The sequence below is a fragment of the Pilosibacter fragilis genome (genome assembly GCF_032490495.1).
In the GTDB taxonomy this organism is placed as follows: domain Bacteria; phylum Bacillota; class Clostridia; order Lachnospirales; family Lachnospiraceae; genus Pilosibacter; species Pilosibacter fragilis.
Map to the genome: position 1 here is coordinate 1 of NZ_JAVYJB010000013.1, position 86,812 is coordinate 86,812.

Annotated in this window: 68 protein-coding genes, 3 tRNA genes, 1 rRNA gene and 1 pseudogene; 22 read left to right on the forward strand and 51 right to left on the reverse strand. The window is 47.6% G+C overall.

Going from position 1 to position 86,812, the window contains the following annotated elements; genetic code table 11:
• The first annotated feature begins 322 nt into the window (after nt 1–322).
• Nucleotides 323–847, forward strand: a complete 525-nt coding sequence (locus ABCW45_RS12255; protein WP_343220938.1) for a hypothetical protein — start codon at nt 323–325, stop codon at nt 845–847.
• Between the two features lie 212 nt (nt 848–1,059).
• Here ABCW45_RS12255 and ABCW45_RS12260 read toward each other — a convergent pair whose 3' ends face one another.
• Complete coding sequence (locus tag ABCW45_RS12260; RefSeq protein WP_343220939.1) at nt 1,060–2,640, reverse strand: hypothetical protein; 1,581 nt, start codon at nt 2,638–2,640, stop codon at nt 1,060–1,062.
• A gap of 221 nt (nt 2,641–2,861) precedes the next feature.
• On the opposite strand from ABCW45_RS12260, the gene ABCW45_RS12265 reads away from it, so the two are divergent.
• Complete coding sequence (locus tag ABCW45_RS12265) at nt 2,862–4,076, forward strand: ATP-binding protein (RefSeq protein ID WP_215703882.1); 1,215 nt, start codon at nt 2,862–2,864, stop codon at nt 4,074–4,076.
• A gap of 539 nt (nt 4,077–4,615) precedes the next feature.
• Nucleotides 4,616–6,199 carry an AAA family ATPase gene (locus tag ABCW45_RS12270; RefSeq protein WP_215703883.1) on the forward strand — a complete coding sequence of 528 codons (1,584 nt, stop codon included), beginning with the start codon at nt 4,616–4,618 and terminating at the stop codon, nt 6,197–6,199.
• 205 nt (nt 6,200–6,404) lie between these two features.
• Here the strand turns inward: ABCW45_RS12270 and ABCW45_RS12275 are convergent, their stop codons facing one another.
• On the reverse strand, nt 6,405–8,090 hold the full coding sequence (locus tag ABCW45_RS12275; RefSeq protein WP_215703884.1) for an AAA family ATPase: 1,686 nt from the start codon (nt 8,088–8,090) through the stop codon (nt 6,405–6,407).
• Nucleotides 8,091–8,286: 196 nt separating this feature from the next.
• Between ABCW45_RS12275 and ABCW45_RS12280 the strand changes: the two genes are divergently transcribed.
• Entirely contained in the window at nt 8,287–9,645 is a 1,359-nt protein-coding gene (locus ABCW45_RS12280; RefSeq protein WP_215703885.1) for a PspC-like choline-binding domain-containing protein, read from the forward strand.
• A gap of 226 nt (nt 9,646–9,871) precedes the next feature.
• Here ABCW45_RS12280 and ABCW45_RS12285 read toward each other — a convergent pair whose 3' ends face one another.
• Nucleotides 9,872–11,458, reverse strand: coding sequence for a hypothetical protein (locus tag ABCW45_RS12285; RefSeq protein ID WP_343220940.1), 1,587 nt, complete (start codon nt 11,456–11,458; stop codon nt 9,872–9,874).
• A gap of 557 nt (nt 11,459–12,015) precedes the next feature.
• Between ABCW45_RS12285 and ABCW45_RS12290 the strand changes: the two genes are divergently transcribed.
• Entirely contained in the window at nt 12,016–13,869 is a 1,854-nt protein-coding gene (locus tag ABCW45_RS12290) for a sugar phosphate nucleotidyltransferase (RefSeq protein WP_343220941.1), read from the forward strand.
• A 333-nt stretch (nt 13,870–14,202) separates the two neighbouring features.
• Nucleotides 14,203–16,440, forward strand: coding sequence for a GH25 family lysozyme (locus ABCW45_RS12295; protein ID WP_343220942.1), 2,238 nt, complete (start codon nt 14,203–14,205; stop codon nt 16,438–16,440).
• Nucleotides 16,441–16,548: 108 nt separating this feature from the next.
• On the opposite strand, the gene ABCW45_RS12300 is transcribed toward ABCW45_RS12295, so the two are convergent.
• The 9 genes from ABCW45_RS12300 to ABCW45_RS12340 all read right to left on the reverse strand — a co-directional run bounded on the left by ABCW45_RS12300 (nt 16,549) and on the right by ABCW45_RS12340 (nt 33,273).
• Complete coding sequence (locus ABCW45_RS12300) at nt 16,549–18,666, reverse strand: glutamine synthetase III family protein (RefSeq protein WP_117470544.1); 2,118 nt, start codon at nt 18,664–18,666, stop codon at nt 16,549–16,551.
• 212 nt (nt 18,667–18,878) lie between these two features.
• On the reverse strand, nt 18,879–19,745 hold the full coding sequence (fba, locus tag ABCW45_RS12305; protein WP_015552276.1) for a class II fructose-1,6-bisphosphate aldolase: 867 nt from the start codon (nt 19,743–19,745) through the stop codon (nt 18,879–18,881).
• Nucleotides 19,746–19,888: 143 nt separating this feature from the next.
• Entirely contained in the window at nt 19,889–21,376 is a 1,488-nt protein-coding gene (gene thrC / locus ABCW45_RS12310; RefSeq protein ID WP_343220943.1) for a threonine synthase, read from the reverse strand.
• A 505-nt stretch (nt 21,377–21,881) separates the two neighbouring features.
• Nucleotides 21,882–23,855 carry a TRAP transporter permease gene (locus tag ABCW45_RS12315; RefSeq protein WP_343220944.1) on the reverse strand — a complete coding sequence of 658 codons (1,974 nt, stop codon included), beginning with the start codon at nt 23,853–23,855 and terminating at the stop codon, nt 21,882–21,884.
• Between the two features lie 92 nt (nt 23,856–23,947).
• Nucleotides 23,948–24,409, reverse strand: a complete 462-nt coding sequence (locus ABCW45_RS12320) for a DUF1850 domain-containing protein (protein WP_158553043.1) — start codon at nt 24,407–24,409, stop codon at nt 23,948–23,950.
• A 35-nt stretch (nt 24,410–24,444) separates the two neighbouring features.
• The gene (locus ABCW45_RS12325; RefSeq protein ID WP_117515721.1) at nt 24,445–25,494 is read right to left on the reverse strand and encodes a TAXI family TRAP transporter solute-binding subunit; all 1,050 of its coding nucleotides are present in this window, start codon (nt 25,492–25,494) and stop codon (nt 24,445–24,447) included.
• A gap of 219 nt (nt 25,495–25,713) precedes the next feature.
• Nucleotides 25,714–26,811, reverse strand: a complete 1,098-nt coding sequence (locus tag ABCW45_RS12330; protein ID WP_343220945.1) for a flavodoxin family protein — start codon at nt 26,809–26,811, stop codon at nt 25,714–25,716.
• 193 nt (nt 26,812–27,004) lie between these two features.
• Nucleotides 27,005–28,267 carry a lactate dehydrogenase gene (locus ABCW45_RS12335; protein ID WP_343220946.1) on the reverse strand — a complete coding sequence of 421 codons (1,263 nt, stop codon included), beginning with the start codon at nt 28,265–28,267 and terminating at the stop codon, nt 27,005–27,007.
• 152 nt (nt 28,268–28,419) lie between these two features.
• The gene (locus tag ABCW45_RS12340) at nt 28,420–33,273 is read right to left on the reverse strand and encodes a nicotinate-nicotinamide nucleotide adenylyltransferase (protein ID WP_343220947.1); all 4,854 of its coding nucleotides are present in this window, start codon (nt 33,271–33,273) and stop codon (nt 28,420–28,422) included.
• A 374-nt stretch (nt 33,274–33,647) separates the two neighbouring features.
• Here ABCW45_RS12340 and ABCW45_RS12345 point away from each other — a divergent pair, with 374 nt between their 5' ends.
• Both ABCW45_RS12345 and ABCW45_RS12350 read left to right on the forward strand, forming a co-directional pair.
• The gene (locus ABCW45_RS12345; RefSeq protein WP_015552269.1) at nt 33,648–34,049 is read left to right on the forward strand and encodes a Fur family transcriptional regulator; all 402 of its coding nucleotides are present in this window, start codon (nt 33,648–33,650) and stop codon (nt 34,047–34,049) included.
• A gap of 201 nt (nt 34,050–34,250) precedes the next feature.
• A complete protein-coding gene (locus ABCW45_RS12350) occupies nt 34,251–34,793 on the forward strand; it encodes an NADH peroxidase (protein ID WP_015552268.1) in 543 nt (180 codons plus the stop codon).
• Nucleotides 34,794–35,162: 369 nt separating this feature from the next.
• Here ABCW45_RS12350 and ABCW45_RS12355 read toward each other — a convergent pair whose 3' ends face one another.
• The gene (locus ABCW45_RS12355) at nt 35,163–36,050 is read right to left on the reverse strand and encodes a LysR family transcriptional regulator (RefSeq protein WP_343220948.1); all 888 of its coding nucleotides are present in this window, start codon (nt 36,048–36,050) and stop codon (nt 35,163–35,165) included.
• Between the two features lie 149 nt (nt 36,051–36,199).
• Between ABCW45_RS12355 and ABCW45_RS12360 the strand changes: the two genes are divergently transcribed.
• From ABCW45_RS12360 to ABCW45_RS12370, 3 genes and pseudogenes are all read left to right on the forward strand, one after another.
• The gene (locus ABCW45_RS12360; RefSeq protein ID WP_015552267.1) at nt 36,200–36,928 is read left to right on the forward strand and encodes a creatininase family protein; all 729 of its coding nucleotides are present in this window, start codon (nt 36,200–36,202) and stop codon (nt 36,926–36,928) included.
• Nucleotides 36,929–36,985: 57 nt separating this feature from the next.
• A pseudogene (locus ABCW45_RS12365) lies at nt 36,986–38,320 on the forward strand (sodium/glutamate symporter).
• Nucleotides 38,321–38,323: 3 nt separating this feature from the next.
• A complete protein-coding gene (locus tag ABCW45_RS12370; RefSeq protein WP_117483811.1) occupies nt 38,324–39,499 on the forward strand; it encodes a M20 metallopeptidase family protein in 1,176 nt (391 codons plus the stop codon).
• Between the two features lie 137 nt (nt 39,500–39,636).
• On the opposite strand, the gene larC is transcribed toward ABCW45_RS12370, so the two are convergent.
• The 3 genes from larC to ABCW45_RS12385 all read right to left on the reverse strand — a co-directional run bounded on the left by larC (nt 39,637) and on the right by ABCW45_RS12385 (nt 43,106).
• The gene (gene larC / locus ABCW45_RS12375) at nt 39,637–41,055 is read right to left on the reverse strand and encodes a nickel pincer cofactor biosynthesis protein LarC (RefSeq protein ID WP_120041051.1); all 1,419 of its coding nucleotides are present in this window, start codon (nt 41,053–41,055) and stop codon (nt 39,637–39,639) included.
• A gap of 106 nt (nt 41,056–41,161) precedes the next feature.
• Complete coding sequence (gene larB / locus ABCW45_RS12380) at nt 41,162–41,947, reverse strand: nickel pincer cofactor biosynthesis protein LarB (protein WP_117566889.1); 786 nt, start codon at nt 41,945–41,947, stop codon at nt 41,162–41,164.
• 265 nt (nt 41,948–42,212) lie between these two features.
• A complete protein-coding gene (locus ABCW45_RS12385; protein ID WP_117483808.1) occupies nt 42,213–43,106 on the reverse strand; it encodes a fumarylacetoacetate hydrolase family protein in 894 nt (297 codons plus the stop codon).
• Nucleotides 43,107–43,394: 288 nt separating this feature from the next.
• Between ABCW45_RS12385 and ABCW45_RS12390 the strand changes: the two genes are divergently transcribed.
• The gene (locus ABCW45_RS12390) at nt 43,395–43,874 is read left to right on the forward strand and encodes an S-ribosylhomocysteine lyase (RefSeq protein WP_015552261.1); all 480 of its coding nucleotides are present in this window, start codon (nt 43,395–43,397) and stop codon (nt 43,872–43,874) included.
• A 156-nt stretch (nt 43,875–44,030) separates the two neighbouring features.
• Here the strand turns inward: ABCW45_RS12390 and ABCW45_RS12395 are convergent, their stop codons facing one another.
• The 16 genes from ABCW45_RS12395 to ABCW45_RS12470 all read right to left on the reverse strand — a co-directional run bounded on the left by ABCW45_RS12395 (nt 44,031) and on the right by ABCW45_RS12470 (nt 63,229).
• Nucleotides 44,031–45,923 carry an alpha-amylase family glycosyl hydrolase gene (locus ABCW45_RS12395; protein WP_343220949.1) on the reverse strand — a complete coding sequence of 631 codons (1,893 nt, stop codon included), beginning with the start codon at nt 45,921–45,923 and terminating at the stop codon, nt 44,031–44,033.
• 191 nt (nt 45,924–46,114) lie between these two features.
• Nucleotides 46,115–47,968 carry an ABC-F family ATP-binding cassette domain-containing protein gene (locus tag ABCW45_RS12400; protein WP_343220950.1) on the reverse strand — a complete coding sequence of 618 codons (1,854 nt, stop codon included), beginning with the start codon at nt 47,966–47,968 and terminating at the stop codon, nt 46,115–46,117.
• Between the two features lie 177 nt (nt 47,969–48,145).
• Nucleotides 48,146–48,901: an exodeoxyribonuclease III gene (locus tag ABCW45_RS12405; protein ID WP_117514767.1), complete on the reverse strand. Its 756-nt coding sequence runs from the start codon at nt 48,899–48,901 to the stop codon at nt 48,146–48,148.
• A gap of 218 nt (nt 48,902–49,119) precedes the next feature.
• Nucleotides 49,120–49,899 (reverse strand): ABC transporter permease, encoded by a 780-nt coding sequence (locus ABCW45_RS12410; protein ID WP_343220951.1) that lies wholly within the window; start codon nt 49,897–49,899, stop codon nt 49,120–49,122.
• A 43-nt stretch (nt 49,900–49,942) separates the two neighbouring features.
• Nucleotides 49,943–51,040, reverse strand: a complete 1,098-nt coding sequence (locus tag ABCW45_RS12415) for an ABC transporter substrate-binding protein (protein WP_117503710.1) — start codon at nt 51,038–51,040, stop codon at nt 49,943–49,945.
• Nucleotides 51,041–51,197: 157 nt separating this feature from the next.
• The gene (locus ABCW45_RS12420; RefSeq protein ID WP_343220963.1) at nt 51,198–51,995 is read right to left on the reverse strand and encodes a nucleoside phosphorylase; all 798 of its coding nucleotides are present in this window, start codon (nt 51,993–51,995) and stop codon (nt 51,198–51,200) included.
• A gap of 64 nt (nt 51,996–52,059) precedes the next feature.
• The gene (locus ABCW45_RS12425; protein ID WP_015552254.1) at nt 52,060–52,842 is read right to left on the reverse strand and encodes an ABC transporter permease; all 783 of its coding nucleotides are present in this window, start codon (nt 52,840–52,842) and stop codon (nt 52,060–52,062) included.
• Entirely contained in the window at nt 52,839–53,585 is a 747-nt protein-coding gene (locus ABCW45_RS12430; protein ID WP_117514737.1) for an ABC transporter ATP-binding protein, read from the reverse strand. Before ABCW45_RS12430 ends, ABCW45_RS12425 begins: the two co-directional genes overlap by 4 nt.
• A gap of 18 nt (nt 53,586–53,603) precedes the next feature.
• Nucleotides 53,604–54,341 (reverse strand): IclR family transcriptional regulator, encoded by a 738-nt coding sequence (locus tag ABCW45_RS12435; protein WP_117514735.1) that lies wholly within the window; start codon nt 54,339–54,341, stop codon nt 53,604–53,606.
• Nucleotides 54,342–54,718: 377 nt separating this feature from the next.
• The gene (add, locus tag ABCW45_RS12440) at nt 54,719–55,669 is read right to left on the reverse strand and encodes an adenosine deaminase (RefSeq protein WP_343220952.1); all 951 of its coding nucleotides are present in this window, start codon (nt 55,667–55,669) and stop codon (nt 54,719–54,721) included.
• Nucleotides 55,670–55,895: 226 nt separating this feature from the next.
• The gene (locus tag ABCW45_RS12445; RefSeq protein ID WP_117514731.1) at nt 55,896–56,846 is read right to left on the reverse strand and encodes an ABC transporter permease; all 951 of its coding nucleotides are present in this window, start codon (nt 56,844–56,846) and stop codon (nt 55,896–55,898) included.
• A gap of 3 nt (nt 56,847–56,849) precedes the next feature.
• Complete coding sequence (locus tag ABCW45_RS12450) at nt 56,850–57,896, reverse strand: ABC transporter permease (protein ID WP_343220953.1); 1,047 nt, start codon at nt 57,894–57,896, stop codon at nt 56,850–56,852.
• On the reverse strand, nt 57,889–59,445 hold the full coding sequence (locus ABCW45_RS12455) for an ABC transporter ATP-binding protein (protein WP_343220954.1): 1,557 nt from the start codon (nt 59,443–59,445) through the stop codon (nt 57,889–57,891). The genes ABCW45_RS12450 and ABCW45_RS12455 overlap by 8 nt, the downstream gene beginning before the upstream one ends.
• 295 nt (nt 59,446–59,740) lie before the next feature.
• On the reverse strand, nt 59,741–60,916 hold the full coding sequence (locus ABCW45_RS12460; RefSeq protein WP_343220955.1) for a BMP family ABC transporter substrate-binding protein: 1,176 nt from the start codon (nt 60,914–60,916) through the stop codon (nt 59,741–59,743).
• 2 nt (nt 60,917–60,918) lie between these two features.
• A complete protein-coding gene (locus ABCW45_RS12465) occupies nt 60,919–62,235 on the reverse strand; it encodes an amidohydrolase (RefSeq protein ID WP_117470504.1) in 1,317 nt (438 codons plus the stop codon).
• Between the two features lie 439 nt (nt 62,236–62,674).
• Complete coding sequence (locus ABCW45_RS12470) at nt 62,675–63,229, reverse strand: biotin transporter BioY (RefSeq protein WP_021905875.1); 555 nt, start codon at nt 63,227–63,229, stop codon at nt 62,675–62,677.
• A gap of 374 nt (nt 63,230–63,603) precedes the next feature.
• Between ABCW45_RS12470 and ABCW45_RS12475 the strand changes: the two genes are divergently transcribed.
• Complete coding sequence (locus ABCW45_RS12475) at nt 63,604–64,161, forward strand: DUF1003 domain-containing protein (protein WP_343220956.1); 558 nt, start codon at nt 63,604–63,606, stop codon at nt 64,159–64,161.
• Between the two features lie 129 nt (nt 64,162–64,290).
• Nucleotides 64,291–65,649, forward strand: a complete 1,359-nt coding sequence (locus ABCW45_RS12480; RefSeq protein WP_343220957.1) for an MATE family efflux transporter — start codon at nt 64,291–64,293, stop codon at nt 65,647–65,649.
• Between the two features lie 158 nt (nt 65,650–65,807).
• Here ABCW45_RS12480 and ABCW45_RS12485 read toward each other — a convergent pair whose 3' ends face one another.
• From ABCW45_RS12485 to ABCW45_RS12535, 11 genes are all read right to left on the reverse strand, one after another.
• A complete protein-coding gene (locus ABCW45_RS12485) occupies nt 65,808–67,445 on the reverse strand; it encodes an ABC-F family ATP-binding cassette domain-containing protein (protein ID WP_117470501.1) in 1,638 nt (545 codons plus the stop codon).
• 309 nt (nt 67,446–67,754) lie between these two features.
• On the reverse strand, nt 67,755–67,967 hold the full coding sequence (locus ABCW45_RS12490) for a cold-shock protein (RefSeq protein ID WP_015552243.1): 213 nt from the start codon (nt 67,965–67,967) through the stop codon (nt 67,755–67,757).
• Between the two features lie 358 nt (nt 67,968–68,325).
• Entirely contained in the window at nt 68,326–69,825 is a 1,500-nt protein-coding gene (malQ, locus tag ABCW45_RS12495; protein ID WP_117470581.1) for a 4-alpha-glucanotransferase, read from the reverse strand.
• A gap of 191 nt (nt 69,826–70,016) precedes the next feature.
• Nucleotides 70,017–70,841 carry a hypothetical protein gene (locus ABCW45_RS12500; protein WP_117470500.1) on the reverse strand — a complete coding sequence of 275 codons (825 nt, stop codon included), beginning with the start codon at nt 70,839–70,841 and terminating at the stop codon, nt 70,017–70,019.
• Nucleotides 70,842–71,130: 289 nt separating this feature from the next.
• Nucleotides 71,131–71,817 carry a YjjG family noncanonical pyrimidine nucleotidase gene (locus ABCW45_RS12505; protein ID WP_343220958.1) on the reverse strand — a complete coding sequence of 229 codons (687 nt, stop codon included), beginning with the start codon at nt 71,815–71,817 and terminating at the stop codon, nt 71,131–71,133.
• Between the two features lie 148 nt (nt 71,818–71,965).
• Nucleotides 71,966–73,240, reverse strand: a complete 1,275-nt coding sequence (locus tag ABCW45_RS12510; protein ID WP_343220959.1) for a dihydroorotase — start codon at nt 73,238–73,240, stop codon at nt 71,966–71,968.
• A gap of 134 nt (nt 73,241–73,374) precedes the next feature.
• A complete protein-coding gene (locus ABCW45_RS12515; protein ID WP_117470498.1) occupies nt 73,375–73,749 on the reverse strand; it encodes a VOC family protein in 375 nt (124 codons plus the stop codon).
• Between the two features lie 33 nt (nt 73,750–73,782).
• Nucleotides 73,783–75,006, reverse strand: coding sequence for a hypothetical protein (locus ABCW45_RS12520; protein ID WP_343220960.1), 1,224 nt, complete (start codon nt 75,004–75,006; stop codon nt 73,783–73,785).
• A 13-nt stretch (nt 75,007–75,019) separates the two neighbouring features.
• Nucleotides 75,020–75,715, reverse strand: coding sequence for an MBL fold metallo-hydrolase (locus ABCW45_RS12525; RefSeq protein WP_343220961.1), 696 nt, complete (start codon nt 75,713–75,715; stop codon nt 75,020–75,022).
• A gap of 3 nt (nt 75,716–75,718) precedes the next feature.
• On the reverse strand, nt 75,719–76,108 hold the full coding sequence (locus ABCW45_RS12530) for a zinc ribbon domain-containing protein (protein ID WP_117470495.1): 390 nt from the start codon (nt 76,106–76,108) through the stop codon (nt 75,719–75,721).
• A 23-nt stretch (nt 76,109–76,131) separates the two neighbouring features.
• Complete coding sequence (locus ABCW45_RS12535) at nt 76,132–76,761, reverse strand: lactate utilization protein (protein WP_343220962.1); 630 nt, start codon at nt 76,759–76,761, stop codon at nt 76,132–76,134.
• A 311-nt stretch (nt 76,762–77,072) separates the two neighbouring features.
• On the opposite strand from ABCW45_RS12535, the gene ABCW45_RS12540 reads away from it, so the two are divergent.
• From ABCW45_RS12540 to ABCW45_RS12555, 4 genes are all read left to right on the forward strand, one after another.
• Nucleotides 77,073–77,312 (forward strand): hypothetical protein, encoded by a 240-nt coding sequence (locus tag ABCW45_RS12540; protein WP_242992134.1) that lies wholly within the window; start codon nt 77,073–77,075, stop codon nt 77,310–77,312.
• Between the two features lie 314 nt (nt 77,313–77,626).
• Complete coding sequence (locus ABCW45_RS12545) at nt 77,627–78,019, forward strand: thioesterase family protein (protein ID WP_117470492.1); 393 nt, start codon at nt 77,627–77,629, stop codon at nt 78,017–78,019.
• Nucleotides 78,020–78,298: 279 nt separating this feature from the next.
• The gene (locus ABCW45_RS12550) at nt 78,299–78,583 is read left to right on the forward strand and encodes a helix-turn-helix domain-containing protein (RefSeq protein ID WP_117485610.1); all 285 of its coding nucleotides are present in this window, start codon (nt 78,299–78,301) and stop codon (nt 78,581–78,583) included.
• A gap of 18 nt (nt 78,584–78,601) precedes the next feature.
• A complete protein-coding gene (locus ABCW45_RS12555; RefSeq protein ID WP_117503688.1) occupies nt 78,602–79,498 on the forward strand; it encodes a DNA-3-methyladenine glycosylase family protein in 897 nt (298 codons plus the stop codon).
• A gap of 147 nt (nt 79,499–79,645) precedes the next feature.
• Here ABCW45_RS12555 and ABCW45_RS12560 read toward each other — a convergent pair whose 3' ends face one another.
• The 3 genes from ABCW45_RS12560 to ABCW45_RS12570 all read right to left on the reverse strand — a co-directional run bounded on the left by ABCW45_RS12560 (nt 79,646) and on the right by ABCW45_RS12570 (nt 82,124).
• The gene (locus ABCW45_RS12560; RefSeq protein ID WP_015552230.1) at nt 79,646–80,677 is read right to left on the reverse strand and encodes a 3-deoxy-7-phosphoheptulonate synthase; all 1,032 of its coding nucleotides are present in this window, start codon (nt 80,675–80,677) and stop codon (nt 79,646–79,648) included.
• Between the two features lie 839 nt (nt 80,678–81,516).
• Entirely contained in the window at nt 81,517–81,831 is a 315-nt protein-coding gene (locus ABCW45_RS12565) for a HigA family addiction module antitoxin (RefSeq protein WP_117470490.1), read from the reverse strand.
• Nucleotides 81,832–81,845: 14 nt separating this feature from the next.
• Nucleotides 81,846–82,124 carry a type II toxin-antitoxin system RelE/ParE family toxin gene (locus ABCW45_RS12570; RefSeq protein WP_015552228.1) on the reverse strand — a complete coding sequence of 93 codons (279 nt, stop codon included), beginning with the start codon at nt 82,122–82,124 and terminating at the stop codon, nt 81,846–81,848.
• Between the two features lie 590 nt (nt 82,125–82,714).
• Here ABCW45_RS12570 and ABCW45_RS12575 point away from each other — a divergent pair.
• From ABCW45_RS12575 to ABCW45_RS12585, 3 genes are all read left to right on the forward strand, one after another.
• Nucleotides 82,715–83,158, forward strand: coding sequence for a hypothetical protein (locus tag ABCW45_RS12575; RefSeq protein ID WP_117503687.1), 444 nt, complete (start codon nt 82,715–82,717; stop codon nt 83,156–83,158).
• A gap of 726 nt (nt 83,159–83,884) precedes the next feature.
• Nucleotides 83,885–84,253 carry a hypothetical protein gene (locus tag ABCW45_RS12580; RefSeq protein ID WP_117485602.1) on the forward strand — a complete coding sequence of 123 codons (369 nt, stop codon included), beginning with the start codon at nt 83,885–83,887 and terminating at the stop codon, nt 84,251–84,253.
• 14 nt (nt 84,254–84,267) lie between these two features.
• On the forward strand, nt 84,268–84,543 hold the full coding sequence (locus ABCW45_RS12585; protein ID WP_015552225.1) for a hypothetical protein: 276 nt from the start codon (nt 84,268–84,270) through the stop codon (nt 84,541–84,543).
• Nucleotides 84,544–84,608: 65 nt separating this feature from the next.
• Here ABCW45_RS12585 and ABCW45_RS12590 read toward each other — a convergent pair whose 3' ends face one another.
• Entirely contained in the window at nt 84,609–85,295 is a 687-nt protein-coding gene (locus ABCW45_RS12590) for a recombinase family protein (RefSeq protein WP_117485624.1), read from the reverse strand.
• Nucleotides 85,296–85,495: 200 nt separating this feature from the next.
• Here ABCW45_RS12590 and ABCW45_RS12595 point away from each other — a divergent pair, with 200 nt between their 5' ends.
• Nucleotides 85,496–85,951, forward strand: coding sequence for a tyrosine-type recombinase/integrase (locus tag ABCW45_RS12595; protein ID WP_278286480.1), 456 nt, complete (start codon nt 85,496–85,498; stop codon nt 85,949–85,951).
• A 376-nt stretch (nt 85,952–86,327) separates the two neighbouring features.
• Here the strand turns inward: ABCW45_RS12595 and ABCW45_RS12600 are convergent.
• The 4 genes from ABCW45_RS12600 to ABCW45_RS12615 form a co-directional block, all read right to left on the reverse strand.
• Nucleotides 86,328–86,398 (reverse strand) — tRNA-Cys (locus ABCW45_RS12600).
• 13 nt (nt 86,399–86,411) lie between these two features.
• Nucleotides 86,412–86,483: transfer RNA gene (locus tag ABCW45_RS12605), tRNA-Glu, on the reverse strand.
• Between the two features lie 85 nt (nt 86,484–86,568).
• Nucleotides 86,569–86,641 (reverse strand) — tRNA-Asn (locus tag ABCW45_RS12610).
• A gap of 74 nt (nt 86,642–86,715) precedes the next feature.
• Nucleotides 86,716–86,812 (reverse strand): 23S ribosomal RNA (locus ABCW45_RS12615); the annotation flags it as partial.

An 86,812-nucleotide genomic window follows, 5' to 3' on the forward strand; every position in this document is an offset into this window, starting at 1 on the left:
TCATGTTCGTCCACACAGTTATAATGGTTATCGAACCCCATATGAAGCAAGGACGGCAGCATAAATTGATAAGCACTATTTTTTAGCCACAAGTGTTACAAAAAAGCTTGACCACAACAACGACAAAAAGTGGTTCTGGTTCGATAAAGAAGGTAAACTCTTCAGAGCTAATACTGGTAAGAACACAGCAGCTGCTACAGCATCTAACGCTTGGAAGTACAAACTTGACGAAGGTACACTTGTAAAAGACGCTAATGAAGCTGAAACAATTATCGGTAAAAAGAAAGTTAACTCCAAAGATTACTGGTTCACAGGTGATGGCGTGATGCTTTCCAAGTTCTACCTTATCAACGATGCTATGTACTACTTCGGTGGCTCTGATGATGGTTCCATGAAGACTGGTTCCCAGTCCATCAAGGATAACACAGGCGACACATACAAGTTCTACTTCTACACAAAGGATCAGTCCAGCGAGTTCAAGACTCCGGACGGAAAACACAACCTTGCTAAAGGTGCTGGTGTAGTTGGTAACCAGAGCAACAAGCTTTACTGGTATGGTATGCAGATTCAGGCTGATGATTATAAGTATCAGGTAGCTAACATTGCTGTAGGACCGGAAAATAACCAGACAGTTTACAGCTTTATTGTAAACTCTAATGGTACTATTCAGCATTCCGCAAGCACTGAGTACAAAGAGGATGGCGATATCCTTGTTAAGACTGGTGTAAAGGGAGATACTAAGTATCAGACAAAAGCTCAGTTCAAGTATGCTATCGATAACACAGATTCTGTTGATAGGCGTGTTAGTGATGTAGATCTTGGCAAGTTCTTTGTTCCGGCAGAGTAATTTAATATTCGAAATTAGAAATTCTAATTGCAAACAGGATGGGCGGGAAATATTTCCCGCCCATTTACTGTATGTGAAATGTTATATGACAAAAGCCGCTGTCTGTAAGTGATGAAAATACATAGGCTATAAGATGCTTCTGTGACGAAAAGCCGGGCAAGGTTTCCTTGCCCGGCTTTGTGTGCAATTAGAATTTCTAATTTAAACCTTAATTACTTAAGAGTAAAGGTTGTTGTTGCTGGTGCGTTGTAAAACTCGTTAAGATCTACATCGGATACCTTGCTTGTAACACCCTTTGTGAAGCCATACTTGTACTGACCATCTTCCTCGTATGCTGCTGCACCCTTTGCTTCTACAGTGATAAGAGTATCGCCATCCTCCTTATAGGAAGTATCGAAGGAGTGTTGGATAGAACCGTTGGAGTTGATAATGAAATCATGATTCTCAACAGTTGCTACCTGATACTTGTAGTCATCAGCTGTAAGTAAAAGACCGTAGTAGTAAAGCTTGTTGCTCTGGTTACCTGTTACACCAGCACCCTTTTTAAGTTTCTGGACATCCGGAGTCTGGTATTTTGTGGAATCCTGATCCTTTGTGTAGAAGTAGAACTTATATGTGTCACCTGTGTTATCCTTGATGGACTGGGAACCGGTCTTCATGGAACCATCATCGGCTCCACCGAAGCAGTACATAGCGCCATTGATCTGGTAGAACTTGGAAAGTATTACACCATCGTTTCTGAACCAGTAATCTTTGGAGTTAACTTTCTTTTTTCCGATAAGAGTTGCGCCCCTGTTGTCATCCTGTACAAGAACACCTTCGTCGAGTTTATACTTGATTGCGTTGGAAGCTGTCTCAGCTGCTGTATTGTAACCAGCTCTAAAGAGTTTACCTTCTTTATCGAACCAGAACCACTCTTTATCATCTTCCTCTTCGTTTGTATCGTACGGAAGCCATGTCTTTAACCATTTATTCTTCTTAGCGTGTCCGCCATCCTCGTCACCACAGTAGTAAACATCGGACTCAGCAACGCTCATCTTCTCTTCCTCATCTTCTTTATCAAGCTGGAAGAACTTGGTGTTGGAATCTGTAGCAGCTGCTACCCAACCAGACTGCATCTGACCTTCTCCGTTGAAGAGGTAGATCTGACCGTTGATGTTGGACTGCTTGCCTGTTGCCGGCTTACCGGTAGCTTTCTTTAAGTAGTACCAGTACTCGTCTGCATCTACATCGTCATCGCCTGTGCCCGGCTTAGTATCTTTAACCCAACGAGCACCTGTCTCGTCGCAGTAGAATGTGTGGTCTTTCTCATAACCGTTAGCTTCGTTAACTGCGGATGTACCTTCACCAGTTGTTACCCAACCTGTAAGCATGATTCCGTCTGTATCGAAGTAGTAGGATTTTCCCTTGTAAGTGATCTTCTCGTTCTCAGCTCTCTTACCGTTGGACTTGGAGTAGTACCACTCCTCATCAGCGCTCTCGTCATCGTACGGAGTTGTTAATCTCCAGTCGTTTGTGATCTTAGCACCGCTGCTGTTTACGAAGTAGTAGCTTCCATCATATTCAACCCATGCAGAACGAACAAGCTGTCCGTCATCTCCTACATAGTACTCTTTACCATTGCTGGAGCAGAATACGTTTGTATATGCGTCACCGTTTTTGTCGTAGCAATACCACTCGCCATCAACCATCATCCAGGTTCCCTTGGAAGCTGCGAAAGATGTCATGGAAGCGCCTAATGCTAACAGAGCTGCTGTGGATACTACTGCAGCAATTTTAGTCTGCTTTCTCATAATTAATGCATTCTCCTTTTTTGAAACGCATTTTGACATTCCTAATTGCATTACGAAGCCATTATACTTCCGATAAGTAAAATTATCGTGGTTCGCATTCCTTCAAACTTTATCGATCATAACCGATAAAACATGAATATTCCATTTGAAAATCGTATATATATTTGATATACTGAACCTATAATTTGAGAATAATTGTTGTAGAAATGGAGGCTGATTTTTTGATAAAACGTGAATTATATATGAGCAGGATCCGTCCATTTATTGGAACTGATCTTGTTAAGGTCATGACTGGTATTCGACGCTGCGGAAAATCTGTTATGTTAGACCTGATAAAGGAAGAGTTAAAAGAGTCCGGTGTTCCAGAGACACAATTTATTGCATTTAATTTTGAGGATATGCGGAACGCAAATCTCTGTACGGCACAGGCTCTTCATTGCGAGGTAGTTAATCGTGCGTCGGAGATATCTGGAAAAGTCTACCTGTTTTTTGATGAGATTCAGGAAGTGACGGACTGGGAGAAATGTATTAACTCCTTACGAGTCGAAATGGATTGCGATATCTATATCACAGGTTCAAATGCCCGCCTGCTCTCCGGTGAGCTTGCGACCGTCTTGGGTGGTCGATATGTAGAATTTACGATTTATCCGTTCTCATATGCAGAATTTATGGAACTCTATAAAGACATTTTTCCGGATGTTACGGATTCAGTGGTGTTTCAAAGATATCTAACGTTGGGAGGAATGCCGTATCTGGCTAATCTTCATTTTGTTGAAGAGCCAAGCAGGCAGTATCTTACAGACGTCTATAACTCCGTTGTTTTAAATGATGTGGTGAAACGAAATAAAATACGCGATATTGATCTGCTCACCAGAATTGTCACTTATGTGATCGGAAATATAGGAACAACTTTTGCCGCTACATCTATTACTAAGTTCTTGAAAAATGAGCGGCGCACAGTAGCCACTGATACGGTATTAAATTATATTCAGTATTGTGTCAGCGCATATTTATTCTACCAGGTAAAGCGGCAGGATATTCAAGGAAAGCAGGTATTGTCAACCAACGAAAAATATTACATGGCTGACCACGGATTACGTGAAGCGGTTTTCGGCGGCAACATGCGGGATATCAATCTGGTACTCGAAAATATTGTGTATATGGAATTACTTCGCCGTGGGTATGCAATAACTGTGGGAAAAATCGGCGCAAAAGAAATTGATTTTATCTGTCAGAAGCAGGAACAGAAAATCTATGTACAGGTTACCTATCTTCTTGCATCCGAAGAAACGATTCAACGTGAGTTTGGTATATATGAATCCGTCCGGGATAACTTTCCTAAGTACGTTGTCTCAATGGACGAGTTCGATTTTAGCAGGAATGGGATTAAGCACAAAAATATTAGAGAATTCCTGTTAATGAAGGAGTGGAATTAACCTGGGGATACCATTTATAAGGGGGCATATATGTCAAAAATAAATGTTCCAGTTAGTATTTCGGATTTCATTGGCAACTCTCATTACCCGGCCGCGGCGCTTTGGGAAAAACTTGGGAATGAGTATGCTTGAGAGTTTTATATCAGAATAAAACATTTTCGATTATCGTGATCCATATAAATCATATGAACATTAGCAGTGATAAAATACCTGGTTGTTGATCAAAGTACAGGATCGCTATATTATCTATACAAAAGATTTAAAATTCGAAGACCAGATCCTGTACCTTCCGGTTTATATGACCATGATGCTCTAACGATCAGACTTCTGAATCTACGTGAATATTGCGATGCGTTTTCCACCATGAGTCCTGTGTCAGCAGCGTGATATTTACCTTTAACATTTTTGTTTATCGCAGACCCGAAAGCGATGTATCCGGGGCTGGTATTTCTTGCATCTTTTGTGGGTGGACTATATAATATTCTTAAGAATTGTTTCTAAAATGCGATATGAGTAATAGGCAGAAAGAGGTGGGTTGTATGGGAAGATTTGTAAATCCAGACAACAGTGCGTTTCAGGTTATCCTGAATTCAGATATATATGTAGATAAAACTGAACTACTTGCGTATACCAACAAGGCGCTGAATACGGACCGCGCAATGATCTGCAACAGCAGACCGCGACGCTTCGGAAAATCGATTACTGCCAATATGCTCACTGCGTATTACAGTAGAGGCTGCGATTCAGATGCTATGTTTGCCGATTTAGCCATCAGCAAGACTGAGAGTTATAAAAAGCATCTGAATAAGTACGATGTGATTCATCTTGATATTCAGTGGTGTAGTATGGACGCAGGTTCTACAAAGCAGACCGTGACTTATATAAATACCAATGTTATCAGGGAATTAAAAGAAATGTATCCCGATTATATTCCTGATTCTGTAACAACTGTTTATGGTGCGTTATCTTATATTAACAGCTGTTCAGGGAAGAAATTTATTGTTATCATTGATGAATGGGACGTCCTGATTCGAGATGAATCTTCTGATCTCGTGGTCCAGGAAGAATATATCAATTTCCTTCGTGGGATGTTCAAAGGAAATGAGCCAACTAAATTCTTGCATTTAGCATTTTTGACCGGAATTCTTCCGATCAAGAAAGTAAAGACGCAGTCGGCATTAAATAATTTCGATGAATTTACAATGCTGGATGCAAAAGTATTCGCTCCATATATCGGGTTCACTGAAAATGAAGTGAGGAAACTTTGTGTAGAATATAACAAAGATTTTTCTGAAGTAAAACGCTGGTATGATGGCTATCTTCTGTCTGGGACGCAAATCTACAATCCTAAGGCTGTTGTCAGCGTGATGACATGGGGAGATTTTCAGAGTTATTGGTCAAAAACCGGCACTTATGAATCGATTGTACCGCTTATCAATATGAACTTTGATGGTTTGAAAACAGCTATGATCGACATGGTTGCAGGCAGCCCAGTAAAGGTGAAGACCGCAACGTACCAGAACGATATGGTGACGTTTAAAAATAAAGATGATATATTGACGTTGCTGATTCACTTGGGGTATGTGGCTTATGATTCGGTGAACAGAACGGCATTTGTGCCGAATGAGGAAATCCGGCAGGAACTGATCGACGCTGTTGAAGACCGCCAATGGAATGAGTTTACAGAGCTGCAATTAAAGTCTGAGGAGCTTCTCCGAGCAACCTGGGATGCTGATTGTGAAACGGTTGCTCAAATGATCGAGTATTTTCATTCCGAATATACATCCGCGATAACCTACAATAATGAGAATTCTTTGAGCAGTGTGCTGAGCATCGCATATTTAGGTGCATTACAGTATTACTTTAAGCCAATTCGCGAAATGCCGACTGGCCGGGGATTTGCGGATTTGGTGTTTATTCCAAAGAAAGAATTTCCGGATGTACCAGCAATGATTCTCGAACTGAAGTGGAACCAAGCAGCCGAGACAGCCTTGAGACAGATTAAAGAAAAGAAGTATGACTCTATATTAGATTCTTATCATGGAAATGTTCTTCTTGTTAGAATTAACTACGATAAGAAGAGTAAATCTCATGATTGCATAATCGAACAACTGGTAAAATAGCCAAATTTAAATCGAGCCCACGGTATAGTAGAGGGCTCGATTTTATTTTGACTTTATACGTCTGTTTTAGTTCTAAGCTTTTTGTTTCCAAACCGTGAGATCCGTTAATTCCAATCGGTGAGATTTTTACAATATAACCCGTGAAATTGTATGTGCTATCAAATGCGCTGTCGAGAACAAAATGAGGCTCTGCTTTTCATAAAAATCATTTCTTCTTTACAACGCAGCGTTTTTTAAAGAAAGCGATTCCATAACAAAGAATCTCATCATAATCATCTGCATAATCATCTGCATATTCCTCTGCATACATCCGGTCATTGATCTGATTGAGTGCACGATCACATTCAGACAGCAGAAGTTCCTGGTTCCTGGAATACTTCGCTTCAAAGATTGCAACGCGGCTGTTGGCCTCATCATAAATAACAACATCGCTTCGCCCTTCGCCATGCTCTTTGTTTGAATCAACTGTATACCCGGCCCCTGCAAAGATTCCGGCCAGAAATGCATGATAGAAATCTTCTCTGTAGCCGTGATAACTGATCGTTTTCCTAAGAAGTTTCGTCATCTCTTCTGTGACAGCATCAGCATCGCCCGTCCACACAGCATTGAACAACCGGCTGCGGTTCCAGCCTTTGGCTGTATCGTCAAACCATTTCATGATCGTTGTTTCAAATATTTCACGGATCTCTTCATTCGGAATCATAAGTGCGGACGTTCCCTCAGGAATATCTCCTGCAATAGCCTCATCGCGTACACTCGTTAAATATCCTGTCAAATAAAGGACACTCCAGAGATTGTCCTCCGAAGAATGCAGATAATCATACGTGAGCATATCATCCACGCGCTGAATAATGTAACCACCAGAAAGAAGGCTCTCCAGCTTTCTTGTAATATTGCCGCCCGCGAAATCAATAAATGAGCGGATAATCGCGTTATCACTGGTGTTTTTCCAATAGCTGGACGGTCTTGCGCTTGGATCAATTTTAAGATCCCGGATATAATTCATAACATCCCATGGGCAATATACGTCGAAGTCACCGAAATGATATCCGTCATACCAGGATTTTATTAGTGTCTTGTTGCGCTCAAAATGAAAATCTGACAGGATTTGGTCCACATCCGCCTGAGTAAATCCGAAGTATTCATTCAAATGCGTGGATTGAATTGTATCCGAAACCAGGTTGTTGGTACCGGTGAAAATACTTTCTTTTGCTATTTTCAGGCAGCCGGTAATTACCGCCAGACGCAAAGATGGATTGTCCTTCAGCACGGTGCTGAGCATAGGCCTCATGATTTCAAGCATAGCATCATAATAACCATTTGAACTTGCCTTTGCGACCGGAACATCATATTCGTCTAACAGGATGATTACAGGTTTTTTATAATAGCTATACAGCATTTTCGTCAAAATAAGCAAAGCACCTTGAATATCCGTGAGTGAGGCCGTCTGCTGCTGTAAACGCTGGAAGATTTCCTTTTGAGCAGATGGAATGTCTGGATCATCCAACAGGAACTTATAATTGTCATAAAGCTGCGCGATGACAAATCTTAAAAGATTAAACGCATTCTCGAATGACGTACCCCCTATATCCTTAAAAGATAAAAAAATAGTTGGATACTGGTTCATCCAGTCTGCACACAGTGCCTGGTTCCCGGAAATTTCTAATCCTTTAAATAGCTGTCTGCTGTCCTGTGAAATATCAAAAAAGTTTGCCAGCATGCTCATTCCCAAAGTCTTTCCAAAGCGCCGTGGCCGTGTGATCAAGGTAACCTGCGCAGGTGTATTTTCTAAAAGAGTAGATATAAGTCCGCTTTTGTCAATGTAGTAATAATTCTCTTCTCTGATCCTTCTAAAATCTGAAATCCCGACGGGAATATTCATATTGGACATTTACATCCTCCTCTCAGCAATCGCACGTATTTAAGAATATTATATAGTCTGCCCCCAAAAGATGCAAGAAATAACGGTCGAAATACCCCGTTTCCGAACCCACGATAATTTTACTTATCGGACGTATAATGGCTTCGTAATGCAATTAGGAATTTCAAAAAGCATTTCAAAAAAACAAAAGGAGAGTGCATTAATTATGAGAAAGCAGACTAAAATTGCTGCAATAGTATCCGCAGCAGCTCTGTTAGCATTAGGCGCTTCCATGACATCTTTCGCAGCTTCCAAGGGAACCTGGATGATGGTTGATGGCGAGTGGCAGTGCTACGGCAAAAACGGTGACGCATACGAGAACACATTCTGCTCCAGCAATGGTAAAGAGTACTACGTAGGTGAGGATGGACAGCTTGTTCGTTCCAGCTGGGTTGAGTACGACAGCAGCTACTACTTCGTAAACAGCAGCGGTGCAAAGATTACAAACGACTGGAGATTAACAACTCCGTACGATGATGACAGCGCTGATGAGGATGAGTACTGGTACTACTTAAAGAAAACAACCGGTAAGCCGGCAACAGGCAAACAGTCCAACATCAACGGTCAGATCTACCTCTTCAATAATGAAGGTCAGATGCAGCATGGTTGGGTAGCTGCTACAGATACGAACGGCGCTAAGTTTGTTCAGCTCGATAAAGAAGATGATGAGAAGTCTATGAGCGCAGCAGGAAATGCAGCTGTTTACTACTGCGGCGATGAGGACGACGGACACGCTAAGAAGAATAAGTGGACAAAGACATGGCCTCCGGACAACACATCTGAAGAGGATGATGACAAAGAGTGGTTCTGGTTCGATAAGGACGGTGTACTCTTCAGAAGCGGAGAAAACAAAGGTTCTGCAACAGCATCTGACGCTTGGAAGTACAAACTTGATGAGGGTACTCTTAAGAAAGACACTAATGAATCCACAGGTGTTATCTCCAAGAAGAAAGTTAGCTCCAAGGATTACTGGTCCACAAAGGATGGCGTAATGCTTTCTAAGTTCTACTTAATCAACGATGCTATGTACTACTTCGGTGGATCCGATGATGGTTCCATGAAGACTGGTTCTCAGTCCATTAAGGACAATACTGGTGATACTTATAAGTTCTACTTCTATACAAAAGATCAGGCTGCATCTTACAAGACTCCGGATGGTAAGCACGGTCTTAGCAAGGGCGCTGGTGTAGTTGGTAATCAGGGCAACAAGCTTTACTGGTATGGACTTCCGATTCAGGCTGATGATTACAAGTATCAGGTAGCAACAATTACGATTAATGGTACTGATTACAGCTTCATCGTTAACTCCAATGGTACAATCCAGCACTCTGCAAATACAGAGTATAAGGAAGACGGCGAAGTATTAGTTAAGACTGGCGCTTATACTCAGAAAGACAAAGATGGTAAGGACGTTGTTATTCCGACAACATTCGTAAAAGATGGTCAGGCTAAATATGCTATCGAAGATACAAAGACTATCAAGAAAGATGTTATCGATGTAAATCTTGGAAACTTCTTCCAGTAATATATTCAATAATATCTTGAATTAGAAATTCTAATTGCAAAACGATTTCAGGCAGGGATTATTTCCCTGCCTGATTTTGCTATATGAGTGCTAATTACACAATTCAGGCGAAGATTTTTCTCCATCTGTTTACGTTTATACAAAAATTACGCAAAAAATGGGCAGGAATCACTTCCTGCCCATCATGTTTGCAATTAGAATTTCTAATTTTAATCAATCGCTTGGATTACTTACCCTGAACGAAACCACTCATATCAATGTCAGCAACATTCTTAGATACAGTATCCCAGTTGTTAGCTTCATTGCTGATTGCATACTTGAACTGACCGTTTTCTACAAACTTAGTCTCTGTAGCTTTTCCAGATGCATCCTTAATACCTGTTGCGATTAATACATCGCCATCCTCTTTATACTCAGTGCTCTTGGAGTGCTGAATTGTACCATTGGAGTTAACGATGAAGCTGTAATCTACGCCATCTTTTGCGATTGTAGCTAACTGATATTTGTAATCATCAGCCTGAATAAGCATACCATAGTAGTAAAGCTTGTTGCTCTGGTTACCTACTACACCGGCACCCTTCTTGTATCCATAAGTATCTTTTGTATAGAAGTAGAACTTATAGGAATCACCAGTGTTGTCTTTTACTGTCTGAGAACCAGTCTTCATGGAACCATCATCAGATCCACCGAAGTAGTACATATTGTCATCAATCATGTAGAACTTAGCAAGCATAACACCATCCGGTCTGAACCAGTAATCCTTGGAGTTAACTTTCTTCTTCTCTACGCCAGTAATGCTATCGCCATCATAAACGAGGTCACCCTCTTCGAGTTTATACTTCTGAGCCTTAACAGTAGCGTCAGAACCGGATGCTCTGTAGAGTTTACCGTTCTTGTCAAACCAGAACCACTCTTTATCATCTTCCTCTTCTTCTGTATCGCTCGGAAGCCATGTCTTTAACCATTTATTCTTCTTTGCGTGTCCGTCATCCTCATCACCGCAGTAGTAAACTTCGCTGTCTGCATACTCGCTTAAGAGGATCATATCCTGCTCTTCATCTTCCTTGTCTAACTGAACAAAGTTCTTTGTGGAAGAATCAGAACGAGCTACCCAACCAGACTGCATCTGACCTTCCTCGTTGAAGAGGTAAATCTGACCATTGATGTTGGACTGCTTGCCTGTTGCCGGCTTACCGGTAGCTTTCTTTAAGTAGTACCAGTACTCGTCTGCATCTGCATCATCATCGTCTGTGCCCGGCTCTGTGTCTTTAACCCATGCACCCTCTACACGAGCACCTGTCTCGTCGCAGTAGAATGTGTGGTCTTTCTCATAACCAGTAGCTTCGTTAACGGATGTTGCGCTGTCACCAGTTGTTACCCAACCTGTGAGCATCTTTCCGTCTGTATCGAAGTAGTATGTTTTTCCCTTGTAAGTGATCTTCTCGTTCTCGGCTCTCTTACCGTTGGACTTGAAGTAGTACCACTCCTCGTCAGCTGTGTCATCATCGTACGGAGTTGTTAATCTCCAGTCGTTTGTGATCTTAGCACCGCTGCTGTTTACAAAATAGTAGGAACCATCGTAGTCAACCCACTCGGAACGAACGAGCTGTCCGTCGTCTCCTACGTAGTACTCTTTACCATTGCTGGAGCAGAATACGTTTGTATATGCGTCACCGTTTTTGTCGTAGCAATACCACTCGCCATCAACCATCATCCAGGTTCCCTTGGAAGCTGCGAAAGATGTCATGGAAGCGCCTAATGCTAACAGAGCTGCTGCGGATACTACTGCAGCAATTTTAGTCTGCTTTCTCATAATTAATGCACTCTCCTTTTGTTTTTTTGAAACGCTTTTTGAAATTCCTAATTGCATTACGAAGCCATTATACTTCCGATAAGTAAAATTATCAATAGTTTTTTTACAAAAAATGAAGATTTTTTAATAAAGGGAACTATCTTACTTCGCTTCCAGAAATACTCTGTACCTCGAATACACTGGTATTATAGTATATTTTCTTAAGAATTTCCATATCTTTTTTGTTTTTATTTTCTTACGAAACTCTTACACGAATGCTGTTTTTAGCTGATATTGTATATATATTAATACAATATGCCCATTTTTACACTTTGTGGCAGCTTTGTGGCAAGGATGTGTCATTACACAGCGTTCATTTTGATATGATTTTTAAGATATTTTGAACGTGATAATTCCATGTTCAAAATATCTTCTTGTATTATCAGAAGTACGTGTTATAATGTTCATATATATCTATTTATTTTTTCGTTTTGAACATGTTCATTTTTATCAGTTTCTTCCTTATTATTAAACAGTAATAATAAGCGATGCAAACATCTTTGATTCGGAGGACGACTATGGATCGTTTGGGATTACTCTGCAGGAATATTTATGAGAACAACAAGATGACACAGCGGGAGCTGGCGGCGGCGATGGATATTTCCCTTGGGACCTGCAACCATCTCGTGAAAGAAGGTCTGGACCAGGAGCTTTTTTCTTTTGATCCGGTGGACGGATCTTATTCCTTATTAAAAGGCGGTGTGGATCTTTTAAGAAATTACCGGATGGACAGCGCCGTGATCCTCGCGGCGGGATTCGGGTCCAGATTTGTACCGCTGACCTTCGAGACGCCGAAGGGACTTCTTGAGGTCTACGGCGAGCGTATGATCGAGCGGCAGATCAAGCAGCTGCATGAAGCGGGCATCACGGATATCACCATCGTTGTGGGATATCTGAAGGAGAAGTTCGAGTATCTGATCGACAAGTTCGGCGTGAAGCTTCTCTACAATCCGGAATATCACAATAAGAATACGCTGACGACACTCTACCGTGCCCGGGAGTGTTTTATCGGAAGGAACACTTATCTTCTCTCTTCCGACAACTGGATGCGCAACAATATGTACCACACCTACGAGTGCGGCGCATGGTACTCTTCTGTATATATGAAGGGCGAGACTTCCGAGTGGTGTCTTGAGACAAGCAAAAAGGGGCTGCTCACCGGCGTAAAGGTCGGCGGCGAGGACTCCTGGGTCATGTACGGACCGGTATTCTTCTCGAAGGAGTTTTCGGAAAAGTTCTTCCCGGTCCTCGAGGAGTATTATCATACTCCCGGAACGGAGCAGATGTACTGGGAGCAGGTTCTGGCGGACCTCTTAAACGGCGAGGTCGACAGTCATCTTCCCGGAAAGCACCATTTCCCGGTTCCGGAGATGTATATCAACAGGCAGCCGGACAACCAGGTATACGAGTTCGAGAATCTTGAGGAGCTCCGCCTCTTCGATGAGCGCTACCAGAACCATTCCGACAATATCGCCATGGAGCTGATCTCCGAGGTGCTGCAGGTTCCGGAGTCTGAGATCACGGGCATTAAATGCCTGAAGACCGGCATGACGAACAAGTCTTTCCTGTTTAAGGTTCACGGCAAGTCCTATATCTGCCGGATTCCTGGTCCTGGAACCGAGCTTCTAATCAACCGGAAGCAGGAAAAGGCGGTCTATGACGCAGTACAGGATTACGGCATCACCGAACATGTTGTATACATGAACGGGGAGACCGGCTACAAGATTTCCGAGTATTATGAGGGGGCGCGCAACAGCGATCCGCGCGATTGGGATGATGTGGCACGGTGCATGGCACTTGTGGAGAAGCTCCATGATTTGAAGCTCCATGTGGACCATTCTTTTGATATCCGGGAGCGGATCGGCTTCTATGAGGCGCTGTGCCGCGGATATGAGAAGAAGCTTTTTGAGGATTATCCGGAAGTGAAGTCCCATATGACCACGCTGCTTGACCGCCTCGACCGTCTGAACCGGCCGAAGGTCCTGTCCCATATCGACAGCGTGTGCGACAACTTCCTGTTCCTGCCGGACGGGGATCTCCGCCTGATCGACTGGGAGTACTCCGGCATGTGTGATCCGCTGATCGATGTGAGCATGTGCGCGATCTATTCCTATTATAATGATTTTGAGGTCGAGAAACTGATCAAGCTCTACCTGCACCGGGAGCCGACCTCCGAGGAGCGGTTCGTTTACTACGCTTATATTGCCCTCGGCGGATTCTTGTGGTGTTTGTGGGCGGTGTATAAGAGCAGTGTCGGCGAGGAGTTTGGCGATTATACGATCGTGATGTACCGGTATGCGAAACGGTTTTATAAGAAGATTATTACCTCGCCGGAATTTCTTGGAATCGGAGACGGCGGGACACTGAGATAACCGTACTGGCGGTCTGCGGCTTTCCTGGTGCGGCATTCGTAAGAACGCAGATCAGGGAACTGGTCCGGAAAAGCCGAATAATCGCCACATTTTCAATTGAATTTTTGCAAGACGTATGTGTATTTTTATGCTATACTGAAAATACGCAGATAACGTCCATAGAGTCCCGGGATGAAGCTGTGACAGAAATACAGTTATCCCGGGATCTTTTTTATAGCTGATCGACGGTTTCGGAAGTACAGCGCTGCCTGGTACCGGCAGTTACATCCGGCATCAGGTCTGTCAGCTTGCAAGATAAGAATTTTTATGTACAACATTTAAAGGGGGATTTCCATGAGACAAAAGAAACGGGCGGCGGCGGTTCTTTTAAGTGCCGTCATGGCTTTTTCCGCGGTAAGTCCGGCGGTTCCGGTATGGGCGGCTTCCTGGCAGAAGAACGCGTCCGGCTCCTATATTGGAAGTGATGGTTCCGTGCTTACCGGTATCCTGTCCCGGGGCATCGATGTTTCCCAGTGGCAGCAGAATATCAACTGGTCCGCGGTCGCCGATGATGATATCCAGTTCGCGATGATCGGTACCCGGTACAACAATGCGGTGGATCCGTATTTTGATACGAATGTGCGTGGGGCAGCGGCGGCGGGACTCCGCGTCGGTGTTTACCTTTATTCCTACGCGACGACTACAGCGATGGCGGAATCCGACGCTGATTTTGTCCTAAACCTTATCAAGGACTATCCAATCTCCTACCCGGTAGTTCTCGATGTGGAGGCGCAGGAAATGAACAGCCTGACTCCTGCACAGGTCTCTGATATTATCAACGCATTCTGTAAGAAGGTGGAGACGGCTGGATATTATCCGATGGTCTACACGAATGATTACTGGATCAGCAATAAGATCGACATGACGAAGGTCCACTATGACGTGTGGGTTGCCCGTTATGACTCGAAGCCGACTTACCAGGGTGCGGCAATGTGGCAGGCGTCGAACCAGGGAACGGTAAATGGTATCAACGGAAATGTGGATATCAACTTTACCTTTAAGGATCTGAGCAGCAAGCTTCCGGCGAACCGGTGGCGGCTGATCGGGGATAAATGGTATTATTATAAGAATTATGTAAAGCAGACGGGCTGGATCAATGACGGGCAGAGCTGGTATTATCTGAACGCGGACGGAACCCAGTTTAAGGGCTGGCTGCTTCTCGACAACCAGTATTACTACCTTCTCCCTACTACCGGACAGATGAAGACCGGATGGCTGAAGGCGGAGGACGCGTGGTATTACTTAAACTCCGACGGTACGATGGCGAAGGACTGGATTCAGGTTGATGGAACGTATTATTACCTGTTAAACGGTGCGATGGTGACCGGATGGCTGCGGATCGGAAACGATTATTACTATATGCGCGGCAACGGCTCTATGGTGACCGGATGGCGGAAGATGGACGGGAAGTATTACTACTTTAACAGCGACGGTAAGCTTGTCCGCGGATGGGCGGATATTGATGGAAAGCGGTATTTCCTCCAGCAGGATGGAACGATGCTGACGGGTTGGCAGACGATCGACGGCCTGCTGTACTACTTTGACGCAAGCGGCGCGATGGCGGCTGGCTGGACGAAGCTTGACGGTTACTGGTATTACTTCAATAATGAAGGAAAGCTGATGACCGGATGGATGCAGCTTGACGGAAAGTTCTACTATCTCCACACCGACGGGCGGATGGTCATCGGATGGCAGAGTGACGGAACGAACAAGTATTATATGGACACCGTGTCCGGTGTGATGGCGGTGGGCTGGAAGCATATCGATAAGAGCTGGTATTATTTCAATCAGGCCGGACATATGATCACGGGATGGCTGAATGACGGCGGAAGGTATTATTATCTGAATCCGGCGGATGGCAAGATGATCGCGAACGGGTCATTTGTTGTGAATAATGTGAATTATACATTTAATCAGAGCGGTGTGTGCCTAAGTGAAACGTCCGCGATCGACGGCGGCTCGGCGGGAAGAGTTTATACGCCGGGAACGGCCGGGACTGTGGCGAACGGAAATTATATAGGTACTCCGGCGGCGGGGAATGCGCAGAATGGGATTACTACGGGTAATAGCGGAAGCGGAAATGCTGCGGCTGGATCCGCGCCGGGTGGTTCGACGACCACTGCGACCGGAGCCACGACTGCCGGATCTTCCCAGACGAATACGGGTATGTCGGCTGGTAATTACCAGACAGGCGGTCCGGGAACTTCAAACAGTACATCTACTTCCACTTCCAACAGTGGAACAAGCACCTCCGGCAGTTATCAGACCAGCGGACCTGGATACTCCAACAGCAGCAGCTCAGGTTCCGGAAGCTCCAGTTCTGGCTCTGCATCAACTACAGTGCCGGGCGGCAATGCAGCAGGCAGCAAGAACAATTATTATACAGACACCGGCAACGTGGCCGGACCGGGAAGCGCCAATGCGTACTATAACTATGGTTCCGGTTCTTCCAGTACGACTGTGCCGGGAAGTTCAAATTCTTCTTCTACTTCTTCGAATCTGTCTGAGTATCAGACTGCTGGACCGAAGTAAAACTGTAATATCAGACTCTGTGTCAGTAAAAAACACGCTGCCCCGCAGGATCTTCTCCCGCAGGGCGGCGCTTTTATTCTCATACTATGTATTCTTATCTATTCTTTCTTACACCTCAAAGATCATATCCCCATAGCTCGGAATCGGCCAGTATTCTTTGTCTACGATCATTTCCAGCTGATCTGCCGGGTCACGCAGAGCCTGCATCGCCGGGATGATCTCGTCGTAGCAGAAGTGGGCGCGCCTTTCCATGCTGTCGATGTGCTGATACTCTTCTACCAGGTCTTCGAGCTTCGCGCGGGCAACCTTCATGTCGGAGAGAAGATCTGAAACTTCGATGAGAAGCTCTGTCTGGACACTGTTGTCAGCTTCCGGGCATGCAGCCTTCACAGCGCTTAAGGACTGAGCGAGAACGGTTGTGTAGCGGACAACAGCCGGGATCAGCTGCTTTCCTGCGATATTGATCATCGCCTTCGCCTCGATATTTACGGATTTCGCGTAGGACTCATACTCGATCTCCGCTCTTGCCACCAGCTCTTCCTTCGTGTATACACCAAAGTCACCGAACAGCTTGAACGCTTTCTCGGTAACGAGGGACGGGATCGCGTCTACCATGCACTTTAAGTTCGGAAGTCCACGGCGCTCTGCCTCTTCTACCCACGCCTCGCTGTAGCCGTTGCCGTTGAAGATGATACGGCGGTGATCAGCAAGAAGTTTCTTGATCATATCATGGACAGCGAGATCAAAATCGTCTGCCTTTTCAAGCTCATCAGCCGCCTCTTTGAACGCCTCAGCAACGATGGTATTTAATACAACGTTTGCAGATGAAACAGAATCGGAGGAACCGACCATACGGAACTCGAACTTATTTCCGGTGAACGCGAACGGTGAGGTACGGTTTCTGTCGGTTGCGTCCTTATCGAAGTCCGGAAGTGTGGTAACACCTGTCTTTAATGTACCACCGGTCTTGGAGTGGGTCGCGGAGCCTGTAGAGATCAGCTGGTCGATCACATCCTCAAGCTGCTCACCTACGAAGATGGAGATGATCGCAGGCGGTGCCTCCTGAGCGCCAAGGCGGAAGTCATTTCCCGGAACAGCCGCGGACTGGCGGAGCAGATCCGCATGGCGGTCAACCGCTTTCATAATGCAGGCAAGGACCAGAAGGAACTGGATATTCTCATGCGGTGTAACACCCGGATCAAGCATATTGATACCGGTGTCGGAAGCCAGGGACCAGTTGTTATGTTTACCGGAACCATTGACGCCCTGGAACGGTTTTTCATGGAGCAGGCACGCCATTCCGTGACGGCTTGCAACCTTTTTCATTGTCTCCATAACGATCTGGTTGTGGTCAACGGCAAGGTTTGCCTTTGTGTAGATCGTTGCCAGCTCGTGCTGTGCCGGAGCGACCTCGTTGTGCTGGGTCTTTGCGGTAACGCCCAGCTTCCAGAGTTCTTCATTTAATTCTTTCATATAGGAACCGATCCGCTCGCGGATAACACCGTAATAGTGGTCATCCATCTCCTGTCCCTTCGGCGGCATCGCGCCGAATAAGGTACGTCCGGTGTAGATCAGGTCTTTTCTCTTTAAATATTTGTCGCGATCGATCAGGAAGTACTCCTGCTCCGGTCCTACGGACGGGGTAACACGCTTTACTTCTGTGTGTCCGAAAAGGTGGAAGATTCTTGTCGCCTCTTTGTCGATGGCCTGCATGGAGCGGAGAAGCGGGGTCTTTTTATCGAGGGCTTCGCCTCTGTAGGAACAGAAGGCGGTTGGGATACAGAGTGTTACGCCGGTTGCATCTTTCTTTAAGAATGCCGCGGAAGTGCAGTCCCAAGCGGTATATCCGCGGGCCTCGAAGGTCGCGCGCAGGCCGCCGGACGGGAAAGAAGAACCGTCGGTCTCACCCTTGATCAGCTCTTTTCCGGAGAGATCCATTAAAACTTTTCCCTGAGAATCAAAATTTCCGATAAAGGAATCATGTTTCTCAGCGGTCACACCGGTAAGGGGCTGGAACCAGTGGGTATAGTGGGTCGCGCCGTTGTCGACTGCCCAGTCTTTCATCGCATGGGCAACCACGTCCGCGATCGTCGGATCCAGCTCGCTGCCATCCTCGATGGTCTGCTTTAATTTCTTGTAGACGCTTTTCGGAAGGCGTTCCTTCATCACGGAGTCATTAAAGACATTCTCTCCGAAGATTGCCTCCACATTGATAGTTTCGCTCATAGTTTTCCTCCTCAATTCTGTATAAGCTGCCCGTTATGGCATGGGGTGAAATCGTACTTTAAAAAGTATGAGAATTACCTGTAAATATTCAGCCTGTTCCAATCATGGTCTGCCAGGGTATTTCGGCTGAATTTCAATTTTAGCTTGAAAAAATGTTCTCCCTGATACTAGGGAGAACATTTTTAACTGCATGATAATGCAAGCTAAACGGCTTAGTCAGCTTTGCCGACAGAACCGAATAACTCCATTTTTGTCTTTACGGTCGCCTTGATCGCTTCTGCACCCGGCGCAAGGAGTTTTCTCGGGTCGAATCCCTTTCCTTCAAGGTCTTTTCCTGCTTCGATGTACTTTCTTGTAGCGTCTGCGAACGCGAGCTGGCACTCGGTGTTAACATTGATCTTTGCTACGCCGAGGGAGATCGCTTTCTTGATCATGTCTTCCGGAATACCGGTACCGCCGTGGAGAACGAGCGGCATATCGCCTACAGCCTCTTTGACAGCTGCAAGTGTCTCAAAGCTTAAGCCCTTCCAGTTTGCCGGATATTTTCCATGGATATTTCCAATACCTGCTGCTAACATATCAACTCCGAGGTCAGCGATCATCTTGCACTCGTTCGGGTCTGCACACTCGCCCATACCGATAACGCCATCTTCCTCGCCGCCGATCGCTCCAACCTCTGCCTCGAGGGACATTCCCTTTTCACGGCAGATACGGATCAGTTCTTTTGTCTTCTCAACGTTCTCTTCGATCGGGTAGTGAGAACCGTCGAACATGATGGAGGAGAATCCAGCATCGATGCACTTTAGGCATCCCTCGTAGGTACCATGGTCTAAGTGAAGAGCTACCGGAACAGTGATCTTCATCTCTTCCAGCATACCGTTTACCATACCTACTACGGTCTTAAAGCCTGTCATGTATTTTCCTGCGCCCTCTGAAACACCCAGGATAACCGGGGATCTCAGTTCCTCTGCTGTCTGCAGGATCGCTTTTGTCCACTCAAGGTTGTTGATGTTGAAATGTCCTACTGCGTACTTGCCGTCTCTTGCTTTCTCAAGCATTTCTTTCGCTGTTACTAACATATAGGCCTCCATTTGAATCGTTATTTTGACAGAACAGCCTGTCCCGCCGGATCTGCCGTCTGTTTCCATTTATATGCGGAGCAGACGCCATCTATTCCCAACAGGTACTGTTGTCATGATAATTTTATTATAACCGATTTACCCTACTTTGAAAAGGTTTGTTTCACAGTTTCTTCCATTTCCTCCGGCTTGCACTGACGGTTGTGGAGGATCTTCGCGTCGCGGATCTCCTCGATGGCCTGCGGGATCTTCACGCCGGAAATGCGCTCCATCTCATCGATCAGGGCGAACTCATCGGCATCCTCTTTCTTTCCGAGGACTGCCTCCATAACGCTTCTGGAGAACTTGTACGGGCTTGCTGTGGACGCGATCACAGTCTTTGTGGTATCGCCGGTCTTCGCCTTATACTGCTCGTAGACGGCTGCTGCAACGCCTGTATGGGTGTCGATCAGGTATCCGGTATCATCGAACACTTTCCGGATCTCCTTCGCATTCTCTTCCATATCTGCGTAGCCTGCGGCAAAGTCCTTCATGAATTCCTTCATGTCCTCAGTGATCTCGTATTTTCCGTTTGTGGAGAGCTGCTCCATCATCGCCTTTGTCTTTGCGGCATCTCTTCCGCAGCTTAAGTAGAGCAGGCGCTCTAAGTTGCTGGAGACGAGGATGTCCATGGACGGGGATGTGGTCAGGATGAACTCACGGTTCTTATCGTATGTGCCTGTCCGGAAGAAGTCATACAGGACCTTATTGTCATTGGACGCGCAGATCAGCTTACCGAACGGAACACCCATCTGTTTTGCGAAGTACGCTGCCAGGATGTTTCCGAAGTTTCCGGTCGGAACTACGACGTTGACCTTCTCATTTTTTTCGATCTCACCGTTTGCGAGAAGCTTCGCGTAGGCGTATACATAGTAAACGACCTGTGGAACAAGGCGGCCGATGTTTATGGAATTTGCAGAGGAAAGCTGGAATCCCATAGCATCCAGTTCTTTCGCGAATTCTTTATCGCCAAAGATCTTCTTTACACCTGTCTGGGCATCATCAAAGTTTCCTTCGATTCCGACTACAGATGTGTTTGCGCCCTTCTGGGTCAGCATCTGAAGCTCCTGAACACGGCTTACTCCGTTCTTCGGATAGAAGACGATGATTCTTGTTCCCGGAACGTCAGCGAATCCGGCCATAGCTGCCTTTCCGGTATCTCCGGATGTAGCGGTCAGGATCACGATTTCGTTCTTCGCATGGTTCTTCTTTGCAGCCGTTGTCATAAGGTACGGCAGAATGGAGAGTGCCATATCCTTGAAAGCGATCGTCTTTCCGTGGAACAGCTCCAGGAAATACATGCCGTCCGCCTTTGCGAGCGGTGTGATCTCCTCTGTGTCGAATTTCTCATCGTATGCATGGGAAATACAGTATTTCAGTTCTTCTTCCGTGTAATCGGTCAGGAACTGTTTCATGACTGCGTATGCCATCTCCTGATATGTCATTCCGGCAAGCTCGTCCATCGTCACGTCCAACGTCGGGATGCGCTCCGGAACGTAGAGACCGCCGTCATCTGCAAGTCCTTTTAACACTGCCTGGGATGCTGTCACGCCAGTCTCCCCGCCGCGGGTACTTCCATATAATAATTCCATCGTTTTTCCTTCCTCTCTTTACGCAGATACAGTGGTAAACTTTACGGAAAGTGTAGCATACTTTAATGTCGCTTGCAAGATAAAATCAATGAAAACAGGGATCTCCTCATACACAAATATTCCTCACAAAAGTCTATTTTTTATCTCTGTTTTATACTGGAGTAACTATCAATTTTCTCCTGCCTATGATATACTCGTCTCGTTACCCACTCCAATCTGGTGACAGAAAGGAGGTGTAAATTTGGATTATGTTTTTTCTTTTATAGTTGCTGTCATGGCTGGTGTGGTATGTCACTACATCATCAAATGGTTAGACAGTAAACTGGATCGGTAACTAACCTGTAGATGCTCAACTACATAAAACGAGAAGAAACCCCTCAGAGATGCCGCTCTGAGGGGTTTCATTTTGTGTAAATTTGAACTATGTTCTATTTCTTTCTTAGCCATTATATCATATGCAAATTTTCTTTGCAATATACTCCGATATAACTTTCATCCATTTCTTCTATGCCACAGCCGCTTTCTTCTTTTTCATCATCTGCAGTGCCGCGGAGATACCGACAAGAACGATACCGACAATGTCTGTCACGGTTCCCGGAATGATCAGGCAGAGACCTCCGACGATGGATAAAAGCCTCTCGATCACATTCAGGTTCGCGAACATGTAACCTTCAAGACCGGCTGCAACGCCGAACAGACCGATCAGGGATGTTACGATGATCGTCACAACACCGAGAACGCCTGTATCGATAAATAACATTGCCGGGTTAAACGCGAAGATATACGGTACGATGAACGCGGCGATCGCAAGACGGGATGCGTTTAATGCGGTCTTCATCGGGTTGGATTTCGCGATCGCGGATCCTGCGTAAGCCGCAAGAGCAACCGGCGGTGTGATATCTGCTACGATACCGAAGTAGAATACGAACATGTTGGCAGCGATCTTGTTGATTCCCATACCGTTTACGAGGATCGGTGCACATGTGGTAGCCATAATGATGTAGTTTGCAGTTGTCGGAACGCCCATACCAAGAACGATACAGGTTAACATAGTAAGGAATAATGCTACGATCACGCGGTCACCGGCAACACCGACGATTGCGGAGATCAGGAGCTGTCCAAGACCGGTCATTGTTACGACACCGGCGATGATTCCGGCAACGCCGCAGGCAACAGCTACGGAAAGTGTATTCTTACCGCCTGCCTCCAACGCGTTGATGAATCTTGTCGGGTTCATTCTTGTTTCTTTATTCGGCATGCTGACAAGGATTGCAAGAGCGGTAGCGATGATCGCTGCACGGGACATCGTGTAGCCCATCATAACCATTGCAACAAGGGCAACTAACGGAATAAGAAGATAACCCTGACGGACAAATAACGGTCCGAATTTCGGAAGCTCATCCTTCGGGATACCCTTTAAGCCAAGTCTCTTTGCCTCAAGATGTACAGTAATGAAGATACCTGTGAAGTAGAGGAGTGCCGGGAAGATCGCTCTCATCGCGATCTCGCCGTACTGAACGCCTACCATCTCAGCCATTAAGAATGCGGCGGCGCCCATGATCGGCGGCATGATCTGTCCACCTGTGGAGGAAGCTGCCTCAACGGCACCTGCGAATTCGCCCTGATAACCAGTCTTCTTCATTAACGGGATCGTTACGGAACCGGTCGTTACTGTATTACCAACGGAGCTTCCGGATACCATACCGCAGAGAGCAGAGGAGATAACCGCTACCTTTGCCGGGCCGCCTGTGGAAGCGCCTGCCAAGGAGTTCGCTAACTGAATGAAGAATTCAGAAATACCGGTTGCCTCAAGGAAAGCGCCGAACAGGATAAACAGTGCGATATACGTGGAGCAGACACCGATCGGAGTACCGATGACACCGCTCGTCGTATAGAACAGGTTGTAAACGATGGACTTTAAGACTACCGCGAAGGCTCTGCCCTGTCCAAGTCCGTTATAAAACGCATAACCCACAAAGAATGTCGCCACACAGAGGATCGGAATACCTACAACGCGGCGGCATGTTTCTGCTAAAATCAGGATACCGATCACGCCAACGATAACCTCTGTCTGGCTGATTCGTGTCGCGTGGCCGATAATTGTTTTAAAGTTAAATACGAAGTAGAAGTAAGCACCGGCTCCGAGTACCATAAGGATAATATCGTAAATCGGAACGGAATTCTTTTTTGAGCTTCCCTTTTTCATCGGATATACCAGGAATGAAAGGATAATTACAAAACCGACAAACAGGGAACGTCTTACACGCTCATCCCAGTTTGCAAACAGGTTCATATAGAGCATTAAAACTGAAAACGCTGCCAGAAGGAAACGAATGACCTGCTTCGGGGTGCCTTCCCAGATTCGGGTATTCGATTCACGGTCGTACTTTTTCATGATGGCTTCGACGTCTTCGGCGGTACCGGTCTCCACATCAGCCACCGGAGATGTGTTGACTTTCATGTTGTCTTTCTCTGCCATACCAATCCCTCCTTTATATTTCGTTTCCGGCGCTGCCCCTGTATACCCCCTATACAAACAGGCGCCGGATATGTCCGAAACTCTTTTAACGCTTAGAATCCTTTATGTTCACAGGAGAACTCTACTTTGCTGTTTCGTCCGCAGAGATCCCTCAAACTGATTTCTTTTCCGTGAAGTGTGAGTGTGTGGTCGGAGACCGTACCCACAATATATGAGAGATACGGCATTTCCTTGTCAAACCCGGAAACAACCATCTCCCCGTTTTCATCATACGTAAGCGTCTGCCCATCCTCGATCTCTGTCTGCACGCCCGCGCCGAAATTATTGTAGATCGTGCGGATCACGTAGATCTTGTGGTCGCGGATCTCATAAACGTCCGTCAACGGATACTTATTTACCGAGTGGATGAACGTTACAGAAAACTCATCCCCCTCTTTTACCCGGAAGCGGGCATATTCTGCGTTTGTGTCTCCGTTCCTCAGGACCAGATAGTCTCCGCTTCGTAAGGTATAGGCAAGAGTGGCAGCAATAATTGCCGTGATTATTGCTGCCACTGTAAAGAATCTTACTTTCCTGTTTTTCAAGGTAATTACTTGATTGCTCCTACTTCCTTGAAGTACTTCTCAGCACCCGGATGGAACGGAACAGAAATACCGGAAACCGCATATTCGAGATCAAGCTCTTCGCCCTTTGCATGTGTGGAAGCGATCTCATCTTTGTTATCGAAAATAGCCTTTGTGAGGTTATAAACTGTTTCTTCGGAAAGCTTCGGGGATGCGATCAGAGTAGCTTTGATAGCAACTGTCTGAACATCATCGTCAACGCCCTTATAGGAGCCGCCCGGGATTGCGTATGTTGTGTAGAACGGATGTGCATCCGCAAGCTTCTTCGCATGCTCGTCATCGATCTCAAGAAGGTTGATCGCATTTGTTGTAGCGAGCTCTACGATCGCTGTTGTCGGTGCGCCTGCTGTACAGAAGAAAGCATCGATCTTGCCGTCTTTTAACGCATCTGCGGAATCACCGAATCCGAGGTTGTTGACCTGGATATCATCGAAGGAGATGTCATAAGCCTCGAGGATCTGACGTGCGTTGAACTCAACACCGGAGCCTGCGTCACCAACGGATACTCTCTTGCCCTTTAAGTCAGCGACAGATTTGATATCGCCGGAGGATACGATCTGGCAAACCTCAGCGTAGAGGGCTGCAACTGTTGTGAAATCTTTTGCTGCGCCTTCTTCTGCGAAGAGGTCAGTTCCGTTGTAAGCATAATCCATAACGTCGTTCTGTACGATCGCGAGGTCTGCTTCACCGTCGTTTACAAGGTAGATATTTGCTTTGGAAGCACCAGTAGACTGAACGTTAATGTTCACTCCGATGTCTTTGCTGTTTAATACATTCGCGATTACACCACCGAATGCGTAATATGTACCGGTGGTTCCGCCAGTACCCATTGTTAACTTCTGGGCATCACCACTCGGGGCTGCTGCTGCGGCTGCTGTTGTTTCAGCTGCTGCCGCGGTAGTGTCGGCTGCTGCTGCGGCTGTGGTCTCTGCCGGTTTGCTGCCGCCGGAACAAGCGGTCAGTACCATTGCACAGGATAATGCGAGTGCCATTGCTACGGAAAATCTCTTTCTCATATCTTTCTACCTCCTTTTTCTGTTCCTTTGCACAATGTTTCAGCAAAGGAAGCTTACGAACATATTATACATCTCTATTGTTACTTTTGCAACAAATATTAGTAATTTTTGTAAACGTCTGAAATCTTTCAGCTATTCGTTGCTTTTCTCATAATTGCAGTTGTTCACTTCCGTGATGTAAAGTTTTGACGCACAATTGCTTGAAATTCAAAAATTGTATCAGCTATTTTGTGTCTCTTTTATCAGTATATGCGTCATTTTTTCGCTAAATTCCTTGATCCTGTCTTCGATACCCGGAAGCTTCATGGCAGCACCGGCGTTGTTGGCTGTCTCCATCATGCAGAAATTGCCCGGGAGGTAGAAGGTCTTGTTCATATTGAGGGCTGTTACGAGCTGCCCAGCGAGAAGGTCACTGCCGGAATAGCCGGATACGATAATTCCGAACAGGGCTTTGTCGTAGAACCGTGTGGTCCGGAACAGGGCTGTCAGGCGGTTGATAAACGCCGTCATATTCGCGGACAGGGCATCGTTGTAGTTTGGACAGAGGAGCAGGATCGCGTCAGCCCACTTGACCGCCGGGTAGATATTTTCCACCATGGCTCCGCCGTAGAAGCATTTTCCCTGCTCACCAAAGTGCAGGCACATCTGGTATGGACATCCCGAACAGTCCACGAGAGTGCCGTTTCGCAGGTTGATCTCCTGAATCCTGATCCGTTCATCCAGGCACTCCTTTACTTTCTGCCAAATCGCCAGGGTATTGGAGGTCCTGTGGTTTGAGGCGTGAAGGACCAGAAGGTGCGATTCTTCTTTCGGCTGCCATGTTTCTTCCAGAATTTGATGTGCCAGGATCGCAGCGCTCTTTTTATAAGCGCCGAACCGATCGGTGTTCATATTGGCAGCCTGGATCAGGTAGTTATCGAGGGAGGCGGTTCCTTCCACCAGCGGGCGGCCGACAAAGGCACATCCGGCGCGGTTTGCCGCCACCGCAAGCTCTCTTGCCGTCGCTTTCGTGTAGAATTCGCTCTCCGCGTCGATGATCATCCCAGCAGTCGCCCCCGCGAGGACCTGGTCACCGCCCCGCAGCCAGGCGAGAACTTCGTAGTAACCGCGGTTGATGCCATTTCTCCCAAGTGGAACTGCAAACAGGAGTCTGCGTCCACGATATTTGAAGGGATCCTGCTCCAAAATTTCCATATCTTCCACGATCTCGGTATCGATCCCGTCAAGCGCCGCCCCCAAAACCTCGTCCATACGCGACCGTTCTTTCTCCGGGCCTCGTTTTTGCGGATATAGAACTAACAATCTGTCACTCTCCATGATGTATCACTCTCCCTGATAAATCTGCTTCACTCAATATACATGATCACTGATATTTTTATAACAACGGCTTTCCATCCTCAACACGGCACGTATAAAAATCCCGGCAGTTCTCCCCGACATACGGGAAACCTGCCGGGACAAATCAGATCAGCATTTTTCTATATTCTAGCCTTCGCCGCAGAAACAACCTCTACACGATCTTCGCAAGATTTTCAGCCGCGAACACGATCCTCTCATACAAAGCGTCCGGCAGCGCCAGTGCCTCCGTCTCGAGGCCCTGTTCTGTATAGCGGTTCTTCACGCCCATGTAAACGCCGCCGAGGAACACGGAACCGCAGTGCCACTGCTTTCTGAGCGTCATCAGGATCGAGATCGCGCCGGATGAGAACGCCGGGGCAACGAACGGTTTGTAGCCGATGGCGCGCATATGGAGGTTTGCAGTGACGGTGAGATTTGTCAGTTCTTTTGAGAGCTCATCGTTGTAGTTTTCGATGGAATCCGCGATAACGAGATCCTGTCCGTGCGGTCCGAAGGAACGGCCTTCCGTCAAAAACTGCTTAAACCTCGGATCACGTTTTGCATAATATGCAGCTCTCGCATTCATAACACCGAGGCCGAATCCCTGTATCTGCTCCGGGAGAAGCCCCATCCAGTCGTACTCTCCTGCCTCATTCTTGTTGCTCTCAAGGAACGCGGTCTTCGCAAGCGGGTCCACCGGATCGGAGACGGCGCAGAATAAGCCCTTAAAGTTCTTTTCTCTCGCCATCTTCGCGTAATGTCCGATGATCTTTGAGTTGTTCTCGAACTGGTACATGCGGACATCCTTGACACCGGAACCGACCGGCGGGATTCCCTTTGAGGCCACGAATACGAACACATCACAGTCAAAGAGGTGATCCTGGTCCACAACGTCCACCTCCGGCATCGCGTCATAGTCCCACGGATAGGCGATCTGGTTCTCCTCAAACTCCCAGCGGGCAGTCACCTTGTCGGAGATATCACAGATTCCGATGGAGGAGATCACATCTCCGCCGAGAAGATGGAGACCTGTTAAGAGCATGCTGCCCACATCGCCGATCGCCAGAACATGGACACGCTTTTTGCCCTCTTTCGGCTTATATGCCAGGATCTCCTCAAATTTCGGGTGGGACGCGTTTACCGCGCGGAGTGTTCCGGCATCGAGCTGCGCGAGGAGATCCGCCGGGAGTTCCCTGGTCTGTCCGTCGTATGCGGACGCATTTAATCTGTTTGTGTTTAACCAGCTGACATCCTCACACTCTGCGAAGAGCTCTGCCGGATGGTTTACGAGAAATGATGCGCGGCGGCTGCCCGGTTCTCCGGTAAAGAGCCAGGTGAGCGTTGTCCCTGCTGCCGGTTTCTCCGTTTTTTCATATGGCAGATCGCCGTGCGCGGACGCACAAAACATGTCTCCGATTTTATAATAGGTTACCATAATTTCATTCCCCCTGATTTCCATATTTTACTGCCATGAACCAAAGCCATTCAGGTCTGCCGACCTTACGGCTTTGATACACAGCCCACGATTATCGCAGATCTTCCTTTTAAGCCCTCAGCCTCTCGAAATTCCAGACGGCGTTCAGCATTTTATCCCTTGATCATAAACTCTTTCATCCTCCACAGCGTCTCCAGATCATTCTCCAGATATACTGACGCCGCCAGGTTCTCATCATACTCCATACAGCTTCCCTTATCCGGGCAGAGCGGCAGGATGACGGCCTCGGAGAGGCGTGAAAGGGTAAGGTTTTTCGCGTACATTTTCCGGTATTCCGCTTCAAGGACCTGGAAAAGATCCCTGGAATTCTCGATACAGCAGGCCGAGAACTCCACAAGCGCCTCCCGGCTGCAGCCGGAAAGTCTCGGCGTCGCGTAGGGCAGAATCATGTTGATGGACGGCTGAAGTCCCGCAACCTTCATCTCCTCACGGCGCACGGTATCGCCACCGATAAACGGATACAGTGTAGACTCCACGAACCACTGGCGCAGGTTCGGCATCGAGTAGATGCTCTCCACCGGCACCTTCAGGCACTGCATCAGGTCGCGGCCGTAGCCGGACAGGACGCCCACGACGACCTTCTTGATCGGGATCCCGTCTTCCCTGAGCTGCGGAACGAGCACCTGGAGCCGGTTCGCCGTGTGGACGAGGTCATCCACCAGGATCACCGGCCGATCGAAGGACTTGATGGTCTCGATCTGGCTTTTTAACGGTGAGTAGTACGGGAACGGCTCGATCGTAAAGCTGTTCAGATCCGGCTCATAGACCTTATCGGTATGCAGCGTCTTCGTCACCGTATTCGGCACAACCTTTCCACGCAGGATCTTACCGAACGGAACGCACATGTTCTTTCCGAGTCTTCTCGGCACCAGCGGCTCTCTCGGAACATCGTTGAGCGCCGTGATCCGGTCCACAAGACGATGATACATGATGCCGGATGACAAGGACAGTACAAGATTTCCCGGATACAGCTTCGTCATAGCGATCTGAAGCTTTTTGTGGTTTTTCTCCACAGCATCCAGAACCGCCGGATTGCTGGCAAACGGCTCCTTGATCGTAGTATCCAGGTTATGCAGGAACATTAACGGCTCATGCATGTCGACCATGTAGATCGTCCGCTTGTCGTTCTCGTCCGCCATATGCGGACGGATAAAGCCCTGTCTCTCCAGCACGTACACGACCTCTTTCGTCGCTGTGCCGCGCTCCGCGACAAACAATGCGAAACTGTAGTTTTTCTCCAACTCTTTCGCCAGCACTTCAACGAGAAGCTGCTGCGGGGCATCGCGGATCACCCCGCTGTCCCCGGTGCCGTCCTCTCTCGCATAGATGCCTGTGATCAGAAGGATCTCCCGGCTGCTCTTTCCGCGGACCAGGTTTGCCAGCTCCATGTCCTTTAAGACGCCGAACAGATCCTCGTTTCCGATCTCCCGGTAGCTCACAAAGCCCGCCGGGCGCTCACCTTCCACGGTATTTCTTAAGATCAGCAGGCGGTCATTCTCCACCTGGATCTTTGTCAGGATCGCCTGGGCGTCCGGATGTCCGTAGAGAACGGTGTTTCCAAGCTCGTCCAGTACCTCACGGTCCCTGCCCGCCGCGTTCTCGAAGGCGATAGCTTTCGCCCGTAAGATCGGCTTGAATTCCGGCTCGCGCAGGTACATGCCCTTGTGGTAAATGTATTCTTGGACTACCGGGTCGATGAGGCTGGAAATATCGCGGTGGTTATCAATATTTTCACGGATCTTCGTGGAGCTGATATCCTCCAGCTCCTGCGGGAGCTCCAGCTGCACGACTTTTCCGGTGATCTGCTCGTAAACCTCCGTCGGATGTGCCTCACCAGGGCGCCGGAAGACGATGTGGTTGAAGGAATGGATGGAATTCTCCTCCGGATCCTTCTTGTAGGAGCTCGCGTTGTGGATCACGTCGGATCCCACAACGATATAGAGTTCTTCCGTCGGGAACATCTCCCTCAGGCGGCGCAGATCCGCCGGGTTCGCGATGTTGACCGGCGTGTTGTCCGGGAACAGATGAACATAAAACTCATCCGCGATGGACATGTTTACGATCTGGCGGCGCACCAGATGCGGCTGGGTCTTCTTCGACCAGGAAAACTCATCAATGGCAAGAAATACGGTAAATCCGAGCTCCTGGATCTTCTTTGCGATCTCCTTGTGGGATAAGGTAAACGGGTCGAAGGTTCCCGGGAAAAATGCGATCTTCTCCCGCGTCCTGGTCTCCACCAGACCGCCGAACAACTGGTAGTGGGCGATAAAACGGTCGATATGGGACAGGGTCGCGGCACGGTAGTAGAGACTCAGCTCGCCGCCCTTATTCTCATTTAACAGGAACAGGAGTTTCTTTGCGCAAAGGGAGAACATTCTGCTCTTGTCCCGCTCCGCAAGGATCTGGGAGCCGAAAATATGCTGTCCGATGACAAGCAGTGCTTCCTGACGGACCTGCTCCCGGTAGTTTGCAAGACAGCTTAAAATCAGGCCGAGAAGCTTCATGCGGCGTTCTTCCGATACTTCCTCGGACTCATGGAAACGGACGGTATACCGCGAATAGCACTCCAAAAGGACTCCTAACGTATCGAGGGCAACGGACACGATCCGTTCATTTCCGTTCGCCAGCAGGATATGCAGACGTTCAATGATGTCATCAAGCTGTTCCGGCGGCAGCCATAAGGCAAACTCACCGAGGTATTCCGGGATGTATTTGGAGAACTCGTACTCTCCCACTTCCAGTCCCTTTAAGAGTTCCACCGCGATCTCATTTCTCTGGTCTGTTGTCAGCAAATGGGCAAGACGCAGGAGCGCGCGGCCCGCGTCATGGCGGACACCAACCTGCTCGCTGACTTTGATCAGGTTGGAAAAATGGGCACAGATATGGAGAAGGTGATCCCGCTTTCCGTGATCTACCTGATCTGCCAGAAGCTTGATGTTTACGGATTTCAAGATCCACGGAGTAGCGGATTTTAAATTTTCAAGGAAGATATCGCTGACCACATCATGTCCGTATAAGACTTCCCGCTGGGCAGTGGTGTCCAGGCGCAGGTTCGTATAGATCCGGTACTGTAAAAACAGCAGCGTGATCGTTCTCGGATTGATCCGGTGCGCCGCGTCGCAGACGATCTCGTAGCAGGCGCTTTCCGGCGGCACCGCCTGGGTCAGAACCTTTAAGACGCGGACGGCCGCGATCTGCACCTTCTCATCCGGGTCGTCCATATGGCTGATGGCAAAGCAGATCAAACGTTCCAGACGACTCCCCTTGCTGCAAAGATCCAGAGGCAGGGAGAATATACAGTCTAATAGGTAGAATACCGGATCACCCACAAGGCGGTGGTGTCCGTCAAACCACTTCATGAAGACTTCGAACAGCTCTTCCCGGACCTTCTCCGAACTCCGGTCCATGGCGGATACCATGACAAATTTCAGAGAATTCTGAATTCGGTTCTTCTGCTGCAGTGTCAGGCGATAATCCGGGCATATGAGCTGTCCAAGATACTCCTCCCAGAGCGTCAGTGCCGTCTTAGCGTCCGGATCCGGCATATTTTTCGGCAGCTCTTTCCGGTATCCGGCGTTGAAATCTGCGAACATTTTTCCGATGAGCGCCGCCGCCTGTCTCCGGATATCGCCCTCGCGGTTTAAGAGGAGCTCATACAGGAAGCTGATGGTCTGCTCTTTCTGGCGGTGGTTCAGGTGGATCGAATATTCGTTGAACATATTTAAGTACGCGCGGACATTCTTCCAGTCTTTTTCGCTTCTCGCCGCCTCCAGGATATTTCCGAACTGGCGCTCGGTTCCGAGACGATGCATCACGTCGATGTTATGCTCGATTCCCCAGAATACGAAGGAGCGGACCACCTGTTTTCCGGTCTGTACGACAATATCTACCGGCTGCTCCGCCGGATCCGGGTTTCCTGTCAGATCCACATCCACGCCTTTGGAACGCATGTAACGCTCGAATTCGTAGAGGCGGGAGTAGACGACGCGGTAGCGGTTCCGTTTTGCCTCATCCACATTGTCAAGCTTTGACAGGATCACATCAAAGGAATCTTTTAACGTGTAGATCTTCGTGATCTCGCGGCCATCCTCGCCGCGCATCTGTTTTACGCGGAAATCGGCGTAAATCAGAACCAGGGACTCCACAGAGATATTGTCGAGCTCCAGATCCCAGGTGGAATGGTTCGCGGCGATGTGGCCGATTCCTTCCATATTGTAGGCGGTAAACCACTGGTTCGTATAAAAATAGTGAAGGTACGGAACCCGCTCATCCGGCTTACAGCCAAATTTTCCGAGGTCATGTCCCGCTGCTGCGCCCGACGCCAACGCCAGGTCAATTGGCACCCCCGCCTCATAAAGCCCCCGGGCTGCCACCATCGCAACATAGTGGACACCCGCGATATGTCCCAGCGTCTCGAACGGGGTCGCCTCACGGTTTAACCGCATCATCTCGTATATGTACTGATCACGGAACTCACGGATAAAGTGGGCATACTCACCGGCACGCTCAAAACCGGCATATTCTTCTTCTGTCAGAAAGCGGAAATCATCATATGGATCGAACGGCAGAACCTTCCGTTCTTCATCAAAGAAGTACTGGAGAACATTCAGGAAATAGAGCGCAGACGGCGCATAAGGAGCTGCGGACACAGCGAAATCCGCATCCGGGTACAGAATGTGGGTCGAATATTTATAAGCGAAGGAAAGCCATCCCTCCTCCGGTTCATTGCTGAGTTTTTCCATATCTACGCGGCAGAATTCCAGAATCTCCGCGCAGGAAAAACGTCTTGTTACCGGGAATGCCTTCTCGAAGATCACTTCCCAGCGGTCTTTATCAAAGAGCTGCTGCATGCTGCGGCGGCTGAGACCGATCTTTTTTAAAAATTCTTTGTCTGACAGACGGTTTCCAAGCTCTGTCACAAGGTGGCGGATGTGTCTGTTATACATGGATATACCTCCGTTTCGAGGATGTTAAGGGCGGGCTGCGCGGAAATTTCTGTCCTGCCGCTGTATCGGTTTCCGGATTAATCCGGGAACATCGGACGGGCTGGGGAGAGTTTTCCGGCTGTCCACAATTATAAGACCAGTATAAACATTTCCTGAGGTGTTTTCAAGAAATTTTCTTTTCAGATCGTGCACCGATGATTTTTCTTTTCAGATCGTGCTTGGATCGTTTCTTTTCACATCATACTCGAACCGCGGCTGGTAAAAGAATCTGTCACTTTGCACTTGACAGTTGATGTATCTGATGGTATTATTTCAGTAACAATTATCATTATTATTGTTTATTTGATCTCTACACTCCGGAAAGGAGGTGCACCATGAAAGCATTAAAATTCAGCCGCCAGCGTGAATCTATCCGGGAATGTCTGAAAAACCGCAAGGATCATCCTACCGCGGATGCCGTCTATGTGACGATCAGCAAAGATTACCCGAAGATCAGTCTGGGAACTGTATACCGCAACTTAAATCTTCTGGCAGATATGGGCGAGATCCAGCGTTTTTCCAGCGGAGACGGATCGGAACATTTCGATTATAATACCGATCCCCATTACCACTTTGTGTGCAAGGCCTGCGGGGCGATCATCGATATGCCTCTGGATCTGGTCTGTGACACTTCGGACCTTCTCACCGCTCCGTTCCCGGGACGGGTTGATTCCCACACGGTTTTCTTTTACGGTGAATGCGAGGACTGCCTGAAAAAGAAAAACGAAAAAGTTTAAAATTCTATTGACATTCGTTGTCAATTAGAATATAATAACGATAACAGTTACTATTATTTAGATCAACTGACCGGATTACGATCCGTCAGTGACTATCTTTCAAAAGAACTGTGATCCATATTACAACCGTCAATTGATCAGGGATCTCTATATTTCAAGATCCCTGACCCCTGATAAAATTTTAAAAAGGAGAAAAATACTATGAAGAAATTTGTATGTTCTGTATGTGGTTATGTATACGAGGGCGAGGCTGCTCCGGAGAAATGTCCGCAGTGCGGCGCACCGGCTTCCAAATTCGTTGAGCAGAGCGGCGAGATGAACTGGGCTGCTGAGCATGTAGTTGGTGTTGCACAGGGCGTTAGCGAAGATATCCTTGCTGATTTAAGAGCTAATTTCCAGGGTGAATGTTCTGAGGTTGGTATGTACCTCGCTATGGCAAGAGTTGCTCACAGAGAAGGTTATCCGGAGATCGGTCTTTACTGGGAGAAGGCAGCTTACGAAGAAGCTGAGCACGCTGCTAAATTCGCAGAGCTCCTCGGCGAAGTTGTTACAGACAGCACAAAGAAGAACCTCGAGATGAGAGTTGAGGCTGAGAACGGCGCTACTGCCGGTAAGACAGACCTCGCTAAGAGAGCAAAAGCTGCTGGTCTTGATGCGATCCATGACACCGTTCACGAGATGGCAAGAGACGAGGCTAGACATGGTAAGGCATTTGCTGGTCTCTTAAAGAGATATTTCGGCTAATTTTTGAAGAAAATAGTTAAAATTAAACTGGAGCGGCTTGTTTTTTCAGGCCGCTCCAGTTATAATGAAGTCAGAAAGGTACTCGGATATACGTTCGATGCCCTCAGTATGTTATAGTATAAAAAGAACTAGCAAGTTACTGTGGTAGGTAGGATGCTAGTTCTTTTTGTCTCTATGGTTATCGATGTATGACAATGCTGAAAATATAACTAGTAATAATGTTAGGACTTCCATTGTATTCATACGCCATCACCCCCTTTACGATCAGAGGGCACCAGACATCAGAAACGCATCCCCGCTTTCCGCTCCATTACAGGATAATTTTACCATATAAGTCGACGGATGTCGATTGAACTATTTGGTCACTTTCTAATCGCGTTCTTCTTGCGCATATTTCACATAATCTTCAAAGAATTTCCTCACATGTCCATTTTGGTTCTCTTTATGGCATAAGGCATAAAAACATCTGGAGATATACGGCGGAGCAAATTCTTTCATCTTAATTTTCTCATATCGCACCAGACGCACAAATGCCGGTACAAGTCCAAATCCGAGATTTGCGTTGACCATCATAAGCTTTGTATTATAAGAATTCACATGAATGATATCCCTGAATTTAAACGCTGTTCGGAAATGATCCGCAATCTGTGAAACACTTCCCTCGTACATGGTGATCATAATCTCATTCTTCAGATCTTCCGATGTTACAGCAGTTCGTTCTGCCAACGGATGTTCACGATTCAAAATAATCTTCCATGGCTTATCATAAATCAACTCCATGTCAACATTTTCCACCGGATATCCCGACAGGAACTGATCACTTGTCACAATAATATCGAGCAGTCCCTGCTCAAACCGTTTCAGCAATTCCCGATAACTATACTGCAGACAGGTAATCCGCACATCCGGATGTGCCATAACATACTGGCCAAGAAATGTATCTAAAAGCTCATCTTCATAGATTCCAACACCAATTTTCAATGATCTCGCATATCCCTGCTCCACATTCTGCACCAAACGCACCGTCGATTCATAAACATCCAGAAGTTTCTGTGCCTGAACATAGAACTCACTTCCCGCATCTGTAAGAATTACCTGATGATTGTCGCGATAAAAGAGCCGTACCCCGAGTTCTTCCTCAAGTCCACTAATCTTCCGGCTCATGGATGTCTGCGTCATGTGCTCTTTTTCAGCAGCTTTCGTAAAATTCAAACATTCCGCCAGACTGAGAAAGCATTTTACATTGTCTAAATTCAAACCATCACCTCCGTTAGACAAACTTTTTTTGCATAACACGACACTTTTCTTTCATTTCCATTTTGTACACTCTGATGCTACAATAATTTCATCGAAACCCGGCCGGTTTGCAAGTGAAAACATATGTATTTGTAAAGGAGACTGAATTTATGACAAATTATATCAGAAAAATGAGTGGAAAGCAATATATGAAGCGCCTTGCCGAGAACCCAACCGTCATCATCCCAACTGGCGCGTGTGAGATCTATGGACCGCAGCTCCCAATGGGAAGTGACCTGATCGCAGCTAAAAGAATTGCTGAACTTGTGGCTGAAAAGACCGGTGCGCTGATTGCTCCGACGATTGAAGCCGGCGAATCCTCCGCACTCGCTTCTTTCCCATGCACATTCGCAATGCCAAGAAAGATCCTGGAAGACTGGCTTGACTGGCTTGTCGGAAAACTGATCAAAGACGGGGCCAAGAATTTCGTTTTCATCACAGGTCATGCAGGAAATGTTGATACTGTAAACTACATCGGTAAGAAATATATGAATGAGCATGATATCAAGCTCGTCCAGATCGACTGGTGGAGATTTACAAATGCAAACGGAAGTGATATCTTCCAGTACAGCGGCCAGATGGCTCACGGACACGCAAGTGAGTGCGGCACATCCGTATTTATGTACCTTTTCCCGGAATTAGTAGACATGGACGAACTCTCCAGAGTAGAACCGCTTCCGGCGAGCGAATTCCCGGATTTCATTGGTTTCCAGAGATTCACTGAGAAAACACCGAACGGAACCATCGGCGATGCTACCGTCGCTACAAAAGAAAAAGGTGAAAAGATTGTCACCCGCTGTGTAGACCGAATCGTTTCCTATATGGAAAAAAAATTCTAAGCTTACCCAAAATCACACGCCTTACCTTACAAGGGGGATACTACTATGGCAGAAACCATGACTCTAACAACTGTTTTAATCGATATTTCGACTATCAGTACGCTGCTTTTTGTGGGCTTTCTGATCCGTCAGAAAATACCATTCTTTTACAAATACTATATTCCAACTTCTTTAATCGCAGGTATTTTAGGACTGCTCCTCGGTCCTCAGGTCCTCGGACAGTTCTCCCCGATCCACCTACACTTCAGCCAGTGGATTTCACAGTGGACAAATTTCCTGTTCGCATTTATCTTTACGACATCGTTCCTTGGAACTTCCACCGGAAAATTCGGACGTGATGTACTTTCTACCACCTGTGTAACTGGCGCTGTATTTATGGCACAGGTTCTCGCAGGACTTGGAATCGCTTTTCTCCTCTCCAAGTTCATGAGCAATGTTCCTTACGCAATGGGATTCCTTCCGGTATCCGGTTTCTATGGCGGACACGGTTCTGCCGGTATCATGGGCGGCTGCTTCGCTACTGAAGGCTGGGAGGACGCTACCGGTATCGCTCTGACATACGCAACCATCGGTATGTTCATGGCGGTGATCGGCGGTATGTGAATTATCAACTGGGGCGCTAAAAAAGGTTATACAAGAAAGCAAATGAGTTCCGTCAACCTCGACCAGAAAGATATCACCGGTATCGTACCGAAGGAAGAGCGCAAATCCATGGCAACTGCAATTTCCAGTTCCTCCGTTATCGATCCTCTGGCATTCCAGATGATGATTGTCGGAACAATTATTGCAATTTCCCATATTCTCCGCGAGGCGATCATTAAAGTATTCCCGTTCTGGAGCAAAATCCCGCTCTACACCATGTGCCTGATCATGGGTGCGATTATTGGTATTGCTTTAAGCAAGACAAAATATAGCCAGTATATTGACCGTGGAAGCATGAAACGTATTTCCGGTGTCGCTCTTGAATACGTAATCGCTATGAATGTTGCGACCATCAAATTAAGTGTTCTGGCTTCCTTCCTGGTTCCAATCCTCGTTACTTCTATCGCAATCACCATTCTCACAGCGGTCATCTGTATCATTCTTGCCAAGAAGTGGTATGGAAAGGACTGGTTTGAAATGGCAATGGGCGCTTACGGACAGTGTACAGGAAGTCTGGCTACCGGTCTTCTCTTAATCAAGGTTCTTGACCCGAACGGTGATACACTTGCCGCAGAGAGTGTTTCCGGTTCCAGTACTCTCGGTTCCTTCTGGCAGCAGCCGTATAACACGATCGGCCCTATGCTGATCCTCTCCAGCCCGCTGCTCACGACTCTCGGAACCGCTGGATTCCTCGTCGCATTTCTGATCGTCGGCACCGTATTATTTGGACGCACTGTAAAGAAGGCATAAGTTATGAGTAAAGTAAACGAACTGATCCAACAATATACAAGTGATGCCCTCGAGATCCGGCGTCATATCCACCGCCATCCGGAGCTGTCTATGGAGGAAAAAAACACAACGGAATTCATAAGTCAGCAGCTTCTCAAATATGGCATTGAAATTTCCGATATCCCGTTTAAATCTGGTGTTCTCGGTATTTTAAAAGGCGGGGAGAATGGACATACCATTCTTCTCCGTGCCGACATTGATGCACTTCCGATGGTCGAAAAATCAGGACTTCCCTTTACTTCAGAAAATACCGGAGTCTGCCACAGTTGCGGACATGACATCCATACGACCGCCCTACTGTTGGCTGCACGGGTTTTAACTTCCCTTCGCGATGAACTTAAAGGAACGGTTCTGTTCCTGTTCCAGCCTGCCGAAGAACGCTTAAGCGGATCTCAGATGGTTATTGATTCCGGCGTTTTTGAAAATTATCACCCGGATTTCGCTGTCGGTCTTCATTGCTGGCCGGACATTCCGGCGGGAACCATCGGCATCCGCCGCGGCTCCTTTATGGCTTCCTCTGACACAGTAAAGCTCACGATCCGCGGAAAAGGCGGACACGGCGCACACCCCCACAAGAGCATCGATCCGGTCATGACATCCGCATACATTCTAACGGAGTTACAGACCATTATTTCGAGAACAATCGCACCTCTCGATTCAGCAGTCCTCACCATCGGAAAGATCACCGGCGGTACTGCAGCCAACATTATTCCTGACGAAGTCGTTATGGAAGGAACTGTGCGCACTGTCAGCAACGAGACCCGTGCCCTGATGGAAGAAAAGATCCGGCAGATCGTTTCCCACGGCGCTGCAGCCATGGGGGGAGAATGCGACATTGTTTACCAGAAAGGCGTCCCTGCCGTTGTCTGCGACAACCATGTTGTGGATCTCATTGAGCAGGCGGCTACTGAAGAACTCGGCGCTGACCATGTAGTCACTCTCGCCACTCCATCCATGGGATCTGAGGATTTCTCCAGATACCTTGAAAAAGTTCCGGGCGCTATGTTCCGGATTGGAACAAGAAATGATGATCCGGCATCTTCCCGCCCACTGCACAATGCCGGAATCGTATTTGATGAACAGGCAATTACCTCCGGTGCATCCGTTTTCGCAGGACTTGCGCTGAGATACCTGCATTGACATACCATCTCATACCCCTCCTTCCTCCGGGGCACGGGTGTACGCCAGAAGTTCAGAATTATCCGGACTTTACCTGATACCCCTATAGACGAAGAAGAGCGATCCGCCAGGGTTGCTCTTCTTCGTCTTATTATATTCTATTTACCAATCAGTTTTTTCGCATCCTCTAACGACATCCCCTGCTCTCTCGCGATCTTTGCAAGGTCTTCGTACTCCAGTTTTCCGCGGCATACGCCGTAGCCTTCAGAAACCTTCTCATGGACCACGCCATACGGGGTCTCGTGTTCTTTCATGGTTCTTGTCAGGGTATAGCGTTTGCTGATACTCTCACGAATGCCAAGCGTTGTTGTGTGCTTAAAGAGCAGAGATACCATCTTTTCTTTGTCATTGCAGCGGCACATGCAGGTTAAAAGGATTCCCGGGCGGCTCTTCTTCATGCCGATCGGGATCGTGTAGACCTCAAGGGCACCTGCGGCAAAGAGGATCTCCTGAACGAAGCCGAGGGCTTCCGGAGTCATATCATCGAGATTACAGGAGAGCTCTGCCACTTCACTTCCTGTCTCCTCCGTTTCACCAAGGAGAACACGGACACAGTTGGCACGTTCAAAGTCTTTCTTTCCCATACCGTAACCGATCGCTGAGGTCCGCATGACCGGCATTTCCTTAAATTCTGTCACAAAGTGCTTTAACAGTGCCGCTCCGGTCGGGGTGCAGAGTTCTCCTTTGATGACTCCGCTGTAAATCGGAAGTCCCTGTAAAATAAAGGCTGTCGCAGGTGCCGGAACCGGAAGGATTCCGTGGGCACAATGGACATTTCCGCTTCCGACATGGATCGGGGATGCGATAACCTTTTTCGGAGCGATCATGTGCATTAAGAGGCAGACTCCGGCGATGTCCGCGATCGCGTCGGCGGTGCCGACCTCGTGAAAGTGGATCTCCTCGACAGTCTTTCCATGGACGTGGGATTCCGCCTCGGCGATCAACTGATAAACGGCTACAACATCCGCTTTAACCTCTTCCGGAAGGTTTAAGTGCTCGATAATGTGAGAGATGCCCGCCATGCTGGCGTGATGGTGGTGGGTGTGACCATGATCGTGGGTATGGTCATGTCCGCAATCATGATCGTGGTCATGGGGGTGGGTGTGCTCGTGAATGGTCTGCTCTGCTGCTAATTCTGCCAGTTCATGGGAATGGTGATGTGCTTCATGGCTATGGTCATGATGGTCACCTTCATGGTCGTGGTGATGATCATGGGTATGATGACTGTCTTCATGGTCATGAGTATGATGGTGATCTTCATCATGATCGTGGTGATGCTCATGCCCCTGCAGGTCGACGTCTACACTCTCCTCTTCTTCCCCATGGATCGTCACTTTCATATGCGTCCCGGTGATCCCACACTTTACTGACGGTTCTGCTTCGACGGAAAGCCCCGGAATCCCCATCCCATTCATCATCTTTAAAAACTTCTCTTTATCCGGGCAGATTTCGTAGAGAGATGCCATCAGCATATCTCCGGCAGCGCCCATTCCGCAGTCAAAATATAATGTTTTCATATCAGTTCCACCTCATTTAAAAATTACGCAAATTATTTTCTTGCATTTCGCCCGCTGCTGGCATCTTCCTCCAGCTGCACAGCAGCGCGGACTGATTTTCAAGCTTTTATCCACGCATATGGTTCATCATGCTCGCCAGATACCCGGCTCCAAAGCCGTTATCGATATTCACCACACTGACACCGCTGGCGCAGGAATTCAGCATGGAGAGCAGCGCTGATACACCGCCGAAGGACGCGCCGTATCCGATGCTGGTCGGCACCGCGATCACCGGGCAGTCGGCGAGACCACCGATGACGCTGGCAAGAGCGCCTTCCATACCCGCGATGGCGATGATCACTCGGGCGTTCATGATGGAGTCCATGTGGGAGATCAGGCGGTGAAGTCCCGCGACACCCACGTCATAAAGACGTTCCACCTGATTCCCCAGAGCCTCCGCCGTGAGTGCCGCCTCCTCCGCAACCGGAATATCACTGGTTCCGCCGGTCGCCACCACGATCGTCCCAACGCCGTCTTTTTCCGGGAAGCTTCCGCAGATCGCAACCTTCGCTTCCTTAAAATATTGATATCCGCTGCCGGTCGGATACAGTTCTGCCAACAGCTGCTCCGTCTCCCGGCTCTTTTCCTCGTCAACACGCGTGATCAGGATCGTCTCCTGCTTCCGCTTTTTCATTGCCTCCACGATTCCGGCGATCTGTCCCGGAGTTTTTCCCGCGCCGTAGATCACTTCCGCCGCACCCTGACGCAGCTTCCGGTGGGTATCCAGCTTCGCGAATCCCAGATCATCGTATCCTGCTGCTGTAAACGGCTCTTTCTTCAGCTCCAGAACAGCGTTATCCACAGACAGCTCTCCCGCCGCTACCTTTTTCAACATTTCGCGTATATCTTCCATGTATAATAAAATTCTCCTTTTTCTAAAAAGTGCCGCTGCTCATGTCCGCACCGGCGCAGCCGTCTGCCTCCATCTGAATTTTCAGCCGCTGAAAGCTTCCTTGAATTCCAGGTGCGCGGTACACGGCAACAAAAAGCCATGAAAAGAGCAGCCCGTCCTTCTGACCGGCTTTCTGCTCCCTTCATGGCAACGATTCTGATCTTATCTTATTTTTGCGGCACAGCTCCTCCATGTCTATATCCTGTATCGCATACCGCCCGATCATTTATTCTCCGACCGTATTTCTAAGTGTACCGATTCCTTCAATAATACACTCCACAACGTCCCCGGTCTCAAGGAATTTCGGCGGAACGAATCCCATGCCGACTCCTGCCGGTGTTCCTGTTGCGATGATCGTTCCTGCTTTTAATGTCATGCCCTGTGTAAGTTCACAGATCACTTCCTTGATTCCATGGATAAAGAGCCCTGTATTGGAATTCTGGCGGAGTTCTCCGTTTACCTTTGACTGGATCTTTAACACCGGTGGAAACGCAGTGGTATCCGCAGTCATAATACACGGGCCGAGCGGTGTAAATCCGTCCAGACTCTTTCCGAAATACCACTGCTTATGTTCCGTCTGCACCTCTCTGGCGCTGACATCATTCATGATCGTATAGCCGAAAATATAGTCCTTTACTTCGCCAGGTTTTACGTCTTTTGCGTCTTTTTTGATAATAACGGCAAGCTCTGCCTCATAATCCAGCTGATTTGTCAGATTCTTATGTGCCGGAATGATTCCATCGGGATCATTCGTGCGGTTCACGCGTTTTGAGAAATAGATCGCTTTCTCCGGTTTCTCAAATGCACGTTTTTCAAATCTCGCAGATTCCTCCGCGTGATCCATATAGTTGATTCCCAGGCAGATAATATCCTGATCCGGCTCCGCGATCGGAGATACGACCCGGATCTCGTCCACCGGGGCCGCTCCCATAACATCACCCGGGGCTTTCTTTGAAATATAATCCAGCATTTCCATCTCAGACGGTCCCGCTTCACGGATCAGGTCCTTCATGGACCGATATTCCATTCCCGCAGCAGAAACCGGATAAACCCAGGTTTCATCCTCATTTAATACACCTAAAAAAGATCTTTTGTCTACTTCATATGCCAATAATTTCATAACCGCTCCTTATGGGATATATTTCAGTTCAAAAATCCCGTTACACGTTATTATAGTACAAATCAAAAAGTGAGACAAGAATAAATTGACAATTGAAGGGGCAGAACTGCTGAACAGGTACTGACAATTTACAAATTTCATCTTGTAACCACACGGTATCCCCTTTATAATAAAAGTTGATACAGTCAGACGGCATCTGCCTCTGTATTGTACAGAATTTTCAGTTCGGAAAATTCCAACCTGTGTCCAACAACAAACAGCAAAACTCACGAAAGGGTGTATCTGATTATGGAAAAGATCACAAGCTTCACTGTCAATCATCTGAAACTGATTCCCGGTGTTTATGTTTCCCGAAGGGACATTGCCGGAGACAGCCATGTTACGACCTTCGATATCCGTATGACCCGTCCGAACTTTGAGCCGGTTATGAACACTGCCGAGGTCCATACGATCGAACATCTCGGCGCAACCTTCTTAAGAAATCATCGTCTTTACAAAGATAAAGTTCTCTACTTCGGTCCGATGGGATGTCGCACCGGATTCTACCTGCTTCTCTCCGGCGATTATGAGTCTGCGGACATCATCCCGCTGCTTCAGGAGATGTTCCTCTTTATCCGCGATTACGAAGGTGAAGTTCCGGGTGCCGCTGCCCGCGACTGCGGAAACTACCTTGACATGAACCTCCCGATGGCAAAATATCTTGCCGGAAAGTTCTATGATGAGGTACTTGAGGATATCCGCGAGGAACAGCTTGTTTATCCGGAATAATCAACACCGGGCGCAGATTCCGACAAGCGCAGATTCTGGCAGACACTGATCCCGACAGGAACAAAACAAATATGTGTAATTTTCTTATATCATGCAAAATCCCCATCCTTCAGGCCGATGTCTCTATCTTCTGACCTGTGATGGGGATTTTTTCAGCTATTTTTCCGCAAAGCTCTCAAGAATCACGATCCCGCGCGGCGGTACCGCCAGCATCATCTGGTTTTTCGGAACTTTACCGGTTCCATCCGTTGGAAGGTCGGCCGCATCCGGGTCGCCCGTATTGCAGATCACACGCCACTTTGCTCCCTTCGGGAGATGCGGAAGTCCAAACATATGCGGCTCCCAGTGCATGTTATAGGCTACATAGAAGTTCGCGTCATCACTCCCGTCCGGGCGTTTCGCGTAGGCACCCCAGTAGAGGATCCCGAACTGGCGGCGGAAATTTTCAAACTCCGGCTTCCAGGCGTTTTCCCCGTGATAGGACACATCCGGTCGTCCACAGGACTTATAATCCATGATCCGCGGTTCCCGGTCCATATGGAACATCTTGTGGGCTTTCCGGAAGGCAATGAGGCGTTTCACAAAGTCTACCTGATCCTTGTGGGTCTCCAGAAGCTTCCAGTTTAACCAGGAGACCGCATTGTCCTGACAGTAGGCGTTGTTGTTTCCGTCCTGACTGTTCCCGAACTCGTCGCCCGCCATGAGAAGCGGAACACCCTGACTTAAAAACAGGAGCAGATACGCATTCTTTAAGAGCTGTTTCCTCAGCTCCACGATTTTTTTCTTTCTCGTCGGGCCTTCCGCGCCGCAGTTCCAGGAATAGTTGTAGTTGCTTCCGTCCCGGTTCTCCTCGCCGTTTTTTTCATTATGCTTCCGGTCATAGGAGACGGTATCCATCAGCGTAAAGCCGTTGGTGTTCGCCATATAATTGATCACGGCATACTCCATCGGATTTCTGCGGTTCCGGAGCTCAAACGCTGACAACATCCCCTCATCGCCCTTTAAAAACCGGCGCATGTCCTCCATGAACTGCATATTGTATTCCGCGAGATTCTTTTCCTCCACAGATACCGCTCCATCCCCCGGAGTCACATAGCCATGCTTCGGCCGGCGGTTCATGACATCGTTCCAGTTTTCCGCGAAAAGCTTCGTCCGCTTTAAAAACGGGTCTTCCGCTGCCAGAGAAAGATCCGGGAATCCGGTCAGATGAAAACCATCCACATGGTACTCTTCCACCCAGTACCGGAGCACGGAAAGGATCTCCCCCGGAAGTTCATTTCCTGTAAAGTACATCTCCGGGATGCACTCGATCCCGGCCTTATGCAATTCTTTGACTAATGTTTTGAATTCACCTTCCGCCGACATTGTCTCACGGGAGGCATACGCCGTCTTCACCGCGTAGAGATAGGACGGACCATATCCCCAGTAATTTACGTATCCTGTCGGCTCCTGTTTCGCGTTATGGAATCCGCTTCCGGAGGATGACATCATGATCTCGTCGAACTCTGTCACCGGCATCAGTTCCACCGCCGTGATCCCGAGTTCTTTTAAATATGGGATTTTTTCCATGACACCGGCATACGTTCCGCGGGCAGATACCCCGGAGGACACATGCGCCGTAAATCCCCTGACATGGAGCTTATAGAGGATCGTTTCTGCATAAGGGGTTTCCGGGTTTACATCATCCTCCCAGTCAAACTCCTCCGACAGTACTCTGCCACGCACCGGTTTTCCGGCACGTTTCCGGTCTGCCCATTTTTCCCGGCCTGTGATGACGCGCGCATGAGGATCTGTCACAATTTTCCCATCTATCATGAAATTATATTCAAATGATGCAAAATCTGTCCGATCCAGTGCCAGTTCCCACACATCTCCCATCCGGTGTTTCGGATCAAACGAGATCTCCTCGCATGGCTTTTTCTCTCCTGGCCTGTACAAGAGCAGCCGAACCTCCCCGGCACGTCCCTGTACAAGGATGTGGACGCCGTTCTCTTCCTGCGTGACACCAAGTGGATACAGGATTCTGTTTCTGTTTCGATATTCTGCCATTCTAAAATCCCCCGTTTTCCCCGACATGTTCTATTTACTGATTTCAGCAACGGTTACCTGCGGTCCTGAGTTTCCGATAATCAACATCAGTAAAAATATATTTTTGAACAACTGCCGCTCTGGCCTTTTCCTGCTGCTAGGTCTCGCATAACTGGCACAACAAATACACAAGTCCGCTGACAGTTATCATATTACCTGTTCTTCTGCGCCTCGATCTGCTCCGCCAGATCGTTTAAGTAGACCCAACGATCCATCTTTTCTTCGAGTTGCGCTTCCTTCTCTTCTTTTTCTTTCATAAGCTCATTGAGCTTTGTAAAGTTCGTCGCAGAGGCCTCGATCTCCTTCTCAAGGTTATCTACTGCCTCTTCCAGAGCGGCGATGTCATCTTCGATGGTATCCCACTCTCTCTGCTCTTTGTAGCTGAATTTCAGTTTTTTCTCCCTTGGCTTCGCGTTCCCGCGGGATGCGCTGTCTGTCTCAGCCGCGTCATTTCCCTTATCCGCAGACTTCTTCGCTGCCGCCGGATTCTCCGCCGCGCTCTCCGCAAGCTTCGCTTCCCGCTCCGCCTTCGCCGCCTGATAGTCCGTAAATCCGCCCTCGTACTGCTGAAGCTTTCCATCTCCCTCGAAGGCAAAAATCCTGCCGACCACGCGGTCAAGGAAATACCGGTCATGGGATACCGTGATGACGATCCCCTGAAAGCTGTCAAGATAGTCTTCCAGGATCATCAGCGTCTGGATATCAAGGTCATTCGTCGGCTCGTCCAGAATCAGGACATTCGGTGCACTCATGAGGATCTTTAAAAGATAAAGACGTCTTCTCTCGCCGCCGGACAGCTTCTCGATCACGGTGTACTGGACAGACGGCGGGAATAAAAACCGCTCCAGCATCTGGGACGCGCTGATGCTGCCGTCCTTTGTCTTTACATACTCCGCAACATTCTTAATATAGTCGATGACCTTGAGGCTCGTGTCCATGTCCTCATTCTCCTGGGAGAAATAGCCGAGCTTTACAGTCTGTCCGATCTCAATTGTTCCGGAATCCGGTTTGACCCAGCCGGCGATCATCTTCATCAACGTCGATTTTCCGCTTCCGTTGGGACCAATATAGCCGATGCGGTCATCCTTTAAGAAAAAGTAGGTGTAATCCTTTACAAGGACCTTGTCCCCGTAAGATTTGCAGAGATCCGAGATCTCGATGGTGGTACGGCCGAGGCGGCTGGAGATGGACTCCATCTCGACTTTTCCGTCCTCCACCGGTCCCTTTTTATCCCGCAGTGTCTCAAACCGCTGAATTCTGCCTTTCTGCTTTGTAGAGCGGGCACGGGCGCCTCTCTGCATCCATGCGAGTTCTGTCCGCAGGATCGACTGACGTTTGCGCTCAGAGGCCTTTTCCATATCCATGCGCTCTGCCTTCAGCTCCAGAAAACCTTCATAGTTTGCCTGATAGCTGTAAAGCTTTCCGTTGTCCAGCTCCACGATCCGGTTCGTCACGCTGTCAAGGAAATACCGGTCATGGGTGATCATAAGGAGTGCACCCTTGAATTTCTTTAAATAATCTTCCAGCCAGTCCGCCATCTCACTGTCCAGATGGTTTGTCGGCTCGTCTAAGATCAGAAGCTCCGCCGTCGATAGAAGTACAGACGCCAGCGCCGCGCGCTTCTTCTGTCCGCCGGATAAATGCTCCACCTTCTCGTTGAAATCCGGGATTCCGAGACGGTTTAACATGGATTTCGCCTGACTTTCGATATCCCAGACGTGTTCATGTCCCTCATTTTCCCTTAAAACGCTCTCCAGCACCGTCTCGCCCGGATGGAATACCGGGTTCTGAGGGAGATATCGGATATCCAGATTCCGTCCACGGACGATCCGGCCGGAGTCCGGCTCCTCAAGTCCCGCCACCAGCTTCAATAGGGTCGATTTCCCTGTTCCGTTGATTCCGATGAGACCGATTTTGTCACCTTCGTTGATGGAAAAGTCGGTGTCATCAAAGAGCAGCCGCTCCGTATATGATTTTGTCAGATGTTCTGCCGTCACTAAATTCATGTTATGTCAACCCACTATCACTTTCTCAATCAAAACTTTTTACCTTCATTTACGTTTTTCAATATCTGCACAAAATTCTTTAATCTGTAAATTGCGTATTCTTTCGCAGATACTTGTACACAGCTTTTATCGCTACATACCGCTATACCTTGAGTCAGGTACTGTACCAAATCTATTCTATCGAATATCCAGCTCCACCGGACAATGATCGCTTCCCATCACTTCCGTATGGATCTTCGCGTCCACAAGCCTGTCCTTCAGACTTTCTGAGACACAGAAGTAGTCGATCCGCCACCCCGCGTTCTTCGCTCTTGCCGAGAACCGGTAAGACCACCAGGAGTAGATCCCTTCCTGATCCGGGTAAAAATATCGGAACGTATCAACAAATCCTGCCTCTAAAAGCTCCGTAAATTTCGCTCTTTCCTCATCAGAGAAACCTGCATTCTTCCGGTTCGTCTTCGGATTCTTTAAGTCGATCTCCTGATGTGCCACGTTCAGATCACCGCAGAAAATTACCGGTTTCTTCGTCTCCAGTTCCTTTAAGTACGCCCGGAATGCGTCCTCCCACTTCATCCGGTAATCGAGGCGCTTTAAGCCGTCCTGGGAATTTGGGGTATAGCAGGTGACCACATAGTATTCCGGAAATTCTGCCGTGATCACCCGGCCCTCATGATCATGTTCCTCGATCCCAAGACCGTAGGTCACTGAGACAGGTTCTTCCTTCGTAAACATCGCCGTTCCGGAATATCCCTTTTTCTCCGCGTAATTCCAGTACTGGTGATACCCCGGAAGCTCCAGATCCACCTGTCCTTCCTGCAACTTGCTCTCCTGGATGCAGAAAATATCCGCTTCCGTCTCCTTCAAATATTCTAAAAATCCCTTCCCCAGGCAGGCACGAAGCCCGTTTACATTCCAGGAAATCATTTTTTTCATAGACAACTTCTCCGTTTCTATCGCACTTTTTCGGCCACCGGACTGCTCCGGATTTTCTTCGATAAATGTCGGAACATTCAGAAAATGTGTGGCCCGCATATAGGTTCAGTATAACATTATTCCTAATGTTTTACCATCGAAAAAATAATCCCACATTCCTGTTACATAAAAAAACAGGTCCCCACACAGCATACCGCCATATGAGGACCTGTCTATTTTCAGCCTACCACACTCTTATCGATCACTTTCCAGTAAAGCGCCTTTTTCTCGATCAGCTCTGAGATCAGGTAAAGCGCCAGACCGATCACACTTAAAAGAATGACCGCATTCAGGATCATCTTGATATCGTATGTCTCACTACCCAGCGTAAGCAGATATCCAAGACCTGCTTTCGCTCCGATCATCTCACCGATGACCGCGCCTGTCATCGCCTGCGTTAAGGCAAGCTTAATTCCGGATAACATCATCTCGATCGAATACGGAACTTCGATCTTACAGAAGGTCTGCCATTTGCTGGCCTTTAACACCTTCATCAGATTGTATACATTATCCTCTATGGAGCGGATCGCCGATACCTCATTGATCATGATCGGGAACGATACGACCAGAATAACTAACGCCGCCTTGGATTCGATTCCGAGTCCCATCCAGAGGATGAAAAGCGGTGCCAGAGAGATCTTCGGGGCTGTCTGGATAATGATGACGAACGGCATGATCAGACGCTCAATAAAGCGGATCTTCGCCATAATATAGCCGAGAACCAGTCCGATCACGATACCGATCGCCGTTCCCACCAGGATCTCTTCCATTGTGACGCGGATATGTTTCATCACATCACCGCTCACAAACAGCTTTACCATCGAGTTCGCCAGCTCTGCCGGACCGGGAAGCAGGTAGTTCGGTACATGAAAGATCCGGATATACAGTTCCCACACGATCAGAAACAGCGGCAGAAACAGTGCCGGAAGAATGGTTTTTCTATATTTTCTGTAAAACATCTCTCACCTCATAGCTCTTCCCGTCCGAAGCGGGGAAAATTCTTTATTTTGCCGGTGTGTAAAGGAGTTCAGATGCATCGAAGGTCTCGTCGATATTGCCAATCTCCTTGGACTCATCGATCAGTGCCTGCCACTTCTCCGGGTTTGACGCGCCGATTCCGTTTTCCTTCGTGTAATCGCTCTGCCATAAGGTCTTTACGAATACATCGTTTAAGATCTGGACAACAACATCTCTCTTCTCAGCGAAGGTCGGTGCATATTTCTCGATGGACATATCAACAGCTTCCTCAACGTGACCGTCGATGATGTACTCGATCGCTTTGTTTAACGCGCGGCAGAATCCGTCAACAGTCTCCGGATCCTCTGCTACTAACTTGTCGCCTGCAACTAATACGTTGCCGAAGGACGGAAGGAACTGGTCGCATGTGATCTCGCTTGCCGCGTAACCGGAGTTGTTTAACTCGATGGTTCTGAGTTTGGAGAACACGATCGCGTCAACCTGACCCTCTGTGAGTGCTGTCAGAATTGCGCCTGTACCAACGATCTCAACCTGTACATCGTCGATTGTAAGGCCTGCAGACTCCATAGCTGCCTGGAGCTGGAAGTAGTTTGCGCTTCCAAGGCTTGTAACTGCTACTTTTTTACCCTTTAAGTCAGCCGGTGTGCTGATTCCGGAATCGCTTCCGAAGATGATCGCGCCGAGGCCTTCCTGATAGGTTGTATGAACAACTTTAACCGGGATACCCTGTGCCTTTGCCGCTACAACTGCATCTGCGTTCGGGAAACCGAACTCAACATTTCCTGCTGCAACGTTCTTTACGATATCGGCTGCTGCTGCATAATAGAATTCAACATTCAGTCCCTCTTCCGCAAAATATCCGTTCTCCTGCGCAAGGTATAACGGTGCGTAATACGGAACTGCGGAACCATCGATCTGGATGGAAACCGTCTTTAAATCGCCTGTGTCCTTTGCTTCTGCCGCCGTTGTCTCCTCAGCCTTTGTCTCCTCTGCGGCTGTCGTTGCCTCTGCGGTCGTTGCTGCTGCTTCGCTTGCTTTGCCTGCGCTCTCAGAGCTGCATCCTGCGAGCATGGACACTGCCATTGCCGCTGTCAGTACGGTTGCAAGAATTTTTTTCTTCATGGTACTCTCCTTCTCCTTTTTATAAATACATTGGTTCTTTGTCTTACCGGAACTGTATTTCCGGCATCTATAATTTCCCTCGCCATTTTTGGCCGGGTCATTATCTATATTTTATTTGATTGCGGTCAGCGGGCGGGCCCGCAGACCTTACAATCCGTTACTTTCTGTGCAGATATTCCTTATAAAGCTTTTCTCCCGCGGCAAGAGCCGTTCTGCACATCTCCTTCTGGGCCGGTTCAAAATCCACCAGCCACTGGTCCGTGATCCGGTTGCAGTGTACTGCACAGATGCTTCCGGAAAGAACATTGTTTAACGATGCCAGCGTAAAGATCGTCTCCGCCTCCATCTCCATGTTCAGAATGTTCCATTTTTCATACTGTTCCAGAACAGCATTTTCATCATATCCTGTCTCAAACGGCATCTGACGTCCCTGTCCGTGATAGAAGGAACCGACCGACATACAGATTCCCATGGAATATTCGTTCTTTCTCTCCTCACACGCGCGCTTTAAGCAATCCAGCACTTCAAATGAGGCTAATGCCGGATACTCAGACGGAGCGTAGAAGCAGGAAGCACCGCCTTTCCGGACGGCACCCGTGTTCAAGACCATCGCCCCGCACGGTACTTCTTCTTTCAGCACGCCGGTCCCGCCGATGCGGATCAGAGCTTTCGCGCCGAGAGCGATCAGCTGGAGCACAGCGATCTCCGTTGACGGACCACCGATTCCGGTCGAGCACACTGTAACTTTGATTCCGTTGTAATATCCGGTTCCAACCACATATTCCCGGTAGTTGCTGACGATCTTATAATCCTCTAAAAGATCCTCGAACATGGCAACGCGCCCCGGATCACCCGGAAGCAGTACGATCTCTCCGATCTCCTCAGCCGTACACTGGATATGCGGCATTTTTCCATTCATCGTCGGTGATGAAGCCGATGTAAAATTCACACTCATTTCCTCCCAAAATCTTTCTCTCATTCAGCACACCGCATTTCTGTCAGAAGCGGCGGGCTGAGCACTAATTTTTCGATTCGTGCCAGTACAGGAACTTATCCTCCAGCACACTGATCACCTGATACGTCGCGATTCCCAGAATGATCGTGACGATGATGCCCGCGAGCAGCATCGGGGTGTCATAGGTCGATGACGCGTAAGTCAGGATATATCCGAGACCCTGTTTTCCGGACATCCATTCGGCAACGATCGCACCGATGACTGCCTGAACGATACCGACCTTCAGACTTGCAAACAGCGCCGGTAATGAATACTGCATTTCAACCTGTGAAAACACCTGCCATTTTGACGCTTTTAAGATCTTCATCAGGTTTCTGACATCCGGCGGGATCGATTCCAAACCCAGCATCATTCCCGACAATACCGGGAACAGGACCATGGATATGATCAAAACAACCTTTGATACGAGTCCGATTCCGAACCATACGACGAATAACGGGACAAGTGCGATCTTCGGTGCCGTCTGAAGGAAGATCAGGTACGGCATCAGCATCGTTTTTAAGGCATCGATCTTGATAAACACATATCCGAGAACAATTCCTAAAAAGGCGCCGATCACAAATCCGAGAATGACCTCATAAGTCGTCGTCCAGAGATGTGCGTATACAGTTCCTTTTACAAACATTTTGACAAGGCTGCTCCAGACCTTCGGCGGAGACGGCAGGATGTACGCCGGGACATGCTTTACCGCAACGTAGATCCACCAGAGCGCGATAAACACGCCGACGGAAAGCGCGTATTCCCCGATGGTTCTCAGGAGTCCCTGAAGTTTTCCGTTCTTTTTCATCCGATGATCCCCCTCAGATACTTATTGTATTCCGTGAACTTCGGATCATTTCTCGTTGCCTCTCCCCTTGGACGCGGCAGATCGATCTCCACCATCTCCTTGACTCTTCCCGGTCTCGCAGACATGACGAGAACGCGGTCCGACAGGAAGGTGGCTTCCTCGATGCTGTGGGTAACGAAAATAACCGTCTTTTTCGTCTTCTGCCAGATCTTTAAAAGCTCCTCATTTAAGTGGTCACGGGTCAGGGCATCCAAAGCTCCGAAGGGCTCATCCATCAGAAGTAACGGAGCGTCATAGGAAAGCGCCCGGACGATGGACACACGCTGTTTCATACCGCCGGAAAGCTCTCTCGGAAGCGCAGTCTTAAACTCCGAAAGCCCTGCAAGTTCCAGGAGCTCGTCAAGCTTCTCTTCATTCTCTTTCGTCTGCTTTTTCTGGATCACTAACGGAAATTCTGCATTCTGTCTCACATTCTTCCACGGGAGCAGAACAGAATCCTGAAAAACGAATCCCATCTGCTGATCTGCCCCGTCCCGGTACTCGATCATACCGGAGGTCGGTTTATCAAGGTTTCCAATGATCCGCAAAAGTGTTGATTTCCCACAGCCGGACGGGCCGATGATAGAAATAAACTCCCCCGGACGGATCTGGAGGTTGATATCCTTCAGTGCGATCGTATCCTCTTTTAAGAGGTTGCTGTACACCTTATTTAAGCCCTTTAACTCTACACTATACTCGCTCATAACAAATCTCCTTTTTTTCTATCGGATCGCCTCGGAAATTTCTTTCGCACATTCCTTAAGCTGACAGATCCTCCGGAACATTTTTTCCGTATCTCCATCCTTCATGGACGTAAACGCGATCGCAGCCGCCAGCTCTCCGTTTCTGTCAAATACCGGGCACGCCGCGCCGAGGATCCCCATTTGTAATTCCTCGTCAATGACCGCATATCCCTGATTGTGAATGCGATCCAGCTCTTCATTCAGCTCCTTCAGATCCGTCTTCGTATTCGGTGTCGTTTTCGTGCGTTTCTCACGATCAAGAATATCCAATGCTTCGCTCCGGTTCATATAAGCCATAAAAACACGGCCGGCCGATGTGGAATAGAACGGGATCTCATGTCCGATCTTAACCATATACATATTGGAATCGCCGCGTTCGCTGCATGCCACATTCATCACAGCTCCATGCTCCATGATGCAGAGAACCACATTCCGGTCAATCTTTTCCGCCAGTCTGCGCATAGGCATCTGTGCCGCCTGCGTCAGCGCACTTCCCTTTACGACACCGGTGGCGATTGCGCAGATCTTATACCCAAGACGATATTTTTTCGTATGTTCGTCCTGAACGACAAAATGATTTCCCTTTAAGCTTGAAAGGATCCTGTGAGTGGAGCTTGCCGGGATCCCAAGCTGCTCCGCCAGATCCGTCACCGACATTCCATTCATATTTTGGCTCAGTATTTCCAGGGCATTCAATGCCCGGTCGATCAATTGCATAGTCTCCTCCAATTTCTGTAATGTGCGCAGCCACAGGATCCGTGGCTGGCTTATGTCAATGAGTTATCGTTTCTATGCTATTCCGCGTAGCGGAATACTGTTCCGTTTATCGAAATATTACAATTTCATTTTAGCATTATCCAATCTTCAATGCAAAGCTTTTGCTACATCGAGCCGGAGTTTTGGCATATGCTACAATTCCCCTATTTTTTTTCGTATAATTTCACGGAAACATGTTCCGGTCAGCGGAAAATCAGGTTTTTGTCATTCCGTGGCATGGAAAAAGGAGGCAATACTCTGCCCCCTTGCATTCACACATTTCCATCTTATGATTCTTTGATGCCGGATTGCTATATGCTTTTCGCTCCGATATCCTGTTATTTTAAAAAACGTGCTTCCCACGCATATTCCTGCATCTTCTCGATCTCCTCATCGGTGAAACCAAGTTCCTCCTTCAGCACATCCTTCTCTTTCTGAAGTGTCGTTCTGGAACAGGTGCGGTTGTCGGAGTTTACGGTCACATGGACACCTGCCTCAAGAAGCTTGTGGATCGGGTGCATGTTGATCGCCGGAACTACTTTTGTGTGGTAATTGCTGGTAACGCAGACTTCGAGGGTCACATTCTCGTCGATGAGTCTCTTTATCAGCTCCGGATCATCGATGGCAGCAACACCGTGTCCGATCCTCTTTGTTCCGAAGGAAAGCGCCGTCTTCATGCTGTCCGGTCCTGCCGCCTCACCGGCATGGATCGTCATCGGGAGTCCATACTCGCGGACTTTCGCAAATACCGGAGCGAAATTCTCTGTCGGGAACAGACCTTCCGCGCCCGCGATATCCACCGCGCAGACCACATCCCCAAGATATTTCTTCGCAGTTTCTACTGTCTGCATGTTCAGCTCCTCATTGTCCGCTCCACGCATACAGCAGAGAATCAGACCCACACGAATCTGTGGATACATCTTCATGCCGCGTTCTGCTCCGCGGATGGCTGCCTCGACAACCTCATCCTGAGTCAGTCCGTCTTTGATGGAAAACTGCGGCGCAAATCGAAGCTCCGCATACTCCACGCCCTCCTTCGCAAGATCCTCCACCAGTTCAAAGGTCACACGCTCGATGGCATCCGCCTTCTGTAAGACGAGTAACGGAAGATCGAAGCGCTCTAAGTATTCTTCCAGAGTCTTACAGTCCTCCGGTACTTCCATCATATATTTTACTTCCTCCGCACTCTTTGCCGGAAGCTCCACGCCCTGCTCTTTTGCAAGCTCCCAGACGGTCTCCGGGCGGAGCGATCCGTCCAGATGTAAGTGAAGTTCTACGATATGGCTCATATCTGACAATATTCTCCCTTCTAACTATTCAGTGTCTCTATATTGTGTCTTCTATGTTGTGTCTTCGTACAGTCAGCACAATCACTGCACAAATCCTCTAAATTACTACACAGCAGCCCCTATGTCAGGAGCTGCTTGCATCAATTCTTTCCGGCCGCACTCTGCTGCCGTTTTTTATCTCAGTCGAGAAGACTCCCACCTCTTTAGGTGGTGAGTAATAGCAAATTTATTTCCCGGCCGCCGCCTTCATCTGTTTTTTCTTCTTATTGTGCTCCACCATCGCGCAGTAAACCGTATACGCAATAATAATGATCAGATACGGCATCATCTGGATAAACTGCAGCGGGATCGAAGAGTTCTGGAGATAGTTCGCAAGACTCTGGCAGAATCCGAATAACAGAGATGCCAGCATGCCGATCACGGCATTCCCCGCCGCGATGGCCTGGGTTGCCAGAGCGATGTAACCACGCCCCGCTGTCATACCGGAGGAGAAGAGTCCCACATATCCCATGGACAGGAACGCGCCTGCCATGCCTGTCATCATTCCGCTTAAGCAGAGGGCGATGTACTTGATCTTTTTTACCGGAATTCCGACGGATTCCGCCGCATCCGGGGACTCACCGACGGCACGGATATGCATGCCGAGTCTTGTATACTTAAACATGTACCACACAACTGCCACCAGGATCAGCGCCGCATAGGTCAACACATGATGGCCGGAAAGCACCGCGCCGATCACCGGGATATCCTTGACGACCGGGATCGTCACACTCGGGAGCTTTAAGGACGGCAGGGATGTGGACGCACCCTTTTCGCCTGTGATCAGGTACAGGACAAAGATCGTTCCGCCGGAGGCGAAGGTGTTTAACGCGATACCTGAGATGACCGCGTTGGAGTTTAATTTCAGGATAAAGTAGGCGAGGATGTTGCTGACGATAAAGCCTGCAAGCACCGCCCCCAAAAATCCGATCCATGCGCTCTGGGAGAACGCACTGACAACAACGCCCACAAAGGCGGAGATCAGCATCGTTCCCTCAAGGGCGATGTTGCTGGTTCCGGACCTCGAGGAGATCATAGCCCCCAGTGTCGTTAAAAGCACCGGTGTCGCGCTTCGAAACATTGCGAAATAGAACTCCGGGAGACTCAATGTTTTTAAAATTTCCTGTAAGATTCCCATCTGTTACGCCTCCCCTTTCAGTGCTTTTTTCGCTTCCTCGCGCTGTTTCCAGCCTGCCATGAACCGCTCGGCCGTCACAAACAGGATCAGAACCGCCTGAATGATGGATACCAGCTCGTTCTGGACATCGGAACGTCTGGACATCAGGTCCGCGCCGACACGGATGTATGCCAGGAAAAATGCCGCGAACGGTACCATCTTCGGGTTATTGCCGGACAGGATCGCGATGATAACACCGTCCCAAGCGTAGGACGGGGAATCCTGCCAGTTGAAACGCTGGTACATTCCCATCTGCTCGACTGCGCCGCCAAGACCCGCAACGGCACCCGCAATGACCTGGGTCATGATGATGACACGGCTGATACGGATTCCGGAATACTTTGCGAACTCCGGATTGCTTCCTGAGATGCGGACCTCATAACCAAACTTCGTCTTGTATACAAGAATATATAACAGGATCACTGCCACAATGGCAATCAGATATCCCACATGGAAGTTCGTTCCGGAGATCAGCTTTCCGAGGGAAGCTGTCGCCTGGTATTTCTTAGACGCGAAGGTTCCCGCCTCACGGTCAGCAAGGAACTTCGTCACGTTGTAGATCCCAAGGTAAAAGAACACATAGTTGAACATTAAGGAAGTTACCAGCTCATTCGTGTGGAAATACACCTTTAAGAGCGCCGGGATACTTCCGATCAGCCCACCCACAGCCGCAGCCGCGATCATGATCACGATCGGGTGTACTGCGAACGGCAGGGATGTCTTGATGGCGAGAGCCGCTGTCACGACAGCGCCCGTGTAGAGACATGCGTCCGCGATCATGGAGAAGTTTCCGGACTTGAATACAAGTCCCAGAGCAAGTCCCGTAAAGATCAACGGCACGCTGCTGGCAAACACTTCAAAAAAGTGACGTTTGGACTGCAGCGGTCCTAAAAACAGGTTATAGATCGCAGTCACCGGCTCCTCACTGACTGCGAAGATCACCGCCACCGACAAGGCGATGGCAATGGCAAACGCGCAGAGAAGTCTTACGATCGTAAATTTTTTATTCACAGTAAGCACCTCCGATCTGCTCCTTGGAATCTTCTTTTACCCCCAGCATATAAAGACCGAGCTCATTCTCTGACGTATTCTTCACATCGGAGATATGTCCGACGATGCGGCCCTCATGCATGACAAGGATCGTATCACTTAAGGAAAGGATCTCGCTTAAGTCCGCGGATACAAGTAAGATTGCTTTCTTTCCGCTTCTCATGTCCACGATCTTCTTCCTGATAAACTCGATGGCGCCGACATCAATACCCCTGGTCGGCTGGTTCATGATCAGAAGATCCGGTTCATAATCGAACTCACGTCCCACAACGACTTTCTGGACGTTACCGCCGGAGAGCTCCGCGATGGACTGCTTGGAGTTATCGAATTTTACAAGGAACTCTTTTAAGATCCGGTTTGTAAATTCACTGATCTTTTTGCTGTCCAGGAGTCCGTGGGTCTTTAATTTGTCGGTATAGTAGACCTTGGAGATCGCGTTGTCCTCCAGGGAAAGCTTCGGAGCCGTGCCGAATTTCATACGGTCCTCGGAAACGTGGGAGATTCCCGCTTCCTGGCGTGCGAGCACCGGGGCGTTGGAGATGTCCTTTCCATTCATTGTAATCGTTCCCTGCTGCTGTTTTAAGGTTCCGACGATGGCCTCGACAAGCTCCGACTGTCCGTTTCCGTCGATTCCTGCGATTCCTAATATCTGACCTTCTTTGATAGAGAAGGAGACCTGATCCAGTCTCGTCTTTCCGAGCTGGTCCACATAGACCATATCTTTCACAGAGAATACGGTCTTTCCCGGCTCCATCTCTTCCTTTTCAATGTCCAGGCTGACATCACGGCCTACCATCAGGCGGGAGATCTCATGCTCGTCGAGATCCGAGATCTCGTAGGTTCCCATGGTCTTTCCATCCCGGAGGATCGTCATGCGGTTGCAGAGTGCCTTAACTTCGTTTAATTTGTGGGAGATAAAGATGATCGTGTGGCCATTTTCTCTTAAAAGCTTTAACTGTTCAAATAATTCTTCTGTTTCCTGTGGTGTCAGCACGGCTGTCGGCTCGTCCAGGATCAGAATATGGGCACCCCGGTAGAGTGCCTTTAAGATCTCAAGCTTCTGACGCATGGCAAGAGAAATGTCCTCGACCTTTTCCTTCGCCTCTACCTTCAGATTATATTTGTCGGAAAGCTCCGTGGTGATCCGCACCGCCTCTTTCCGGTCTACTTTAAATGCAGTTCCTGTCTCCGCGCCGAGAATCAGGTTCTCCGCAACGGTCATGGACGGAACCTGCATAAAATGCTGGTGTACCATGCCGAGTCCGGCTGCGATCGCATCGCTGGATGATGAGAAGTGTACCTCTTTTCCATCCACGAAGATCTGGCCTTCCGTCGGTGCCAGCATGCCAAACAGCATCTTCATTAAGGTGGATTTTCCCGCGCCGTTTTCACCGACGAGGGCATGGATCTCACCCTTTTTGATCTGCAGATTGACATTATGGTTTGCCACAACGCCGCCCGGATAGACTTTTGTGATGTTCCGGGCCTCTAAAATGATCTCCTGCTCCATTGTTTCCTCCAAGTAAGGCATCTTTGTCTGCCTGTGAAAGTGGTTCCTGTTCGTAACTGCCTGAATCGCAAATATATTGCAAATGTGGGCATTGGACTGCGCCCACGTAAATGTAAAAATCTCCTGCGATTCGCGGAGCCGTGATACGGCGTCCTGCCCAGCCCCAGATGTTCCGGGAACCGGGCAAAAACATCATATCACGGTTTTCTCCGCATGAATACAGGAGATAAATGCTCGCTGCCCCGACATGCCTCTTCTTGTTTTCATTGACATGAAAACAAGAAGCTATGGGCGTTTACTGAGCTCCGTTGATGATTCCCTTCAGAGTTGCCTCATCCATACCATAAGCGGAATCAACGGTAACCTCGCCTGCGAGCAGCTTCTCTTTTGCATCCTCAACGGCTTTCTTTGCATCCTCAGATACTGCAGACTGATAAATATCGTTGTCAGCAAGGCCTACAACGCCGTCCTCGATACCAAGGATCTGGTACTCACCATACGGAAGTGTTCCATCAACTGCCTTCTCAACTGCATTGTAGATGCTGTCGCCAACGCCCTTGATCGCGGAAGAGATGATGAAGTTTGCCTCGTCCTTGCCCTCGTAAGCAAGTGCCTGGTCGGAGTCAACGCCGATGCAGTATTTCTTGCTTTCTGCTGCTGCCTCGATAACACCTACGGATGCCGGACCTGCTGCTACGAATACAACGTCAGCGCCGTTGGAGTACTGAGTGATCGCAAGCTCTTTTGCTGTTGCGGAGTCAACATAGGAACCAACGTAGGAAACAAGTACCTTCACATCCGGATCTACGAACTGAGCGCCCTCGATGAAGCCGACTGCAGAGTCGTTGATAACGGCTGCTGTATCCTTTGCGCCTACGAAACCGATGACGTTGTCTTCGTTTGCGTATTCCATATCGGACTTTGTCGCACTTGCTGCAAGAACGCCTGCAAGGAATGCGCCCTCGTTCTGCTTGTAGCTCATGGAGTATACGTTGCTTAAGTCACCGATCGTGTAGTCAACATCTGTATCGAAGATGATGAACTTCTTCTCCGGGAACTCCTGAGCAACCTTCTCTGTGATTTCCTTCATGTCCCAGAGACCTGTGATGATAAGGTCTGCATCGGACTCACAAGCGTCTAACATGGAACCTTCGAACTTTGTCTTGTCGCTGCCCATCTCGACCATGTTTACTTCAACCTTATCGCCAAGCTCAGCCTCAAGCTTTTCCATACCAGCCTGTGCGGAGTCGTTGAATGCCTTATCGCCGAAGGAGCCGGTAACAAGAAGTGTTACTTTTAACTTCTCACCGTTTGTCTCAGCCTTTGCTGCCTCTGCAGTTGTCTCAGCAGCTGCTGCGGTTGTCTCGCCTGCTGCTGCGGTTGTCTCGGTCTTGCTCTCGCTTGCGCATCCAAACAGCATGGAAGCTGTCATAGCCATTGCAAGTGTGCTGCATAAGAATTTCTTTTTCATAATTAGTTGTTCTCCTTTTCGTAAAAAGTTGATTTATTCAAACTATCCAGAGTTTCCAGATAATTTTTCTTGTTCATCACCGGCTTGAACGCCTCTTTGATCTTCCACGCGGACGCACCGCCGTCGGATAAGAGATCTGCCACGGTATCTGCAAAATAATGAGCCGGGACACAGTATGCCTGCTCCGGATCCGCCGTCTTAAAATCTTTTCCGTGGATACTGCCCTCAAATCCGGCAACACCGATCTCAACGATCGGCCACATAAGGGATAAGTCTCCCATATCTCCGGAAGCGAAGCCGTGGGTTCCCTGGGCGATCATGCTCTCGTCGATATAATCTAAAATGTGTTTCTTCACAAGCTCTGTCAGGTTCTCGTCCTGATGGAGCGGGAAATATCCCGGTGTATCCTGGATCTCAAGATCACAGTTGATCGCAAGTGCTCCGGCGCGGATCGCGCGGGTCACTTTCGCGTTTGTCTCAAAGATCGCCGGAACTGTCTTCGCCCGGACATACATCTCAAGCTGTGTTCTTCCCGGAACCGTATTGACGGATTGACCGCCTTCCGGCACATAGAAATGGACGCGGATCGCGTCATCTGCTCGGAAAGTCTCTCTCAGGAAGTTGATCCCTGTCATGGCAAGGTTTACCGCGTTGAGCGCGTTTACGCCGCCTTCCGGGTTCGCTCCTGCGTGGGACGCCTTTCCTGTAAAGATTGCCCGCTTCATGATAAAGCCGTTTAAGCTGGAACCGATCTCCGCATGATACTTTGTCATATCGATCCCCATAGCGTGGCAGGATAACATGATGTCCACATCATCAAAAATGCCTGTGGCGATCATCTCCTGCTTGCCTGACGGGTGGGAGATCTTTCCTTCCTTAATAAGCCCCTTCCGGTAATCCATATCGCAGAACTCCTCCGCCGGCGTCACGAGAAGTGTGACCTTTCCGCAGAGATCCTTTAACATACCGGATTCCCTGATGGCTAAAAATAAGCTCATCATAACGCCCAGCTGACCGTAGTGGCCGCAGGTATGAGCCGCGCAGCTGTCCTCACTGGCGTACGGATGTCCGAAGGTCGGAACCGCGTCGAATTCCGTGATCAGGCCGATATTCGGCCCCGGCTTTCCGGAATCTAAGACTGCCCGGATTCCCGTGTATGCGACATCTTCATGCGGAATCCCCGCCTTGTCGAGTGCCTCGATCGCCTTTTTTCTTGTTCTGAACTCCTTAAATCCGAGCTCCGGATGACAGTAAATATCTTCGCTCATTGCGATGATCTCCGGCAGGATCTGATCTAATGCTTCATGAACTGATTTCATGGTGTTTCCTCCTTCACTATACCTGTGCAGGCCGGATGCAGAGCCCTTCACGACAGTCTGCCTGAAATTCCTTAGAAGTCCCCATTACACAAAAAAGGTCTGCAAATGCAGACTTTTTTACGGGTTACTCAGGCAACTAATGAGTCAGTATAGTGCAGAAAATATCATAACGAGTTTTATGGACAAATGTCAAGATTTTTCTATGATTTTTTGACAGTTTTTAGAGGCATTCCGCTCATCAGAATGTATATTATTTATGCTTATAAATAATTGTTTGATACACTAATAAATATCTGCACACCTCCCGCCCGCAATGGTTTCTGTATCCATTTCATAAAATTAAAATTCACAGCAGACCGTCTTTTCTTTACGGCTTTTGCTGTGAATTTAAATTAGGATGTATAAGTTTTTATGAAATACCTGATTAACGTTGTCCAACTTACATAAATCTGGAAACCGCCTTGCGGATCTGCGGACCCGCGATGATCGCAATGATGATCTTCGCTGTGTCGCCCGGAAGATACGGGATAACGCCGACGCCGAGAGCTGCCACGAAGCTCATTCCGAGCTGTCCCGCAAGCCATGCGGTTCCGAAGATATAGCAGATCGCCATTCCGATGATCATTCCGACTACATGCATGTAAATCTTTGCCGGGAACTTCTCAACGAAGAAGCCTGCGATCGCTGCCAGAAAGATAAATCCGATCAGGTAGCCGCCGGTCGGTCCGAGAAGCTTACCGACACCGCCACTAAATCCGGAGAATACCGGAAGTCCTACTGTTCCTAAGAGCAGGTATAATACATAGCTCGCTACGGAAAGCTTCATTCCGAGAATATACGCCATAAAGAAGATGACAAGGTTTGTCAGGCTGATCGGTACCGGGCTGATCGGAATCGGAAGTGCCATCGGTGCCAGGATACAGGTAATCGCTGTCATAAGTGCTGTCACCGTCATCTGCGCGGTGGACATGTGTTTTGCTGTTGTCTTTTCCATCTTTGTTTTCCTCCCAACATCCATCATTTCTGCCGCCGGATCTTAAATTCTATCGTTCTTAAATTCTACATTCCGGTACGCATATCACAAAATGGAATTGTTCTGATCGATTCTTTTCCTATCATACGCAGATTCCGTGCATTTGTCAACCTGTTTTTATTATTTGGTTTACATTTTTCCCCTTTTCTTTTTTGCCTATAATCTTCCTGTGTGCCATTTACCCGCCCAGGAAAACGTGCTATACTCTATGTACTTGTCCTCCCACCGCCAACTGGGAGAATTTAGCAGTTACCAGTTATCAGTACAGAGCAGTGTCCGCATGCATCACCGATGCGCTGCACGCGTTTTATATGCCGGACATAAGGAGATTCACTATGAAAATGAAAAGCGGAAACGAACGAAAAAAAATCATCCGGGAACTCCTGAACAGGACTGATCAGGAATTTACAGATGAAGAGCTGATCCATCAGCTGATCATGACAAACATCACAGAAAATTCCAATGAGACAGAAAAGCTGTCCTTCGGCCAGAGAGCATCCGACGCAGTAGCGAAATTTGCCGGAAGCTGGGCATTTATCTTCAGCTTTATCGCTGTCATGGTCGGATGGATGGCTGTCAACGTTATCCTTGGAACGAAGGCCTTTGATGCCTACCCGTTTATCCTTTTAAATCTGGTACTTTCCTGCATTGCTGCCATTCAGGCTCCCCTTATCATGATGAGCCAGAACCGACAGGAGGCAAAGGACAGACAACGCGCGGAAAACGACTTTAAGGTCAATTTAAAGAGTGAACTCATTATCGATGACCTGCACAAAAAAATGGATCTGATCATCGAAAACCAGAAAAAGATCAACCATCGTCTGGATATGCTGGAACAGATCGGCAAGGCTATAGACACGCCAAAAGCCGGATCCCCTATCCACAATGCTTAATACAAAATAAGAATGTGCCTTGGCACATTCGCGCGGTCACTTGCGACAATCTACATCTTCACGCAAGTACACAAATATTCCGCAGTACAGTTTTTCTGTACTGCGGATTTTATACAGGAGAGTTTTATTATGGCTGCAGAAAATGATCTCGGCCGTGACGACATAAAAAAACTCGTCGTCCGGATCGCAATTCCCAGTATGCTGGCACAGTTTGTCAGCGTCCTTTACAGTATCGTAGACCGCATGTATATCGGAAATATCCCCGGATCCGGCGACATGGCACTGGCGGGGGCCGGTGTCTGCGGTCCGGTAGTCACTATGGTCGGCTCCGTCGCGTTTCTCGTGGGAATCGGCGGTGCCCCGCTTATGAGCATGAAGATGGGACAGGGCGATAAAAAGGCCGCCGAGCGGATCCTTGCAAACTGCTTCCTCATGCTGGCAGTATGTTCCCTCCTCATGGTGGCCTGCATCTACCCGATCCGCATTCCGATGCTGCGGTATTTCGGTGCCAGCGATATCACACTGCCCTACGCAAACGCATATTTTACGATATATCTGACCGGAACCGTATTCGCCCTAATGTCCACAGGTATGAACCAGTTTATCATCTGTCAGGGCTTTGCAAAAACCGGCATGTACTCCGTCATCCTCGGCGCGGTGCTGAACATCATTCTGGATCCAATCTTCATCTTCGGCCTCCACATGGGCGTCTCCGGTGCCGCCGTCGCAACCGTCATCTCCCAGATGGCGAGCTGCGCTTTCGTCCTGAGGACACTGTTCGGGAAAAATATGCCGGTGCGCATCACCTTCGGCGGTTACAGCTGGCGGCTGATCCGCAGAGTGCTCACCATCGGCTTTACCCCATTTATCATCATCGCCATGGATAACGTCATGATCATCACCATGAACGCGATCCTGCAAAAATACGGCGGTGCGGAGCGCGGAGACCTTCTGATCACCTGCGCAACCATTGCCCAGAGCTTCATGCTCGTAGTCACCATGCCTCTCGGCGGTATCACCAGCGGAACTCAGGCTGTTCTTGCCTACAATTTCGGAGCCGGAAAGACCGACCGCGTAAAAAATGCGCAGAAGTACATCTTTAGCCTTGCTGCGGCATACACCGCTCTGCTCTTCGTCCTTGCGCGTACCATCGGCGGCCTGTTTGTCCGTCTCTTTACAGCAGACCCGATCGTTGCCGCAGAAGCGCTCCGGGCGATCCGGATCTTCACTCTGGCGATCATCCCGCTGGCATTCCAGTATGAGATCGTCGACGGTTTCACCGGTCTTGGTCAGGTACAGGTTGCCCTGCCGCTTTCCTTCTTCCGAAAAGGCGCATACTTTGTATCCCTGTTCCTGCTTCCCGCGATGTTCGGAGCTGAAGCGGCGTTTTACGCAGAACCGGTATCTGATATCCTTGGACCGATTGCTTCGGTGATCGTGTATCTCACTTCGATGAAGAAGGTTCTGGCGAAAGCCGGGGCTAATTAACCGGTTCCGCCAAAACTAAGTGTAAATACGCAAAAACAGAGCATATATCTTCGCATGCCAATGTTTTACATAGGTTATGGTTGAATATATGCTCTGTTTTTTATGTCTGCAGACAGTTTACACTGCCATTTTCTATCTCAATTCAGGCGGCAGCAGAATCAGTCATCATTCTCTTCACTCTCAGTGATCGTATATGTGAATCTCTTTCTCGCCATCTCATCGCTCTCAAGGTACTCGTCGTAGGTCGTGATCTTATCGATCAGCTGGCCGTTGATGATCTCCATGATACGGTTTGCAGTCGTCTCTACGACCTGATGGTCACGGGAGGAGAAGATGATCACGCCCGGGAACTTCTTCATTCCGTTGTTCAGGGCTGTGATGGACTCCATGTCCAGATGGTCAGTCGGCTCATCAAACATCAGTACGTTCGCGCCGGAGATCATCATCTTGGAGAGCATGCAGCGCACCTTCTCACCACCGGAGAGAACTTTTACCTTTTTTACGCCGTCTTCACCGGCAAACAGCATTCTTCCGAGGAATCCGCGGACATATGTGACATCTTTTTCCGGGGAGTACTGGGTCAGCCAGTCTACGATCGTATCATCATTGTTGAACTCTGCGCTGTTATCCTTCGGGAAGTACGCCTGAGTCGTTGTGAGGCCCCATTTGTAGCTTCCGGAATCCGGCTCCATCTCACCGGAGAGGATCTTGAAGAGTGTGGTCTTCGCAAGCTCGTTCGGTCCTACAAGGGCAACCTTGTCCTCTCTTCCCAGGGTAAAGGAAATATTGTCGAGAACCTTTACGCCGTCGATGGTCTTTGTAAGTCCCTCAACGGAGAGAACCTCGTTTCCGATCTCACGGGCCGGACGGAAGTCGATATACGGGTATTTTCTGCTGGACGGGCGGATCTCGTCAAGCTCGATCTTCTCTAACGCACGTTTTCTGGATGTCGCCTGCTTGGACTTGGAAGCGTTGGCGGAGAATCTCTGGATGAACTCCTGCAACTCTTTGATCTTCTCCTCTTTCTTTCTGTTTGCTTCCTTCATCTGCTTGATCATCAACTGGCTGGACTCGAACCAGAAATCATAGTTTCCGGCATAGAGCTGGATCTTGCCGTAGTCGATATCAGCGATCTGCGTGCAGACTTTATTTAAGAAATAACGGTCATGGGATACCACGATAACAGTATTCTCAAAGTTGATCAGGAACTCCTCAAGCCATGCGATCGCGTCGAGATCCAGATGGTTCGTCGGCTCATCGAGGAGCAGGATATCCGGGTTTCCGAATAATGCCTGGGCGAGGAGAACTTTAACCTTCTGCGGTCCGAGAAGGTCTTTCATCGTTTTATAGTGGAGGTCTGTCTCGATACCAAGACCGTTTAACAGGTTCTCAGCGTCGGACTCCGCTTCCCATCCGTTCATGGTTGCGAACTCGCCTTCGAGCTCTGCAGCCTTGATTCCATCTTCGTCTGTGAACTCTTCCTTCATGTAGATCGCGTCTTTTTCCTTCATAATGTCATAAAGGCGCTTATTTCCCATGATAACGGTATCGAGAACTGTGTACTCGTCGTATTTAAAGTGGTCCTGCTGTAAGAAGGAAAGACGCTGACCCGGAGTGATCGCAACTTCACCGTTTGTCGGCTCGAGCTGACCGGATAAGATCTTTAAAAATGTGGACTTTCCGGCACCGTTGGCACCGATCAGACCATAACAGTTTCCTTCTGTGAATTTAATGTTTACGTCTTCAAATAAAGCTTTTTTTCCGACACGGAGTGTCACATTATTTGCACTAATCATTTTCTAAATCTCCTTTTAACTGACAAGGGGTATCTGTGAAATGCGCCTTAGCGCATCCCCCGCGCCGGGCACAAACAGCCTGCCTCGGATCTAAACCCTGGCAGAACTTAAAACGATAACCTTCCGCAAATGTCTCCAGCCTGCCGGTCAGTTATCAAAGTCCTTCTTATTCTATTAAAGAACACAAGTTTTTGCAAGGCTTTTCGCGAAAAAAGCCTGTTTTTCAAGGAAAAATCCTATCCAACAAAAGAACTGCCGCTCCAAGTACAACTCGGAACGGCAGTTCTCTTAGTTTCTCTTCTATTCGAATTAGAGTTTAACTACGTTAACAGCGCGAAGCTTCTTGCTGTTCTTCGGATCCTGCTCTGTGTCGAAAGTAACCTTCTGGCCCTCTTCAAGAGTCTTGAAGCCGTCGCCTACGATTGCGGAAAAGTGTACGAATACGTCGTCGCCGCCATTATCGTTGGAGATGAATCCGTAGCCTTTCTCAGAATTGAACCACTTAACTGTACCGTTGTTCATTTTGGTACCTCCATAAAAAATTGAATTTTTCCGTACTAAGACTATTGGAAATCCCCACACATCGCTGTTGGTCTTTATTTCAAAAAACTCACATGCTTTTGTAATTCATCGTATCGCGCAAATGACTTACAAAAACATGTGAGTTCAATAGTGCATCGGAATTAACTTAACAATATCACACTTCTGGTCTTGTGTCAATCGAATTTCCAAGAAACGGGCGGTCTGTTTTATCCTTACGAACCGCCCGTTTTTCCTTATTTCTCGGCACTGTGCCGCGTACCGCAAACATCTGTTTTTCTCGACAAAAATTGACTTTTCCCTTCGGTAATTCTACCGTGATTTTTGTATTTTTTTCGATCTAAAACCGTCCGAATGTATCGACCAGCCATGACAGATGGTTGATATGATCCTGCGTCAGCTCGCCCGGTTTCATTCTCCATCTCCAGTTGTTTCCCACCGTACCCGGCGTGTTCATTCTCGCCCAGCTATCGAGCTTTAAGACATCCTGCGCCTGGAAGATCACAACGCTGGCTACAGACGCGTAGGCGGTCTTTAAGACCTTGTCTACGACCTCATGCTGATGGGAGACACCCATGTAGTCTGCGATATACTGCAACTCCCACCACTGGCGCGCCTCCGGCTTAAAGTAGCCCACCAGAGTCTCGTTGTCATGGGTTCCGCCGTAAACGACGGAATTCGGGGAGTACATATGCGGCAGGTGCTCGTTGAAGCGGTCGCCGCTGAAGGCGAACTCGATGATCTTCATTCCCGGATATCCTGTCTCCTCAAGAAGCTCCTTGACCTCCGGAACAAAGATTCCAAGATCCTCCGCGATGATCTTCGTGTCACCGATGACCATGTTGATGGCATCTGTGAGCTTCTTTCCAGGTCCCTTTAACCACTCGCCTGTCTTTCCGTCCTCGGAACCCGCCGGAATCGCGTAGTACTGGGTTACACCGATAAAGTGGTCGATACGGACCACGTCATACAGGCGGGCAGACGCTTTCATGCGCTCCTTCCACCATGCGAAATCGGTCTTTTCCTGAACATCCCAGCGGTAAAGCGGATTGCCCCAGAGCTGTCCCGTCTCGCTGAATGCGTCCGGCGGAACTCCGGCAACCTTGATCGGAGTCAGGTTCTCCTCATCCAAAAGGAATAACTCCGGGTGGGTCCAGACATCCGCGCTGTCAAGTGCCACGTAGATCGGAATATCACCGATGATGGAGATTCCCTGCTCATTCGCATATGCGCGGAGCTTTCCCCACTGCTGGTAGAATTTATACTGTAAAAACTTCCAGAAGTCGATCTCGTCCTTCAATTCCTCGCGGTAGGACTCCACCGCTTCTTTCTTCCGGAACCGGATATCTTCCGGCCATGCCAGCCATTCTTTATTATCAAAATGGAACTTTAACGCCATGTAAAATGCGTAATCATTCAGCCAGAACCAGCTGTCCATACAGAACTTCTCGTAGCCCTGTTCCTCGCGGTACTCACTTCTCGCGTACGCCTTTTTCAACAGTGGAAACCGGTACCAGAACACCGCGTCGTACGCCACCTGGGTCGGATTATCCCCCCAGTAACAGGCGTTGATCTCGTCCTGTGTGAGAAGTCCCTCCTTCACCAGGGTATCCAGATCGATAAAGTACGGATTTCCCGCAAAAGCGGAAAATGACTGGTACGGGCTGTCCCCGTAGCTTGTCGGTCCCACCGGCAGAACCTGCCAGTATTTCTGTCTTGCTTTCTTTAAGAAGTCCACGAAATCATAGGCCGCACTGCCAAATGTACCGATTCCGTATGGTGACGGCAGGCTTGACACCGGCATCAGAATTCCGGCTCCGCGCTCCAGCATTGTCTTCATATTTGTATCCCCTTCTGTCCGGCAGATCCCCGCCTGTTTATCTTTTACCATTCAGCATTTTACCATCCATAACGGCTCACAGCCCGGCACATATTATGCGCAGGGCTGTTGCTGATTTCTTCTGTATCGTCCACCTTCTACACTCCGCTGTTCATGCCATTGGCAGACAGCAACAGAAACTTTCTGGTGAATTAACGATTCTTCTTGATTCTCTCGTCGTTTTCAAGGACTTTCTTCGCGATCATGATAAAGTGGAGCTTGAAGTTATCCTCTGTATCGTTTACGTCAAGTCCGGTATTGATGCGGACCATATTTAAGCTTGTCTTTACATCATCCTCAGACATTCCGAGCTGTCTTGCAGTCTCAGCGATGTCCTCTTTGCATTTGTAGTATTTCGCGAGAACCCGCTTCTCAGTCTCACCGAGCTGTTTTAAAACGGTTCTGGTAAGGCGGTCACCGAAGTTTACAACCATCTGGTTGATGCTGCTGTAAATCTCCATACCCATGTATTCAAGGATCACACGGTCTTTCTTGAAGATCTCGCCGGCCTTTACCGCATCCTGGGCATTGATGTATGTATGCTTGATTCCCTTGATTCCGCTCTCGATCGTACCGATGCCGACGCGGATCTTTCTGTCAGAATTGATCTTTTCTACCTGCTCAAGGGCTGTCTCCTTGATCTGCGGGATCAGGTCACGCATTGCGGATTTGTCGTTCATGATCAGGATCACGCATACGCCGCTGTCGCAGGTGATAATCTGCTTTCCACCGATCTTCTTGTTGATATCGGAGAGAGCGATGATCGCGTTTGCCGCGTCTGTGAGCTTCTCACGGTCTTCCGGTTTTACATTCATATCAGACGGATACTGGAAAGAGACCGCCATAAAGGTGTCCATATCCACGTCGAAACCAAGCTGTCTTCCAAACTGTTTTACCAGATCCTCGTCCTCGTAGTATCCGATTACGATGTCATTAAAATAAGCCGATAATGTGATATCTGTCGTGTTCTTGTTCATGAAATACACCCCTCATTTCTATATATTCGCCGCCGCTCTTTCTGTCCCTTCACCGGATCCGTATGCGGCGGACAATGCTCTCCGGGAAAGCTTAATTATAAGAAAAATCTTCTTATTTGTCAAGATGTCTGACAATATTTCTCAGTATTGCTATGACTTTTTGCAATTTTGAAAGATACCAGCAGTAAAACCAGCCTTCAAAATGATTTTCCATGGATTTTATCTCATTCCAGATGCATTTAGTTTACATAACTTTTCAGAGAAATTGCCTGATGCTGTCGTTCTGAAATTAACTCAGCATCTCACCTATCTTTTCCAACGTATCCGCCTCGTAATCCACATGCACCCCGGCTGTATTCTCCTGATGGTGCGGGTTGTACCACAGAGTATCGATCCCCACGTTGTTTCCGCCACGGATATCAGAAGTCAGGGAGTCGCCGATGATCAGCATGTTCTCCACGTCGTTTCTGCCCATCTTTTCAAAGCAGTAATCGAAGTACTCCTGCTGCGGTTTCTGGTATCCGGATTCCTCAGAAACGTAGATTCCCTGAAACAGCTTGTCCAGACCTGCTACCGCGAGGCGTTTATACTGGGTCTCAGCGACGCCGTTTGTAACGATATGAAGCTCATAGCGATTCTTTAAGCCATTAAGGAGGTCCATGACTCCGTCTAAAAGAAACGCACTCTCATTTAATGTCTGGCGGTACAATCCATCGACCTCAGCGCCATTTACCTTGATTCCGAAGTCACTGAAGAAATCCTCAAATCGCAGGCTTAACACCTGCTCTCTCGTAAGTTCCCCGCGCTCCAACTTCTGCCAGTAGCTTTTGTTCAGATGGTGGTACTTCTGCATGTTCTCCTCTGTAGCCGGTACGCCAAAGTGGGTGAGTACCCGCTCGATGCCGATCTTCTCCGCCTTGTCGAAATCCAGAAGTGTTCCATCCACATCAAAAAGAAGCACCTGGTATTTTTTCATAACTTGTTTGCTCCTGTTCTTTATTTCTCACAATTCTCAGCTTTGCCTCCTCCTGCATTGCTGAAAACCGCTGCACTCCCCGGATCCAGCTCCAACCGGACTCTCTGAGTCTTATCAGCCCGATGCCAGGGAGCTCTGCTGTATGTTCTTAATCCTTGTATACAATCTTTCCGCCGCAGATCGTATACTTCACACGACCGAAAAGCTTTGTTCCGATAAACGGCGTGTTGTGGGACTTGGACGCGATCTCATCATCTGTAACGGTCCATTCCTCGTTCTCATTGAAGATCACGATATCCGCATCTTTGCCCTCCGCGAGATATCCCTTATCAAAATGGTATAATTTCGCCGGATTCACGCACATCTTCTCCACAAGCTGCATGGTAGTCAAGTGGCCTTTCTTCACAAGCTCTGTCACCGCAAGGCCGAGAGCAGTCTCAAGACCAATGATTCCACTCGGTGCTTTCCATACCGGAAGAACTGCCTTTTCCTCCGCGCTGTGCGGAGCGTGGTCGGTGGCGATCATATCGATGGAGCCTTCCTTGATTCCTTCAATAATTCTCTCGCGGTCCTTCGCGGTTCTAAGGGGCGGGTTCATCTTCGCCATTGCGCCATGTTCTAAAACAGCGGTCTCATCTAATGTGAAATGGTGAGGTGTGACCTCCGCTGTCACGTTTGCGCCAAGCTCTTTCGCAAACTTCACAGCCTTTACAGATGTGGCGGAGCTGATATGCTGGATATTGACTGACGCACCTGTGTGCAGGGCGATCATGCAGTCACGGGCCACGAGAGAATCCTCAGCAAGTGCCGGGGAACCTGTGATTCCAAGCTCTTTTGCGACTGCACCTGCGTTGATTCCGTTCTCGGAGATGAATGCCGGGTCTTCCTCATGGAAGCTCAGCGGTACATTTAACTCTTTCGCCTTCTTCATGGCCTCGTAGACGAGTTTCTCGTTCATCAGCGGGATTCCATCGTCCGTAAATCCAACAGCTCCTGCTGCCTTTAAGGCGTCCATATCCGTGAGCTCCTGCCCCTTCATTCCAACAGAAACGCATGCGGCCGGAAGAACATTGATACCTGTCTTCTCTCCTTCTGCGATGATATATTTTACGGTCTCCACATTGTCTACCGGCGGTTTTGTATTTGCCATGGTGACAACCGTTGTGTATCCGCCCTTTTTCGCTGCGGCGGAGCCTGTCTGGATATCCTCTTTGTATGTAAGTCCCGGATCGCGGAAGTGAACATGGACGTCAATGAGGCCCGGCGCTACGACACAGCCGTCTGCGTCGATCACCTGCTCATAGCTTCCATCATCTTCCACTTTTCCGATGGTCTTTATCTTTCCGCCATCAATGACAACGTCCAGAACCTCGTCTGTATTGCTCTTTGCGTCTACTACACGCCCGTTTTTAATCAGAATCATCTTAGCTCCTCCTGTTTTATCTGTTTCTATGTTTCCTATCCCTGACCGGCTGCTATTTTCTTTTCAGCGAGAACATTTTCCTTCATCTCTGCCTGATGTGTGAATTTTCATATATCTGGCTGTCGGACCTTTTTTCACTTTCTCGTCGGCACGATCTCCAGCCAGTAGTTATCCGGATCTGTGATAAAGTAGATCCCCATCTTCTCATTTTCAAAGCAGATGCATCCCATCTCTTTGTGCTTTGCGTGAGCCGCCTCAAAATCATCTACCCGGAATGCAAGATGGAACTCATTGTCTCCAAGATCATAGTGATCCTTCTCCCAGTCCCTGAGCCATGTGAGCTCTAACTGGTGCGGTGTCACGCCGTCTCCGAGGTATACCAGGATAAAGCTCCCGTCCGCCGCTTCTTTTCTTCTTACTTCCTTTAATCCAAGAGCTTCCTCATAGAATTTTAAGGACTTGTCAAGATCTATGACATTAAAATTATTATGCGCAAATGTGAATTTCATGGTGTTCTCCTCTCAAATTATACTTGTTTCACATTACGGTATCGTAGACAAAAGAATCCCTGTATAATTATGTAAAATATCATCCGGCTGGATTGCGTCCGATACCATAGAAATTTCAAGCTTATACTCTGTTCCCTCTTCGCCAATCGAGCCATGTACCGGTACATACCGGTCAAAGCAGACATTTTGTTTTTTCTTTGTTGTGACAATTAACGAAACGTACTCTTCCGTTGTCAGAAGCTTGTAGTAAACATCTTCTTCCGGAAATGTATTTCTCGCCCGGTCGATCATATCTGCATAGTTGTAATCTTCTGATCCATCATCCGGACCGGACCTTTTTCCGTTGATCGCAGCCTGCAGTTTTTCTAAAACAGCTGCCGTCCTTGCCTCATTTTTCCTTTGTTCGATTTCTGACGCAATACTCACCTGCAGTGAAATGATCAGTACGATTCCTGTCATGCCAGCTATAGTCGTCAACCATACAGCGATTATCTTTGATTTCTTTTTCTTCTCGTCCTCTCTTGTAAGCCGGGTACAAGAAAATTCTTTTACAAAGGATGGCTGATTTTTATTTCCGTAAGCAATAATGGCATCTATCGTGTCATATCCCTCTTCAACACTGTACTTTCTCCAGACAGCATGCTCTGAATAAAACTTTTCCAGCCTATCGTAGAAACGCGGGAACCATCCCGTGTACCGCTTCTTTCGAATGAAAAATACGCTGATTCCGCCAATAAGAATCGTAAAATATCCGACTCCTATCACCCCGTAATAAAGGCCTTCTATTTTCGATACCTGTTTTTCCGGCAGTATGGCAAGGAAATGATACTCACCATCCGTTTCCTTCTCCCAGTATGTCTGAAGCCTGTTTCCGTAAGAATACTGTACCGGATCCATTCCAAGTTCGGCAAGTGTATACTGTACATGCTCACCTTTATTTGGATCTTTCAGACGCAATGACTGTCCATCTTCCTGTACAACTGCGATGACATTCTTTTTTCCTGTGAGTTTATAGCCCGTTATGCTCTGAAAAGGATCATACAGCCCAGCACCGAAAAACCATGTCAATGATAAGATCATATAAATAACGAATAGTGTTATGAGTTCTTTCCACACGTTATATTTCAATGACTTCTCTATCATTTCTTTTTCGTACTCAGGAATTCCAGGTAATGTAATGTACCAGGAAGCAAACCGTTCTCTTTTCGCTTCTTCATCCATCACTTTTCCGATATTCATTGAGGTCGCAAGCTGCATTTTATTCCCCCTCTCAGATTTCCCAGCTTTCTCCCTCTTCATGGATCTCAACGATCCTGTCACGGTATCCCGCCGAACACGGCATTTTTTTCAGCCGCTCCGCCACATCGTATTCCCCCCAGAAGTGCATCGGGAAAATATGTTTCACGTCGACTTCCTTCACGAAATCATCGATTCCCAAGTAAAAATATTCACCGAGTCTCGGATCCAGCGGTAAAAACGCAATATCCGCCTTCCTGCCATGCATCTTTGCGATCTCCTCCCGGTAAGCCTTCGTCATATTCTTATTCCACTGCGGATCTTCCCCATCCCAGTACCAGTGGTTTAAATCTCCGGCATGGTAGATCTCCAGGCCATCCACACTGCACCAGAACGCGACGCCCTCATCCGTGGACTTAAATCCCTCGACCTTCAGCGTTCCGTCATCCAGTATCTGCCCCGGATTTAAAAATTCTGTCTTTCCTTTACAAGATTCCGGAACCCGCTTACTCCAGATATCAAATGCCAGAATATAATGGATCTTCGGATGTTTCTCCTCCAGTTCAAAGATCACCTTTGAAAAATGATCCGGATGTCTGTGACTGGCGAACACATAGAGCGGTTTTTCCTCCGAAAACTCCGGCAGCTTCCCCTGGAAATAGTCAAACAGCAGGTACGCCGACTCCGTCTCCACGAGAAACGCGCTGTGATGAATGTATGTGATCTTCATGTCTTAAAACCTCTTTCCGCACTTCGGGCAGTATTCAAAGTTTTCCTTCGTCTCATAACCGCAGTTCGAACACCGCTTCAACGGCACGTCCCAGGCCGGAGCGTCATGTCCCTCTGAGACGAGCGTCAGATCTTCCTCACGGATCGAAACATCCTCTCCTGCGGCGATCCGCTTTCCGACTTCCTCGTCCAGCTGGTAAATGGTCCCGCAGCAGCTTGTCTTCACATAATATTTCCGTCCCCATTTAAAGATCGGAATAAAGAAAAAGGACAGGCACATATAGGTCATAAACACCTGATACCGTCCATATCTCCCGCAGCGGCCACAGATCATCGCCGCCGCGTTATAAATCAGTTCTTTTGTTCCCTGAGTAATTCCGCCAATAAAAAACATTGGGTTCCTCCAGTAATCTTATTTTAATAGCCTAAATTTTCCCCAACGATTACAACCTTGATCCGTCCGTCATATCGGGATCTCCGTGTAACAACGATCGAACAGCACATACAGTCGGGAGACTGACAGTCCATGCAGACTCCCTTTACACCACATGGCGTTTTTCGGCCGGTAGCATCTGCAATGATCGGACAAGCCTGCGTCTGGATCCGGTCGATTCCATCCTCAATACTCCGCACCAGCTTATTCATTCCGACAACAATGATCACCTGTCTGGGTCCATGGATCAAACAGGCCACACGGTTTCCCGCACCGTCAATATTGACCAGTTCGCCTTTTACGGTGATCGCATTCGTTCCCATAAGAAAACAGTCCGCACTGCAGGAGCCGAGATATGACGGATTTCCCATCGTCTCTTTATCTTTCATCGGATAATCCCGCATCTCATGTCCGGATTTCTCCAATTCAGCCAGAATCCCCAGATCCCGGATCGATGCCGAGCCGCCCCAGCCGATGGAAGCACCGGGTTCGATCAGCGAGAGTACCGTTTCCACTGCCTCTTTCTTATCCCGGCAATAGATTCCCTCCATGTTTCTTTTTTTCAAATTACAAATGACATCTTCTGCCATCCGTTTTTTTGCGTCCTCCAACATCGTACCTCTCCTTTATAACTGCCTGACCATCGTTTTTCCGATGCTTCGCATTTCAAATCGACAAAATTCACCATTACCACTGTATTGTACGGAATTTTCAATTCAGAAAATTTCGATCCGTATACAGTAACCACTTTCTCAGTGCTAATTGTAGCATACTCTTCCCATATCTTGCAATTCCTGCTCAAATATTTTATACTGGAATCCATCAGCATGTTACTGTTTGTGCCTTGCGCAAACAGTGGCATCGGCGTCCATCCGCCCCGCTGCGTGACTACCCGAAACACAATTTTAGGAAAGAGGAAGATATTTTGAGTATAAATCCAATGATGTTTCTGCAGTTCAAAAACTCCTGGCAGACCTTTATCAGAAACCACCCGAAATTCCCGGCTTTCTGGCGTGCGGTCTACAAACATGGCATACAGGAAAACATGATCATCGAATTTAAGGTTATCGAACCGGATGGCAAAGAACTCGCCTCCAACATCCGTGTGACCAAATCCGATCTGGAGCTTTTTGAGAATCTGAAAAAAATGATCACAGACCAGTAAGTCTTTTTCTTGCAATTCGTGTACGAGTATTCTATACTTTATATGTCAGTGTCAGGCGGGAAAACGCCGCGCTGATCACACTTCCCCGGTTTAAATCCCGGATCTTTGCTGTCACTGTCAGGATCTCCGGTATTGTAAACTGTGGTATTCAGTAACTATTCAGTAGGTCTGCGCATTTACTTCGCTGACCGTAAGAAAACTTAGACTAGAAGGCAAAAATCCTATCGACACAGCCGATTTAGAATGGATTTTTGCGCGTAACTGTGAGGGTACTGAACAGTTACGGTATTCATTTAATCATGGAGGACAAACTTATGCTGGAAACTGGAATAAAAGGAAGACAGGAGGTTGTTGTCTCTGACGCAAACTCCGCAAAAACAATGGGAAGCGGCACACTCGACGTGTTCGCGACACCGGCTATGACCGCTTTAATGGAAAAGACCGCCTGGATGAGCGTTGCTGATCAGCTCGACGAGGGCTGCGGTACTGTGGGTACACTCTTAAACGTAACACACGACGCACCGACTCCGCTTGGAATGACCGTATGGTGCGAGACTGAACTTGTCGAGGTAGACGGACGTCGTCTCGTATTCGATGTTGCCGCTTACGACGCCAAAGGAAAGATCGGCGGAGGCCGCCACGAGCGCTTTATTATCCAGAACGAAAAGTTCCAGGCGAAAGCGAATAAGAAGGCACTTGCTGAATAATTTTTTGTCTCCCGCCATCTCTAAATTTGGTGGGAGACAACTTTCTTTTTTATTTCATAAATATTCTTCTGATGTTCAATTCGTTTTAATCTGGTTCTTTTAATCTTTATCAAATCTTTTGATTCATGATTTATTAACCTTTTTTATTTCTAAATTACAATTCTATTGACTTATTGAGATATATCTCATATCATATAAGGAGACACACAAAACACCAAAGAAAGAATTATCGACCGCACTTTTGAGAAAAAGAAACTATATTCAGAGGAGGGAACATGCATGACACTTCAGGAATATAAAAAACAGAAAATGCAAAATCCAGATTTTTCCGCCGCATATGACGAGATTCAACCGGAAATGGATATCATCCGGGCAATTATCGATGCCAGAATCAGTCAGAACATGACGCAAAAAGAACTTTCCGAAAGAACAGGAATCAACCAGACTGAGATCAGCCGTCTGGAAAACGGAAGTCGAAATCCATCTATCAAACTGCTTCAGCGCCTTGCCGAAGGAATGGGAATGACTTTAAAAGTTTCTTTTGTTCCTAGGCAGACCCGCTGACCAGCCAGGAGGTACTCTATGATTACAAAAAACTTAAAGAACTTCAACCTCCGCCAGATCGCCGACTCCGGTCAGTGTTTCCGTATGATTCCCTGTGCCCCGAATGATCCACAGACGGCTTACCGGGTCATCAGCGGCGGACATTTTCTTATTGTGGATCAGAATAGAGATGAGGTGATTTTTCACTGTCCCAATGACGAGTTTGCATTCTGGGATCATTATTTTGATCTTGGGACGGATTATGGTGCTTATATCCGCGCTGTTGACCCTGCGGATGAATATCTTTCAAAAGCGGCGGCTTTCGGCAGTGGAATACGGATCCTGAACCAGGATCTCTGGGAGATGATCATCACCTTTATTATCTCACAACAAAAGACAATTCCGGCGATCCGAGCGCTAGTGGAGGCGCTGAGTGAGAAATATGGAACGCGGTATGAGTTGTCTTCCGGATATTATTATGCGTTTCCAACTCCTGAAGAGTTAAACCACGCCTCCCTGGATGATCTCCTCGCCTTAAAACTCGGTTACCGTGCCAAGTATATCAAGCGGACCTGCGAAGACGTCTGCTCCGGAAAGATGGATCTTGACCGTCTGCGGGGACTGAATTACTCCGACTCCATGGAAGCTCTTCTCTCCTGCTACGGAATAGGCGTCAAAGTTGCCAACTGCATCTGCCTCTTCGGTCTGCACCATATCGGTGCCTTCCCGGTGGACACCTGGATCAAAAAGATCCTGCTGCGGGAGTATGCCCCGAAAAGCCGCTGCACCAGTCATGTTCCCGAATCACGGCTCTGCGAGGCGCTGATCGAAGAAAATTTCTCGAAATATCCGGGGTTCGCCGGTGTGCTGCAGCAGTATATCTTCTTTTATGAGAGAGAGTTCTCATCAAAAGCAGCCCAGACTGCTAACGTCTAGGACCTGCTGCCGGCAGCTTCTTCCAGATGCACGACTATAAAAAGCCACCGGAATGATAATTTTCACTTTCATCCCGATGGCTTAATATTTACTCTATTTCCCGTTCCAGCACACATTTCATGTGCCGGCACCGGCAATTTCTATCTCTTATTTGATCTCATCCGCAATATCATAGATCAGCTTCTCCGTATCATCCCATCCAAGACACGGATCCGTGATGGATTTTCCGTAAATATGCTCGCCAATCTTCTGGCTGCCCGGCTCTAAGTAGCTCTCGACCATAACGCCCTTGATGAAATTATGGATCTCCTCAGAGTGGCGGCGGCTGTGAAGAACTTCCTTCACGATACGGATCTGCTCCATGTAGCGCTTGTTGGAGTTAGAGTGGTTTGCGTCAACGATGCAGGCCGGATTCAACAGCTCTCTCTCCTGGTACAGGCTGTAGAGAAGCTCCAGATCCTCATAGTGGTAGTTCGGCAGACACTGACCATGCTTGCTGACTGCGCCTCTTAAGATCGTGTGCGCCAGCGGATTACCCTTTGTCTCAACTTCCCATGTACGGTAAATAAAATCGTGGCCATGCTGGGCAGCATAGACCGCATTTAACATAACCCCGAGATCACCGCTGGTCGGGTTCTTCATTCCAACCGGAACGTCCATACCGCTGGATACAAGGCGGTGCTGCTGGTTCTCAACAGAACGCGCACCGATCGCGACATAGGAAAGTACATCGGAAAGGTAGCTGTAATTTTCCGGATACAGCATCTCATCGGCTGTCGTGAATCCATAATCCTCGATCACGCGCATATGAAGCTTACGGATCGCTACAAGTCCTTCGTACATATTCGGCTTCTTCTCGGGATCCGGCTGATGAAGCATTCCCTTGTATCCGCCGCCTGTGGTACGCGGCTTATTTGTGTATACACGCGGTACGATAACCAGCTTATCCTTAACCTGCTCATTGACCTTGGCGAGACGGCTCATGTACTCACATACAGCGTCCTCGCGGTCCGCGGAGCACGGTCCAATGATCACGAGGAACTTTTTGCTCTTTCCCGTGATAACATCCGCAACCTCTTTATCTCTTGCCGCTTTTAACTCCACGCACTCCGGTGTCAGCGGAAATTCCGCCTTGATCTGCGCCGGTGTCGGAAGTAAACTTTTGTAATTGAATGACATAATTTTCTCCCCCAAAATATTATTTTCATGTAGATTCAGCCCTGCCTTTCTATATCGAATATGAACCGCGAACCAACTGTTCCAGACTGCATCATTCAATATCCAAATGCTGGCAAAACCGAATCATCACCTTTTAAGCACGTATTTTATTTTTAAGCACTTTATCGCTTTTAACTGCTGATGTGTCCATTTCTAAAAATGTCCCGCGCTGCACATATGTCAGTGCGGGACATTTATTATTATAGTACACTTTTTTTAGGACTTCAAGTACTTATGTCTCTATATTTCTTTTTTTCGATGCTCCTTCCTCAATCTGTTTGCGTCCTGCTTGCCCGCATATATTTTGCATACTTTTTCTGGTAAAACAAAAACCTCAGAGTCCTTATAAACAAAGGATTCTGAGGCTCTCATAAGAGAGGCGGCAACCAGATTTGAACCTCCTGTCATCTCTCGAAACCCAGATAAAGAAAGGAGTTTACATGCCGATTGATGCTTGTGTTTGCGGACGCAAACAGTGCGCAAACACATAAATCTCACCTTTTCTGGCTCTAAGTTCATTTTTTCTGATTTAATATACCGGTACATTGTAATGGTGCGTTGTTTATAAAAATGTCTCAAAAAGATATAAATTTATGTAATCGGAGGGTCACAGTCCCTCCGCAGAGGGGCAAACCGCCTGCCATGTTGCGCAATTAGACGGTGCTGCTTGAGACGGATATCTAAGCGGACATTTTGTACAGGGCATATTTTTAGCAAAACTTGCAACCCATTTCATGGACCAAGTACAACGAGGCTGTCGCATTAGCAATGTTTTTGCTAGGCGACAGCCCCATTTATTATTACATTTGTAATGCAGCGGCCTCTTCAGAGTGCACAGATGGAAATGGAATGACATTTTCTGGAAGATGCTGTTCAGCTTCCCATAGTGTCAATTTCTGTTGCATATTCATCCAGCTCTCTGGAGAAGTATTCGTTGCTTTCGCGATGCGAATTGCCATATCAGGGCTTAGCATTGCTTTTTCATTTACAAACTCTGACAATGTTTTTCGACTGACCCCAAGCATTTTGGCAGCCTCTGTGATGGTAAGACCCAGCGGCTTTATAACATCTTCCAGGAGGACAGCTCCCGGATGTGTTGGTTTTCTATTGGTCATACATGTTCCTCCTTCTAATGATAATCTTGGTAATCTAGGAGATACGCATCCTGCCCTTCAAAATAAAATGTTAATCTCCAGTTGCCATTAACAGTAACAGCCCACATATCCTGTTTATCTCCTTTCAGAGGATGTAATCGATATCCTGGTAAATTCATATCCTGTGGACTTATACTTGCATCAAGACGATCAAGCATTCTTCCTAGTTTTGGCGCATGCTCTGGTTGGATTCCCTTCTTGGAACCACTTTCATAAAATTCCCTTAAGCCTTTGTGCGCAAATGATTTAATCATATTTATATTATACCGTGTAACGCTATGGGTGTCAAATAAGAAAATATAGTTCAGAAAAAATAAGATTCAGGAATTTTCCAGTTACCGTTTGCTTGATAAGCATATCTGATGAACGAATCTGCGGAAGATTCTTAGGAGAATCAGTATCCCAGACAGCATCCGTTCCTGGTTCAGGCCGGGAATCAATCCATCCCGTAATAACGGAACAGAAAAACCCCGGAGGTCGCAACTCCGGGGTTTTTCGCGTATCGTTTGAATTCTTACATCATTCTTACCTAACGGTAGCCTAACGATAGTATAACATGTATGTTTTTTCTGTATACCTAATAGTTTCCTTTTTTAATTTAATTTCTCGTATAATTAAAATAATCGCGCCATTCGAATTCTGTACGGTATCATTGTATTGCGATTATTACGGAAATGGTGCATTCGCATGTTACCCAGGCGCGCACTGGAAAGAGCTGTGCTTTCCGCATGCAGGGGGGGAAATCTCCCATGTTTATTTGCTCCCCGATATACATTCTGTTAATGAAATTTTTTATGGTATGATTTCTTTATATAACAGAAGAAAAGCCATGAGGTGATCAACGATGAAAGAAAAATTTTTAATGGACCTGATCGGTTGCTATCGGGAGTATTTTCCGGAAAACATACCTGTTGAATGCCGAAAAACAGCGGCATTGATAGTATTCCGCTTTGCAATTCCAGATGAGGAATTAGATCATATATGTAAGTTGCTTATAGAGACTGAACTGGGAGAACTGGAGTCGGCCGTGTATCAGGCATATCGCTTTTATATCAGCGAACCGTTCCGAGCGGCACTTGCATATATTTTACAGCACCAGGATCTTCCACTGTCAGAGGTCAGATATGGATTAACTGATGCCAGGCAACAATCCAGAACCAGAATCCGGAATACAAAAAAGGGAGAACAGTTCGTTGCAGAGCAGATGCAACGAATTGAGCGGATTAACCGGAATCTGCTTTTACTTAGTGAGGAAATACAGGCGGGCGAAGATTCCCACAATATTTAAAGCCGGATGACTACACGTAATCATCCGGTTTCTTTAACTGCTTAAAATAAATCGGTTGTAAAAAACATTTTCTGAGATGCAGATATTCTGGACTTCAGATCTGAAGGTATTTGAAAACTTTCCCCCTTTACTCTATGCATAACGCTAAAGATATAAAACAAACAATATAGTTAAGCGAATAGTATTACTACATACACATATAAAAATGAATAATTTCTTGCATTTTAACCAAAAACTTACAGCATTTTTATGATTTATTTACCAATATTGCATATTCAAAATTATTATGATAAAATTTACATACAAAAAACAAATGGTGCGCCTAATTTTGAAATATTTAAACGTGAAAGAGGGTGAATACTGTTGAACAAAAAATTGTATATATTTTTTTCTTTAACATCCTTTGCTTATATGCTATCTGTTAGCGTATATTTGCTTAATAGCTTTATACTGTTAAATGATACTATTTTTGCGGTTACCAGAATTTTAATGATATGTTGTTTGCTTATATTTTTACTGTTTGGATTAAAATTAAAAACAATTGCAAAAATAGAAGGGAATAATCAAACGCTAACCAAATTTCAACATATTCAAAAAGTATGGAGCATAGTCATAATAACTAGCCTAATAATTCTTGTTTTTAGAGATTTTGTATGAATATTATAGGGGCTGTTGCATTAACAAATATTCGATTCTCTCAGCAGGGATGAACTGATCCAGGTATTAATGACAAAATACGGAGCTACAGAAACTGAAGCTGAAAGGTTAGTTGACCGTGCTTATGAAAATACCCAGCCGTATTCCGCAAGGGCGAAAGCTTTTCCTTCGAACCCATCCATTGGGCAAACATGCGTTATTGATGTAACGATTCACGTTGACGATGCCGCAACAGCTGCTGGAATTGCTAGTGAAATTATGGCTGCTTCGCCTTATGTGACTTTAGCAGCCGCGCTTTATGCTGCCAATATATTACTTACGGCTGGAAGTATGATATATGGATATACAGTTGTACTCCATATTAGTTATACCTATGGATATACAAACGATGGTGTTTTAGGTTGGACCCCGGGCTATGTATCTTATGAGATTTATTAATTGAGAGGTATGCTATGAAATATAAGGGAAATGTCTATTCGTATTTTAATTTATCAGGGATATTATTTTGTATTTTTATTGCATGGGCATCCTATTACAATTATAAGAATTTACAAATAACCGGACTTTTGGCTTTTTTTGTATTCTGCGTATTGAAGTGTGCAATGCTTGCAAAATTTAAAAAAGATATACTTGAAAAAGATACTCCCTTATTATTTAAAGTTTCTAACCATGTGTTTGGAATAGCATTTATTATCATGGATATCTTTATCTTTTATGTAAATAGGTGATCACTGGTCGCCTATGTTAAAGGAACTTAAGGCGGAAATACACATGGATGCATTTCCGCCTTTTACTATGCAATTGGAAATTTAGATAAGTCGTTTCTATATTTGTAGTAAGTGCCGCGACTGATGCCGATTACTTTCATGCAGTCAGATGGACAAAGATCTCCACCAAAGAGCGTATCACGTTTCAGAATAATATTTTTTGCCTTTCGTTCCTTCTCGGTGATGCACCGGCCACGAGGCCGGCCGAGCTGCTTTCCAGAACGTCTGGCTGTTTCTAATCCCTCGATCGTTCGTTGCCTGAGATCATCCAGTTCCTTATGGGCCTGTTGAAAGGCAATACGGACTTGCTTTTCTGCAAGCTTCACTTGATATGCTTCGATGGCCTCCAGAATTATATCAACCTCCGTGCCAGTCCGTGGAATTTGCATCTGACAGGCTTCCCGATATACCTCCGTGTTGATCCCAGGCTCCACGAAGAAAAACAAGTTCACTTTTCTTTTATACAGATCCAGGTACTCCTTTACTCCATCATCCTCATCACGGGCCATTCTGGAAACCGAATCAAAATAGATATTATCTCCAGGCATAAATCTGGGATAATATCTCCGCCACTTAGGCCGATCCTGTGTGCTACCAGTAAAAATTTCCTTGATGATAACAAGGTTCGGATCCGGACACATCAGGCGGATGTTGCGCTCCTGTCGTTCCACGTTCTGAAATTTTGTAGAAATCCTTATATATCCATAGTTCAATGCACATCTCTCCCGATTGTATGAAAAAAATGTTATATTTATAGTGTACAGATGATTGGCAATATACGCAAGTTGAAACTGTATAAAAAAACGACCGTTTTTTTCGCACACTTATATCTTTCATTATCTGAGCACTTATTGTATAATATAAACGTAAGCTTTTTATCATACACATTGGAGGATACCTCATTGATATACGGATAAAGGACCTAAAATGGTCCGACATTGATGGAGACTCCATCCGTATACAACGCTTTGTAGATGATAAGAACCGAGTTATCAATTCTATTAAGGGCAATACAGCAGACGGAATTCGCTCCATGCCACTGACACCTGCAACAAAAGCCATTCTCAGCCGGATCCGAAAGTTACAACCCGATAATCAGGAATTTATCTTTTATCGTGGCGACAGCCCATTGGCAACAGTTACTTTCAATCGCCGTTTGAAAAAATGTTGTGAGGACTTAGGCATCGAATACCGCTCCTCCCACAAGCTGCGTTTCTCGACAGCATCTATCATGTATAAGAATGGTATGGAAGATACAGAGTTACAAAAACTGCTTGGTCATACGACACTTTCCATGACACAACACTATTTATGCAATATTACTTCCAATGAAGAGACAGCAAGTAAAATGGCCGCTATTCTCGGTTAAGGTATAGCGACCATTTTACGATTCTAATAAAGGAGATATGAGCTTCTGCTTGCGCAAACACACTCTCTTCTAAATATTTTTTTGTAAGGACAGCCGGAGCATAAATCTTGTTGAGCTGCAATTCCTTTATAGCTATAAGCAGATCAGCAATACTCATTGCTATCAGAAGCCTTGTTTGCGCAAACGATATATAGTCCTTTTAATGCATTGAAAATGTGCCAGATTCAAGATCAAATCAATTTATTGTATGAATATAGATAGGTAAATCTTCATACAATGCACTGTTTTCAGACCGCAAACACGCGCAAACATCAAAATTATAAAGCAAAAACCCCAGAACTCTTATAAATAAAGGATTCTGAGGCTCTCATAAGAGAGGCGACAACCAGATTTGAACTGGTGATCAGGGTGTTGCAGACCCACGCCTTACCACTTGGCTATGTCGCCATATTTAGTTAAATGACCCCAACGAGGTTCGAACTCGTGTTACCGCCGTGAAAGGGCGATGTCTTAACCGCTTGACCATGGGGCCTTAAATATATACTACCATATTTACATGCCTCTGTCAACCGGGTAGTATTACCAGTCATCAGGTTCATCGGATAGTACGAAAAAAGCTCCCCGAGTAGGACTCGAACCTACGACAGCGCGGTTAACAGCCGCGTGCTCTACCGACTGAGCTATCGAGGAATACTGAAGGAACATACCTTCAAAACCACATATTGAAATCCATCTTCACCGCTTCATCAACCAACCAGACCTTCCTGGATAAGCCCTCGACCGATTAGTAACAGTCAGCTCCGTACATTACTGCACTTCCACCTCTGCCCTATCTACCTCGTCGTCTTCAAGGGGTCTTAC

Excerpts from the sequence above, each read along its gene's own strand:
- ABCW45_RS12535 (WP_343220962.1), bottom strand. The coding sequence starts at position 76,761 with ATGTTGGAGGACGCAAAAAAACGGATGGCAGAAGATGTCATTTGTAAT.
- ABCW45_RS12330 (WP_343220945.1), bottom strand. The coding sequence starts at position 26,811 with ATGGAGAGTGACAGATTGTTAGTTCTATATCCGCAAAAACGAGGCCCG.
- ABCW45_RS12585 (WP_015552225.1), top strand. The coding sequence starts at position 84,268 with ATGAAATATAAGGGAAATGTCTATTCGTATTTTAATTTATCAGGGATA.
- ABCW45_RS12500 (WP_117470500.1), bottom strand. The coding sequence starts at position 70,841 with ATGAACAAGAACACGACAGATATCACATTATCGGCTTATTTTAATGAC.
- ABCW45_RS12565 (WP_117470490.1), bottom strand. The coding sequence starts at position 81,831 with ATGACCAATAGAAAACCAACACATCCGGGAGCTGTCCTCCTGGAAGAT.
- ABCW45_RS12445 (WP_117514731.1), bottom strand. The coding sequence starts at position 56,846 with ATGGGAATCTTACAGGAAATTTTAAAAACATTGAGTCTCCCGGAGTTC.
- ABCW45_RS12515 (WP_117470498.1), bottom strand. The coding sequence starts at position 73,749 with ATGAAATTCACATTTGCGCATAATAATTTTAATGTCATAGATCTTGAC.
- thrC (WP_343220943.1), bottom strand. The coding sequence starts at position 21,376 with ATGGAATTATTATATGGAAGTACCCGCGGCGGGGAGACTGGCGTGACA.
- ABCW45_RS12400 (WP_343220950.1), bottom strand. The coding sequence starts at position 47,968 with ATGAATTTAGTGACGGCAGAACATCTGACAAAATCATATACGGAGCGG.
- ABCW45_RS12505 (WP_343220958.1), bottom strand. The coding sequence starts at position 71,817 with ATGAAAAAATACCAGGTGCTTCTTTTTGATGTGGATGGAACACTTCTG.
- ABCW45_RS12370 (WP_117483811.1), top strand. The coding sequence starts at position 38,324 with ATGAGTAAAGTAAACGAACTGATCCAACAATATACAAGTGATGCCCTC.
- ABCW45_RS12560 (WP_015552230.1), bottom strand. The coding sequence starts at position 80,677 with ATGTCATTCAATTACAAAAGTTTACTTCCGACACCGGCGCAGATCAAG.
- ABCW45_RS12325 (WP_117515721.1), bottom strand. The coding sequence starts at position 25,494 with ATGAGAAAGAGATTTTCCGTAGCAATGGCACTCGCATTATCCTGTGCA.
- ABCW45_RS12550 (WP_117485610.1), top strand. The coding sequence starts at position 78,299 with ATGACACTTCAGGAATATAAAAAACAGAAAATGCAAAATCCAGATTTT.
- ABCW45_RS12430 (WP_117514737.1), bottom strand. The coding sequence starts at position 53,585 with ATGAGCGAGTATAGTGTAGAGTTAAAGGGCTTAAATAAGGTGTACAGC.
- ABCW45_RS12280 (WP_215703885.1), top strand. The coding sequence starts at position 8,287 with ATGAGAAAGCAGACTAAAATTGCTGCAATAGTATCCGCAGCAGCTCTG.
- ABCW45_RS12300 (WP_117470544.1), bottom strand. The coding sequence starts at position 18,666 with ATGAGCGAAACTATCAATGTGGAGGCAATCTTCGGAGAGAATGTCTTT.
- ABCW45_RS12510 (WP_343220959.1), bottom strand. The coding sequence starts at position 73,240 with ATGATTCTGATTAAAAACGGGCGTGTAGTAGACGCAAAGAGCAATACA.
- ABCW45_RS12490 (WP_015552243.1), bottom strand. The coding sequence starts at position 67,967 with ATGAACAACGGTACAGTTAAGTGGTTCAATTCTGAGAAAGGCTACGGA.
- ABCW45_RS12580 (WP_117485602.1), top strand. The coding sequence starts at position 83,885 with ATGACAAAATACGGAGCTACAGAAACTGAAGCTGAAAGGTTAGTTGAC.
- ABCW45_RS12485 (WP_117470501.1), bottom strand. The coding sequence starts at position 67,445 with ATGATTAGTGCAAATAATGTGACACTCCGTGTCGGAAAAAAAGCTTTA.
- ABCW45_RS12410 (WP_343220951.1), bottom strand. The coding sequence starts at position 49,899 with ATGTTTTACAGAAAATATAGAAAAACCATTCTTCCGGCACTGTTTCTG.
- ABCW45_RS12295 (WP_343220942.1), top strand. The coding sequence starts at position 14,203 with ATGAGACAAAAGAAACGGGCGGCGGCGGTTCTTTTAAGTGCCGTCATG.
- ABCW45_RS12290 (WP_343220941.1), top strand. The coding sequence starts at position 12,016 with ATGGATCGTTTGGGATTACTCTGCAGGAATATTTATGAGAACAACAAG.
- ABCW45_RS12525 (WP_343220961.1), bottom strand. The coding sequence starts at position 75,715 with ATGAAGATCACATACATTCATCACAGCGCGTTTCTCGTGGAGACGGAG.
- ABCW45_RS12270 (WP_215703883.1), top strand. The coding sequence starts at position 4,616 with ATGGGAAGATTTGTAAATCCAGACAACAGTGCGTTTCAGGTTATCCTG.
- ABCW45_RS12395 (WP_343220949.1), bottom strand. The coding sequence starts at position 45,923 with ATGGCAGAATATCGAAACAGAAACAGAATCCTGTATCCACTTGGTGTC.
- ABCW45_RS12555 (WP_117503688.1), top strand. The coding sequence starts at position 78,602 with ATGATTACAAAAAACTTAAAGAACTTCAACCTCCGCCAGATCGCCGAC.
- ABCW45_RS12405 (WP_117514767.1), bottom strand. The coding sequence starts at position 48,901 with ATGAAAAAAATGATTTCCTGGAATGTAAACGGGCTTCGTGCCTGCCTG.
- ABCW45_RS12420 (WP_343220963.1), bottom strand. The coding sequence starts at position 51,995 with ATGAGTGTGAATTTTACATCGGCTTCATCACCGACGATGAATGGAAAA.
- ABCW45_RS12360 (WP_015552267.1), top strand. The coding sequence starts at position 36,200 with ATGACAAATTATATCAGAAAAATGAGTGGAAAGCAATATATGAAGCGC.
- larB (WP_117566889.1), bottom strand. The coding sequence starts at position 41,947 with ATGGAAGATATACGCGAAATGTTGAAAAAGGTAGCGGCGGGAGAGCTG.
- ABCW45_RS12335 (WP_343220946.1), bottom strand. The coding sequence starts at position 28,267 with ATGGTAACCTATTATAAAATCGGAGACATGTTTTGTGCGTCCGCGCAC.
- ABCW45_RS12425 (WP_015552254.1), bottom strand. The coding sequence starts at position 52,842 with ATGAAAAAGAACGGAAAACTTCAGGGACTCCTGAGAACCATCGGGGAA.
- ABCW45_RS12340 (WP_343220947.1), bottom strand. The coding sequence starts at position 33,273 with ATGTATAACAGACACATCCGCCACCTTGTGACAGAGCTTGGAAACCGT.
- ABCW45_RS12575 (WP_117503687.1), top strand. The coding sequence starts at position 82,715 with ATGAAAGAAAAATTTTTAATGGACCTGATCGGTTGCTATCGGGAGTAT.
- fba (WP_015552276.1), bottom strand. The coding sequence starts at position 19,745 with ATGTTAGTAACAGCGAAAGAAATGCTTGAGAAAGCAAGAGACGGCAAG.
- ABCW45_RS12475 (WP_343220956.1), top strand. The coding sequence starts at position 63,604 with ATGAAAATGAAAAGCGGAAACGAACGAAAAAAAATCATCCGGGAACTC.
- ABCW45_RS12415 (WP_117503710.1), bottom strand. The coding sequence starts at position 51,040 with ATGAAGAAAAAAATTCTTGCAACCGTACTGACAGCGGCAATGGCAGTG.
- ABCW45_RS12390 (WP_015552261.1), top strand. The coding sequence starts at position 43,395 with ATGGAAAAGATCACAAGCTTCACTGTCAATCATCTGAAACTGATTCCC.
- ABCW45_RS12470 (WP_021905875.1), bottom strand. The coding sequence starts at position 63,229 with ATGGAAAAGACAACAGCAAAACACATGTCCACCGCGCAGATGACGGTG.
- ABCW45_RS12465 (WP_117470504.1), bottom strand. The coding sequence starts at position 62,235 with ATGAAATCAGTTCATGAAGCATTAGATCAGATCCTGCCGGAGATCATC.
- ABCW45_RS12520 (WP_343220960.1), bottom strand. The coding sequence starts at position 75,006 with ATGCAGCTTGCGACCTCAATGAATATCGGAAAAGTGATGGATGAAGAA.
- ABCW45_RS12455 (WP_343220954.1), bottom strand. The coding sequence starts at position 59,445 with ATGGAGCAGGAGATCATTTTAGAGGCCCGGAACATCACAAAAGTCTAT.
- ABCW45_RS12350 (WP_015552268.1), top strand. The coding sequence starts at position 34,251 with ATGAAGAAATTTGTATGTTCTGTATGTGGTTATGTATACGAGGGCGAG.
- larC (WP_120041051.1), bottom strand. The coding sequence starts at position 41,055 with ATGAAAACATTATATTTTGACTGCGGAATGGGCGCTGCCGGAGATATG.
- ABCW45_RS12480 (WP_343220957.1), top strand. The coding sequence starts at position 64,291 with ATGGCTGCAGAAAATGATCTCGGCCGTGACGACATAAAAAAACTCGTC.
- ABCW45_RS12530 (WP_117470495.1), bottom strand. The coding sequence starts at position 76,108 with ATGTTTTTTATTGGCGGAATTACTCAGGGAACAAAAGAACTGATTTAT.
- ABCW45_RS12315 (WP_343220944.1), bottom strand. The coding sequence starts at position 23,855 with ATGGCAGAGAAAGACAACATGAAAGTCAACACATCTCCGGTGGCTGAT.
- malQ (WP_117470581.1), bottom strand. The coding sequence starts at position 69,825 with ATGAAGACAATGCTGGAGCGCGGAGCCGGAATTCTGATGCCGGTGTCA.
- ABCW45_RS12385 (WP_117483808.1), bottom strand. The coding sequence starts at position 43,106 with ATGAAATTATTGGCATATGAAGTAGACAAAAGATCTTTTTTAGGTGTA.
- ABCW45_RS12570 (WP_015552228.1), bottom strand. The coding sequence starts at position 82,124 with ATGATTAAATCATTTGCGCACAAAGGCTTAAGGGAATTTTATGAAAGT.
- ABCW45_RS12275 (WP_215703884.1), bottom strand. The coding sequence starts at position 8,090 with ATGTCCAATATGAATATTCCCGTCGGGATTTCAGATTTTAGAAGGATC.
- ABCW45_RS12460 (WP_343220955.1), bottom strand. The coding sequence starts at position 60,916 with ATGAAAAAGAAATTCTTATGCAGCACACTTGCAATGGCTATGACAGCT.
- ABCW45_RS12435 (WP_117514735.1), bottom strand. The coding sequence starts at position 54,341 with ATGCAATTGATCGACCGGGCATTGAATGCCCTGGAAATACTGAGCCAA.
- ABCW45_RS12345 (WP_015552269.1), top strand. The coding sequence starts at position 33,648 with ATGAAAGCATTAAAATTCAGCCGCCAGCGTGAATCTATCCGGGAATGT.
- add (WP_343220952.1), bottom strand. The coding sequence starts at position 55,669 with ATGAGCCATATCGTAGAACTTCACTTACATCTGGACGGATCGCTCCGC.
- ABCW45_RS12545 (WP_117470492.1), top strand. The coding sequence starts at position 77,627 with ATGCTGGAAACTGGAATAAAAGGAAGACAGGAGGTTGTTGTCTCTGAC.
- ABCW45_RS12260 (WP_343220939.1), bottom strand. The coding sequence starts at position 2,640 with ATGAGAAAGCAGACTAAAATTGCTGCAGTAGTATCCACAGCAGCTCTG.
- ABCW45_RS12285 (WP_343220940.1), bottom strand. The coding sequence starts at position 11,458 with ATGAGAAAGCAGACTAAAATTGCTGCAGTAGTATCCGCAGCAGCTCTG.